Source organism: Cyanobium gracile UHCC 0281 (assembly GCF_034931305.1).
GTDB lineage: Bacteria > Cyanobacteriota > Cyanobacteriia > PCC-6307 > Cyanobiaceae > Cyanobium > Cyanobium gracile_A.
Genome location: NZ_JAYGHY010000007.1, coordinates 1 through 92036, shown reverse-complemented (window position 1 = coordinate 92036; position 92036 = coordinate 1). Strand labels below are relative to the sequence as shown.

Genomic DNA, 92036 nt, shown 5'->3' with positions numbered 1-92036 from the left:
GGTGGTGGAGGCCATCACGATGTTGCTGAGCACCGCGGTGGCCGTCAGATCACCGCTGAGGCTGGCGGTGTTCCCGCGCCCCAGCAGACCCGCCACCATCACGTCGGAGGTGGCACTGGCATCCCCGTTGACGTTGGTGGCGTCGGTCCGGTAGGTGCCGGTGCCCTGGGCCGTCACGTTGTCGGCGGAGAGGTTGACCTTCTTGATGCCCACCACGAGGGCATCGGTCATGCCGGTGGCCAGTCCGGTGATCGTGTTGGCGGCGCCGACGGCGCTGCCGGTGCCCGTGCCGGTGATGTTGCCGGAGAGGCCGGGGCCGATCGAGCTGCCGCGGCTGCCCTTGATGCCGATGGCGGTGGATTCCACCTCGGTGGTGGCATCACCGGTGGTGGTGGTGGACAGCACAGTGGGAGCCGTGGCAGAAGCGGTGCCGGTGATGTTGCCGGTGGTCCCGATCGAGATCGGGGTGCCGCTGCCCAGATGGATGCCGATCGCCTTGAGTTCGGATTCGGCGTCGGCGTCGCCGGTGACGGCGGCGCCCGTCGTGCCCTGGTCAGCGGCCGAGGCCGTGCCGGTCACGTTGCCGGCCTGGCCGATGGCGATCCTCACATCGTTGTTGATGCCCTTGGCGGACAGGGAGGTCTCGGCGGCGGCATCACCGGTGGTGGTGCTGGCCGAGGCCGTGCCGGTGAGACCGGCGCTGCCGCTCACGTTGCCGTCGGTGCCGACCGTGATCTCGCTGTCCCTGATGCCGACACCCTTCATGGCGGCATCGGAGGTGGCATCCCCCGTGACGGAATTCGCCGTGGCCGCCACGCTGCCGGTGGCCGCCGCCGCCACACTGCCGGCCTTTCCGATCGAGACCGGAGCCCGATTCAGACCGATCACCCTGGCGGTGCCGGTGTCGCTGCCGTCCTCCCCGGCCTGGGCGCTGGAATCACCGGTGACCGCGGACGCGGACGCGGTGAGGTCGGAGGCGGCGGTGGCATTGAAGACACCGCTTCCGACGATGTTCTCGCCGATGGAGAGGCTGCCCTTGTTGAAGCCCACCACCTTGGAGTCGACGCCCGCGGCAGCGTTGCTCCCGGAGGTGGTGGTGACGCCGGTGGCCGTGGCGCTGGCCACGAGGCCGGCATCCGCCAGGGGATCGGTGGCATCCTTGCCCACCGTCACCTTGGTGTCATGAACGCCGGCGACGAAATCACCGTTGGCCGCATTGGCGGCCGGATCACCGCCTGACGTCGTGCTCTGAGCCGTGGCCGCCTGCTGGCTGAAGGCCTGGGCGAACAGACGGGTCGCGTTCTCGCCGATGGCCAGCTTGTCGATGGCGATGCCCACCACGTTGGAGTGGTTGGTGGTCGCCGTGACGTCCTGCATCTCCGGCGCCGTGACGGACGTGGCCTGGGCGACGCTGGTGCCGACACCGGCCGCCTGGACGTCACCGTCCTTGCCGATGGTCAGGGTGGTGGGGGCCCCGGAAGGTCCGGCACCTGGGAGCTTGTTGACATCGACGATGCCGCCGATGGTCTTGATGCCGACGGTCGCATTGGCGGGGCCGGTGGTCGTTTCGGCCGTGGCATTGGCATCCGAGGTGCCCTGGGCCGCCACGGTTCCGTTCTCGCCGAAGCTGATGGCCAGGCCACCCATCGACTTCATCACCGACTCGGCCTGGACCTCTTCACCTTCGGAGCCGTTGGCGATCCTGGTCTTGCCGACGGCGATGCCGGCCACCAGCTTGGCCAGACTCTGGGCATCGGCCGCCCCGGTGACGCTGTTGGCGGTGGCGTTGAACACACCGTCACCGAAGGCCGTGGCGACTCCGCTGTTGCCGAAGGCGATCGTCATGGGGCCGGACGGGCCGCTGTGATCGCCGTTCGTGGACGAGACGGCTGCCTCGGGTGCAGGTTCCTCCCCATCCGACGGGGGAGGGTTGTAGCCGCCCTTGCCGCCACTGGCATAGATGCCCACCACCTTGGCGGCGTAGTCACCGGCGGTGGCGGTGGCATTGCCCGTCCCGGGGGGCAGGCCCACCGACTCGGCCGCCGCGGTGTTGGTGGCGGTGGCGCTGGCATCCAGGCTGGTCCCCTGACCGGCATTGAGACCGACGTTCTTGATGCCGAAGACCTTGCCGGTGTTGGCTGTGGCGTCGGTGGCTCCATCCACCGCCTTGGCTGCGGCGGCTGCGTCGTTGGTGGCCGTGGCCGTCACCACCGCATCGGTGCCGATCAGAATCTGATTGGGGCGGTGGGTGCTGTTGATGATCCCGCCGGTGGGTCCGTCGTTGCTGGCGCTGGCCGTGGCATCGCCGGTGGTGGTGGTGGCGGCGGCGCCCACCGATCCGGTTTCGGTGGCGTTGAGGGTGCCGGCGGTGCCGATCCTGATCTTGCTGTTCAAGATGGCGGCCTGGGCCGTGGTGCTCGCGGTGGCACTGGCGTCACCGGAGACGACGTCATCGATGGCGGGCGTGGAGGACGTCGCCGAAGCCGTCAGGACCGTGCTGGTGCCGACCTCAATCTTGGACTTCTCAATCCCGACGGTGCGGGTGGTGTTGGTGGCGGTCATGATCGCGAAGGATGAAGGTACTTGGAGTCCTGCGAATCCCAGGAGGGCGAGGCAGAAGGGCTCCGCCGGGCCGTGCTTCATTCCTATCAGCGATTGCACCAGGGGAATCAGGAAGTTCTGCCTACAGTTGATGAAGCTTCGGCACTTATGCAGCAGATCCGCACTGCATCGAGTCCTGGCTACATCGGGTCGTTGACGTTCATTCAGACGAACAACTTACTTGGCAGACAACATCTTGAACTCGGGCGATTGTGCTCTCCCGTCGTCTTTCATGGTGCTGCGTACGGGAAATCGAGGCCTCCTGGGCACCGCTGCCAGGCGATGGATGCTCGGCCCCTCATCAACAACACCCTCCCGGATCGCCCGCGCCGTCGTGGTTGTTACCGATCCCATGGTTCAAGTTGGGTGCCCGCCGCGGCACCCGTAGGGTCTCCCTGGTTTCTCCCGTCGCCCACTCCTGGGATGTCGCGGACGCAGATTCCCTGCGCCTCTCAACGGCGTCATGCCGCAGAGATCGATCGCCATTTCCCCGCCAGCCGGCGGCAAGAAGCGTCTTCTGCACATCCGCAGCGGTCAGCAGACATGATCGGAAACAGAATTCAGCCCAGCGCAAGCCCCCGCTGCCCTGCCGCGATGGGCGGGGCAGCGGGGGCGGAAGGGACTCAGGCGGCCGGCCGCTGCCTACGCCTCGATCGTCACCTTGCGGATCCGGCTGCCGTTCTTCAGGGCCAGCACAACATCGATGTTCTCGGTGTGGCCGAAGACGGTGTGCTGACCATCCAGGTGGGGCTGGGGGCCATGGCAGAGGAAGAACTGGCTGCCACCGGTGTTGCGGCCCGCGTGGGCCATCGACAGGCTGCCGGCCTTGTGCTTCTGGGCGTTGATCTCGCAGGGAATCGTGTAGCCGGGCCCGCCGGTGCCGGCCATGCCGCGGGCGCCCTCGCGGCTGTTGGGGCAGCCCCCCTGGGCCATGAAGCCGTCGATCACCCGGTGGAAGGCCAGGCCGTCGTAGAAGCCGTCCTTGGAAAGCTTCACGAAGTTCGCGACGGTGCCGGGGGCCTCGGCGTCGAACAGATCGATGGTGATCAGTCCGGCGTCGGTGTCCATCAGGGCCTTGGTCACGGTCGAGGAGGCAAACTTCGACTGTATCCGTCCAGGGCACCCCGCATCCATGGCCAGCACCGAGCCCCGTTCCCCTTCACCCCAGGCCAGCGGTCTGCCGACCTCCGATCTGTCCTGCGCCCGCCTTGGGGTGCTCGGCGGCAGCGGCCTCTATGCCATGGAGGGCCTGGAGGACGTGCGCGAGCTCACGGTCGACACCCCCTACGGCCCCCCTTCCGACAGCCTGCGGATCGGCCGGATCGGTGATCTGGAGGTGGTCTTCCTGGCCCGGCACGGCCGTCACCACACCTTCACCCCCAGCGAGGTTCCCTACCGGGCCAACCTCTGGGCCCTGCGCTCCCTCGGCGTTCGCTGGATCCTCTCGGTGTCCGCCGTGGGATCGCTGCAGGAGGACGTGCGGCCCCTCGACATGGTGGTGCCCGATCAGTTCATCGATCGCACCATGCAGCGGCCGCTCACCTTCTTCGGTGAGGGACTGGTGGCCCACGTCGGCAATGCGGACCCCTACTGCGCCGTGCTCTCCCGGGTCCTCGGCGACGTGAGCGACAGCCTGATGCCGGAGGGGCGGCAGCTGCACCGCGGCGGCACCTACCTCTGCATGGAGGGACCGGCCTTCTCCACCCGGGCGGAATCGGAGCTCTACCGCTCCTGGGGCTGCACGGTGATCGGCATGACCAACCACACCGAGGCCCGCCTGGCCCGGGAGGCGGAGATGGCCTACGCCACCCTGGCGATGGTCACCGACTACGACTGCTGGCATGCGATGCATGACGCCGTCACCGTCGAGCTGGTGATCGACAACCTGCGGGCCAACGCGGCCCTGGCCCAGCAGATCGTGCGGCTGGCGGCCGAGCGGGTGCAGGCCCTGCGCCCGCCCAGCCCGGCCCACCAGGCCCTGCGGGATGCGTTGATGACCCCGCCCGCCCAGGTGCCGCCGGCCACCCGCCGCCGCACCGAGCTGTTCACCGCCCCCTACTGGGGACCGTTCAACGGGGCGGAAGCGGAGGGGGAGGCGACGACGGCGGCAGGCTGACCCCGAGGGCCTCGAGGCACTGGCGCAGGCCGGGGCCGTGGCGCTCCAGGGCCGACCGGGCCGCCCCGGCCTCGAGCCCGGAGGCGACCATCAGCAGCGCCAGGCGCACCGATCCTCCGGCCCGCTCCAGCAGCGTCAGCCCCTGGTCGCGGGGGACGGCGGCCAGATCCCGCAGGATGCGCAGGGCCCGGTCCTCCAGTTTGCTGTTGGTGACCGCTACATCCACCATCCGGTTGCCGTACACCTTGCCCAGGCGCACCATCACGCCCGTGGAGAGGATGTTGAGGGCCATCTTGGTGGCGGTACCCGCCTTGAGCCGAGTGGAGCCGGTCAGCAGTTCCGGCCCGGTCAGCAGGCGGATGTCGATGTCGCAGGGCATCGGCACCTGCTCGGCGCTCACACAGGCCATGGCCACGGTCAGGGCCCCGATGGCGCGGCCATGGGCCAGCCCGCCGAGCACGTAAGGGGTGGTACCGCCGGCGGCGATGCCCACCAGGGCATCCGCCGGGCCGAAGGCCCGTTGGGTGAGGTCGTCACGACCCGCTTCCCGCAGGTCCTCCAGGCCTTCCGAGCTACGCAGCAGGGCCGCCGCACCACCCGCCAGCACCCCCTGCACCAGCTCAGGGGGGCTGCAGAACGTGGGCGGACACTCCGCCGCATCGAGAACCCCGAGCCGGCCAGAGGTGCCGGCCCCCAGATAAAACAGACGTCCGCCGTTGGCGAGCCGAGCCGCGATGGCATCGATGGCCGCCGTCAGGGCGGGCGCGGCGGCCGCCACCGCCTGCTGGGGCAGCAGATCGTTGGCGCAGAACAAGTCCACCAGTGACGCCGTCGGCAGCTGGTCGAGGTTGTCGCTGGCCGGGTTGGGCCGCTCGGTGAGCAGGTGGCCCCTGTCGCCGCCGGAATCGCTCACAGCAACCCTTCGAGGCGGCGGCGGAAGGCCTCCAGCTCCGGATCACTGCCGGGCCCGTCGGAGGCCTCAGCGCCGGATTGTTGCGCCGCTGCCTGCTCTTCTTTCCAGGTGGTCACGTCCATGTTGCGTTCGGGCGGCGCGATCAGCAGCCGCTCCTCTTCGCTGTTGGGTAGAAAGCCGGCCGGCACGAAGCGGGCTTCGTAGCCAGCTTCGGCGCAGAAGTTCTCGAGTTCCTCCCGATCCAGGGCCTCGACACAGGGCACCGGGAAATCCTGGGCCTCGAGCAGGCCGGCATAGCGCTCGGCATCGTCAGGGTCCTCGAACAGCAGCACCACCGTGCGGCCCCCGAGTTCGAGGGAATGGATGCCCTCCTGGTCACTGCCCGGATCGAACAGCAGGACATGCACCGGCTTGCGTGGGGAACCGCTGGCTGTCACATCGTCATGGATGGGGCGCAGGCCAGTGTCTCATCCGTTGGCTGCCGGTGTAACGATCAGGCGCCGTTGGCGCTGTTCTGCTCCCGGTCGAGCTCCCGCAGGCGCCGGAACAGGGCCTCCTCCGCTTCCGTCGGCGTGGCAGGAACAACGATCCTCACCTCCACCAGCTGGTCGCCCCGCTGCTCCCCCTGGCTCTGGCCCCGCTGCCTCAGGCGCAGCTGCCGGCCGCTGGAGGAACCGGGAGGCACCCGCAGCCGCACGGGGCCCTCGAGAGTGGGCACCACCGCCTGGCAGCCAAGGGCAGCGTCGGCGGGGTGGAGATCGAGCTGGTAGAGCACCCGCAGGCCATCGATGCGCAGCCCCTCTTCGGTTCGCACCCGCAGCTGCAGGAAGTGATCGGCGCCGCCGGCCGCCACGCCGGCCAGCCGCAGGCGCCAGCCATCCCCCGCCAGGGGTGGCGTCCAGACCTCCACCACGGTGCCGTCTCGCAACTCCAGTTCCAGCCGCTGGCCGCTGAGCGCCTGCTCCGGGGTGAGGCTCACCAGGGTTTCCTCGTCCGTGGCGGCCATCACCGGTGGCGGTGATGCCGGTGCGGTGGTGACGCTGCGGGCCTCCGGGGGATCGTCCGGCTCGGGTTCGTCCTCCCAGCTCCGCGAGCCGCGGCGCTCCTGGCCGAAGAGCTGCGCCAGATAGTCCTCGAAGTGGGGAAAGCCGCTGGCGAAGGGATCAGCGTCGAGGCCGGAGCTTTCCTGGCCCTCACCGGCCTCCCAGGCGCGACGCCGGATCGGATCCGAAAGCACCGCATAGGCCTCGTTGACCCGCTTGAAGCGGGCCTCGGCCACCGGATCGTTGCCGTTGAGGTCGGGATGCCAGAGGCGGGCCTGCTGGCGGAAGGCCCGTTTGATGCTCGCCGCGTCGGCACCCGCAGCCAGACCGAGCACCTCCCAGTGGTCGCGGGCGGCCGTCGCCGCCGAATCCGAGCGGGTGGATTGGCTCACGACCCTCAGCCGTCAGCCCAGGGATCGTCCTGATCGGACCGACCACCGCGACGCGGCCGGTGACGATCGGCGGCCAGTTCCCGCTCAGAGGGATCCTGCCGATCCCAGGAACGGCCATTTTCCCAGCGGCGGGACGGAAGGTCGTCGTCGTAGCCACCCTCCCGCTCATTGAAACGGCCGAGCGGGTAGGGATCCCGCTGGGGCAACCGCGGCGGGCTGGACCAGGGATCGGAGCGGCCCGATCCGCCCCAGTCGTCCCAGTCGTCGTCGGAGAAGAGTTCGTCCTTGAGGGAGCCCAGGGTGTTCTTGAGGCCCTTGAGCGGGCCGCTCTCCGAGCGCCGTTCCCCCAGCAGGCGCCGATTGAGTCCGAACAGCGCCTCCTGAAGCTGGCTGACGGTCAGGTCAAGGTCGGCTGGGTCGTCCTGGGCCAGCACGTCCTGAACATCGCGCAGGGCCAGCTCCACGGCGCGCTGCTGGCGTTCGGCCCCGGCGGGCCCCAGCTCAAGGGCGGCATCCCGCAGGCGCCGTTCTGCCTGGGCCACCAGGGTCTGGGCACGGTTGCGGCGGTCGATGACGGCTCGCTTGCGGCGATCCTCGACCGACTTGCGCTCCGCCTCCTCCAGCAACCGGTTGATCTCCTCCTCGCTGAGGTTCGATCCCCCCTGGATCGAGACGCTCTGCTGGCGCCCGGTGGTGCGGTCGGTGGCGGACACCTGCAACAGACCGTTGGCATCGATGTCGAACGACACCTGCACCTGGGGCACCCCGCGTGGAGCCGGTGGAATGCCGGAGAGCCGGAAGCGACCGAGGGACTTGTTGCCCTCGGCCATCTGGCGCTCGCCCTGAAGCACATGGATCTCCACCGACGACTGGTTGGCCTCCGAGGTGCTGAACAGATCCGACTTGCGCACCGGAATCGAGGTGTTGCGCGGGATCAGCACCTTCATCACCCCACCGATCGTCTCCAGGCCGAGGGAGAGGGGGGTGACGTCGTTGAGCATCAGGTCGCGCAGCTCGCCGGTGAGGATGCCGGCCTGCACGGCCGCCCCGATGGCGACCACTTCGTCGGGATTGACCGACTGGCAGGGCTCGCGGGGAATGAGGGTGCGCACCATCTCCTGCACCATCGGCATGCGGGTGGAGCCCCCCACCAGCACCAGGTCATCAATGGCATCGGCCGTCAGACCCGAATCCCGCAAAGCACGCTGGACAGGACGCAGCAGTCGGTCGAGCAGGTCGGGGCAGAGACCCTCGAAGGTGCCCCGCTCCAGGGTTGTTTCGATGTGCAGTGGACCGTCGGGGCCCGTGGCGATGAACGGCAGGGACAGGGGGGTGCTTTGCACCCCGGACAGTTCCTCCTTGGCCTTCTCGGCGGCCTCGGTGAGTCGCTGCAGGGCTTGGCGATCACGGCGCAGGTCGAGGCCGTTCTGCTGCAGGAAGGCTTCGGCCACCCAGTCGACGATGCGCCGGTCCCAGTCGTTGCCCCCCAGCTGGGTGTCGCCGCTGGTGGCCATCACGTCGAAGACGCCGTTGGCGATGCGCAGCACCGACACGTCGAAGGTGCCGCCGCCGAGGTCGAACACCAGCACGCGCTTGACCGTGCTGCGATCGAAGCCATAGGCCAGAGCGGCCGCGGTGGGCTCGTTCAGGATCCGCTCCACGGCGATCCCCGCCAGCCGGCCGGCATCGCGGGTGGCCTGGCGCTGGGCATCATTGAAATAGGCCGGCACCGTGATCACCGCCGCCTCGACCGCCTCGCCGAGGTAGGTGGTGGCGTCGTCGACCAGCTTGCGGAGGATGGAAGCCACCAGTTCCTCCGGGGCGTACTCCCGCTCCGTGGCCGGGGAAATGACGCGCACGTTGCCCTGGTCGTTGGCGCGCACGCTGTAGGGCACACCCAGGCTGCCCTCGTCGAGCTCGTCCCAGCTGCGACCGACGAACCGCTTCAGGTTGGCGAAGGTGTTGCGGGGGTTGAGCACCAGTTGGCGCCGGGCCAGCTGGCCCACCAGCAGCTCCTGGTCCCGGCTGAAACCCACCACCGAAGGGGTGGTGCGGCCCCCCTCGGCATTGGCAATGACCTGGGGCCTGCCGCCTTCGAGCACGGCCACCACCGAGTTGGTGGTGCCCAGATCGATGCCGACAATGCGCCCCATGGAAGTCCTGATGGCGGCCCAACGCTACCGGAGCCTGACGGCCGTTAAACCCAGCTTAAACGCGGGGGCTGAAACTCGTGCTCAGATCAGGTGGAACGTCCATGCCGACCGGCACCATTCCTGCATGAGGAACGCCCCACCCATCGATGCGTTCACCCTGAGGCGACGGCCCCTCCAGGAAAAACTGGTCGACATCGGTTTCCGCCAGCTGACACTGGTGTTGGCCGCGTCGGTGGGGATCGTGCTGCTGGCGATCTTCCTGACGGTGTTCAGCGGCGCCAAGGAGGCCATGGCCACCTTCGGCCTCAAGTTTCTGACCACCTCCGCCTGGGATCCGGTCAACGAGGAGTACGGCGCCCTGATCGCCATCTACGGCACCCTCGTCACCGCGATCCTGTCGCTGCTCCTCGCCGTGCCCATCGGGCTGGGCACGGCCATCTTCATCACCGAGGATCTACTGCCCCGGCGCCTGCGGGACCTCATCGGCCTGCTGGTGGAACTGCTGGCCGCCATTCCTTCGGTGGTGCTGGGTCTCTGGGCGATCTTCGTGATGGAGCCGGCGATCCGCCCTTTCCTGTCACTGCTTCACACCACCCTGGGATGGACCCCGTTCTTCGCCACGGAACCCCAGGGGCCCGGCACAGCTCCAGCGATCCTGATTCTGGTGGTGATGGTGCTGCCGATCATCACCGCCATCTCCCGGGATGCCCTCAACCAGGTGCCGATCGAGCTGCGCCAGGGGGCCTATGGGGTCGGCACCACCCGCTGGGGCGCGATCTTCAACGTGATCCTGCCGGCGGCGGTGTCATCAATCATGGGGGGCGTGATGCTCTCCCTGGGCCGGGCGATGGGCGAAACCATGGCTGTCACGATGATCATCGGCAACTCCCTCAACTTCAGCGTGTCCCTGCTGGCCCCGGGCAACACCATCGCCTCGATGCTCGCCAACCAGTTCGGTGAAGCCGATGGCATCCAGGTGTCGGCGCTGATGTACGCCGCCGTCGTGCTGATGATCCTCACCTTCGTCGTCAATGTGCTGGCCCAGTGGATCGTCCGGCGGCTCAGCCTGCGGTACTGACGCCCCATCTCCTTTCGTTCATCAACACCCCGCCCACGCCGTTCCCAGGCCATGACCGTCACGTCCACACCAACGAGCAGTCAATTCACCGAGCGGCTCACCCTTCATTACGACCCTGGTCTGAAGCGCAATCGCTTCAACCAGATCGCCAACGCCATTGCGGCCACGTTCTCCGCAGTCGCGGTGATACCCCTGTTCCTGGTGCTGATCTATGTCCTCATCCAGGGCGGTCGGCTGCTGAGTCTGCAGCTGCTCACTGAACTACCGCCGGCCCCCGGCCTCGAAGGGGGGGGCATCGGCAACGCGATCATTGGCACCATCGTCGTGACCCTGATCGCCTCCCTGATCGCCATCCCGGTGGGTGTGGGTGGTGGGGTCTATCTCTCGGAGTACGCCCAGAACGGCTGGTTCTCTCAGTTCGTACGTTTCGGCAACGATATTCTGGCGGGGGTGCCGTCGATCATCAGCGGCGTTTTCATCTACTCCCTGATCGTCGCTACCAGGGTGTTCTTTGACCAGAGCTTCAGTGCCATGGCCGGCGGCATCGCCCTGTCGGTGCTGATGCTGCCCACGGTCATCAAGACCACCTATGAGGGCCTGATGCTGGTGCCCCAGGAGATGCGCATGGGCGCCTATGGCGTCGGGGCCTCCCGGTTCGTCACCATCACCCAGATCACCCTGCCCGCGGCCTTCACTCCGATCGCCACGGGGGTGGTGCTGGGGATCGCCAGGGCCGCCGGCGAAACGGCCCCCTTGATCTTCACGGCCCTGTTCTCGCCCTTCTGGCCGGAAGGACTGTTCAATCCGATCGCCACCATGTCGGTGCTGATCTTCAACTTCGCGATCATGCCCTACGAAGCACAGAACGAGCTGGCCTGGGCCGCCTCCTTCGTGCTCGTGATCATGATTCTCGGAGCCAACCTGCTGGCCCGCTGGATCAGCAGCGCGTCCCGCTCCTGACCCTGTTCCCTGTTCATCACCTCCGGTTCCGATTCACCTCCTCCCTGACATGACGGCTTCTTCTCCCTCCACCGTGGCCAGCGACGTCTGCATGTCCCTGCAGGACGTGACGATCTCCTACGGCAGCTTCGAAGCGGTCAAGAACGTCTACATGGATCTGCCCAAGGGCAAGGTGACCGCCTTCATCGGCCCCTCGGGCTGCGGCAAGAGCACGGTGCTGCGGGCCCTGAACCGCATGAACGACCTGATCCCCGGCTGCACCCTCAAGGGGCGGGTGATCTTCGATCAACACGATCTCTACGACAAGCGGGTCGATCCGGTCGAGGTCAGGCGCCGCATCGGCATGGTGTTCCAGAAGCCCAACCCCTTCCCGAAATCGATCTACGAGAACATCGCCTTCGGTGCCCGGATCAACGGCTACCGCGGCGACATGGACGAGCTGGTGGAGCGCTCCCTGCGTAAAGCGGCCGTCTGGGACGAGTGCAAGGACAAGCTCAAGGAGAGTGGCTTCTCGCTCTCCGGCGGCCAGCAGCAACGGCTCTGCATCGCCCGGGCCATCGCCACCGAACCCGAGGTGATCCTGATGGACGAGCCTTGCTCGGCCCTCGATCCGATCTCGACCCTCAAGATCGAGGAGACCATGCACGAGCTCAAGCGCAGCTACACGATCATGATCGTGACCCACAACATGCAGCAGGCCGTGCGCGTCGCCGACATGACGGCCTTCTTCAATGCCGAGGCTGTTGAGGGGGGCACGGGCAAGGTGGGCTATCTGGTGGAGTTCAACGAAACTGAAAACATCTTCAATTCCCCAAGTCAGCAGTCGACGCTCGACTACGTCAGCGGACGCTTTGGCTGATCCCCGGCCCAGGCTTCATCATCAGCAAAGCTGCCAGTGGAACCCTTTCAGCCCCTGCGCTGAAGGGGGTTTCCCCATGGTTGCGAACGAAAAAAAAGCCGGCCCGGTGGGCCGACTCAGATAACGGAGAGGGAGGGATTCGAACCCTCGATAGAGTTGCCCCTATACAGCATTTCCAGTGCTGCGCCTTCGACCACTCGGCCACCTCTCCAGGGGCGAAATGGGGCAGATGGCAATGTAGCAGGGGCTGCACCTGGCCTCTCCGCCCCACCGACACCCTCCCCTCCGCCCACGTCCCGATGCCCCGCACTCACCCGATCACGGTCCACTGGCGACAGGCCAACCGCGTCATCCGCCTTGATGTGCCGGAGGGGGAATACATCCTGCGCAGTTTCGAAGCCCAGGGCGAGCCGCTGCCCTTCAGCTGCCGCAACGGTTGCTGCACCGCCTGCGCCGTGCGGGTGCTGGAGGGAAGCATCGATCAACGGGAGGCCCTCGGCCTCTCCAAGGACCTGCGCAAGCAGGGCTACGGCCTGCTCTGCGTCGCCCGGGCCACCGGCCCGCTGGAGGTGGAGACCCAGGACGAGGACGAGGTCTACGACCGCCAGTTCGGCCGCTTCTTCGGCCGCGGTCTGGTGCGTCCCGGTCTGCCCCTGGACGACGAATGACCTCCCTCTGTCAACGGGCCCTGGACGGTTCCGGACTGGATGCCGCCGAACTGGAGCGGTTGCTGCTGGTGGCCCGCGAAGCCGCAGAGGCCGGCGGCCGCGAACTTCGGCGCCATTTCGGCCGGCTGGAGCAGGTGAAGGAGAAGGGCCTGGCGGGCAATCTGGTCACCGAAGCCGACCTGGCGGCTGAAGCCGCCGTGTTGGCGGTCCTGGCGGCCGCCACGCCCACCGTGGCCGTGCTGGCGGAGGAGAGCGGCCAACTCGCTGGCCAGGGCGACCTGCTGTGGTGCGTCGACCCCCTCGATGGCACCACCAACTACGCGCATGGTTACCCGTTTTTCGGCACCTCCGTGGGGCTCAGCTGGCAGGGGCTGCCCCTGCTCGGTGCCCTGGAGGTGCCGGTCCTGGAGGAGCACTACTGGGCCGCCCCGGGCCGGGGCGCCTGGTGCAACGGACGCCAGTTGCGGGTGAGCGACTGCGGCGCCCTGGCGGATTCCCTGCTCGTCACCGGTTTCTCCTACGACAGGGTTCACCGCCTCGATAACAACTACGCCGAGTTCGCCTGGTTCACCCACCGCAGCCATGGGGTGCGACGGGCCGGGGCTGCCGCCGTGGATCTGGCCTTTGTCGCCGCCGGCCGGGTCGATGGGTACTGGGAACGGGGCCTGTCCCCCTGGGACCTGGTGGCTGGCGTGGTGCTGGTGGAAGAGGCCGGCGGACAGGTCTGCGCCTACGACGGCGGCCGTCTCGACCTGGCCGACGGCCGGGTGATCGCCTGCACCCCCGCCCTGCGCCAGCCCCTGATCGAAGGGCTGGCCCTTTGCCGGCCGCTCAGCGGTGCCAGCTTCGGGGCCCCCGAGCTGGACGCCACCACTCCATAGGATCCGACCCCCCACCCCCGCCCGACCCCCGTCCTCCATGGCCCTCCAACCTGCCGCCGGCGCGCGGGACCTGAACCCGGGTCAGGTGGACAGCAATCGGCGCCTGTGCGACCTGCTGGCCAACGTCTACCGCCTCTGGGGCTACCAGGAGGTGGCACCCCCCACCATCGAGCGACTCGACACCCTGGAGGCCGGTGGCGCCATCGCCGAACGGGAACTCGTGCGTCTGGTGGCCGATGAGCCCCTGGGGCTGCGGCCGGAACTCACCGCTCCGATCGCCCGGGCCGCCAGCACCCGAATGCTGGGCCGTCCCAGGCCCCTGCGGCTCTGGGCCAGTGGCACCACCTTCCGCAGCTTCACCGGTGATGGCGGTGGCCAGCGCATCAGCGAGCAGCTGCAGAGTGGCGTGGAGCTGTTGGGGGAGCCCTCCCCCGCCGCCGACACCGAGCTGCTGCACCTGTTGCTGGCGGCCGTCGCCAGCCTGGAGCTGCCGCCCCGGCACCAGCCCACCCTGCTGGTGGGGCACCACGGATTGCTCAGCGCCCTGTTGAGCCAGGTGCCGGAGGAGCAGCGCTCGCTGGCCCGCCATGCCCTCACTGATTTCGACCCCCTGGCCCTCGAGGCTCTGGCCCTGCCTGACAGCCAGCGGCAGCGGCTGATGGCCCTGATCGGGCTGCGGGGCGAACCGGTGCGGGTGCTCTATCAACTGGAGCAATGGCTCGGCCCGGTGCCACTGCTGGAGTCCCTCGCCGCCACCCTGGCCAGCGTCAAGTCCCCGGCCGCCGGCCTTGGCGTTCGGGTTCAGCTGGACCCCACCTTCCAGCCCCATTTCGATCTTTACGACGGCCTGGTGTTCAAGCTCGTCTGCCAGGGGGCCGATGCTCCGGTGGCCATCGCCAGCGGCGGTCGCTACGACGCCCTGGTGGGTCGCTTCGGCACCGGCACCGCAGACGCGGCCGGCACCGGCTTCGGTTTCGACGTGGAGGCCATCCGCGATCTGCTCGAATCGGAGGGTGCCCCGGCGATGGCTGACGGTCAGGCGCCGGGTCCCTGGCTGGTGGCCAGCGCCACCGCCGCCGGCCTCGGGCAGGCCCTCAGCCGCCTGGCGGAGCTGCACGGAGACGGTGAAGCCGCCGAGCTCTGCACCCGCCCCTGCGTCGACCGCTCGGAGGCGGAGCGGCTGGCGGCGGAACGGGGCTGCCGTGGGGCGGTGTGGCTGGCTGCCTAGGATCCGGCTGCTGCTTCTCCCCATCGATGGCCCACTCGATCGTCACCAACGTCTGCGAGGGCGTGGCCGACTGTGTCGACGCCTGTCCGGTGGCCTGCATCCACCCCGGAGCGGGGGCGAACAGCAAGGGAACCGTCTTCTTCTGGATCGATTTCGACACCTGCATCGACTGCGGCATCTGCCTGCAGGTGTGTCCGGTGGAGGGGGCGATCCTGCCGGAGGAGCGGCCTGACCTGCAGAAGCCCGGCGTTTGAGGCCCGCTGGTTCGGGGACCCCACCCTCGCTGGCCTTGAGGCCCGTGGCGGCCCCACCTAGGTTCAGGGCGATTCTTCTCATTCGCCATGACGGTGCTGGAACAGGGCCAGATTCAGATCCACACCGAGAACATTTTCCCGATCATCAAGAAGGCCGTCTATTCCGGCCATGAGGTGTTCCTGCGGGAGCTGGTGAGCAACGGGGTGGATGCGATCAGCAAGCGCCGCATGGCCGCCATGGCGGGCGACTGCAGCGAAGGCACCGAGGGGATCATCGCCATCCGCATTGACCGGGAAGCCAAAACGCTCACCATCAGTGACAACGGCATCGGCATGACCGCCGATGAGGTGAAGCGCTACATCAACCAGGTGGCCTTCTCCAGCGCCGAGGACTTCCTCGAGAAATACAAGAGCGAAAGCGACGCCATCATCGGCCATTTCGGCCTCGGTTTCTATTCCAGTTTCATGGTGGCGTCCCGGGTGGAGCTGGTCAGCCTGAGTGCCCGCCCCGGCGCCGAGGCGGTGCGCTGGAGCTGCGACGGTTCCCCCAATTTCAGCCTCGAGGGTGCCGAGCGCACCGAACCCGGCACCGACGTGGTCCTGCACCTGATGGAGGAGGAGCTGGAGTACATCGAGCCCTCCAGAATCCGCACCCTGATCACCACCTACTGCGACTTCCTGCCAGTGGCGGTGCAGCTTGATGGCGAAACGGTCAACAAGCGGGAGGCGCCCTGGCGCAAGAGCCCCCGCGACCTCAGCGACGACGATTACATCAACCTTTACCGCTATCTGTACCCGTTCCAGGGGGATCCCCTGCTGTGGGTACACCTCAACACCGACTATCCCTACAACCTGCAGGGCATTCTCTATTTTCCCAGGATCACCGGCCGCGCCGACTGGGAAAAGGGCGAGATCCGCCTCTACTGCAATCAGGTGTTCGTCAGTGATTCCATCAAGGAAGTGGTGCCTCGCTACCTGCTGCCCCTGCGGGGCGTGATCGATTCGCCCGACATCCCGCTGAACGTCAGCCGCAGCGCCCTGCAGACCGATCGGCGGGTGCGCTCCATCGGCGGCTTCGTGGCCAAGAAGGTGGGCGACCGGCTCAAGGAGCTGCACCGCGATGAACCGGGCCGCTATGCGGAGATCTGGGATTCGCTGGCCCCCTTCATCAAGATCGGCGCCATGGAGGACGAGAAATTCGCCGAGCAGGTGGCGGATCTGATCCTCTACGGCACCACCGCGGCAGCGGCCGAGCCGCCCGAGGACGGTGAGGAGGCCACCGGCCTCGACCCTGTCGCCACCGATGGCCGCACCTACACCACGCTGGCCGGTTACCGGGGCCGCCTGGCCGGCGACAACGCCGATCGGATCCTTTACTGCACCGATGAGGCCGGGCAGGCCGGGGCCCTGGCCCTGTGGAAGGGGCAAGGGGCGGAGGTGCTGCTCGCCGACACCTTGATCGATTCCCAGTTCATCCCCTGGCTGGAAGCCCGCCACGGCGACCTGCGCTTCCAGCGGGTCGACGCCGAGCTCGACGCCAGCCTGCATGAGCCCGAGAGCGAGCTGGCCGACGCCGAAGGCAAGGACAGCGGTGAGAAGCTCCGCGACCTGTTCAAGGCCGCCCTCGACGACGACAAGATCACCATCCAGGTGCAGTCGCTGAAGGGAGAGGGCTCACCGGCTGCCCTGATCCTGCTGCCGGAGCAGATGCGCCGTCTCAACGACATGGGAGCCCTGATGGAGCAACGGCTGCCGGGCCTGCCGGACCACCACGTCCTGCTGGTGAACCGCCGCCATCCCCTCGTGGAGGGGCTGCTCAAGCTCTCTGCCGGCGCCGTCATCACCGGCTCCGACACCACCTCCCCCAGCCGTCAGCTGGCGGAGGATCTCAGCCGCCACATTTATGAGGTGGCCCGCCTGGCCGTGGGGGGTCTGGAGCCGAACCAGCTGGCCGGCTTCCAGCAGCGCAGCTCCGACCTGATGGGCCAGCTGATGCAGCGGGGCCTCTGAGCCCAGGGGCGCCAAGGACGGCCGCCGGGGGGTCTGCACGGCCCGCGTAACCTTGGCCCATGGCGGCCCGCCCCCCTTTCTTCAGCCTGCGGCGGCAGCCCGCCGTTGTGGGTCTGCTGGCGGTCCTGCTGGTGCTGCTCTCTGCCAGCGGCCTGAGGGCGGTGCAGGCGGTCGCGGCGGAACCGGTGCCGATCCGGGTGCTGATGCCCGCCCCCCTGGCCGATGCGGTGGCGGGCCCGGTGGAACGCTTCAACGCCAGCGGCTCGGGCGTGGCGGTGGAGGTGATCCGCGGCCCCCTGGACACGGAGACCATCTCCGATCTGGCCATCAGCAGCCTGTTGCTGGGGGAGGCCCCTTTCGATCTTCTGCTGGTGGATGTCAGCTGGCTGCCGAAGTACGTGGCCGCCGGCTGGTTCGTGCCGTTGGAGCGCTGGTTCGGCCCGGAGGTGCTGGCGGCCATGGAGCCCGGCGCCCGCCTGGGCAATGGCCAGGGCGAGCACCTCTGGCGCATGCCCCTCACTGGCGACACGGGCCTGCTGTACTGGCGCACCGATCTGATGCCACGCCCGCCCCGGGACACGGCGGAGTTGGTGGCCATCTCCCGCGACCTGCAGCGCCGCGGCAGGGTGCGCTGGGGCTACCTCTGGCAGGGGCGCCAGTACGAGGGGCTGAGCTGTGTGATGGTGGAGGTGCTGCAGGGCTTCGGGGCCCGCTGGTGGGATGACGCCACCGCCCGCACGCAGCTGGACAGTCCACAGGCCGTGGCGGCGGCCGCCTGGCTGGATGGCCTTCTTCGCGATGGCGTAAGCCCCAGGGCGGTGGCCAATTACGCCGAGAACGATGCCCTGCAGTCCTTTGCCGCCGGTGAGGCCGCCTTTCTGCGCAACTGGCCCTACGCCTGGCGGGAGATCGAGAAGGGCGAGGGGCCAGTCAAGGGCAAGGTGGGCGTCACCGCGATGGTGGGGGCTCCGGGGGAGCAGGGAGGCGGCACCCTGGGAACCTGGGGCCTGTCCCTGATCAAGGGCAGCCCCCATCCCGAGGAGGCGGTGGCGGTGATCCGCTGGCTCACCGGCCCGGTTGTGCAACGCCAGCTGGCCCTCGACCAGGGCTACGCCCCCACCTGGAGCCGGCTCTATGACGACCCGGACCTGCAGCGCCGCGCCCCGCTGCTGGCGGTGCAGCGGCAGGCCCTGCAACATCCCCAGCTGCGGCCGCCCACACCGGCCTACGCCCAGCTCAGCGACCTGTTGGCCCGTCAGGTGAACGGCATGCTCACCGGCCAGGGGGGTCCCGACCAGACCATGGCCACCGCCCAGCGCCAGAGCCTGCAGGTGCTGCGCTCCCTGGCCGGCCCCCCGGGGAGTGGAGCAGCAGACCCATGAAATCCCGCACGGTCTCCCTGCTGTTGATGCTGCCGGCTTTGCTGCTGCTGGCGGCGGTGTTCCTCTACCCCCTGCTGCGCTACGGCTGGCTGAGCCTGCAGGCCAGCTCGGTGCTCACCGGCCTCGTGCCCGTGCCCAATGGCGGCGCCAACTGGGGGCGGCTGCTCGATGACGCCCGGTTCTGGACGGACGCGGCCCAGACCCTGCGCTTCGCCCTCTGCTCGGTGGCCCTGGAACTGCTGGGTGGACTTGCCCTCGCCCTGCTGCTGCACCGCCCCCTGCGGGGTCGTGGGCCCCTGCGGGCCCTGACCCTGCTGCCCTGGGCCCTGCCCACCACGGTGATGGCCCTGGGCTGGCGTTGGATCTTCAACGATCCCCATGGTCCGCTCAACGCCGCCATCCGCTCCCTGGGCGGCAGCAGCTACGGCTTCCTCTCCACCCCTTCCACCACCTGGTTCTTCGTGGTGCTGGCGGATGTCTGGAAGACGATGCCGTTCGTGGCCTTGCTGCTGCTGGCCGGACTGCAGACCATTCCGGCGGATCTGGAGGAGGCCCTGCGCCTGGAGGGGGCCTGCCGCCTCCAGATCCTGCGCCGCCTCACCCTGCCCCTGTTGGTGCCCTATCTCAGCCTGGCGCTGCTGTTCCGGCTCGCCCAGGCCCTCGGTGTCTTCGACCTGATCCAGGTGCTCACGGGCGGGGGGCCGGCCGGCAGCACCGAGAGCCTGGCCCTCTATGCCTACCTCAATGCCATGCGGTTCCTCGACTTCGGCTACGCCAGCACCGTGATGCTCGCCACCTTCCTGCTGCTGCTGGTGTCGCTGGGTGGCGGCTGGCTGCTGCTGCGGCGCCACGGCCTGGAGCGAACCACGGAGCAGGCCACATGAGGCTGCTGGTGCTGCTCTGGAGCCTGGGTCCCCTGCTCTGGCAGCTGCGCACCTCCCTGCTGCGCCCGGAGGCCCTGGTGGCGCCGCTGCTCGACGGCAACCCCTGGACGCTGGCCAACTACCAGCTGGTGCTCTCCGGAGACCCCCCCTTCTGGCGGTACCTGACCAACAGCACCCTGGTGGGGCTGGCCACCACCCTGCTGACCCTGCTGCTGGCGGTGCCCTGCGCCTACGGGCTGCAGAGGCTGCGCGGCCCGCTGCGCTGGGGGGTGGGCCTGGCTTTGGTGGCGGCGGCCATGTTCCCCACCGTGCTGCTGTTCCTGGCGCTGCTGGAGATCGCCCGCAGCATCGGCCTGGCCAACAATCTGCTCGCCCTCAGCCTGCCGTACACGGCCCTGTCCCTGCCCCTGGCGGTCCTGTTGCTGCGGGCCGCCTTCGCCGACCTTCCCAGGGAGCTGGAGGATGCGGCGCGACTCGAGGGGCTGGGCCTGGGGCAGCGGCTCCGATTCGTGCTTCTGCCCCTGCTGGGACCGGCCCTGGCCAGCACGGCCATCCTGGTGTTTCTGGCCAGCTGGAACGAGTACGCCATCGCCCTCACCTGGATCAGCCGCAGTGATCTGCTCACCCTGCCGATCGCCATCGCCCGGATCGGTGGCGGCTCGGTGTTCACCATCCCCTACGGAGCCTTTGCCGCTGCCACCGTTCTGGGCAGCCTGCCCCTGCTGCTGCTGGTGTTGCTGGCCCAGAGGTCGATCGTCTCGGGACTGACCCGCGGGGCGGTGAAGGGATGAGCTCCAGCTCCGGCGCCGGTCTTGAACTGCGGCAGCTGTGCCGGGAGGTGGGCGGTCGGTGCCTGCTGGATCGCCTCGACCTGCAGGTCGCTCCCGGCGAATGCGTCGCCCTGCTCGGACCCAGTGGCTGCGGCAAATCCACCACCCTGCGCCTGGTGGCAGGGCTGGATCCGGCCAGCGGCGGACAGGTGCTGCTGGACGGCGTCGATCTCAGCGGCCGAAGCCCGGGGGAACGGCAGGTGGCGATGGTGTTCCAGAGCTACGCCCTTTACCCCCACCTGAGTGTGGAGGGCAACCTGGACCTGGGCCTGAAGGTGCGCGGCATGGCCCCCCGCGAGCGCCAGCGGCGCATCGATGCCACCCTTGAGCTGCTCCAGCTGGGCGAACTGCGCCAGCGCCGGCCCGCCCAGCTCTCCGGCGGCCAGCGCCAACGGGTGGCCCTGGCGCGGGCGTTGCTGCGTCAACCGCGGATCGTGCTGCTCGATGAGCCGATGAGCAACCTCGATGCCCAGCTGAGGGAGGACCTGCGGCCGGAACTGCGCCGGCTGCTGTGCGGCCGCGAGCAGCCGGTGATCTACGTGACCCACGACCAGCAGGAGGCCGTGGGCATGGCCGACCGCATCGCCCTGCTCGAGGCCGGCCGGCTGCAGCAGGTGGGCAGCCCCAGGGATCTCTACACCAACCCCGCCAACCGATTCGTCGCCTCCTTCCTGGGGCGGCCGGCGATCAACCTGCTGACGATCGAGCCCGGGCGTCAGCTGGGCCTGCGGCCCGAGCACCTTCGCCTGGACGACGACGGTGCTGTCGCCGCCCGGCTGCTGCGCAAGGAGTGGTGGGGCCACCAGCAACTCCTCTGGTTCGACAGCCCGTGGGGCACGCTGCGGGTGCTCACCACAGCGGAGGCGCCGATGCCCCCGGAACCGCGCCTGGGCTGGCAGCGGCAGCATGAGCTCTGGTTCGATCCTGAGAGCGGCGCCCGGCTTGCTGCCTGATCGGCCCGCAGGTGTGGTCGGGCACCATTTGTTAAGCTCTCTAGCTGGCTCAGGCCTGCAACGTCCACCGTCGTCACAACGTCATGTCCCGGGTCTGTCAGCTCACCGGCAAGCGCGCCAACAACGGCATGGCCGTCAGCCATTCCCACGTGCGCACCAAGAAGCTGCAGCAGGTGAACCTGCAGGAACGGCGGCTGTGGTGGGCCGAGGGCAAGCGTTTCATCAAGCTGCGGGTGTCCACCAAGGCCCTGAAAACCATCCAGAAAAAAGGCCTCGGTGCCTACGCCAAGGAACTGGGCGTCAATCTGGCCAAGATCTGAGTCGCTTTGATCCCCGGCCTTAACGGGGCTGCTCAGGCAGCATCGCTAGGGTCCACGCTCGATGCATGCAAGCTCGTGGAGCGTCGCGCGTTTTTGGGCGGAACCTTTCTTGCCGCCATCGGCCTACTGATTCGTCCAGAGCAAGCCGCTGCCATGGGCGGCACCTTGCCGGACATCGGCAAGCCAGCTCCGGCTGTTGATCTGGACGGTGTGGCTCCGGGGCCTGACGGAACCGTGCGCCAGACCCACCTGTCCATGGCTGATTTCCGCGGCCGCTGGCTGGCCCTCTATTTCTATCCCAAGGATTTCACCAGCGGCTGCACGCTCGAGGCGCGCGGCTTCCAGCGCGACCTGGCCAGCTTCCGCGCCCAGAATGCCGAGGTGGTGGGCGTCAGTGCCGATGACGCCGAGGCCCATCTGTCGTTCTGTGGCAGCGAAGGCCTGGCCTATCCACTGCTCTCCGATCCCGGCGGAGTCGTCAGTCGGCGCTACGGCTCCTGGCTGGCCCCCTTCTCGGCGCGTCACACCTTCCTGATTGACCCGGACGGCGTGCTGCGGGCCAGCTGGGTGGCGGTCAGGCCCTCCGGCCACAGCCAGGAGGTGCTGGCGGAGTTGTCCCGGCTGCAGGGGGAAACGGGCCAGTGATCCGGCGCCGACAGCTTCTGGGCCTGATCGCAGCCGCCGCCCTCGGGCTGCCGCTGCTGGCCGCGCCGGGCCAGGGCAACTCCTCCGCGGCACGCCTGCACGTCCTGGCCACCGGCGACAGCGGCAGCGGCAATGCCCACCAGCGGGCCGTGGGCCAGCGCATGGGCGACGTCCATCGGCGCGCGCCGGTGGATCTGGTGCTCCTGGCTGGCGACAACATCTACCCCTCCGGCGACCTGGCCCTGGTGGAGAGCAGCTTCCGCCGTCCGTACAGCGCCCTGCTTCAGGCCGGGGTGCCCTTCCACGCGGTGCTCGGTAACCACGACATCCGCACCGCCAACGGCGACCAGCAGATCGCCTACAAGCCCTTTGGCATGAAGGGACGCTGGTACACCCTGCGGCGCGGACCGGTGCAGTTCTTCCTGCTGGACACCAACGTCAACGCCCCCTGGCAGCATCAGCGACCCTGGCTGCAGCAGGCCCTGGCCGCCAGCACGGCCCCCTGGAAGGTGGTGGTGGGGCACCACCCGATGCGCTCGTCCGGCTTCTATGGCGATGATCCGGCCGCCATCGCCCGGCTCGCGCCCCTGTTCCGCCGCTACGGGGTCCAGCTCTACATCAATGGCCACGACCACCACTACGAGCGCACCCGCCCGATCGATGGCACCACCTACCTCACGGTGGGCAACGGTGGCGCCCAACTGCGAGCCGTGCTGCCCAACGCCAACACCGCCCGGGCCCTCAGCACCTACGGCTTCGCCGAGCTGAGCGCCACCGCCGACCGGCTACGCATCGACGCCTGGGACAGCCAGGGGCGGCGCATCGACCAGGCCGAGCTGCTGCGGCCCAACTGAATCGCCCTCAGCTGGGCGGAACTCCGTCCTGCAAGGCCGCCAGCACCTGGCGGTGCACGTGGCTGCTCCGTTGCAGAGCCGCGATGCCGGCGGTCTGCGGCGGTGTGTCGAGCACAGCGGCCCAGGTGCTCTGGAGATGGCCGTCAGTGGGGGCTTCGAGTTCCTGGCAAGGACAACCGATCCCCGCCGCCGCAGCGGCCACCTTGGGGTCGTAGCTGAGGGCGGCGCAGGGGCTGCCGGCCAGCGCGGCCAGGATCAGTCCATGCAGGCGCATGGCCAGCACCAGGCCCGCCTGGCGGAAGGCGTCCATGGCGTCTTCGGGGGTCTGCACCGCCAGTTCCCGGCTGCGGCTGGCGAGAGCTTCACCCAGCAGATCCTGCTGGATCAGACGCGCCAGCAGACCCCGGTCCTGGTCCTGATGGAAGGGCAGCCAGAGCACCTCCCGATCGGCCGCCAGCGCCAGCCGTTCGAGGGCCTGAAGATAGGGGATCCAGGCCGCACCGTTCAGCTGCTGCACCGGCCGGAAACAGAGCACGATCGGGCCACCGCGGCCACTCCAGGGCTGGGCCGGCAGGGCCCAGACCGGATCACTGCCGACCGACGCCTCCACCCCCCAGGCCCGCGCCTGGGCCGCGGAGGAGTCATCCCGCCAGCTGATCGCCGTCGCCAGGGGCAGCAAGCGCCGCACCAGTGCCCGGCTGCGGCGGCGGCGCAGCGGACCCAGTCCCTGGCCCCAGAGGATCACGGGTTGGCCCCGGAGCCGGGCCGCCAGCATCAGCGCGCCGTAATAGAGGAGGCTCTGAAAGCTGGTGGTGTCCTGCAGCAGGCTGCCGCCGCCGAGCACCAGGGCCTGGCAGCGGCCGAGGGCGGCGATCACCCCACCCAGCCGCCGGCGGTCGGTGGTCTCCACCCCGAAACGGTCGTGCACCAGATCCTGGTCGTGGGCCGTGACCAGCGGAACGCAACCGGCCGGCAGTTGGCCCAGCAACACCTGCAGCAGGGCGTCATCGCCGAGGTTGTGCTCACCGTAGTAGCCGCAGATCAGAGCACGCATCCGAGACAGCGGTGGTTCCGGCTCCGTACATTACGGATCACACCAGGCCTTCCCCATGCACGCGCTGTCGCTGCCCACCTGGTGGATCCACATCACGTCGGTGCTCGAGTGGGGGCTCGCGATCCTCGCCGTCCAGGCCTATGGGCGGTTGCGGCGGGAAGGGGGCTGGCGCTGGCTGGCCCTGGCCATGGTGCCGGCCCTGGTGAGCGCCATGGCCGCCTGCACCTGGCATCTGTTCGACAACAGCGAGGCCCTCAAGGGGCTGGTGGTGTTGCAGGCCGGTCTGACCGCCCTGGGCAACGGAGCCCTGGCCCTGGCCGCCTGGAACCTGCTGCGTCTGCAGCGGCCGGCGCCGGAGGACGGAACCCCGTGAGCCTGCCCCTGGCCGACTGGTTTCAGCGCCTCGGCGGTGTGGATCCGGCACCGTTCTTCGTGCTCTCGCTCCTGCCCTACCTGGCCTTTCTCTGGTGGGCGCAGAAGGTGCGGGCTTTTCCGCGGCTGGCCTTGCGCGGCTTCCAGCTGACACTGCTGTTCGTGGCGGTCACGATCGCCGCCGCGGTGGTGGCCCAGCTGGTCTACGGCCGTCAGCTGGCGGACGTGGATCCCCTTCACGGTGGCGCCGAAGCCTTTCTGACCCTCAGCAACCTGGTGGTGCTGCTGGGATTTCGGCCCCGGCAGGAGGCGGCGCTCCCAGGTGAACAAGTCTTAAGGGGGCGGGGCGCAGCTGCCCCTGACCCGGAAGATGGGGCGTCAGCAAGTGCATCATGATCGCTCCCCTCCTGGCCATGGCTCCCGCGTCGATCAGCTGGTCTCCCAAGGTGGCCCTGGTCATGATCGTGTGCAACGTCATCGCCATCGCCATCGGCAAGGCCACCATCCAGCAGCAGACCGTGGGTCTGCAGCTTCCCAACAACTCCTTCTTCGGCGGCTTCAGCCACGGCGCCATGCTCGGCACCACCAGCCTGGGGCACATCCTCGGCATGGGCGCGATCCTGGGTCTGGCCTCCCGCGGCGTCCTCTGACGCTCAGCGCCAGCCGAGCAGGTACGGCATGGCCCTGAGGCCGTAGCGCTCGAAGCGATAGCCGAACAGCAGGGCCGAGAGATCCTCCGCCCTGCGCCGTTCCAGCCCCCGCAGCACCTGGTCAAGCCGGCCATCAGCCCTCGGCCCATGCAGGCCCAGCCAGGTGCGCCGCGCCAGCCGGCCGCTGAGGGACCAGCGCCAGCCAAGGGCCCGTCTGAGCTGGGGCGCATAGTCCCGCAGCGCCTGCTGGGGCGAGGCTGAAATCCCTGAGGTCGCCAGGGCCTGTTGCAGCAAGGGAGCCAGCACGGCGCTGCTGGTCAGGGCGTGACGGATGCCTTCACCGCCCAGCAGGTTGGCGGTGCTGACCGCATCGCCCAGGCCCACCAACCGCCCCCGTTGATGGGGTTCGCGACGGCGGATCGTGCTTCGCACCAGACCGCCATGGCGGTCCAGGACCTTGAAGTCCTCGTCAGCCATTCCGTCTGCCAGCAGCCGCCGGCCCACCTCCGTGATCAGGCCCCCCAGGGGTGGCTGCTGGCGCTGGGGATCCACCAACCGGCACACCCCGAGCTTCAGCACGCCCGGCTGCATCGGAAAGATCCAGCCGTAGCCCTGGGGCACCCAGTCGCTGCCGAGGCAGAAGCTGAGCCGCTCAGCCCAGCGCTGCCAGCAGGTGGGGGACACCTGCAGCAGCCATTCCAGGCCGGCGGCTCGCACCAGGCCATCCCGCGGGCGCTGGGCCGGTGGCGGATCGCCCAGCAGGGCCCGGGCCTGGCCGCTGGCATCCACGGTCCAGTCGCTGCTGACGCGCAGGGTGGTGCCATCGGCACGGCGCAGCAGGGTGACCATCCGCTCGCCCTCCTCGTGGCTGGAGCAGGCGTGGAGTCCCAACGCCACCCGACCTCCCCAGCGCAGGCACTGGTCGGCCTGCCAGCGGCGCAGAGCGCCGAAATCGAGCACCACACCAAGGGGCTGGGGGGAGGCCCAGGAGCGGGTGGCCCTGCCAGGACCGATCAGCTGCCACTGCCGCCAGCGGCTGCCCACCACCTCCGCCGACAAGCCGAAGTCCTCCATGGACGCCATCGGCAGGGCGGCGCTGCTGAAGGCGGAGCGGTTCAGGTCGGCGAGGCGGTCGGCCAGGACGACATCGACGCCCTGCATGGCAAGACGCCGGGCCAGGTCTCCGCCGGCCGGACCGGCCCCCACCACCAGCACCTGGCAGTGGAGGGAGGACTCAGACGGCAAGGGCGGTGGGGACGGTGGCGCGGAACACCGGGCCGAAACGCTCGTGGATGCGATCAGCCATCTGGGCGGGGGTGAGGCTCAGGCTTTCCTTGCTCTGCTCAGGACTGGCGTGGTCGACCAGCAGATCCGGGATGCCGATGCGCAGCACCGGAATGGCCAGTTCGTGGTCGTTGAAGGTTTCCACCACCGCGGCCCCGAAGCCACCGGGCAGGGCACCTTCCTCCATCGTCACGACCCGACCGATGCGCCGCGCCAGGGGCAGGATCAGGGCCTCGTCGAGGGGCCGCAGGAAGCGGGCGTTCACGACGGCGGCCCGGAGGCCCTTCTCCTGGAGCAGACCGGCGGTGGCCATGGCCGGCGCCACCATGGCGCCGTAAGCCACGATCAACACATCGTCGCCGTCGGTGAGCAGCTCACCGCGGCCGATCTCCAGGGGCTGCCAGCCCTCGTCCATCAGGGGCACCCCTTCGCCTTCGCCACGGGGGATGCGGATGGCGCAGGGACCGTCATGGGCGATCGAGGTGACCAGCATGCGTTGCAGTTCGGCCTCGTCCTTCGGAGCCATCACCGTGAAGTTGGGGACGGCCCGCAGGTAGCTGATGTCGTACTGGCCCTGGTGGGTGGGGCCGTCGGCGCCGACGATGCCGGCCCGATCGAGAACGAAGGTGACCGGCAGCTTCTGGATGCCGACGTCATGGATGAGCTGGTCGTAGGCGCGCTGCAGGAAGGTGCTGTAGATCGCCACCACCGGCCGCAGACCTTCGCAGGCCATGCCCGCCGCCATCGTGACGGCGTGCTGCTCGGCGATGCCCACATCGAAATACTGGCCGGGGAGCGCCTTCTCCAGCAGATCCAGCCCGGTGCCGGTGGCCATGGCGGCGGTGATGCCCACCACCCTGGGATCCTGTTCGCAGATCTTGATGAGGGTCTGGCCGAAGACCTTGCTCCAGCTGGGCGGTTTGGGCTTGCTGGAGGGATAGGCCTTGCCGGTGGCCAGATCGAAGGCCGACTGGGCGTGGTACCCCACCTGGTCGGCTTCGGCGTAGGGGTAGCCCTTGCCCTTGGTGGTGGCCACGTGCACCAGCACCGGACCCTCACAGCGGTGGGCCGCCTGGAAGGTGCGCACCATCTCGGGGATGTCATGGCCGTCGATCGGGCCCACGTAGGTGAAGCCCAGCTCTTCAAACACAGCCCCCACCTTGGGCACGGCCAGCCGCTTCATGCTCTCTTTGAGTGTCTTGAGCTCGGTGGGCAGTTCCCCGTGCAGGAAGGGGAGGTGCTTCACCGCCTCCTCGGCGCTGCCGGAGAGGAACTGCACCGGCTTGCTGAGCCGCATGCGGTTGAGGTGGGTGGAGAGGGCCCCCACCGGAGCTGAGATCGACATGTCGTTGTCGTTCAGCACCACCAGCAGTTTGGTGTGCGGCAGGTGGCCCGCATGGTTGATGGCCTCCAGGGCCATGCCGCCGGTGAGGGCCCCATCGCCGATCACGGCGACGCATTTGAAGTCTTCGCCGCGGCGGTCTCGGGCCAGGGCCATGCCCAGGGCGGCCGAGATGCTGGTGGAGGCGTGGCCGGCGCCGAAATGGTCGAAGCGGCTCTCGCTGCGCTTGAGATAACCCGCCACGCCGCCCTTCTGGCGCAGGGTATGGAAATCCTTGTAGCGCCCCGTGACCAGCTTGTGGGGATAGGCCTGGTGGCCCACATCCCACACGACCCGGTCGTGGTCAAGGTCGAGGGTTTGGTACAAGGCGAGGGTGAGTTCAACGACCCCGAGCCCAGGACCCAGGTGCCCACCACTGGTGGCGACCACCTGCAGGTGCTTCTCGCGGATCTGGCGAGCCATGGCCTCGAGTTCTGCCGTGCTCAGGCCGTGCAGCTGATTCGGATGGCTCAGCTCGCTCAGATGCATGCCCTTCCTTGCTTTCAGGTGGCCAATCTACGGGGTTCGCTCCAGCCCACGGCGGCGAACGCCACCGTTCCAGGGTCGGGTTGCGACACTGGGGCCATGACCTTGGCCGCCCACGACGACGCCTTTCCCGAGGCAACCGCTTACCTGCAGCGGATCCTGCGGGCCCGGGTGTACGACGTGGCGATCGAATCCCCCCTCGATCCCGCCCCCAACCTCTCCCGCCGGCTCCTCAACCAGGTGCTGCTGAAACGGGAGGATCTCCAGCCCGTGTTCAGCTTCAAGTTGCGCGGCGCCTACAACAAAATGGTCGGTCTGGAGAGGGCCGAGCTCGACCGGGGGGTGATCGCCGCCAGTGCCGGCAACCATGCCCAGGGGGTGGCCCTGGCCGCCCAGCGGCTCGGCTGCACCGCCGTGATCGTGATGCCGGTCACCACTCCGGAGATGAAGGTGCGCTCGGTGGCGGCCCGCGGCGCCGACGTGGTGCTTCATGGCGACACCTACGACGAGGCCTGCGAGGAAGCCCACCGCCTGCAGCGGCTGCGCGGACTCACCTTCATCCATCCCTTCGATGACCCGGATGTGATCGCCGGCCAGGGCACGATCGGCCTGGAGATCCTGCGCCAGTGCTCCGATCCCCCCGATGCCATCTATGTGGCGGTGGGTGGTGGCGGGCTGATCGCCGGCATCGGCGCCTACGTCAAGAGCCTCTGGCCCCAGGTGGAGGTGGTGGGCGTCGAGCCGAGCGATGCCGATGCCATGACCCGCTCGTTGGCGGCGGGGCAGCGGGTGCGGCTCGACCAGGTGGGCCTGTTCGCCGACGGCGTGGCCGTGCGCCAGGTGGGTGAGCACACCTTCGCCCTGGCCCAGCGCTGCGTCGACCGGATGGTCACGGTGGACACCGATGAGATCTGCGCCGCCATCAAGGACGTCTTCGAGGACACCCGCTCGATCCTGGAGCCGGCGGGCGCCCTCTCGGTGGCTGGCATGAAAAAGGACGTGGCGCAGCGTCAGCTGCGGGACAGGACCCTGGTGGCGGTGGCCTGCGGCGCCAACATGAACTTCGACCGGCTGGCCTTCGTGGCGGAACGGGCCGAGCTGGGCGAGGAACGCGAAGCCCTGCTGGCGGTGGAGATCCCCGAGCAACCCGGCAGCCTGGCGCGCTTCTGCGCCGTCCTCGGCCAGCGCAGCCTCACCGAGTTCAGCTACCGCCTGGCCGACCCCCAGCTGGCCCACATCTTCGTGGGGGTCCAGATCAGCGGCCACCAGGACACCCGCCAGCTGATGGAGGCGCTGGAGTCCCACGGGTTTCCTTGCCTCGACCTGAGCGGCGACGAGCTGGCCAAGCTGCACCTCTGCCACATGGTGGGGGGACGGCTGCCGGCCAGCGCCGGGGCGGCGCTGAACCAGGGAGAGGAGCGGCTCTATCGCTTCGTGTTCCCGGAACGGCCCGGTGCCCTGATGGCGTTCGTGACCGCCCTGCATCCCAACTGGAACATCAGCATCTTTCACTACCGCAACCACGGTGCCGACGTCGGGCGCATCGTGGTGGGGGTGCAGGTGCCGCCGTCGGAGCTGGAGGCCTGGCAGGCCTTCCTCGCCGATCTCCCCTACCAGCACTGGGAGGAGACCCACAACCCGGCCTACCGGCTGTTCCTGGGAGAAGTGGGCCGCAACCTGCCGCCACGCCCTGCCGCCCATCCCCATGGCTGAACCCGAACCCTTCTGCGGCCTCTCCCTGCCGGCACGGCTGGAGGCGATCCTCTACCTCAAGGGCCGGCCGCTGGAGCTGGGCGAACTGGCTGCCATCGCCGGCATCGAACGGGACGCGACCGAACTGGCCCTGATCACCCTGATGGCCGACTACGCCCACCGGGACACCGCCCTGGAGATCCACCAGGAGGGCCAGCGCTACGCGCTGCAGCTGCGGGCCGGCCTGGGGGATCTGGTGCAGAACCTGCTGCCGGTGGATCTGTCGATCGCCGCCCTGCGCACCCTGGCCACCATCGCCCTCAAGAAGCGGCTGCTGCAGTCGGAGCTGGTGGAGCTGCGCGGTTCGGGGGCCTACGAGCACATCAAGGAGCTGCTGGCCCAGGACTTCATCGAGCGCCGTCGCCAGAGCGACGGCCGCTCCTACTGGCTCAGCCTGAGTGAGAAGTTCCATCGCACCTTCTCCCTGAAGGCCGACGATCTGGCGGCCCTGGGGTCGCGCCTGGCCGCCGCTGAGACGGTCGAGGGGCCCGCGTCACCCGACGAGGAACCGGATCCATAGAGTTGGCCTGCGGTTGCAGCCCCACCCCCTCGACCCTTTCCATGAACATCTTCGTCTTCCTGCTCCAGGTGCTGGCCCAGACCCTGAGCATCTACCTCCTGGTGCTGCTGGTCCGGGTGCTGCTGAGCTGGTTCCCCAACCTGGACTGGAGCAACCCGTTGCTCTCCAGCGTCAGCGCCATCACCGACCCTTACCTGAACGCCTTCCGCGGACTGATTCCACCGCTTGGCGGCATCGACCTGTCGGCCCTGGTGGCCTTCATCGCCCTGCAGCTGGCCCAGAGCCTGCTGGGGGCCTCGATTGCCACCCTGTCCTCCGGCGGCTTGCCCTACTGAGCGGGCAGATCGTCGGAGGCGCTCAGGGCCTCTTCCAGGGGCAGGAGCTCATCGTCGATGCCGGCCCGGGTGCGCACCGGTGAGCTGAATCCCCTTGCCTTGACGCTGCGCGTGCCGAGGGGACCCGGCGTGCCGGCCGGCACGGCCAAGCGCAGGGCGAAGCTCGAGCTGCCGGGCGGCACGTCGCCGATGGAACCCACCCGGGTGCGATTCGGCAGCACCGGCTCACCGCTGGCATCGAGGATCAGGCCGAACACATCGGTGTCCATCACGGGCTTCGCTCCGGGGTTGACCACCACCCCCCGCAGGGCCCAGCAGCTGGCCCCACTGGGGCGGACCAACTCCGGCTGGCTGCCGAGGTCGTCAGCTGGGCAGGGCTCGATCACCACCTCCGAGACCTTCAGGTCGGTGGCGGCCGCCGGGCCGGGGCCACAGAGAAGAATCAACAGCCCCAGGAACAGGCCGGACAGCGCCCGGGCCAGGGTCGTCCTGGCGGTTGGTCGTTGCTTCACCGCCGATCGCCGCTGCCTCCGATCACGTTACGGTCCGCGCGGCTGGCCAGCTTGGCCAGATTGGCGCCGGCCACCTCCTCCAGATCCAGCCCCAGTTCCGTGGCCAGCTGGGCCACGTACCAGAGCACGTCGCCCAGCTCCAGCCGCAGGTCGTCGCGGACGTCGGGGCCGAAGACGCCAGCACGATCCCGCAGCACCTTCTTGACCTTGTCGGCCACTTCGCCGGCCTCCCCGCACAATCCCAGCGTGGGGTAAAGAATGTTGGCGCCCACGTCCGGGTAACGCGCCGTCTCACGGGAGCGTCGCTGGTAGTCCTGAAAGTCCATTTCAAGCTCGCTCCGGGCAAGTCCGGATGGTAGTTTCCGCCCTTGTACACGGTCGTCCCATGGCCCCTCACGATCTCATGCGTCGCACAAAGATCGTGGCCACGATCGGTCCGGCCACCGAGTCTCCCGAGGTGCTGCGGCAGCTGATCGCCGCCGGTGCCACCACCTTCCGTCTCAACTTCTCCCACGGCGATCACAGCGACCACGCCGATCGGATCGCCACCATCCGCCAGGTGGCCCACGAACTGGGCGTGCACATCGGCATCCTTCAGGATCTCCAGGGCCCCAAGATCCGTCTGGGGCGCTTCCAGGCCGGTCCGATCACCCTGGCCAAGGGGGATCCCTTCGCGCTCACCTCCCGCGCCGTCAACTGCGACAACACGATCGCCACGGTGACCTACGAGCGCCTGGCGGATGAGGTGACCAATGGCAGCCGGATCCTGCTCGACGACGGCCGGGTGGAGATGGTGGTGGTGGAGGTCGACGGCCCCGAACAGACCCTGAAGTGCAGGGTCACCGTGGGTGGCGTGCTCTCCAACAACAAGGGGGTCAACTTCCCCGACGTGCAGCTGTCGATCCGGGCCCTGACCCCCAAGGACCGCCGCGACCTCAGCTTCGGGCTGCAGCAGGGGGTCGACTGGGTGGCCCTCAGCTTCGTGCGCAATCCCTCCGACATGCTCGAGATCCGCGAGCTGATCCGCAGCCAGGGCCACAACACCCCGGTGGTGGCCAAGATCGAGAAGTTCGAGGCGATCGACGCCATCGACGCCATCCTTCCCCTTTGCGACGGGGTGATGGTGGCCCGGGGCGACCTCGGGGTGGAAATGCCCGCCGAGGAGGTGCCGCTGCTGCAGAAGGAGCTGATCCGCAAGGCCAACAGCCTCGGCATCCCGATCATCACGGCCACCCAGATGCTGGATTCGATGGCCTCCTGCCCGCGGCCCACCCGGGCCGAGGTGAGCGATGTCGCCAACGCCATCCTCGACGGCACCGATGCGGTGATGCTCTCCAACGAGACCGCCGTTGGCGACTATCCCGTGGAGGCCGTGGCCACCATGGATCAGATCGCTCGCCGCATTGAGCGCGACTACCCCCAGCGGGTGCTGGACAGCCACATGGCCACCACCATCCCCAACGCCATCTGTCAGGCGGTCAGCAGCATCGCCCGCCAGCTCAACGCCGCCGCGATCCTGCCCCTCACCAAGACCGGCTCCACGGCGCGCAGCGTCAGCAAGTTCCGCCCCAGCACGCCCATCCTGGCGATCACCTCTGACGTCACCGTGGCCCGCCAGCTGCAGCTGGTGTGGGGGGTCAACCCGCTGCTGATCCACGATGAGCCGAGCAGCAGCCGCACCTTCAGCGTGGCCATGGCCGCTGCCAAGGAGCTGGGTCTGCTGGGCGCCGGCGATCTGGTGGTCCAGACCGCCGGCACCCTGGAGGGGGTGAGCGGCTCCACCGACCTGGTCAAGGTGGGCATCGTCTCGGCCGTGATGGGCCGCGGGGTCGGGATCGGCAGCGGCACGATCAGCGGCAAGGTGCGCCTGGCCAGCACTCCTGAGGAGGCGGCCCGCCTCGAGCCCGGTGAGATCCTGGTGGTGCGCGAAACGAGCGCCGCCTTCCTGGAGGCGATCCGCAAGGCCCGGGGGGTGATTGCCGAGGAGGAGGGTCGCCAGAGCCATGCGGCCGTGATCGGCGAGCGGCTGGGCGTGCCCGTGATCGTGGGCGTGGCCAATGCCACCCTCGAACTGCGCATGGGGGAGGTGGTCACCCTGGACGTTCAGGATGGGGTGGTGCACCGGGGTGCCCAGAGCACCCACCCCTCGGCGGTGCCGTCGTTCCTCTAGAACCGAAACCCCTCCGGCTGCGCCGCCATGGCCTCCAAGCTGCCCCTGAGCGAAACGGTGGCCATGGCGTTGCTGACGCTGCGCTCCAATCGCCTGCGCAGCCTGCTCACCATGCTGGGCATCGTCATCGGCAATGCCTCGGTGATCACCCTGGTGGGTGTCGGGCGTGGCGCCCAGAACCTGGCCGAAAGCCAGCTCAGCACCTTGGGCGCCAACGTGCTGTTTGTGGTGCCCGGTAACAACGACACCCGGCGTCAGGGGATCGAGATGCCCCGCACCCTGGTGCTGGAGGACGCCAAGGCCATCGCTGAGCAGGTGCCGAGTGTGCGCCGGGTCGCCCCCCAGATCACCCTCAATGAGGTCGCCCAAGCCGGCGGCTTCAGCTCCTCAGTTTCGGTGTCGGGGGTGACCCCCGAGTTCCTGCCGGTGCGCAGCTTTGAGGTGGCCAGGGGCCGCTTCATCGACAACCGAGACGTGCAGGGGGCCCGCAACGTGGTGGTGATCGGCCCTGACCTGCAGGACAAGCTGATGCCCACCGGTGAAGCCCTGGGCCGCCAGCTGCGCATCCGCGACAAGTCGTTCGAGGTGATCGGCGTCCTGGCACCGAAAGGGGCCGTGTTCGGCTCCAACCAGGACGAGAATGCCTACATCCCCCTCACCACCATGGTGAGCCAGCTGAGTGGGCGGGATCCCACCTACGGCGTCAGCCTCACCTTCATCAGCGTGGAGGCCCGCGACGAAGCCAGCACCGGCGCGGCGGCCTTCCAGATCACCAACCTGCTGCGCCAGCGGCACCGCCTGCTACGGGAAGACGATTTCGCCGTGCGTTCCCAGAAGGATGCCCTCACGATCGTCGGCACGATCACCGGTGGTCTCACCCTGATGCTGGGGGCCATCGGTGCGGTGTCCCTGCTGGTGGGAGGGATCGGCATCATGAACATCATGCTGGTGTCGGTGAGCGAACGCACCGAGGAGATTGGCCTGCGCAAAGCCCTCGGCGCCCGCAGCAGTGACGTGCTGCTGCAGTTCCTGGTGGAGTCGCTGGTGCTCGCCAGCCTCGGTGGCGTCATCGGCAGTGCCCTCGGGCTGGGCACGGTGGCCCTGGTTGGAGCCTTGACGCCCCTGCCGGCCACGATCGAGGCCAGCACGGTGCTGCTGACGGTGGGTCTGTCCGGCTCGATCGGCCTGTTCTTCGGCGTGGTGCCGGCGCGGCGGGCGGCACGGCTCGACCCGATTGCGGCCCTGCGAAGCCTCTGATCTGCAGCGCCACCGCAGCGACTTGGGCTGCATTAGCCAGTCAGAGGACCAGAGAGAACAGAAGAAAATCTTAAGAGTGGCAATCCGTCGCCTTCGTCACCAAATCCCCACAGCCGCAATGTATTGATGGTACGGAAGCCGCCGGATGCAGGTGTTGGAACAGTTGGCCAGGACGGAACAGGTGGATTGCGGCTACCGGAATGGCTCCGACCGCATGATCATCCTGCGCTGCATCGGGCCGGAACAGTTCTTCCTTGAACGGGTTGTCTTTCCTTTTGAACTCCTGACCTTTCAATGTCCATCCAGGAGCGAAGTCGAGATCTGGACCCATGGTCTGGGCGGCCCCGAACTGCTCGAATCGATCGAGGCCCGCGAACTGGTCATGGAATCGGCTCCCATTCCCGACCCTGCCGTGGGCGGCATTGAGGCCAACCCCTGGCTGCAGGCGGGCTGAGCCGAGCGAAACCGGCCGCCGAAGACGTCAAGCTTGACCCCGAAAGACTCCCGCTGCAGGGCCGCCCGCTCTTAAGGTTGTGCAAAAGCTTCACAACCATGAATCAGCGCTGGCGTGTCCTTGCCCTGTGGCTGTTGCCGATCGCTGTGGCCCTGTTCCTGGGCTGGCAGTTACTGAGTGCAGGGGGACGGTTGGCGCCCGGGCCCAGCGGTGACACCACCGCGCCCCGCAATGCAGCGGTGGCCCGCATGAGCTACGGCCGCTTCCTCGATTACGTCGAGGCCGGCAGGGTCACGGCCGTCGACATCTACGACGGCGGCCGCACCGCTGTGATCGAAGCCGTCGATCCCGACCTCGACAACCGGGTGCAACGGCTGCGGGTGGATCTGCCCGGCGTTGCGCCGGAGCTGATCAACAGGCTCAAGGACCAGGGCATCAGCTTCGATGTCCACCCCCCCAAGTCGACCCCGCCGGCCCTGGGCCTGCTGGGCAACCTCTTGTTCCCGCTGCTGCTGATCGGTTCACTGATTTTCCTGGCCAGGCGTTCCTCGGGCATGCCCGGTGGGCCTGGTCAGGCGATGCAGTTCGGAAAGTCCAAGGCTCGCTTCGCCATGGAAGCCGAAACCGGTGTCAAGTTCGATGACGTGGCCGGCGTCGAGGAAGCCAAGCAGGACCTTCAGGAAGTGGTCACCTTCCTCAAAACCCCGGAGCGCTTCACCTCCGTGGGGGCCAAGATCCCCCGCGGCGTGCTGCTGGTGGGTCCCCCCGGTACAGGCAAGACCCTGCTGGCCAAGGCCATCGCCGGCGAGGCCGGGGTGCCCTTTTTCTCCCTGTCGGGTTCGGAATTCGTCGAGATGTTCGTGGGTGTCGGTGCGAGCCGCGTCCGTGATCTGTTCAAGCGGGCCAAGGAGAACAGCCCCTGCCTGATCTTCATCGATGAGATCGATGCCGTTGGGCGGCAGCGCGGCGCCGGAATCGGTGGCGGCAACGACGAGCGGGAGCAGACCCTCAACCAGCTGCTCACCGAGATGGATGGGTTTGAGGGCAACAGCGGCATCATCATCATCGCGGCCACCAACCGCCCCGACGTTCTCGATTCGGCTCTGATGCGGCCCGGCCGTTTCGATCGTCAGGTGCAGGTGGATGCCCCCGACATCAAGGGTCGCCTTTCGATCCTGAAGGTGCACAGCCGTAACAAGAAGCTGGCCGAGGATGTCTCCCTGGAGATGATTGCCCGCCGCACGCCGGGCTTCACCGGTGCCGACCTGGCCAACCTGCTCAATGAGGCGGCGATCCTCACGGCCCGGCGCCGCAAGGAAGCCACGGGCCTGGCGGAAATCGACGACGCCGTCGATCGGATCATCGCCGGCATGGAGGGCAAGCCCCTGACCGATGGCCGCAGCAAGCGACTGATCGCCTATCACGAGGTGGGCCACGCCCTGGTGGGCACCCTGGTCAAGCAGCACGACCCCGTCCAGAAGGTCACCCTGATTCCCAGGGGGCAGGCCCAGGGACTCACCTGGTTCGCTCCCGACGAAGAGCAGATGCTGGTGAGTCGGGCCCAGTTGCGAGCCCGCATCATGGGGGCTCTCGGCGGCCGGGCGGCGGAGGATGTGGTCTTTGGTCACTCGGAAGTCACCACCGGCGCCGGCGGTGACATCCAGCAGGTGGCCTCCATGGCCCGGCAGATGGTCACCCGCTTCGGCATGAGTGAACTGGGCCCGATGTCGCTGGAGGCCGGCAACCAGGAGGTGTTTCTGGGCCGCGACCTGATGACCCGCAGCGATGTTTCCGATGCCATCGCCCACAAGATTGATGGAGCCGTGCGTCACATCGTTCAGAGCTGCTACACCGACACCGTCAAGCTGGTGGCCGAGCATCGCGCCTGCATGGACCGGCTGGTGGAGCTCCTGATCGAGAAGGAAAGTCTTGATGGCGATGAGTTCCGCCTGATCGTCTCGGAGTTCGCCGCCATTCCCGACAAGGACCGTTTCTCCCCACTGCTCACAGCAGCGGATCTGGCGTCGGCCAACCAGCAGGAAGCGGCTGTTGCGGATGCCGCCGAGGCGCCCTGAAGCTGGGAGTGATTCCCCCACAACCATGAAAAAAGGCCTGCTGATGCAGGCCTTTTGTGTGACAGATGCTTAGCGTCAGACCGGACGGATGGGACGCTTTTCGATGACTTTATCGATCAGGCCGTAGGCCATCGCTTCGGCCGGGGACATGAAAAAGTCCCTGTCGGTGTCGATCTGGATCTGCTCAAGGTCACGGCCGGTGCGGCTGGCCAGTTCCCGATTGAGCTTGTCCTTGAGGTAGAGGATCTCATCGGCCTGGATGCGGATGTCGCTGGCCTGGCCGCGGGCCCCACCGAGAGGCTGGTGAATCATGATCCGCGAGTGGGTCAGGCTGCTGCGCTTGCCCTTGGCTCCTGCGCAGAGCAGGAAGGCCCCCATGCTGGCCGCCAGGCCCACGCAGACGGTCTGCACATCGGGTTTGATGTGTTGCATGGTGTCAAAGATGCCGAGGCCGTCGTAGACCGAACCGCCCGGTGAATTGACGTAAAGGAAGATATCCTTCTCGGGATCCTCCGCTTCCAGAAATAGCAACTGGGCCACCACACGGTTGGCGGATTCGGCCGTCACCGGTTCCCCGAGGAAGATGATCCTCTCCCGCAGCAGGCGGGAATAGATGTCGAAGGCTCTTTCACCGCGACCCGACTCCTCGATGACGATCGGGATCATGGGCTCCAGACAGGCGATTGAAACGATCTTACCCAGCCGCGGATCGGGTCGAGTGCCTGCAGCGCTATGGTCGCAGCAACGAAGAATCCAACCGCGTGAGCGCTGCTCTCACCGTCGCTGACAGCAAGCGTGCCTTCCATGGCGCCTTCCCCCATGTCATCGGTCCCCTCTACCGGCGCATGGTCGACGAATTGCTGGTCGAGCTCCACCTGCTGAGCCGCCAGAAGGGCTTCCAGAGTGATCCCCTGTTCGCCGTTGGTCTTGTTCAGGTGTTCGACGGCTTCGCCCGCGGCTACCGCCCCGAGGACCAGAAGGGACCCCTGTTCGAGGCCCTGTGCGCCTCCTCCGGCTATGACGGCCCCGATCTGCGCCGCCAGTCCGCTGAGGCCCTTGCGGCCATGGGACGCCACAGCCAGCAGGAGGTGAGGCAGTGGATCGAAGCCCAGGGAGAAGGGGCACCAGCACCGGTGGCCACGGCCCTGGCCAGCATCCGCCGGCCGGATTTCCACTACTCGCGTCTGATGGCCGTGGGGCTGCTCGCTTTGCTGGAACAGGCCCTCGCCGACGACGCCATGGAGCCCCAGGCCCTGCGCCAGCTCGCCCACGAGATTGGTGCTTCGATCGGCCTGCTGCGCGACCGGCTCGATAAGGACCTCTCCCTCTACGCCAGCAACCTCGAGAAGATGTCCATGGCCGTCGAGCTCATGGAGGAAACCGTGGCCGCCGAGCGTCGTCGGCGCGAACGGCAGGAGATCACGGCATCACCCGAAGGCGTCCCCTCAGCCAGCTGACCCCGCCTTGGCCGGGGGCGGCCTCCATCGCCAGCTGGTCGGCGCGACGGACCAGTTCCGGCAGGGGTTCGGGCAGCAGGCCCAGCTGATCCAGGCCCTGGGGGCGGACCCGCAACCACAGCGAACCTGAGCCGGGAGCCTGATCTCCGGTGATGGACATGCTCTGCCAGCGGGCCGGTACCGGCCCGAGGAACAGCAACAGCTGGGGCCTGGGTCCGTTGTCCCCGATCCAGCGCCAACCCCCGAGCACCACCCCATCCTCCCGCCGCCAGGTGGCTGTCTGGGCCTGGGACGGCGTGCTCACGCCAGGCACCTCCTGCAGGCCCTGGGCCTGCAGGGAACGGGCCAGGCCGAGCAACAGCTGTCGCCAGGCCTGCCTGTCGGTCCCCACCGCCACCTGGAGCTCGAGCGACGCCTGAAAGGGGCCGCTGGCCTGGGGCTGGAGACGCAGACGGAACGGGGATCGCCGCAGCAGCGCCAGGCCCTTGGTGTCGATGCCGTAGCGCGCCGCCAGGGGATCCCGGATCAGCTGCCGCGACAGCAACCCGCGGAACAACTGTTCAAGGGACGATCCCTGAACTTCCAGCAGCAGGTCGGGCGGCAGGGGCGGCAGGCTGGAGGCCGTGACGTCGGGGGCCCGGACGGATTCGGCCGGACCTGCCGCCGCGCCACGGTCGGTGGCTTCGCCCCGCCAGCGCAGCTCGGAGGACTCCAGCGACAGGGAGAGGCAACCCTCCTGGTAGGCCTCCAGCAGGGGGGCCAGGGGGCCCACCAGCGCCCCGAGGCCGGAGGCGTTCCAGAACACCCCCTGACCGCTCTCCAGCCGGGGCAGACAGGCGCTGTAGAGCCCTCGCCCAGCCCGCTGATCGGGCCGCAACTGATCCTGGAGCAGGCGCCGCGAGAGGGCATCCGGTGCAACCACCAGCAGGTTCCCGACCCGCAGCCCATTGGTGGGCAGGGGGCGCTGGGAGCCGGCACCGGCGTTGTCCTGGACGGCCAGATAAGCCCCCCCGTCAGCATGGGGCCCCCAGAACTGCCACCAGGTGCGTCGTTGGTCCCGCCACAGGCGGTTGGCCGGAGTGGCACCGAAGCGCTCGCGCCAGAGGGCTGGAACGGGTCGCTCTGGACTGGCGGCAAAGCTCTGCAGCAAGCTGCTCACCGCCATCAGCTGCTCCAGCCCCTGGGCCCTGGGCCTGGGCCAGCGCCATAGGGTCAGGCTGGGCAGCAGCAACAAGAGCAGCAGCGTGGCCGTGGTGGCTGGCAGCGGGGGCCGCGGCAGCCGGGGCAGGGCCGGTGCCAGCAGAGAACGTCGCAGACGATCGAACGGACGGCTCATGCAAACGCCGACAGGGTTCGGCCTCGGTGGGTGATGCGCTGCTCGCCTTGAGACACGGATCGAAAAGCCAGCGACACCAGGGTCAGCGAAGGGGCTCAGGAGCGGGGGCGACCTTCGGTGGAGCGACGGCGGCGGCGGTCACGCCATTCGACCGTGGACAGGTAAATGACGCCGACGCTCACAAAAAGGAGCAGAGCGGAGGCCAGACCCGCCAGCAGGGTGGTGGTGGGGAAGGCCAGATCAGAAACCGATGCTGTTGTCACCGTTGCGGCCCCACACCACCATGGCGATCGAGAAGGTGAAGATGGCCGCCAGGGCGGACCAACCAAGGGTGATCAACATCGAGCCCGATTCATGGGTGAACGCATGTTACCTACGCTGGTGACCGGCAGCCGCTGAAGGCCCATGGTCGTCGCTCCAACGAGAAGTCCCGCCCAGGCAGGGCAGCGCCTCCAGGAGCGCTACCCCAACGTGAATGTCATCGTCCTCGACGATGACGTCAACACGTTTCAGCACGTGGTGGAGGCCCTGGTGCGGCACCTGCCCGGCATGCAGCCCGATCAGGCCTGGACCCTGGCCCACCGGATCGATGGGGAAGGATCGGCGGTCGTCTGGAGTGGTCCTCTGGAGCAGGGGGAGCTTTACCACCAGCTGCTCACCGCCGAGGGGCTGACCATGGCACCGCTGGGCCAGGGCTGAGGAACGGCCATGGCCCGGCTCGTGATCACCCACAGCACCTACGTGGAGGGCCTCATCCCGCTGCTGCGGCGGCTGGCCACCCTGCCGGACATCGACACGATCACGCCGGCGGTGATCTCACGGGTGAAGGGCCGCAGCATCGGCTTGCGGCTGCGGGTCTCGAGCCCGATCACCGGGGGCCACAAGCTGCTGGCCCGCAGAGGCAGCACGGCTCAGGAGGTCTTTGTGGTCACTCGCCTGAGCCGGGATCAGCTGCAGGAGGCCGTGGATCGGCTGACGAACTGAGCAGGCTGGTGGGGGCTACCCGCTCGTAGACCGCCGGGGTGCGGAAGCGGCCATAGGCCCCGGCCTCCCGGAACCAGCTCGCCCCTTCCACCTCCTGCAGATCGTGGGGCCGCAGCCCCCAGCGACGCTCGAGGTAGGCAGCCGCAGCGTTCGCATCGAAGCAGGGTTGGCCCCAGGCCACAACCGCCAGGGCCAGGGCCCGAATCCTGACAGCACCGGCCGGACTCTCCTGGATGTCCTCCTCCAGCAGAAAGGTGCGGAAGTCCCCCTGGCTCTCCTCTTCCAGGGGGTACTTCTGCAGATAGAGCGCCCGGGCACGAGGAAAGATGGGGCCGGGGGCGCGGGCCAGGAGGCGCTCGAACGACGACTGGAAGCTCGGAAGCTCGCTGATCACGGTGGCGGATGGACGTTGCACCAGCATGCCGGGCCGGGCGCCATTGGAAGCAGAAAGGGGTGGACCGCCGTGCCGTCTTGCCCCAGTGTTCGACCTGGATGAACCAGGTGGGGAGTCAGGGGCGGGGCTTCGTTTCCGGCCGTGAAGCCGGTATACGTTGCCGTCGCTGAAGACTCCCCGCGTCGAAAGGGAGTCAGATCAGAAAACTGTGAAAGGCAGTCACCAACACAGCAGTCCGAGCCCATCCTAAGTGGGTTGGTCGGGCAGCGGCCAGATGGCCCGCACCTCCGCCAGCCGGCGTTGTTGGTCCCGTTCACGCTCGGTGGCGTTGCGGCCCTCAAGCAGCAGGGTGAGGTGGCCCAGCTTGCGGCCGGCGCCACCGCCTTGCTTGCCGTACCAGTGCAGGTGAGCGCCGGGAAGCGCCTCAAGGGCGCGGCGCCGTTCCAGCTGGTCGGCATCGCCACCCTCCGGCGCGAGCAGGTTGACCATCAAGGCACCGGGCACGACGGCGTCGGTGGCGCCCATCGGCAGCCCGGCGACGATGCGCACCTGCTGGGAGAACTGGCTGGTGCGGCAGGCCTCGATCGTCAGGTGGCCGGAGTTGTGGGTACGGGGGGCCAGCTCGTTGACCTGCAGACCCGAAGGCCCGTAGAAGAACTCGATCGACAGCACGCCCACGTAGTCGAGGGCGGTGAGCAGGGAAGCGGCCACGTTGCGGGCGAACACCTCGACCCGGTGATCCACCGGCGCGGGGAAGAGCACCCAGTCGCAGACACGGCGGTGCTGGTGCGTCTGCACCAAGGGATAGCAAGCCACCGTGCCGTGCTGGTCGCGACAGGCCACCAGCGCCAGCTCCTGGTCGAAGCGCACCAGCTCCTCGAGGATCCAGTCGTCGGGGGCGACCCTGGCGAGCAGCGCCTCCAGTGCGGCCAGGTCGGCCACGGGCACCGTGCCCCGGCCGTCGTAACCCCCGCGGCTGGCCTTGGCCATCATCGGGAAGTCGAAGCCCTCGGGAAGGCGGGGAGTCGCAGGGGATCGCAGGGGGAGCGGCAGGCTCGCCGGCATGGAGGCCTGCCCCCCATCCGCTGCGGAAGGCGTGGCGGGCTGGAGGACGTCGGCCAGGGGGAACCAACGGGGTGACGGCAGGTGCAGGTCGGCCAGAAGGCGCCGCTGGCCTTCCTTGCTCACCAGGGGTTGCAGGGCCTCGAGTCCTGGCAGGAACTGGAGGCCAGGACCCTCAAGCGCCTGTAGCGCCTCGAGGGGAATCCATTCGTTTTCGAAGCTGATGGCACGGCAGCGGCTGGCCAGTTCCCGGGTGGCGGCCACGTCATCGACGGGGGCCAGGACCACACTGGCTGCTTCGCGGGTGGCCGGATCGTCGGCGCCGGGGGTCTGCACATGCAGGGCGACGCCGAGGTCCCGGGCGGCTTGGGCCAGCATCCAGGCCAGCTGGCCGCCCCCCACGACACCGATGGCATCGATCGCAGCGGCGCTGGTCTGGGGATCGGGGTCAGGGATGGTCTGCACCCTGCAAGGTTGTTCGAACCGTGGTCCAGCCTGCCACCCGGGCGTCAAGGCCCCACCTCAGAGCCGGGAGGGTCCTCACTGCAGAGGGTTCTCGGCGGCGAAGGCGTAGCGGAGCAGGCTCAGCAGCAGCACGATCAGAAACAGCGCCAAACCGACGGTGCAGGCGTAGCTGATCTCCAGCTCCGAAAAGGCCTGGTCGTACACGTAATAGACGATCGTGCGGGTGCTGTCGGCCGGCCCCCCCTGGGTCATCAGATACACCTCTTCGAACACCTTGGTGGCCCCGATGGCCGAAATCACCGCCACCAGGGTGATGTAGGGCCTGAGCAGGGGCAGGGTGATATCCAGGTGGCGGCGCCAGCCCTCGCTGCCATCAAGGGCCGCCGCCTCGTAGAGATCGGCGGAGATTCCCTGCAGGCCGGCCACGAAGATGACCATGTAATAGCCGAGGCCCTTCCACAGGGTGACCAGCATCACCGAGGGCAGGGCAAGGCCCGTGGACGTGAGAAAGCCGATCGGCGTGAAGCGATCACCCAGCAGGGCCCCGAGCCAGCCATTGACCAAACCGTTTTCCGCATAGAGCCAGCGGAAGGCGATCGCCGCCACCACCAGAGACACCAGCACCGGGGTGTAGAAGGCGCCGCGGAACCAGTGGATGCCCGGCAGCTGGCGGTTGACGAGCACCGCCAGGCCAAGGGCCCCGAGGACGATCGGTGGCACCACCCCCACGAGGTAGAGGAAGGTGGTGCCGGTCACCCGCAGCAGCATCGGATCGGCCAGCAGCCGGCGGAAGTTGGCCAGACCCACGAAGGTGAGCGGCTCGCTCACATCCAGCCCCGTGCGGGTGAAGCTGATCACCAGGGCCATGGCCGCCGGAATCAGCACCGACACCGCCAGCAACAGCAGGGCGGGGGCCAGAAACGCCCAGGCAGAGCGGCTGGGTGCCGGCGCAGTAGGGGTGGGTGTGGCCATCGGTGCATCCTGCCGGACGTTGGCCGTTGCACAATCGGCAGCAAGGCTGGAGGCCACCGATGCCGTTCAATCCGCCGCCGTTCGATCCGCCATTCCGATGACGGCGAACCCGAAGCAGGTGCTGCGGGACGTCTTCGGCTACGACGCCTTCCGCGGCCCCCAGGCCGCCATCGTCGAGCACGTCTGCTCAGGGGGCTCGGCCCTGGTGCTGATGCCCACTGGAGGCGGCAAGTCGCTCTGCTATCAGATTCCGGCCCTCTGCCGACCGGGAACGGCGGTGGTGGTTTCGCCGTTGATCGCCCTGATGCAGGACCAGGTGGGCGCCCTGCGCCAGGCCGGCGTGCGCGCCGCCGCCCTGCATTCAGCCGAAAGCGCCGACGCGGCAGCGACCACCTGGCGGCAGCTCCAGAGCGGCCAGCTTGATCTGCTCTACGTCTCGCCGGAGCGGCTCCTGGGCGGCGATCTGATCGATCGCCTGGCGGCCCTGCCGTTGGCCTTGTTCGCCATCGATGAGGCCCACTGCGTGTCGCAGTGGGGCCACGATTTCCGGCCCGAGTATCTGCAGCTGGCGGTGCTCGCCGAGCGCTTCTCCGCCATTCCCCGCATCGCCTTGACGGCCACCGCCGATCCCCGCACCCGGGCCGAGATCGTGGCGCGCCTGAGCCTTGAGCAAGCGGCGGTGTTCCTTGCCAGCTTCGATCGGCCCAACATCCGCTACCTGCTGCGGGACAAAAGCGAACCCCGGCGCCAGCTGCTGGAGTTTCTCGATACCCAGCGGGGGCACTCCGGCATCGTCTACGCCCGCTCCCGCAAGCGGGTGGAGGAGCACGCCGCCGCCCTGAAGGCCGCTGGCCACGACGTCCTGCCATACCACGCCGGGCTGCCGCCCCAGACCCGCAGCGCCGCCCTGGAGCGCTTCCGCCTTGGCAGCGGCGTGGTCGTGGTGGCCACCATCGCCTTCGGCATGGGCATCGACAAGCCGGACGTGCGCTTCGTGGCCCATGTGGACCTGCCCAAAAGCCTGGAGGCCTATTACCAGGAAACGGGCCGGGCGGGCCGGGATGGCCTGCCTGCCGTCGCCTGGATGCTGCACGGCGCCGGTGATGTGCCGCCGTTGCGTCGCTTCATTGATGACTCCGATGCCGAGCCGGCCCAGAAGCGGATCGAGCACGGCCGCCTCGACGCCCTGATCGGCTTTGCCGAAGCCTCCAGCTGCCGTCGGCGCATCCTGCTCAGCTACCTGGGCGAAGCGGGCAGCAGCGACTGCGGCAACTGTGACGTCTGCCTGGAACCGAACCAGGGAGCGGACGTGACCGAGCCGGCCCGCAAGGCCCTCTCCGCCGTCTATCGCACCGGAGGACGTTTCGGCGCCGCCCACCTGGTGGACGTGCTGCTGGGCAGCGAGACAGCCCGGATCCGCAGCCTCGGCCACGACCAGCTGGGGGTGCATGGAATCGGCAAGGAACTGGATCGCGGCCAGTGGCGCAGCCTGTTCCGCCAGCTCACCGCCAGGGGGTACCTGGTGGCCGCCGCCGATGGCCATGGGGGCCTGCAGTTCGGTGACGACGTGCTCGTGAAACCGCTGCTGCGCGGCGAGACCCGCCTGGAGATCCGACTGCCGCCGGCGGCGAAGGAGCGTCGCGGGGCTGGGGCCGGAGGGGCGCCGCCTGCCGCTGCGCACAACGCCGATCCGGGATTGCTGGCGGCCTTGAAGGCCTGGCGGCTGGAACAGGCCCGCCAGCAGGGTCTACCGCCCTATGTGGTCTTCCATGACCGCACCCTGATCGCCATCGCTGAACGCCGTCCCACCGCCCTGGAGGACCTGGCCGGCCTCACCGGCATCGGCAGAGCCAAGCTCGCCAGCTATGGCGAGGCGGTGCTGGCGGTGGTCGGGAGCCAGACCACACCGGCCTAGCCTCAGCCCACCGTTGAAACCCCGTCCATGCCGCAGGACCACCGCACCATCACGGTGTCCCTGACCGCCGATCCCTATCCGATCCTGATCGGCGAGGGGCTGCTCGGCCGCCTGGGTTCCTTCCTGATCGAGCGCGGTTTCCAGAGCGGCACCCGGGTGCTGGTGGTGACCAATCCGGAGGTGCAGGGGTTCCATGGTGCTGAAGCGCTGACGGGCCTTGAGTCCAGCGGGTTCGTGGTGCGGACCCTGGTGCTGGAGGCCGGCGAAGAGCGCAAGACCCCCGCCACCGTGGCGGCGATCCACGACGCCGCCTTTGCACATCGCCTGGAGCGGAGCTCCCTGATCGTCGCCCTGGGGGGCGGTGTGGTGGGCGACATGGCCGGCTTCGCCGCCGCCACCTGGCTGCGGGGCATCGCCGTGGTGCAGGTGCCCACCACCCTGCTGGCGATGGTGGACGCCGCCATCGGCGGCAAGACGGGGGTGAACCACCCGGGGGGGAAGAACCTGATCGGCGCCTTCCACCAACCGAAGCTGGTGCTGATTGACCCGCGGGTGCTGGTCACCTTGCCGGAGCGCGAGTTCCGCGCCGGCATGGCGGAGGTGATCAAGTACGCCGTCATCGGCGATGAGCAGCTCTTCAACGATCTGGAGCAGGCCGCCGAGCGTGATCCTCGGGGCGCCCTGGCCAGCCGCGAGGCCATGGGCCCCGAGCTGCTGCAACGCCTGCTCGAGCGCTCCGCCGCCGCCAAGGCCAGGGTGGTGGCCGCCGACGAACGGGAAGGGGGTCTGCGGGCGATCCTCAACTACGGCCACACGCTCGGCCATGCGGTGGAGAACCTCAGCGGCTACGGCACCTGGCTGCACGGTGAAGCGGTGGGCCTGGGCATGATCGCCGCCGGCGACATCGCCGTGGCGATGGGGCTGTGGAGCCAGGCGGATCAGGACAGGCAGCGCAGGCTGGTGGCGGCCGCTGGGCTGCCCATGGGCTGGCCGGCCCTCGATCCGGACGTGGTGCTGACCGCCCTGCAGGCGGACAAGAAGGTGCGTCAGGGGAAGGTGCGCTTCGTGCTGCCCACCGGCGTGGGATCGGTCACCATCCGCGACGACGTCGATCCCGCCACGATCAGAGCCGCCCTGGCGGTCGCCGCTTCGAACGTGGTCTTTCGCTGACAGGGAAGGCGCGGGCCCGATAGATCGGAGACCATCACCGGAAGGTTTTTATTCCTCACGGCCCATGAGCAGTCGTCCCAGCCGGTTCACCACCTTTCTGAGCCAGCCCCTGCGACGACTCGGCGCCCTGGCCAGGACCATCGGACTCGGCGGGCGGGACGAGCCCGCCGAACCGGAGTCATCACCCGCGCAGGATCCCTCCCCTGCGGCGGCGTCCCCGGTCGCCGCCAGCTCTTCCGTGGCGCCGCCGAGCGGCGGCGGCGGAGAGGCTTCCTGGATCGCCTTCCTGCCCCGTGATCCCCAGTGGTCCCAGGTGCGCTGGTCGATCAACCCGACCGACAGGAGCCGGGCCCAGGCCGATGGCGCCACCCAGCTTTGCCTGCGTGTCGCCGACGTGACTGGACTCGACGGCGGGTCCACCCATCCCCACACCCTCCAGGAAGTGGTCGTTGAAAGCCAGGCCACCGAGTGGTATCTGCCGGTGCCCCTTTCCGGACGCGACTACAGGGTGGAGCTCGGCTTCCGTAAGGGCGGCAGCGGCGGCTGGATTTCCCTGGCGTTTTCCGCCACGGCCCACGTCCCTGATCTGGACGGCCCGGCCATCAGCGTGCCCGACCCCTTCGTGGCCTTCTCCATGCCTCCGGCGCTTGACGGCACGCCTGCTCCTGGGCCGACCAGGGAGATCATCAACGACCTGCACGAGCGGCTTTACCAGAGCGCCACGAGCCCCTGGCGTCCCCTCGGAAGGGGGTCGGAGGCGTTTCATGAGATCGATTCCGGCTCCGGTCTGTATGGCGATGTCGACTTCTCCGCCTCCGGTGCGGGCCCCTGGGCCTCCGGCCGCAGCGGCTCCGGCATCGGCGGGGTGGCCGCTCGCCAGCGCTCCTTCTGGCTGGTGGCCGATGCCGAACTGATTGTGTACGGCGCCACCGATCCCTCCGCCCGCCTGACCATCGGCGGTGAGGAGATTCCACTCTCCTCTGATGGCACCTTCCGGCTCCAGGTTCCCTTCCGGGATGGCCAGCAGCTGTATCCGATCGAGGCCCTGGCCGCCGACGGCGAGCAGAAGCGCAGCATCACGATGGAGTTCCGTCGCACCACCCCCCACGCCAAAGTCAACCCCAAGGAGGACGCCCAGTCGGAGTGGTTCTGAGCCGCCTCCACAGCTCTGCCGCGGTTCCTCGGTGGCGATGCAGCGGCAAGGCCACTGATCAGATGGGCGATTGGCTCAGAAACAGGGGCGCTGGCTGAGGCCTCGGAGCCTGGCCCGACACCGCTGAACCCCGGTGGAAGGCCAACCAGCGGAAGTCACCGAGCCCGGCGGGGTCCACCAGCCGCAACAGGCACTCCCGCCGTTGCAGCAGCACCGCCAGCCGAGACGCCGGCTCCTGCTGAAGCGCATGCAGACGCTGGGCCAAGCCCAGCGCCAGCAGGGCCTCTCCCTGGCGGCATCCGCCCAGGGGCTGCCAGCCTGCGGCCAGGGCCGCCGTTTCCAGGCTCTCGAGGCAGAGATGGGCCGTCAGGTCCCACAGACCAGGCTCGAGCAAGGGATCGTCGCTGGCTTGCTGGCGCCGATAGGCCATCAGGGTGCCGCCGGAGCGCTGGGGTGCGTAGTAGCGACGGGCCTCGTGGGCGTAATCGATCACCAGCAACCATCCCTCGCTCAGGGCTGTGCCGCAGGCGGCCAGCCAGGGCTCCAGTCCGGGGTGCAGCTCCGTGCTCCAGCCCTGCGGGCGGCTCCCATCCAGGGGGAGAAGGCCAAGGGATTCCAACTGCTCGAGCACGGGCCCGTCCAGGGGTTCGGCGGCCTCCAGGCTCAGGCTCTCCCCCTTAAGAACGACCCGCTGGCGGCACCAGTGATCGTCCCGGCGCTCGATGCGCTCGATGGCGAGAGCGTCGAGGACTTCGTGGGCCAGCACCACACCCCGCAGGGGAGCGTTGGCCAAGGCGTCGAAATCGATCCAGCGCACCGCCAGCGGACACGCACCCAGCCGCTGCCGCTGCCGCTGGGCCATGCCGGCATTCGGCTCCACGAGCACCAGTTCGGTGCGCCCGGCCAGTTCGGGCCAGCCGGCGTGGAGGGCCTCGGCCAATTGCTGGGCCAGGTGGCCCTCACCCGGTCCCGTCTCCACCAGGGCCAGGGGGGCCTGCGCCGGCAGCTGGCCCAGCCATTGGGCCACCTGGGGGGCGAGCAGCTGGGCGAAGTCCGCACCGAGCGAGGGGGCGGTGGCGAAGTCCCCACGGGGGCCGATGGTCAGGCGGCCGCTGCCATAGGCGCCAACCTCCGGATCATGCAGGACCCAGTCCATGTAGTCGCGGAACGGCACCGAACCGCCCGCCGCCCGCAGCCGCTGGCCGAGCCATTCGGGAACCGGCGTGGAGCGTCGATGGGGGGTCTGCACGCGACGTCAGGGTGACTCAGTGAGAATGCTGAACGATGGGAGCACGAGCGATGGCGACAGGCAAACGGGCAGCGGCGGGAACGCAACGGGATCACCGGGGACGTGGCTGGCGCGGTGGGCTCGGTCGGCGACTGGGAGCCAGTCTGGCCACCCTCACCCTGGTGCTGGTGACCTGGCTGCTGCCGGGGCTGGGGGCTGTCGCCTACGCCGCTGACAACCCCCAGCTGTTGCCCGATCACCCCACCCCGGTGATCGATCTGGCCAAGGCCCTCACCGACGGTGAACGGGGCGAACTGGAGGCCGAACTGGAGAGTTTCGAAGCCACCAGCGGCTGGAAGCTCAGGGTGCTGACCCAGTACGAGCGCACCCCCGGCCTGGCGGTCAAAGGCTTCTGGGACCTGGACGAACGCAGCCTGCTGCTGGTTGCCGATCCCCGGGGCGGCAACTTGCTCAACTTCAACGTGGGCGAGGCCCTCTTCGCCCTGATGCCTCGCACCTTCTGGGTGGAACTCCAGACCCGTTACGGCAACCAGTTCTATGTGCGGGACCACGGTGAGGACGGCTCGATCCTGTCGGCGATCCACGCCGTCAAAGGGTGCCTGGCCATCGGTGGTTGCCAGGTGGTGCCGGGCTTGCCCCAGGAGCAGTGGATCCTCACGCTCTGCACGTCGATCCTCGGCGGTCTGATCGTGGGGTTCGCCGCCTTCCCCCGTCAGGAGGGCCGCCGGATCGAATGGACCTGGGTGTTGCTGCTCTCTCCCCTCTGGGTGATCCTGTTTGTGGCCCTGGGGATGGGGCCGATCATCACCCGCACCAACGACGTGCTGCCGTTGCTGCGCAACGTGCTGGGGTTCCTTGGAGCTTCAGTGGTGGCCTACCTGATCGCCCAGAAAACCCTGGGCGGTGTCCGCCTTCAGGGCAAGGGCGAGGGCTGAACGCCCCGGAGCGGCTTGAGGATCAGGCTCAGCGGGCCGTTGACGGCTCACCCACCCGCTCCAGCTGGCAGGAGAGGCTGGCATCGTTGCAGGCCGGAGGCGCCTGGCGAATCGCCACGTCTTCCCAGACGGCGGCCGCTTCGTTGCGGAGCTGGGCCAGGTTCTGCTCGTAGAAGCGGCGCAGATCATTGAGACGCTTGACGGGTTGCCCGTAGAAGCTGCGACCGGCCAGCGTGGGGAACGAGGCCCATTCAGGGGCGAGACGGGCCGCCAGGTCGGGGCTCAACTCACCGCGATCGGCCAGGTGCAGGGCGCCTCGGCGTTGCACCAGGAACAGGGCGGCCTGGTCCTGGGACTCGGGCCCGAAATCAGGGATGCCCATGGCACGGGTGACCATGTCCCAGGTGAAGGGCATGAACTGGTAGGCACCCGCCGCCGCACTGGCGTAACGGGCGGTGCGCATCACCCGGTTGGGATGGCGGTCGAGGGAATCAAACAGGCTGCCGCCGAAGAGGATGCGATAACCGACCTCCTGGCCGTTGGCCCAGGTGCCCTCGGCGTAGCGGATGGTGTTGAGCAGGGCCCGACGCTCGGGTGTGATGGCGAAGACCCGGGGCGCGGCCGGCAGGGGCGACATCATCGAGACCCGAACGGGCGTCACCCGGGCTTCAGGACCCAGCTGCCAGGCGCCGGAGGCCTCGGCGGCACTGGCTGGGGCTGCAAGGCTCAGGCCGGCGAAGGCGAGGACGAGGTGACGGAGCTGAAGGTTCGGCAAGAGAAACGGTCGTGAAGGACAAGTGGGGGAAAATCCGCTCGATGGGAGACGGAATTAATCCGACGGAATGTGCTTGGTGTGACCAGGTCTTCTGGGGAACGGCATCAGAAAGAACCAGCGATCCCGTTGCGAGGAATTAGTGACTCCTTGCACTGAGACTTGGCGGTAATTTGCCGATGAATGCGCCGAAACGATTCGGTGTAAGTGACGGTCAAACAACTGTCTACTGGTATCAAGAATGACGCTTTGTATTCGCGTTACAGCCAGGCACTGAAGTTCTTCGACGTCGATGAACAGATGATCAAATCCTGATGCCAGCCCCCATAGGCAGTGCTGATCGTCCCTCCAGCAGCGAAACGATCGCCTGCGCGGCGGTCGAGGCCCCATCCACCGGCAGGGGGCCGTGCCGAGGGGGCTGCAGGGGCTGATCCAGCTGCCAATCGCCCCGGCGGAAGGCCTCCTGGCTCAGCAGCCGGTGCCAGCCGTGGTTGCGCAGGTCCTCCTCCAGCACCGGCGCCTCAGCAAATCCGCTCCGGTGCACCAGGTGGATGCCCACCCCCTGGCTGAAGGCTTCACAGAAGCTGCTGTAGCCAGGTTTGGTGATCAGCCGACCCACCAAGGGCATCAGGTCGAGGGGCCGCACGCCCGCCGGCAGACAACGGCCATTGGGCACCGTGGCCAGCAGCGGCTCCGGCCCGATGAACACGTGCTCGGGCCAGCGGGCCAGCAGGGCCGGGTCAATGGCCATGCCGAGGCCCCCGAAGCTCACCAGCACCACACGCTCCCGATCCGGCGGCAGGGCCAGTTCCCGGGCCAGTCGCTCCACGTCATGGCGGGGCCTGGAACTCGTCAGGCCCAGCCTCACCTCCGCCACACCCCAGTCCATCGGCAGGGAGAGAGGGCAATGGAGCAGCAGATCCCCCTGGGCATACAGCTGCCGATGGTGTTCGACGAAGGGCTGGAAGGCCGGGCCCATCGGGGCGTGGATCGTGTCCCAGCCGAAGCTGGCCAGCCACACCAGGGGCGCCTGCAGACGTTTGGCCAGCACGGCCGCCGCCGGGGGCACATCCCCGAGCACCAGGATCGGCTGGTGCTGGGCCTCCAGCCAGCGGGCTTCGCGCTCGACCAGCTCGGGTAGATCCAGCCCCAGGTCATGGAGGGCCGCCAGGGTGGCGGCGGCGTCGGCCCCCAGGGCGTCCGCCTGGATCACCCCCACGTCCCAGCGGCAGGGGCGGTGCTCAAAGGGCACCTCACCCATGGACAGCGTCAGGAAGGCTTCGGGCAGTCCGGTGGAGAGCACCAGGCGCCAGTCGGGCTTCAGGGCAGCCAGTTCACAAAGCACCGACGCCGTGCGGGAGCCGTGGCCGAAGCCATGGCTGCTGATGCAGGCGTGAATCAGCAAGGACTCAGCACGCCCGCCGCCGGCAGGGCCGCCCTCCACAGGGTCTGCTCGTAGTGGAGGGCGCCATCGACGCCGTACCAGCGGTGACTGATGTGGCGCAGGTCGCCGTTGTCGTCAAACACGACCCAGCTGAAGTGGCGCAGGGCCCGGCCCTGCTGATCCACCCCGTGACGGGGCACGGAGGCGGTGTTGAGGAAAGCGGTGCCCTGGGCGTCGCGGCGGAAGCTGAGCCTCTCCCCCTGGTGGTGGCACAGGGCGTGGTGCATGTGGCCGAAGATCACCAGCGGCAGGGGGCGGCGGCGGCGAATCTGGTCCACCGCCAGGGCCAGGTCCTGATCGCCCCAGTCGCAGGCGGGGGCCTTCCAGTCGCGGGCGCAGAGGTCGTCCACCTGGGTGCCCAGGCCACTGGGGCCGGAATGGGCCAGCAGCACCAGCGGCAGCTGGGGATCGGCCGACAGGGCCGCCCGGCTGATGCGTTCGGCGGACTCCTGCAGGCCCACCGGTCCATAGACGGCCCTGACAGCCTTGGAAAGGTGATAACCACCGCCGGCGGTCCCGGGACGGGCCCCCACCACGGCCAGCCCAGGGGGGCGCAGCTCCCTGAGGCCCCAGCCGCAGTGGCGATCACCCAGCAGTTCCAACTGGTGCCGCAGAGTGCGACCACTGCCGTCCTTGCCCGCATCGTGGTTACCGAGCACGCAGGCCAACGGCAGCTCCAACGTGGCGAGCAGCTCCGGGATGCGACTTTTGCCGTCACTGAAATCACCCACCAGCAGCAGGGCATCCGGGCGGATCCGATCCAGCACGTCGTGGTCACTGCGATCCCACTGATCGTGCAGATCCCCGGCGATGGCGATGTTCAGCTCAGCCAATACCAACCGCTTCCTAGAGTGGGATCATCGTGCATGAGAAGGGGCATCGGTTGGTCTTCACGCAGACGCTGACCCAGGCACCGCACCACAATGACCGCCAACCGGGCGATGTTGGTGATGCGTCCGCCGCAGGAACCGGCCCGTTTCCTCCGCGCCATGAACTGGCCGCCGCCATTGAGGCGCTGAAAAAGCAGCGCAACGCCATCATCCTGGCCCACTACTACCAGGACGACGCCATCCAGGACTGCGCCGATTTCATCGGTGATTCCCTCGAGCTTTCCCGCAAGGCGGCCAGCACCGAAGCCGAAGTGATCGTCTTCTGCGGCGTTCACTTCATGGCGGAGACCGCCAAGATCCTCAATCCGGCCAAGACCGTGCTGCTGCCCGATCTGGAGGCCGGATGCAGCCTGGCCGACGCCTGTCCGGCTGACGCCTTTGCCGACTTCCGCCGTCGGCACCCTGAGCACATCGTGGTGAGCTACATCAACTGTTCAGCGGCGGTGAAGGCCCAGAGCGACCTCATCTGCACCAGCAGCAACGCCGTGCATCTGGTGCAGCAGCTGCCGGCCGACCGGCCGATCCTGTTCGCCCCCGACCAGAACCTGGGCCGCTGGGTCGCCCGCGAGAGTGGCCGGGAGCTGACCCTCTGGCCGGGAAGCTGCATCGTCCATGAGACCTTCAGCGAGCAGGCCCTGCTGCAGCTCCGCCTGGAACACCCCGAAGCCGAGGTGATCGCCCATCCGGAGTGTCAGCAGCATCTGCTGGATCTGGCAGACTTCATCGGCTCCACCAGCAAGCTCCTGCAGCGCACCGAAACCAGTGCCGCTCCCGCCTTCATCGTGCTCACCGAGCCGGGCATCCTGCATCAGATGCGTCGCCGCTCCCCCAGCAAGACCCTCTATGAAGTCCCGGGAGCCGACGGCTGCAGCTGCAACGCCTGCCCCTACATGCGGCTGAACACGCTGGAGAAGCTGTGGCAGTGCCTGCACACCATGGCGCCGGCCCTCCAACTTGACGAGGAGATCCGCCAGCGGGCCCTGGTGCCGATCGAGCGCATGCTGGCGATGAGTGCCTGAGGCACGACCTCTGGCTCAATAGCTGTAATTGGCCACGAACAGGGAGGCGGCCTCATCAGAGGGTTCGGAGCCCGCCACGTAGGTCCCGCGAGCCGCCGCGCCGTTGGCACGGGCACGGGCCAGCAGGGCCGCCTGACCCGCCGCCGTATCGCTGCCCTGCCAGTGGCTGAGGCAGGAGTGCTGCAGGGCGCGGCCGTAGGAGAAACCCAGATGCCAGGGGGCGTCCGGGGCCGCCTGGTGAATCGCCGAAAGGAACACGCTGGCCTCTTCTTCACCCAGGCCGCCTGAGAGGAACAGAATCGCCGGCACGGCCGGCGGCACGCTGCGCCGCAGGGTGCGCACGGTGAAGGCCGCCACCTGCTCGGGATTGGGACGCTCGGAGCTGTCGGCGCCGGGAAGGGTCATCGAAGGCTTGAGCAGGGTGCCCTCCAGAAACACCCCGTTCTGGCCCAGGGCCTCGTAGACGCTGCGCAGCACCCACTCCTGCACCGCCGCGGTGGTGAGGATGTCGTGGTCACCGTCCATCAGGATCTCCGGCTCCACGATGGGCACCAGTCCCTCCTCCTGGGCCGTGCGGGCGTAGCGGGCCAGGCCCCAGGCGTTCTCGCGCACGCAGAGCTCCGAGGGGCAGCCATAGGCGCTGATGCGCAGCACCGCCCGCCATTTGGCGAAGCGGGCGCCACGGGCGTAGGCGCTGGCCGCCCGTTCCCGCAGCCCCCGCAATCCGGTGCACCAGGTCTCGCCGGGCAGACCGCCCGCCAGGGGCTCCACGCCCAGATCCAGTTTGATCCCCGCCACCAGCCCCTGGGCCTGGAACAGCTCGAGGATCGATCCACCCGGCTGGCCCGGCAGCTCGGCGGCCTGCTGAAACAGGGTTTCCTCGTAGAGGATCACGCCGCTGATCGTCTCGCCGAGGCCGGGGGCCGTGGCCAGAAGGGTGCGGTAGGCGCGGCGGTTCGCCTCCGTGTTCTCCACATCGATCGCCTCGAAGCGTTTGCCGATCGTGCCGGTGGATTCATCGGCCGCCAGCAGACCGGTGCCCGGCCGGGCCAGGGCCATGGCGGTGGCCTCCAGTTCCTCGCGATGGGTATCGAGTGCCATGGAGCCACAGAACATCACTGCCCCATGGCTAGGGGGCAGCGCCCTCGCCGTCAACGGGCCGGGGTCGCCAGGATGCGATTGCCCCCCGTCAGCGGCGCCGTCTGGGCCTGCGCGCACCATGGCCCTGCCGGGCGACGGCCTGATCCAACTCACTCCCGAGGGGCTGTACTGTCCAGCCGCCGACGCCTGGATCGACCCCTGGCGGCCGGTGAGCCGGGCCCTGATCACCCACGCCCACGCCGACCACGCCCGGCCGGGATGCGGCGACTACTGGGCAGTGGCGGCGGGCGAGGGCGTGCTGCGCCAGCGGCTGGGGGCCGGCATCGCCCTGACGGCCGTGGGCTATGGCGAGGAGCGGCGCCTCGGCGGGGCCCTGGTGTCGTTCCATTCGGCTGGGCACGTGCTGGGCTCGGCCCAGATCCGGATCAGCGCGGGCGGGGAAACCTGGCTGATCAGTGGCGACTACAAGCGGGATGCTGATCCCAGCTGCGCCCCGTTCGAGCCGGTGGCCGCCGACGTGCTGATCACCGAAGCCACCTTCGGCCTGCCGATCTACCGCTGGCGCCCCGGCAGGCAGGTGGCGGCCGAGATCCTGGCCTGGTGGCGCGAGACCCCCCAGCGACCCTCGCTGCTGTTCGCCTATGCCTTCGGCAAGGCCCAGCGGCTATTAGCGGAACTGGCGGCGCTGGGGGTGGAGGAGGAGGTGCTGCTGCATGGGGCCGTGCAGACACTGATGGCGCCCTACCGGAGCGAAGGGGTGGTGCTGCCCCCGACGCGGCCATTGAGCGAGCTCCCCCGCAGCGAGGCGCTGGCAGGGCGCCTGGTGATCGCACCGCCATCGGCCCACCGATCCCCCTGGATGAAGCGGTTCGTGAATCCCCAGACGGCCTTCGTCAGCGGCTGGATGGCGGTGCGTGGAGCCCGGCGGCGGCGAGGGTTCGAGCGGGGCTTCGCCCTCAGCGACCATGCCGACTGGGACGGCCTGCTGCGCACTGTGCGCGACTGCGGCGCCCGCCAGGTGTATGTGACCCACGGCAACAGCGATGGGCTGGCCCGTTACCTGCGCGAAGAGCAGGGCCTGGCGGCGGAACCCCTGGGGCGGGCCTTTGAGGGGCAGCGCAGCGAGGAAGGGGAGATGGCCGCGGCGGCTGCGACAGCGGTGGCCTGAGCCCATGCAGGCCTTTGCCGACCTGATCCAGCAGCTGGAGAGCAGCACCGGCACGAAGGACCGGGTGGCGGCGCTGGCCGCCCATCTCCAGGCGGTCGACGGGGCCGATGGCGCCTGGGCCCTGGCCCTGCTGCTGGGAAAGCGGCGGCGGCGGTTGATCACCGGCCGGCGGCTGCGGCAGATCTGCCTGGAACGCTCCGGACTGCCGGAGTGGTTGTTCGATGCCTGCCATGCCCAGGTGGGGGACTCGGCCGAGACCATCGCCCTGTTGCTCCCCCAGCTGGCCCTGCCGCCGGCTCCGCCCCTGGAGCTCTCCCTGGCCGAATGGATGGGCACGCGGCTGCCGGCCCTGGCCGCCCTGGAGGCCGAGGCGCAGGCGCAGGCGGTGCTTGCGATCTGGGCGGCCCTGCCCGATGGCCAGTGCTTCCTGTTCAACAAGCTGCTCACCGGCGGCTTCCGGGTGGGGGTGGCCGCGGGCCTGGTCACCCGGGCCCTGGCCCAGGTGTCAGGGCTGGAGGAGGCGGAGCTGGCCCACCGCCTGATGGGCGGTTTCGAGCCCTCTGCCGCGGCCATGCAGGCCCTGGTGGCGCCGCTGGACGACGGCGCGGCCGCCCCGATCAGCCGGCCCTATCCCTTCTGCCTGGCCTCACCGTTGGAGGCCCAGCGCCTGACCGCCACCGACCCCGCCGGCTGGCAGGTGGAGTGGAAGTGGGACGGGATCCGCGCCCAGCTGATCCGGCGCAGCGGCCAGACCTTTCTGTGGAGCCGCGGCGAGGAATTGATCAATGCCAGCTTCCCCGAGCTGGAGGGGATGGCCGAAGGGTTGCCGCCGGGCACGGTGCTGGATGGGGAGCTGACCGTCTGGCCGGCGCAGGCGCCCCAGCCCGCCGGCTTCGGCCCCCTGCAGCGGCGGCTGGGGCGGCAGAAGCCCGGCGCCGCCCTGCTGCGGGAGTGCCCGGCGGCCTTCGTCGCCTACGACCTGCTGGAAAGGGGGGGCCAGGATCTGCGCCCCGAGCCCCTGAGCCGGCGCCGCGCCGCCCTGGAGGATCTGGTGCAGGGGCTGCCTGAGGCGGTTTCCACCCCCACGACCGGGCTCCTGCGCCTCTCACCGGTGCTGCCGCTGGGGAGCTGGGACGCGCTTGAAGCGCTGCGGCAGCTGGCCCGCTCCGTGGGCGCCGAAGGGCTGATGCTCAAGGCGCTGGATTCGGCCTATGGCGTCGGACGGCGCCGCGGGCTGTGGTGGAAGCACAAGCTCGAGCCGATGGAGCTCGATGCGGTGCTGCTCTACGCCCAGGCCGGCAGTGGCCGCCGCGCCAACCTCTACACCGACTACACCTTTGGCCTCTGGGATGGCGAGGGCCGCCTGGTCACCTTCGCCAAGGCCTATTCGGGGCTCGACGACAGCGAGATCACCGAGCTGGACCGCTGGATCCGCCGCCACACCACCGAGCGCTTCGGCCCGGTGAGGGCTGTGGAGCCACTGCTGGTCTTCAGCCTGGGCTTCGAGGGCCTGCAACGCTCCGCACGCCACCGCAGCGGTCTGGCCGTGCGCTTCCCCCGCATCCTGCGCTGGCGTCGCGACCGCACCCCCGAATCGGCAGACAGCCTCACCAGTGCCCTGGCCCTGCTGGAGGATCCAGCCGGTCAGCGATAAACAGAACGGCCATCGCCGGGCAGGAGCACCGGGGCGGCAGGGTCGATGCGACGGCCAAGACTCAACTCCGGCGGCCCGGGTGCGTCCCCCTCCTCCCAGCGCTCCAGGGACAGCAAGCGGCCATCCGCCCCCTCGTAATCGCCGAAGCGGCAGCCCTGCAGGCGCCGGTTCATCACCCGGGCGGCGGCGCTCACCGAGGCCCGGCCCCTTTCCTTCAGGTGATACAGCTGGCCACGACAGCGCAGGTGATCGGGAAAATCGGCGGTCAGACCCTCCAGCTCCGAGGCCGGGGCGTCCTCCAGCCAGCTCACTTCCAGCCAGTCGTCCTCGCAGACGCTGAGCCAGCGGCCATCGTTGCCGTCGCGCAGCAGGTACTCCAGCCACTGGAAGCCGGCGTCGTCGTAGAGGAGCCGGTCTTCCACCACCCAGTCGCGGCCGTCGTACTGGACGATGTCGCCGATGGTCAGGTTGAAGAGGGTGCGGCCCAACAGCTTGGGCGCCTGGCGACGCAGGCGCAAGCGCCGCAGGAGCAGCAGGGCAACGGCGGCCAGCAGCAGCAGGGGCAGGAGGAACCAGACAGCCATCGGTGCGCAGGGGCCGGACCATCACAGCCGGCTGGCACAGCTTATGGAGGCTGGTGGACCGACTCCGCGAAAGGCGCTGATCAGTTCTCCCGCCAGCGCCCTTGGCGCTGGTAGTCGGACAGCACCGGCCGGTGCAGGCGGTTGGGCAGCACCCGCTCCCCCGGCGGCAGGGCCAGGTCCCGGCTCAGGGGAAAGAGCCGGTCCAGCTGCCCCTGGTCGATCCAGCGGCCCTGGAAGGGCAGCAGCGCCTGCGCCGGTTGCCGCTGGCCCCGGTGGGCCAGCACGAATCCCCAGGGGCCGAAACTGGGCACGTCCACGCCGTAGGGCCGGGTGGTCAGGTTCAACTCTTTCAGGGTGGCCTGGATCGAGGCCAGCACCTTGGGGCTGAAGAAGGGTGTCGAGGCCTGGGTGACCAACATGCCGTCGGGGGCCAGACGGCGCAGCAGACGCCCGTAGAAGGTGACGCTGTAAAGGCGCGCCAGCGGCGGCGTGGCCGGGTCAGGGAAGTCGGCGATGATCACGTCGTAGGTGCCCCGCAGCTGCCGCACCCGCTCGAAGGCATCGCCGATCACGAGCCGCACCCGCTTGTCCTCCAGGCTGGCGCCGTTGAGGCGCCGCAGGAACGGCTGCTCCCGGGCCAGCTTCACCATGGCCGGATCGAGTTCCAGCACGTCCACCTGCCTCACGCCAGGCCAACGCAGCACCTCCCGCAGGGCCAGGCCATCGCCTGCTCCCAGCAGCAACACCCGCTGGGGCCGGCCCTGCAACGCCATCGCCGGATGCACCAGGGCCTCGTGGTAGCGGTACTCATCGAGGCTCGAGAACTGCAGCTGGCCATCGAGGAACAGGCGCAGGTCGTCGCGGCGACGGGTGAGCACGATGCGCTGCTGACGGCTCTGCAGACGGCTCACCACCGGATCGTCGTAGAGGCCATCCTCGATCCGATCCCCAAGCGGCACCAGCCCCCAGCCGGCCAACGCGATCACGGGAAAGGCCACGGCGATCGAGCGGCGCCAGCGGCGTCCCACCGGGAACACAACAGCGATGGCCACGCAACTGACCAGGGGCACCAGGGCCAGCAGTCCAGCGGTGGGCAGCAGGCCCAGCCAGGGGAGCAGCACCAGGGGGAACAGCAGGGCACCCACCAGAGCCCCCAGGTAATCGAGGGCCAGCACCCGGGCCAGGGCCACACGCAGCTGCTGACCGCACTCCAGCAGCCGGGTCAGCAGTGGAATCTCCATGCCACCGAGCACCCCCACCAGCACGGTGCAGACCACCAGAGCCAGCCACACCGGCCCGCCCACCCGGAAAAGGGCGAACAGGGCCAGGGGCGCCAGCAGGCACAGGGGAGCCAGGGCCAGTTCCACGGCCAGAAACCACTGCAGCAGCACGAAGCCGGGTTCGGGGCCAACGGCCAGGAACTGACTCAGCCAGGCGCCCAGCCCCATGGCGGCCAGGAACGTGCCGATCACCACGCCTGTGGCCAGGGCATGGTCGCCCAGCAGGTAGCTGGCCTGGGTGGCCAACATCAGTTCCAGCACCAGGCTGACCGTGGAGGAAAGGGCCGCCGCCGCCAGCAGCACCCGCACCTGCAGGGAGGTCAGGGCCGGAAGGGTCCGAAGCGTCACTTGGCCGCGCCCGGTCCGCGCCCCTGGAAGCCCGACCAGTCCTGGCGGCGTGTCGGGGCCGCCACCCATCGTCCGGCCCGGTAGCTGCCGCCGTAGCGCACACCGCTGCCGGCAGCGGGGGTGCCGTCCTGGCCGAGGCGCCAGAGGCCAGGGCGGGTCACGGCCGTAACGGTGCCGACGGCGACCACCGCCACGGCCAGCAACAGAATCAGCCCGCGTTCGTCGGCCATCTCAGCGGCCCTCCTCCGCCCCAGCCAGGGTCAGAACGGGCACCGGCCAGGCGGTCATCCGACCGTCCTCGACGCTGAGCCGCAGCCATTCGATCTCCCAGGCATCGCCATCGGCGCGGAACACCTCCGGCAGCTCGACCCGAAAGCGGTAGCTGCCGCGCTCCGGAAGCCGCAGGTGCAGGGACTGGCGGACAGACAACCAGTGGTCGCCATCATCGGAACGGTGGGCCACCACCACCATCCCGCGATGCTGCAGGCGCGGGCGCCCATGGGCATCGCTCACCCGCAGCTCCAGGGCCGCCGGGCCCGGGGGCTGCCCCAGCGGTGGATTGTCGTGGGGCAGCTCCCAGCGCGCCACGACATCCAGTCGCAGCAGCCCCGGGCCTCCAGCTTCACAGCGGATTGCGGCACTGGCCTCCTGGCTGCGCTGGACCCAGCGGCCCCGGCCGATGCGGTAGCTGGCCAGCAGCAGCACCTGCACCACCGCCAGCGACAGCACGGCGGTGAACAGCAGCAGGGGGGCGTCGACGCTGTGGTTGCGAATGCTGCCGCGCACGACAACCGGATTGGGCAGCGTGCGGCCCGCTTCATCGAGCAGATCCTGCACCTGCACCGCCAGCTGGAAGCGGCCGCTCTGCCCTGGCCGCATCGCCAGAGCCAGGCCCGCATCGTCTTCCTGCCAGGTACCGCTCTCCCCCCCCTCCGCCCAGACGCCACTGGCACGCCACCCGTCCTTGGTGAGATCCAGCACGGTGCGGCCGGTTGCATCAAGGAGGGCCACATCCAGCTCGATCGAGCTGTTGGGCGGGATCTCGGCCGTCAGCGCCAGCCGAGGGCCGCCCAGCCAACCGTCCCGCAGCTCAAAGGGGGCACTGAGCACGCGCTCCCCTTCCGGCACCACCATCACCAGCCGCCGGGGCCACTCCACGGCCGACAGCAGCAGCACCAGCAGGGGCAGCAGCGGCAGCAGCAGGCTGGCCAGGGGCCAGAGCAGCAGGGCCGGATCACGCCGCCCGTCCAGGGATGCCGCCGCCATCAGGAGCTGGCCTCCTGTCCATCCCTACGGTGGGGGTGGCGTTGAAACGAGGGGATGGTCAAACCACTGCTCCAGATGCTGCTGATGGTCGGCTGGACCTTTCTGGGCATCATCCTGATCTACCTCGGGCTGCTGCTCTTCGATCGCCTTTCCCCGATCGACTACCGGGCCGAGATCCGCCGCGGCAACATCGCCGCCGGGGTGGTGCTGGGGGCGGTGATCCTGGCCATCGCCGCCGTGGTGGTGGCCGTGCTCTCCACCTGATCCGCCGCCCCCCTTGACCCGTTCCTTCGCGGCAGCGCTGCGGCCCATCGAGGACTGGTTCTCTCGCCGCGGCTGGCGGCCGATGCCGTTCCAGCGGCAGTGCTGGCGTGCCTACCTGGAAGGGGGCAGCGGCCTGATCCAGGTGCCCACCGGCTCCGGCAAGACCTACGCCGCCGTGATGGGGCCGATCGCGGCGATGCTGGCCGAGAACGATGGCGCCGGACCGAAGAGGGGAGCCGGACCGGATGGCGGGCTGCGTCTGGTGGTGCTGACGCCCCTGCGGGCCCTGAGCCGCGACCTGCTGCTGGCGATCCGGGAACCGATCGACACCATGGGCTGGCCGCTGCGGGTGGGACTGCGCAACGGTGACACCAGCAGCCACGAACGCGGTAAGCAGCTGAAGCTGCCGCCGCAGATCCTGATCACCACCCCCGAGTCCCTCTCGCTGCTGCTGGCCGGCCCCCGGGCCGAGGCGTTGTTCGCCGACCTCGAGGCGGTGGTGATCGACGAATGGCACGAGCTGATGGGCAGCAAGCGGGGCTCCCAGAGCGAGCTCTGCCTGAGCTGGCTGCGGAGCCGGCGGCCGGCCCTGCGCACCTGGGCGATCAGCGCCACCATCGGCAACCTGGAAGAGGCGGCCCGGGCCGCGGTGGGTGTCGGCATCGAGCCGCGCATCATCACGGCGCGGATCCGGCGGGACACACAGATCCGCAGCCTGCTGCCCGACAGCATCGACGGCTTCCCCTGGGCCGGCCATCTGGGCCTGCGCATGTACGAGGAGCTGGTGGCGGCCATGGAGCCGGATGTCTCCACCCTGCTGTTCACCAACACCCGCAACCAGGCCGAGCGCTGGCACCAGTGCCTGCGCTTCGCCTGCCCGGAAATGGACGGGGCCCTGGCCCTGCACCACAGCGCCATCGACCGGGCCGCCCGTGAAGCCATTGAGGCGGGGGTGAAGGCCGCCGCGATCCGCTGGGTGGTCTGCACCAGCTCCCTCGATCTGGGGGTGGACTTTCAGCCTGTGGAGCGGGTGGTGCAGATCGGCAGTGCCAAGAACCTGGCCCGGCTGCTGCAGCGGGCGGGCCGTTCGGCCCATGCGCCCGGCGGCACGGCCCAGGTGCTGTTCATGCCCACCAACGCCCTGGAACTGCTGGAGGTGTCAGCGATGCGCCGGGGGCTGGGGGAAGGGTTGGTGGAACACCGCCGTCCGCCGCAGGCGCCGCTGGATGTGCTGCTGCAGCACCTGGTGAGCCTGGCCTGCGGTCCGGGCTTCGAGCCCGAAGCCACATTTGAGGCCGTGCGCCGCAGCTGGAGTTACCGCCAGCTGGAGCGGAGCCACTGGGACTGGTGCCTGCGCTTTCTCGAGGACGGGGGCGACTGCCTGGGCGCCTACCCGCGCTACCGCAAGCTGGAGCGGGAGCCGCTGGAGGCGAGCGCGGGCGTCCCCCAGCGCTTCGTGGTGCGGGAGACGGCCGTGGCCCGCCTGCACCGGCTCAACATCGGCACGATCAGCGCCGATCGGTCCGTGACCGTCCGTTTCGTGCGTGGGGCCGTGCTGGGCCACGTGGAGGAAGTGTTCATCAGCCGGCTCAAACCCGGGGATGTCTTCTTCTTCGCCGGCCGCCAGCTGGAGTTCGTGCGGCTGCGGGAGATGACCGCGATGGTCAAGGCCACGACGCGTCGCAGCGCCATGGTGCCGGCCTGGGGGGGCGGCCAGATGGCCCTCTCCGATCTGCTCAGCGCCCACCTGCGCCAGGAGGTGGATCGCTGCGCCCGTGCCCTCGACGGCGAGAAGGGCTTGGCGCTGGACACCCCAGAGCTGCAGGCCCTGCGGCCGCTGCTGGAGCGCCAGGTGCTGCTCTCCGCCCTGCCCCGGTGCCAGCAGTTTCTGGTGGAGGTGTGCCACACCCGGGAGGGCAGCCATCTCTACGCCTACCCCTTTGAAGGACGTTTCGTGCATGAAGGCCTGGGCTTTCTCTGGTCCTGGCGGCTGGCCCGCCACCATCCCGGCACCTTCACGGTGTCGGTGAACGATTACGGCTTCGAGCTGCTGGCAGCCCGGGACTACCCCTTCGAGGAGATGCTCGAACGGCACGGGGACACCCTGCTGGACCCTGAAGGCCTGCTGGCGGATCTGGAGCGGGCGGTGAATCTGTCGGAGCTCTGCCGCCGCCGCTTTCGCTCCATCGCCCAGGTGAGTGGGCTGGTGGTGAACGGTTATCCCGGCCAGGCCCGCTCCGGCGGCCAGCTTCAGATCAGCGCCGCCCTGCTCTTCGATGTCTTTGAGCGCCATGAACCCGGCAACCTGCTGCTGGCCCAGGCCCGCAGCGAAGTGCTGGAAGAGCAGCTGGACCTCGGTCGTCTGCTCAGCACCCTGCAGCGCCTGCGGGGAAGTGAATGGCTGCAGCGGCGCCTGCCCCGACCCGGCCCGATGGCTTTCCCCCTGCTGGCGGAGCGGCTCAACAACCGGATGAGCAACGAATCGCTGCTGGAGCGGCTGCAGAAGCTGCGGCAACAGGCGGAACGCGCCGAGGGGCCGTGAGCAACTGAGCCACGGGAGCACCCGCCGGAGCTCGGAAGAAAGACTGGGCTAGTGATAAAGACGGAGGGGGTGGGATTCGAACCCACGGAATCTTGCGATTCGCCGGTTTTCAAGACCGGAGCCATCAACCACTCGACCACCCCTCCAGGATGGACGGCCCGACCCTACAGCCGGTTGGGCAGCCCCTTGCAGCCCCCAGGCAGGGTGAGACGGGAACGGGCCCCGGACCAGGCCGCCAGGTAGGCGCGGTTGTCCGGATCCAGCTGCCGAACACCGCTGAGATTGACGTTCTCCACCTGGGCCCCGGTGCCAGTGCCTTGGCTGTGATCGGGCTCCATCTGGGCCTGTTGCGGGGTGGCGACCAGGGCATGCCCGTAGAAGAAACGGGTGGCCTGCAGGCAAGCGCCCTGAAGATTGGCACCGACGAGGTTCACGGCGGCCAGGTTGGCCTCGCCGAGGTCGGCACCGGAGAGGTCAGCGCCGGAGAGATCGGCGCCGTTGAAGTCGATGGCCCGCAGGTCGGTGCCGGCGAGATCGGCTCCCTTGAGCATGCTCTGCAGGCGGACCACGGGAACCCCCCGCAGGCGGTCTTCTTCGTAGCTGCCCTCGCCGTCGAGGATGGCGCGCCCCAGCCGCTGGTCGCGGCGAAGGGGCGTAAGCAACCTGGCGTGGGAGAGGAAGCGCAGGATCCTCGCCTTGCCATCGCCATCGATGCTGCTCAGCACGGCGGCCAGCCGCCCCTCCGCCAGCATCCGCTCCAGGGGCCAGTCCTCCAGCAGACCCTCCTCGTCACTGATCAGCTCCGAGATGCCGTGGATGAAGCTGTCGATCGTCTGGGCCTGGGTGATGCGGTTCTGCTGGGTGGTGAGCCGCTGATCCACCATCACCTGGCGCCAGGCGATCATCAGGGCCACCAGGGCCACCAGGATCTGGCCGACGGCCCCGATCACCCCCTCACCAAAGGCACCGATGGCCTCCCAGTCCCCGTTGCGGTAGATCGCCAGCAGCGGGTCAAGCCAGCCGAGGGCCAGGGGAATCGACAGCAGGGCCAGGACCAGGGCGAGGGTCGCCACCAGCCGAACGGTGGGGGGGTCTTCGAGGTGGCGGACCAGGAGCTGCCAGAGCGGAGGCAGCAGTTGGCGCAGGGCCAGCACCACCGTCAGCAGGGACGCCGGCACAGCCAGCCAGGCCACCCCCAGCAACAGGGCCGCCAGCAGGACCAGAAGGGTGAGCAGCAGCTGCAGGCCGGCCCCATGGCGCAGGCGCGTCCAGGGGCCACCCGACCGCAGGGCCAGGGGCGGAGCAGCGGCGGCCTGGGAGCGATCGTCCGGTTTGGTACTCATGGCAGGGGGCTGCTCTGGAAGAAGAACCCAGCCGCGAGGATGGCGTAGGCCGCCAGCAGCAGCACCCCCTCAAACCAGTCGGAACGGCCATCGAGGCTGACCAGGTTGCTCACCAAAACGGCCGTGGCCACTGCCACCACCTCATAGACGTTGAAGCTGAGGTCGAGGGGATGGCCGAGCATGGGGGCCACCAGCAGCAGCACCGGCACCACCAGCAGGCCCACCAGCAGCGTGGAGCCCAGCGCCACTGAGACGGCCAGGTCCATCTTGTCCTTGCGGGCCATACTCACCGCGGTGAGGTATTCAGCGGCACCGCCCAACAGGGGCAGCAGCACCACGCCGGTGAACAGGGCCGAAAGGCCCAGAGATTCGGTGACGGTCTCGACGACGCCCACGAACAGCTCGGAGGCATAGGCCAGGCCGACGGTGGCCGCGAGCAGCACAGCGACCCAGGGGAGCAGGGGCGGCCGATGGCCGGCCGCACCACCCTCGCCGGGGTCCTCTCCAGCCCCATTGAAATCGGCCTCGGCCACGGCGTAGAGGGTGCGATGGGTTTTCAACGAGAACAGCAGGGTGAGGGCGTAGACGGCCAGCAGCACCCAGGCCACGAACAGGGAAAAGGACTCGGCGGCGCCCGCGTCCAGCCCCCCGGCCTCGCCGCCCACCATCCCCCGCAGACTCGGGATCAGAATCGCCAGGACCGCCAGGGTCATGGCCGAGCCGTTGACCCTGGCCACCACCGGCTGGAAACGCTGCTCACTGCGCCCGATGCCCCCGACCAGCATGGACAGACCCAGGGCCAGCAGGAGATTGGCCATGACCGTGCCGGTGATGCTGGCCTTGACGATGTCCACCAGGCCGGCCCGCAGGGCCGCCAGAGCAATGATCAGCTCGGTGGCGTTGCCGAACAGGGCATTGAGCAGGGCCCCGATCGAGGGGCCAAGGGTGAGGGACAGCTCCTCGGTGGCGGTGCTCAGCAGGATCGCCAGGGGGATGATCGACAGGATGGAGGTGACGAAGACGACCCCATCCCCCCAATGGAACCGGTCGGCGGCCGCTGCGACAGGCAGCATCGCCAGCAGGCCGATGGCGATGCGCAGCCGACCAGGCATGAAGCGGTGCAATACGGTGACCCATTGTGACCGACTGTTGACCAGCTGGGCCATGACCTGGCCCACCATCAGCATGAGCTGGGCAGCCATGAGGGGCTCCAACGGCCTGCACCATCGTGTTGTGGAATGCACTGCCGGACGTTTCGGCCCAGAATGTCCGGAGCAGCATTCTCCTGTTTGCCCGACACCTTGCAGGGCTCCATGGGCCCGAAGAACCCACAGGCGATGAAGAGTCCTGTCATGGGGCCTGATGCCGGGAATTCCGAAGCCACCGCCAACACCACAATCAAACGGCGCAGACAGCGTTTGCCAGTCATAAGAACAGTGGCGTCCATTCAGCAAGTTTTCACTCTCATTGCAATTGTCAATGGGCTCGTGTTGCTGTACCTGGTCATCGCGGCCATCCAGCTGCTATCGGTTCCTGGCGCGCAATCGGCTGAGATTTATGTCTCTCTGATTCTCACGCTGTTGCTGGTCATTCTGGCGATCATTTCCTACCAGATCATCGCCAGGCGAATTATCCTTCCGATCGCTCGACTGGTCCGCGAAGCCAGTGACATAGAGAGCGGTGACAGGACAAGTCTGCTCACGATTCGGAGCAACGATGAAATATCAAAGTTAGCTCAGACCTTCAACATGGTCCTGAACAAGATGCGGCACGCTCTCATGGCTGAAGAAGCCAGCAATCAGCAGTTGCTGGAAGCCAATCGCCAGATTGAGTCCTCAATCAATTATGCGGGGTTATTGCAGCGTTCGATCCTTCCGGATCGGCAGCTTCAGGAAACGTTTGGCGACGATTACTTCATTCTCTGGTTGCCTCGGGACACCGTTGGTGGCGATTACTACATTTTCCACTCGGAAGGTGGTCACTGTCTCGCGGGCGTGGCCGACTGCGCCGGACATGGGGTCTCAGGAGCCATGATGACGATGCTGGCCAGGGCAGGAATTGATCGCTCCATCATGGAAGTGGGCATCACGTCCCCAGCCGCTATTCTGGGTTGTACAGACACCGCTATGCGCAACCTGTTGCATGGCGCCAGAATGAGCAAGTCGATCGCGACCAGCATGGACATTGGGCTGGTACGCCTTGACTTTCAAGCCAGGACACTTAGATTCTCAGGTGCAAAGATCAGTCTCTATTGGAGCGATGGGCAAACCATGCACATGCTTAGGGGAGACCATCGAGCCATCTGCGATCAGCGTGTCGGGACCTATACCGATCACGATATCCCGTTGTTGCCGGACTGCACCTACTACTTGACCACTGACGGGCTGCTCGACCAATCCGGAGGCGACAACGGCTTTTCCCTCGGGACACACCAGTTCAAGGAATGGCTGATCCAGTTAGCCCGTCAGCCGCTCGACTTGCAGCGTCAAGCTCTCGCCGATTCCCTTGAAAAGTTCCGAGGCCGTCACCCCCAGAGGGATGACATCACGATCCTTTCCTTCCGTTTCGCTTAGAGAGTCACCTGATGTTCCAGCCCAGCAAACGCATGTCCTTGTCACCACCGGTCACGACCAATCCAGTGTTTGCAGCGGAGCTGCAGCCATGACCATCAGCACCAACAGCCTGATGTCGCTGAGGGAGTACTTCAGCAATCAGCAAATTCTTATCTGTTTCAATGGACCGATCTCCACTAACCTGATCGGAGAGATCGGATCAGCCCTCAAGGAACATATTGAATCCAATCATGCTCCCGAACTGGAGGTGATGGATGTCTTCAGTGTTTACATCGAGATGAGCCAGAATATCAGAAACTATGCAACAAGCCACGGCTTCAGCGACTCCGAATCCTCCGCAACGGTCGTCATTGCGGCCGCCGAGGCTGGCCATTACGCCGTGTGTGCAGGTAACCTCGTGGAGATGGGGGATGGTCAGGCTCTACTGGAACGGATCCACGAACTCGCGGCCTGCGACAAGGCCCAGCTGAAGCTGCTTTACAAGCAGCAGTTGCGTCAGCCCCACACCCAGACTCCCGGTCAGGGTGCCGGCCTGGGACTCATTGAGATTGCCAGGCGCTCGAGCCAACCCATGGAGGCATCCCTTGATCCCCTGGAGCCCGGTCGTGCCTTCTTCAGCCTTCGGGCCATCATCTGATCCCATGAGCAGCAGCGAAGAACTCAATCTCTCTGTACCAGGCTCCCAATCAAGCCCGTCGATCCGGGCCGATTGGAAAGCGGGTGTCGTGGTCATGAGCGGCGAGTCCTACCCCGAAAATTCGTTTGAGCTGTATGACCAGCTGATTCAGTGGATTGATTCCTATCTGTCCAGCGCTGAACACTCCCTGACTTTTGAGCTGCATCTGAACTATCTCAATACCAGCAGCATTCGGTTCATGATCGATATCTTTGATTTACTCCAGACAGCCTTCGAAAATGGCAAAGAAGTTTTGGTCCAGTGGATGTACGATGATAGAAATCCACGTTCAGCCGAACTGGGCTCTGAATTCAAGGAAGACTACACATTTCCCTTCTTGATTCTCTCTATCAACGCCTGACATGTTTGACCCCTCCTGCCCAAAGCCCGATGATCAGTTAGAGCAGGAGGTGATGGCAATCCTGACCGATCATCGCTACGATAATGATCCCGTACGCGATCTTTTATCTCGCTTATGGCACCGCATCGAAGAGCAAGTGGATCGGCTGGAAAGGGTGGCTGACATTTCTGATCTATACCAGTCACATGTACTGGAAAGCAACCGCAGTCTGACGACCCGGTACGAGAAGCAGCTTCGGCAGATTAAGCGGGTGGTTCGAATATCTGATCTTTATCAAGCTTCGCTGAAGGAGTTGAACCTTTCACTCTTTGAGGCTTCCACCCATGATTCGCTTACAGGTATTTCCAACAGACGCTTCATGGCAGAGCGCTGCCTTGAGGAAGACCAGCGTGCCGCAAGGCATGGCTCCACCTATTCGATGATCATTCTGGATGTTGATCACTTCAAGTTGATCAACGACGAGTATGGCCATGCCACGGGTGATTTGATGCTGGTGGACTTCGTCAAAGCCCTCTCCAGCAGTCTGCGTCACTATGACATCATCGCCCGATGGGGAGGAGAAGAATTTATGGCACTTCTGATCGACGCCGATCTCTCAACTGCTGAACTTGTCGCTAAACGCATGTTGGCCAACATCCGCGAGATGCGCGTGTCCATCGATGACATGGAACTGAAACTCACGGCCAGCTTGGGTCTGACTGAGCATAAACCTGATGAAAACTACGACGCCACTTTTCGCCGTGCTGATAAAGCCCTGCTCATGGCCAAGAACGCAGGACGCGACCGGTTGGTGGTGATTGATCCCACCAATCCCCTCAGCCATCGCGAGATCAGCACGCTGGTTTCCGCCGCTGAGTAAGCCTCCAACTCAATGCTTGGGGGGCGTTTTCACTTTGGCCGGGTGAGTTCAGCCACATGGGTTGACCCTCAGCTTTCGGGTTTGGCCAGCGGCAGCAGACACTTGTCGGAATCGCAGCCGGCGGGGCCGGCCTCCATCAGCTCACCGCCGTCGTACTTCTGCAGGGCCAGGAAGAAGTCCCCACACTGGCGGCGCTGCTCCACCTCAAGAACCATGCGGTGGTAAGTGGCCTGGTCGATCGGCTCGAACGGCAATCTGGGGAAGGTGGCATTGGCATCGAAACGGGCCAGCAGGGCAGCGGAGATGTAGCCCTCGCCATTCTCGATCGTCTGGTGGATCGCGGCGGCCAAAGGCTCGATTTCATGCTCGCGGAATTCCACCGTCGCCGAGGTGTTGTGGGTGGTGTAGTGCCGTTGCACCTGCATGTAGAAATCGAACTGGGCCAGGGCCGAGAAATTGTTGATCTCCACCTGATCGGCGCCAGGCAGGTTGGCCCAGCTGACCTCGGTGGGAATCTCCACCAGCCACTCGGTGCAGCGAGGATCAAACGGATCGTTCAGCAGGCGGCCCTGCTCATCCTTGTCGGACTGGGACGGAACGATCGCGTAGCCGTAGTCCATGCAGGCCAAGGCCACCGGATCGTTCTTGCGGAAGGTGATGCGACGGATGAAGCGCTGGGCCTTGGGGGGATGCCAGCCGGGGCTGGCGCCGGTGAGCAGACTCTTGGTGCCCGCCGGTTGGACGGTGGTGCAGCGGTTGGGACGGCGCATGCCGTGCTGATCGCAGTAGTCCCACACCGCGTCGTGGACGCACTGCTTCCAGCGCGACAGGTAAGCCGCTTCCTCGGCCCGGAAGGCCCGCCCCTCTTCAGAGTCGGGACGGCCGGCTTCCCACCACTGCAACCAGGGGGTGCCAAAGGCATGGACAAAGAAATCGAACAGACCGGTGAAACTGACACCAACGATCGGATCCCAGGCCCGGCTCTGGCGGTAACGCTCGACCTCAAAGCGGTGGTTCAGCAGACAGGCCACCGCCAGGCCGCCGGCCTTGAAGGCGTCGGCCTGGGCCTGGTGGTCGTGGGGGTCAATCCGGTTGAGGTGGATTTCGGCCAGGTTGCAGTGGAAATCAGCGCCGAGGATCTCACCGCAGGGGTTGAGTCCGTAGCGGCTGAGCCGATGCTCAAGCTCAGCGTCGCCGATCTGCGGATGGTGCAACTGCAACCAGCGGCCAGCCTCCTCCTTGCCCTGGTCGCAGTAGAGGCCGATGAACTCGGTGCGCAGCTGGGGGGTGGTGAGCAGGTCGGCATTGGAGCGGGCGATCGCCTCAGGGGCGAACTGGATGGCGCCCTCCCCCGATTGGAACTGCTTGTTGACGGCCTCCAGCACCACCGCATGGCTGGGGCGCCCATGGAACACCCGGGTGTGGTTGGCCATGCGCAGGGCATCGCGCTCCGGATCGATGCGCCAGTTGCCCTGGTCGTCCTGCTGCCACAGGTTCTCCTTGGCGCCGAGGGCGGAATCATCGTCGGCGCAGAACTGGCGCATGCCGGCGCTGCGGCGGATGTTGCCGGCCACGATGGTCACCGCCGCCTCATCGATCAGCAGACAGCACTCCACCGAGGTGAGCTGGCGGCCCTGGGCCTTGTTGAGGATCTGGGCGACACGGCCGTAGAGATCCCTCAACTTCACGGGGTTGGCCATGCCGCCGAAGCCCTTGAGCGTTTCGCCCACGGGCCGCACATCGGACAGGTCCACCGAGACGTGGACGGGGCCGTCGAAGCGCTCATCGCTGCAGAGGTTGAGCAGCAACCGGTAGCTCTCCACCCAGCCGGCACGGGTGTCGCCGACGCGGACGCTGACGTGATGACCATCGATCACGTGGGTGGTCTGCTGCTGGCGGGAGCCGATCGGCGTCACGCCGATGTCGGTCACCCCATCGATGACGAGGGTGTTGCGCACCTTCGGCAGACGGCTGATCAGATGGGGCTCGATGATGGCGCCGGTGCCACAGCCCATCATCGCCAGATCCATCATCAGGGCGAAGGCCTCCCAGTCCACCAGGTTGGTGGAGGTGCAGTTGTAGGCACCGGAGAAGTTCTCGGGTTGCTCGATCCACTCGGTGCCGCCGATCCAGAGCCAGCGTCCGGAGGGGAGCGCCATCTGGTGGCGCTGCATGCGCCGGATCAGCTCCACTTCCTCGGGAGCCAGGGACCCCAGCACCCGCAGCCCCTCGAGGTTGCGCTCGGCCACCTCATGCCAGCTCTCGCGGCCACCGCTTGGGGTCTTGCGGCTGTAGGTGCGATAGAAGACCGGATAGGCCGCCGGAGCGGTGAGCGGAAAATCGGCCACCGGCGTGAGGGTGTCGTCGCTTGCGGATGACGTCGCCGCCGTGGCGGGGGTGGCTGGACGGGCGGCGGACAAGGTCACGGTGGGTACGGCCAGGACGTGCTGGGAACCATAACGCCACCCGTAGGGTCTGCAACGGCGCCCTGCCACCAGCCACGGTGCCTCCAACCGTTAACGGGGCCGCCGCTGGGTAGAACAGTGCTCAGGCGGATCGGGAGGCTGGCGCCATGGAGCGGATCTGCGAGCCGGAGCTGATGGAGGACGTCCAGCAGGCGGAGGCCTACGCCGCGGCTGACTTCTCCAGCGGCGACCGGGCGGTGCTGGGCCGGATCGACGACCTTCTCGGATCCCTGGGGACGGGGGACGGGGAGAGGCTCAGCTTCGTGGATCTGGGCTGCGGGCCCGGCAACATCACGTTCCTGCTGGCCGAGCGCTGGCCCAAGGCCAGCGTGCTGGGCCTCGATGGCTCCGCCGCGATGCTGGCCATCGCCGAGCGGCGGCGGCGCGCCGATCCCACCGCCTGGCGGCACCTGCGCTTCCGCCAGCAGCGGCTGCCCAGCCGCCAGCTGGTGGGTGCCTGCAGCGCCGTGGTCAGCAACAGCCTGCTGCACCATCTGCATGACCCGGCCGTGTTCTGGCAGAGCGTGCGCCAGCTCTCAGGACCGGGCACCCAGCTTTATGTGAGGGATCTGCGGCGGCCCGCCAGCGATCGCGAGCTGGAGGACCTGGTGCACCGCTATGCCGCCTCAGCGCCGGAAGTGCTGCGGCGGGACTACGGCCATTCGCTGCGGGCGGCGTTCACCCGCGCCGAGGTACTGGCCCAACTCGAGGCCGCCGGACTCAAAGGGCTGCAGGTGCGGGAGCTGGACGACCGCTACCTCGAGATCCATGGCCCCAGCCTGCCTGGCAGGCTGGCCTGATGGTCACCAGCTCCTCCCCTGCCCCAGCTCCTGATTTCGACGCCGCGGCACTGGCGGCGGCAGTGAGCCGGCGCCGCAATTTCGCCATCATTTCCCACCCCGATGCGGGCAAGACCACCCTCACCGAGAAGCTGCTGCTCTACGGGGGTGCCATCCAACAGGCCGGGGCGGTGAAGGCCAAAGGGGAGCAGCGCAAAGTGACCTCCGACTGGATGGAGCTGGAGAAGCAGCGCGGCATCTCGATCACCTCCACCGTGCTCCAGTTCGACTACGCCGGCAGCACGATCAACCTGCTCGACACGCCCGGCCACCAGGACTTCTCGGAAGACACCTACCGGACCCTGGCTGCCGCCGACAACGCCGTGATGCTGGTGGACGCGGCCAAGGGCCTGGAGCCGCAGACCCGCAAGTTGTTTGAGGTCTGCCGAATGCGGCGGATCCCGATCTTCACCTTCATCAACAAGATGGACCGGCCGGGCCGGGACCCGCTGGAGCTGGTCGATGAGATCGAGCAAGAGCTGGGGCTGGCCTGCTGGCCGGTGAACTGGCCGATCGGCAGCGGCGACCGCTTCCGCGGCGTGATCGACAGGCGTTCCCAGGATCTGCTGCTGTTCGAGCGGGCCGAACGGGGCCGCCAGAGCCTGGAGCGGCGCCTGGCCCCCGGCGATCCCGACCGCCAGGAGCGGGTGGAGGCGGAGCTGCTGGAGCTGGCCGTGGAGGAACTGGAACTGGTGGAGGGGGCCGGAGCGGCACTGGATCTGGAGCGGGTCCACGCCGGTGAGCTGAGCCCGGTGTTCTTCGGCTCGGCGATGACCAATTTCGGCGTCCGCCCCTTCCTCGACGCCTTCCTGGAGCTGGCCCAGCCCCCGGTGGCCCGGGAGAGTGACCAGGGACCGGTGGATCCATTGCGGCCGGAGTTCAGCGGCTTCGTCTTCAAGCTGCAGGCCAACATGGACCCCCGCCACCGGGACCGGGTGGCCTTCGTGCGGGTCTGCAGCGGCCGTTTCGAGAAGGACATGAACGTGCGCCACGCCCGCAGCGGGCGCACCATCCGCCTCTCGCGTCCCCAGAAGCTGTTCGGCCAGGACCGGGAGGTGGTGGACGACGCCTACCCCGGCGATGTCATCGGCCTCAATAACCCCGGCATGTTCGCCATCGGCGACACCCTCTACACCGGCTCCCGGGTGGAGTACGAGGGAATTCCCTGCTTCAGCCCGGAGATCTTCGCCTGGCTGCGCAATCCCAATCCCTCGGCGTTCAAGAGTTTCCGCAAGGGGGTGAACGAGCTGCGCGAAGAGGGGGCCGTTCAGGTGCTCTACGACACCGACCCCAGCAAGCGGGATCCGATCCTGGCGGCGGTGGGTCAGTTGCAGCTCGAGGTGGTGCAGTACCGGCTGGAGAACGAGTACGGCGTCACCAGCCGGCTGGAACCGTTGGACTTCAATGTCGCCCGCTGGGTGAGCGGCGGCTGGCCGGCCCTGGACAGCGTCGGCCGCCTGTTCAACTGCAAGACGGTCCGGGACGCCTGGGACCGGCCGGTGCTGCTGTTCCGCAACGACTGGAACCTGCACCAGCTGCAGGAGGACCATCCCGCCCTGGAGCTGCATGGGGTGGCGCCGGTGGTGAGTGGCGTGGAGCCCATCGCCCTCTGAGCCGAGGTTCCGCCGGCGGCCGCCACGGGAGGAACCCCTCCCTCGCGCCAGACGATGGGAGGGGGCAGAATGAAGCAACAATTCGTCACGCCGCAACGGACGGTCACAGCGATGCCTCGATCCGTGACGCCCTCCCCGCTCTGGCTTGTGCGTCCCCGCAGCGACGGGGGCAACGATTACGTCAGTTTCCTGCCCTCGCAAGGGGCCGTGGAGATGCGCGAAGGCAGCCACCTGCCGCCCCAGATGCCCCTGCTGAAGCGCCGCCGTTCCCTGGCGATCGAGGAGGCCGAAGCCTGCACGCGCCGACTGCAACAGGAAGCGGGATATCACCGCAGTGAACCGCTTTTTTAGCCTCGGCTCGATACGCTCGATGGCATGAACCAAGGATCCGACCAGGCCAAGCCGGCCCCTGACGCTTCCGATCCGTACGAGCGGCTCGGTGTCGCTCCCGATGCTTCCTTTGACACCGTCCAGGAGGCCAAGCTGGCACGGCTGGATGAGGCCGGCGACGATCCCCTGGTGCGCTCTCGCATCGAAGCCGCCTACGACGCGGTGTTGATGGACCGGTTGAAGGAACGCCAGCAGGGCCGGGTCAGCAGCGCCGCCCGTTCCGCCTCCCAGCGGGAGCAGGCCTCACCGCCCCCGAGCCGGCCGGCCCTCTCCGCCCTGCCCAGCCTGCCCCAGCTGCCCCCCTCCAGGATCCCCCGTCCCAACTTCTCCCTGCCCCAGCTGCAACGGGCCACGGGCCGGGATCTGTGGTTCCCCTTGGCCGCCGATGGTGTGCTGCTGCTGCTGCTCGTAGGGATGCCCGGAGCCGCCCCCGAACTGCTGACGGCCCTGGCCACCGGGGTGACCCTGCTCAACCTGCAGCGACGCAACGGTCGGTTCCTGGCCGCGGTGGGCTGGTCCTTCGCCCTGCTCTGCCTGGGACTCGTGCTGGGCGGCCTGCTGGCGGGAGGTCTCGGACCGGCCATCAGCCAGTCCCTTCCCGTGAGCACCCTGCAGCTGCAGAGCCTCCCGGCCATCCTGCTGCTGCTGCTCGGCGCCCTGCTGATCGCCTGAACCCAGCTCAGGCCACAGGGGCCAGCTCGTTGATCAGCTCCTGCAATTCAGGCGCTTCCACCCGGTAAACCTCACTGCAGAAGTGGCAGGTCAGCTCCGCTTGGCCATCCACGTGGAGCATGTCGGTGAGTTCATCGCGTCCCAAGAGCTTGAGGGCGCTGACGCTGCGGTGGCGGCTGCAGGGGCAGTGGAACCGGACGGGCTGCTCGATCGAGTCCTCCCCGAGGGGCTGGGGATCGAGGTCCGGGAAGATATCCTCGAACAGGGCATGGAGCTGGTCGGCATTGGCGGCGAGTCGCTCGCTGAAGCCGGTGATCTCCCGGCAGCGCTCCTCCAGCAGCGCCACCAGGGCCGGTTCCCGGGCCGCTTTCGGCAGCACCTGCACCAGCACGCCGCCGGCACAGCGCACGCCTGTGCTGTCGAGCGTTTCGCCCACGAACAGGGCCGAGGGGGTCTGCTCGGAATGGAGCAGATAGGAGGCCACGTCCTCACCGATGCCGCCACTCACCAGCTCGACGGTGCTGCTGAAGGGTTCCCCCTGGCCCCGATCCCGCACCACGTGCAGGTAACCGGTGCCGGTGGCGCGGCGGAAGTCGAACTGGTGGCCGCCGGCCGCATCCGTCAGCAGGTCCAGCTCCAGCTCCGGCCGGCCCACGTAGCCGCGCACGGTGCCGTCCCGGCCCGCATCCACCATCAGGCCCCGCAGGGGGCCATCGGACTGAATGCGCAGGTTGACCCGGCCATGGGCGACCTTCATCGAGCTGGCCAGCAGCAGGCCCGCGGTCATGGCACGGCCCAGCAGGGCTGTGGTGAGGAAGGAGAGGCCATGGCGGTGGCTGGCCTGGCGGATGGCAGAGGTGGTGGTGACCGCCACCATCCGGATGCCGCCGCCGGCACCGGTGGCCCTCAGCATGCGATCCCCCATCAAGCCCGTCCCCTGCAGTCCGGTGGTCATCGTAAGGAGCCGGAATGGATCGCCTCCAGGGGCCTGAGGGTTCCCTGCTCCAACCGCCAACCCCGCTCAACCACCCCACGGAACAGTTCCGGTTCGTGGGTGACCACCAGCAGGGCGCGTTCCTTGGCAAGGTCTGCGATCAGCTGGAGCACCTCCTCCCGCACCGTCCAGTCCAGGCCGGCGGTGGGCTCATCCAACAACAACACCCTGGCATCGCGCACCAGCTGAACCGCCAGGGCCAGGCGGCGCTGCTGGCCGCCGCTGAGGCGCTCCGGCGCCTGCTGCAGAGAAAGGTTGCCGAGGCCCACCTGCTCAAGGACGGCCTCGGCCTTCTCGGCGGTGAGGCGGCGCTGGCCCAGCTTCAGTTCCTGACCCACCGTCAGGCCGAGGAAATGGCGTTCCGGGAACTGGAACACCAGGCCGCATAGCCAGCGGCGCTGACGGCTGCTGAGAGCTTCGCCCTGCCAGAGAAAGCGACCGGCATCGGCTTCGGCCAGACCGCAGATCACCTCCAGCAGGGTGGTCTTGCCACTGCCGCTGCGGCCGGCCACCAACGCCGGGGATCCCACCGTCAGCTGCAGCGACACATCCGCGAGCACCGGCGCCGGCGCCGTGGCGGGGTGGTAGCGCAGACCGATGACATCGAGCATGGCACCAGCATGGCGTCCGACGCTGCGGCGGTGGAGCGTGTTGGATGGGGGGACATGCGCGCCGTTCGCCCCTGTTCCCCATGGATGTCCGATTTCGCGAGGTGGATCCGTTCAACTGCTGGATCTGGCTGCACTTCGCCGACCAGCCGGGTGGTGCCGAGCGCGGCTACGTGGAAACGGCCCTCGACAGCTGGTTCTTTCTGGGCAAGCTGGGCGCCTTCAATGCCGAGAACCTGCAGACCCATGAAGGCGGCGTGGATCTTGGCTGGCTCGCTTACGACACCGAGGCGGCGGAGCGCTGCCTGCCGGCCCTGATGCACAACATGGGGCCGATGGAATACCAGGACGACTGGGCGCGCTGCTGGGTCGACCTGGGCACCAGCGATGCCCTGGCCCTTGATGTGCTCATCAACGCCCTGCGCCAGCTCGACAATGACGTGCTGGAAATCACCGAGCTGGTGATCGGCGGGCTGAACGAGGACTGGCCGATCGAGGAGGAGCCCGAGAGCCCGTTCTTCAGGGACTGATGGGACGGGAACTGCGCCGGTTGCTGATCGCCCCGGAGCGGATCGCCGCCCTGACGGGCGTGGGCCAGGAGCTGCCCTGGCTGGCGCTGGAGCCCCAGGAAGGCCACTACCTGGAGCGGGTGCTGCGCTTTCGGCCCGGCGACCGGCTGGCGCTGGTGGACGGCGTCGGCCAGCTGTGGACGGCGGTGCTCGAACCGGAACGGCGGCTGCGGCTGGAGCAGGCGCCGGAGGCGCCCCTGCAACGGCAGGCCCCGATCACGCCGCTGCTGGAGTTGGCCATGGCCATCCCCAAACGGGAGGCGGATCTGGTCTGGCGTATGGCCACGGAACTGGGCGCCGACCGGCTTCAGCCCCTGCTGGCCGAACGCGGTGCCCCCGGAGAGCGCTGCCCCCTGGAGCGCTGGCGGGGGATCGTGCGGGAGGCCACCGAACAGTGCGAACGGCTGTGGCATCCCCAGCTGGACTCCCCCTGCGAGGCCGGAGCCTGGCTGGGGCGGCCGGCCCCTGGCATCGCCCTGCTGGCCACCACCCGCCGGGACGCCCTGCCGCTCTGCAGCCAGAGGCTGCGGCGTCTGGCCGATGGGGCCAACGACAGGGATCTCGCCGCCGGGATCCGGCTGGCGATCGGGCCGGAAGGGGGCTGGAGCCCAGACGAAGAGCAGCGGGCCGAAGCGGCCGGCTGGCACCCCGTCAGCCTGGGGGAATCGATCCTGCGCACGGCCACTGCCGCGGTGGGCGGAGTGGCCCTGCTGGCCGACTGGCGAGCGCTCAGGAGCGCATCATGCCGGCGGCCATCTCCTTGAACGTGCCCAGATTGGCTCCGGGGGTGCGGCGCTTCATCGGGGTGGCCCCACCCGCTGTGACGCAGTCGGGGGCGAAGGTGGCCAGCGACGGGGCGGGGCGGAGCGCCTCGGCGGCGGCCAGTTCGGCGGCGATCGCCTCGGCGGTGGTGAGCCCGGAGACGGGGGGAAGGGAAACGTCTGCCTCCGCTGGCGTGCTGGGCTGGGCCTCAGCCGCCTGGGGGGCAAGCTCAGCTTCCGGCTTGGGCTCGGCCTTGGGGGGGGCCACCAGCGCCGGGGGGTCGTTGCCTTCGCCGCCACCCAGATCAAGGAAGAACTTGGGTCGTTTGAAGACCATCGGAAGGCAACACCGGATGCAGCGATTATCCGCCGAGGCCGGCACCAGCGAGCGGCTCGCTTAGATCTGTGCAACACAGTCGGGCCATTGTGATGGAGTTGCTGCCGCCCCAGGACCCCTCGCACTGGCTGGCGGCCCTGGCGATCAACGGCCTGCTGATCGCCGTCGCCCAGCGGCTGCCCCTGCTGACGCGGGCCGGCTGGGTGCATGCCGGGGTGCTCGGCACCCTGCTGTGGGGAAGCCTGGGCTGGCGCGGCTGGCTGGCGGTGGTGGCCTATCTGGCCCTGGGCAGCCTGGTGACCAAGCTGGGTTTCCGCCGCAAGCGGGAGCTGGGGCTGGCGGAGGCCCGCGATGGCCGGCGGGGGCCGGAGAACGTCTGGGGCTCGGCCCTGGTGGGAACCGTGCTGGCCCTGCTGGCCTGCCGGGCGCCGGCGGCCGCGGTGCCGCTGCTGCTGGCTGGTTTTGCCGCCAGCTTCGCCGCCAAGCTCGCTGACACCTTCGGCAGCGAGATCGGCAAACGCTGGGGCCGCCACACGGTGCTGATCACCAGCCTGCGGCCGGTGCCGCCCGGCACCGAGGGGGCCATCAGCCTGGAGGGCACCGCCGCCAGCCTGGTGGGCAGTGGCGTGATGACCCTGGCGCTGCTGGCCCTCGGGCTGATCCGCGGCTGGCCCCTGGCCCTGCTGGTGAGCGTCGTCGGGCTGGTGGCCACCCTGGCCGAAAGCCTCGTCGGTGCCAGCCTTCAGCAGCGCTGGGGCTGGCTCAGCAACGAGGTGGTCAACGGGCTCCAGACGCTGCTGGCGGCGCTGCTGGCGATGGCGCTGGTGCCGTGGCTGTTGCCTGGGGCGGGCTGAGGGCCTGCTGGCGCCAGACGAGGGCGGCGCGCCGCAGGCGATCGAGAACGGCATCGCAGCGGCGCTGGGCCTGGCGGGCCGGGATCCCGAGCTGCCGGCCCAGTTCCACCCAGGTGCAGCCCACATCGATCCGGCCCACCAGCAGCTGCCGCTCCCGGGGATCAAGATCCGCCAGCTGCTGGCGCAACCACTGGCGCTCGGCGCTTTGGGCCTCGCTCGCGATCGCCAGCTCCTCGTCCCCACCGGGGGCGGCGGGAGACGCCAGCAGATCCAGCAGGCATCCGGCCGCGTCGCTGTCGCCGCCAGCCTGGCCGAGTGGGGCATCCAGGCTGCGGACCCTGCCGACGCTGCGGACCTGCAGGGCCTCCTCGAGCCGGGCCGGATCGCAGGCCAGCCGATCGGCGAGGGCGGCGGTGGTCAAGGGCTCCAGCCCCTTGCGACGCCGAGCCTCCTGGAGGCTGAGCACCTGCTGGTGCAGATCCCACAGGGGGCGGGGCGGGCGCACCATCGGCTGGCGATCCCGCCGCTCCCTTCGGATCGCCCCCTGGATGTACGGGACCGCGAAGCTGCTGAGGCTGACATTGCGATCGGGATCGAAGGCCTCGACCGCCCGGATCAGGCCGAGGCTACCCACCTGGGCGAGATCCTCGAACGCCAGGCCAGGGTCGACGCCCTGACGGCCGGCGATGGAGAACACCAGCGGCAGGTTGTCTTCCACCACCAAGTTGCGCCAGCGCAGCCGGCTGAGCGGATCGATGGCCTCCGCGTAGGCCTTGAGCCGGCGGCGGTTGCGGCTGCGGCGATCCACGATCGCCTCGGGGATGTCGCGGCAGCCCGCGCAGAAGTCCGGCTGCGGCGTCCGGCGGGTCGCCAGCAGCACAGGGGCCGGTGGAGGGGGTGGCGGAGGGCGATCCATGGCGATGCATCCAGCGGGGTCCGTTTCTTCAGAGTCGCGGCCATCCGTCTGCGGAGGTTCACCGGATGGGGGGAGTTCCCTTCCACCCATCGGGTGATGCCATCGGGGCCGACTGGGTGCAGCGCTCCGGGTGCGGGGAGCCTCAAGCAGGATCAGTACGCCGCTGTCACGCTGCTGTGGGGATCCAGCTCGGCCCATTGCAACAGGGCGCTCCAGGCACGCAAGCGACCGTAAAGCTGGCCGTGGCCGTCGCCGTTGAGGTGCAGGCCGTCGCTGCACAGCCCTTGCAGCCAGTGGGGGTCGGCCAGCAGGCCCTCGAGCAGGGGCAGGAACGGCACATCCGCCTCCATGCAGGCTTCCTCCAGCAGGCCCTCGTAGAGACGCACGCTGGCCAGGTCGTACCAGAGCAGTTCGGCGAAGGGCATCACGGCCTCGTCCACCGGCGTGAGGCCGAGCACGAACACCGGAGCGATGGCCTGCAGCCGGGGCAGCAACTGCTGCAGGCCGAACAGAAAGGCCTCCGGTGCCAGCTGGAACCGGCCGTCGGGCCGCCCCACCCGGGCCGTGTCGTTGAGGCCGATCGAGACCAGGATCCCCTGGGGGCGCTGACGGCGCAACTCGCCCCGGTGGCTCACTTCCGCCTCGGCGCGGGCCGCCAACCGCTCCAGGCCGTCGCCGCGCACCCCCAGGCCATAGAGCACCGGCCCTTGGGGCAGGTCCATCCAATGGCGGCGCAGGCGCTCGCACCAGCCTCCCTGCTCCGGATCCCCCCAGCCGTAAACCCCGCTGTCCCCCAGCACCACCAGCTTCTTGGGGATCTGCATCGCTGAGCCCGGCATGGGGCGATCCTCCAGCACCGGCGGGGCGCTCAGAGGCTCGCGCCGAAGCGCCGCAGCCGCTCCAGACCGTCGTCGATCGTGGCGGGGGAGGCGGCACAGGAGAGGCGGATGCAGCGGTCATCGCCGAAGGCGGCACCGGGCACCACCGCCAGCCCCACCTCCTCCAGCAAGCGGCCGCAAAGGGTCATCGAATCGAGGCCCCAGGCACTCACGTCAGGGAAGGCATAGAAGGCCCCCTCAGGGGGCAGCAGCTTCAGGCCGGGAATCGCCATCAGGCCATCGCTGAGCCGGGCGCGCCGGCGGCTGAACTCGGCCGCCATCTCCCGGACGCAGTCGCGCGAGCCGCTGATCGCCGCCAGGGCGCCGTACTGGGCGAAGGTGCAGACGTTGCTGGTGCTTTGGCTCTGCAGGGCGCTGGCGGCAGCCACCACGTGGCGGGCCCCTGCCAGCCAGCCGATCCGCCAGCCCGTCATGGCCCAGCCCTTGGCGAAGCCGTTGACGATGAAGATCCGCTCGGCCAGATCGGGGGCCACCGCCGCCAGGCTGTGGTGCGTATGGCCCGGCGAGAGCAGCATCTCGTAGATCTCGTCACACACCACCGCCAGGCCGGGATGGCGGCGCAGCACGGCGGCGATCGCCGCGAGTTCGGCGCGGCTGAGCACCATGCCGGTGGGATTGGAGGGGCTGTTAAGCACCAGCAACCGGCTGGCCGGGGTAATCGCCGCCTCCAGTTGCTCGGGGCTGAAGCGGAAGCCACCGCTGGCGTCAGTCGTGAGGCAGCGGACGCTGGCGCCGGCCAGCTGGGCCATTTCCGGATAGCTCAGCCAGTACGGCGCCGGCAGCAGCACCTCGTCGCCGGGATTGAGCAGAACCTGGAACAGGTTGTAGAGGGCCTGCTTGCCGCCGTTGGTCACCAGCACCTCGTCAGCCTGGGTGGGAACCGCGTTCTCCTGGCTCAGTTTGGCGGCGATGGCCTGGCGCAACTGGGGTTCGCCGGCCACCGGTCCGTAGCGGGTGTGGCCGGCCTCGAGCGCCTCGGCCGCCGCCTGGCGGATGAAGGCGGGGGTGTCGAAATCGGGCTCACCGGCGCTGAGGCTGCAGATGTCCTTGCCGCCTGTGCGCAACTCACGGGCCTTGGCGGTGATGGCGAGGGTGAGCGATGGCTGCAACGCCTGCGCCCGGGCGGAGAGCGACAACGGGGCCGGCATGGCAGTGTGCGGCGTCTGGAGGGCGCGATTCGGCAATCCGGCCATCTTGCCCTACGCCCCGCGGCCATGGCCAAGAATGGCGCCATGGCCGGCGACCCCCTGCAAGCGTCCCTCCTGGGTGACACCCTCGCGGCAGGGGCAACGCCCAACCTCGAAGGGCTGCAGCGGAGCTGCCAGGACTGCCGCCGCTGCGGCCTGGCCGCGGGCCGCCAGCAGGTGGTGATCAGCCGAGGCGATCCGGCGGCACGGCTGATGGTGATCGGCGAAGGGCCCGGTGCCCAGGAGGATGCCAGCGGCCGGCCGTTCGTGGGGCGCGCCGGCCAGCTGCTCGACCAGATGCTCGCCAGCGTGGGGCTGGACAGCGAGCGGGACGCCTACGTCTGCAACGTGGTGAAGTGCCGCCCGCCCGACAACCGCAAACCGACGGCCCAGGAGATGGCCGCCTGCGCCCCGTGGCTGGCCGTTCAGATCGCCGCCGTGAATCCCGCCATCGTCCTGCTCACCGGTGCCACGGCCCTGGAAGGGGTGCTCGGCATCAAGGGGGGCATCTCCAGGCTTCGCGGCCAGTGGCACCCCTGGCAGGGCCGCTGGGTGATGCCGGTGTTCCATCCCTCCTATCTGTTGCGCAATCCCTCGCGGCAGCAGGGCTCCCCCAAATGGCTCACCTGGCAGGACCTCAAGGAGGTGCAGCGGCGGCTGGAGCAGGACCAGCCGCCGCCACCCACTTTGTGACAGGCTTTGGCCACCACCGGCCCACGCGCGATGACCGGCACCCTGGCCAAAGCCACCACCTCTGCCCCTGGGATCTCACCCCTACCGGCCGACTGGGCCAGCGACCCCCGCTTCGAGACGGTGATCCGTCGCCGCCCCACCCGCAGCGTCCGGGTCGGCGCCCTATGGGTGGGCAGCGAGCACCCCGTGGTGGTGCAGTCGATGATCAATGAGGACACCCTCGACATCGAGGGGGCCACCGCCGGCATCCGCCGGCTGCACGAGGCGGGCTGCGAGATCGTGCGGCTGACCGTGCCGAGCCTGGCCCATGCCAAGGCGGTCAAGGAGATCCGCCAGCGGCTGGAGGACAGCTACCAGCCGGTGCCCCTGGTGGCGGACGTGCACCACAACGGCATGAAGATCGCCCTGGAGGTGGCCCAGCACGTCGACAAGGTGCGGATCAATCCCGGCCTGTACGTGTTCGACAAGCCCGATCCCAACCGCACGGAGTTCACGGCCGAAGAGGTGGCAGCCATCGGCCAGCGCATCCAGACCACCCTCGAACCGCTGGTGAGCCTGCTCAAGGAGCAGGACAAGGCCCTGCGCATCGGCGTCAACCACGGCTCCCTGGCCGAACGGATGCTGTTCACCTATGGCGACACGCCCCTGGGGATGGTGGAGAGCGCCATGGAGTTCATCCACATCTGCGACCGGCTCGACTTCCACAACATCGTCGTGTCGATGAAGGCGTCGCGGGCCCCGGTGATGCTGGCGGCCTACCGGATGATGGCGTTCCGCATGGACGCCGAGGGCTTCCACTACCCCCTGCATCTGGGGGTCACGGAGGCGGGCGACGGCGACTATGGCCGCATCAAGAGCACCGCCGGCATCGCCACCCTGCTGGCCGAGGGCCTGGGAGACACGATCCGGGTGTCGCTCACCGAGGCACCGGAGAAGGAGATCCCCGTCTGCTACGCGATCCTGCAGGCCATGGGACTGCGCAAGACGATGGTGGAGTACGTGGCCTGCCCCAGCTGCGGCCGCACCCTGTTCAACCTGGAGGAGGTGCTGCACGTGGTGCGGAACGCCACCGCCCACCTGACAGGGCTCGACATCGCCGTGATGGGTTGCATCGTCAACGGACCCGGCGAGATGGCCGATGCCGACTACGGCTACGTGGGCAAAACGCCCGGCACCATCTCCCTCTACCGCGGGCGGGAGGAAATCCGCCGGGTGCCGGAAGCCGAGGGGGTGGAGGCGCTGATCGCCCTGATCAAGGAGGACGGTCGCTGGGTCGACCCCTGAACGGGGGGCCCATCCCCTCCGGCGGCGCTACCTTGGAAAGACCTTTCAGACTCCTTGAGGATCCCCAGCATGGGAAGAGCTCGCGCCACCGTCGTGGTGCTGGTTGGTCTCGGAGCCTGCGCCGCCACCGCGGTGATGGCCCGGGAAATGGTGCTGGCCCCCACGGGAACCGTGTCGATCAGCGACAGCCCCAAGGAGGTGATGGACCAGGCCTGGCAGATCGTTTTCCGCGACTACCTGGACACCACAGGCAAGTACACACCTGAACAGTGGCGCAAGCTGCGCCGCAGTGTGCTGTCGAAGAGCTACAGCACGCCCAAGGATGCCTACGAGGGCATCCGCGGCATGCTTGGCACCCTCGACGATCCCTACACCCGCTTCCTGGATCCGCGGGAATTCAAGGAGATGCAGATCGACACCTCCGGGGAGCTCTCCGGGGTGGGCATCCAGCTGAGCGTCGATAAGGAAACCAAGGAACTGGTGGTGATCTCGCCGATCGAGGGCTCACCGGCCTCGCGGGCCGGTGTGCAGCCCAAGGACGTGATCGTCTCGATCGACGGCAAGAGCACCAAGGGGATGAGCACCGAGGACGCGGTGAAGCTGATCCGAGGCAAGGCCGGCACCACGGTGACGCTGGTGCTGCGCCGTAAGGGCCAGAACCTCGACACCCCCCTCACCCGGGAGCTGATCGAGATCCATGCGGTCAACCACCAGGTGAACACCGCCCCCGACGGCACCAAGATCGGCTACATCCGCCTGAAGCAGTTCAGCGCCACCGCCACCAAGGACATGCGGGCGGCCGTGCGGGACCTGGAGGCCAAGGGGGTGCAGGGCTACGTGCTCGACCTGCGCAGCAATCCCGGTGGTCTGCTGGTGGCGAGCGTCGAGATCGCCCGCCAGTGGATCAACGAAGGAATCATCGTTTCCACCAAGACCCGCGACGGCATCCAGGACGTCAAACGGGCCACCGGCCAGGCCCTGACCACCAAGCCGATGGTGGTGCTGGTCAACGAAGGTTCGGCGAGCGCCAGCGAGATCCTCTCCGGCGCCCTGCAGGACAACAACCGCGCCGTGCTGGTGGGTCAGAAGACCTTCGGCAAGGGGCTGGTGCAGTCGGTGCGGGGGCTCTCCGATGGCTCGGGCATGACCGTGACCATCGCCAAGTACCTCACACCCCGCAACCGGGACATCCACAAGCACGGCATCAATCCGGACGTGCCGGTGAAGATGACCGAGCAGGAGGTGCAGCGTCTCAAACTGGAAGACATCGGCACCAACCGCGACAGCCAGTACCGGGCGGCCGAATCCACCCTGCGCAAGCAGCTGCAGGCCAGCGCCGTGCTGCAGAAGGCCTTCCAGCCCGGCAGTGCCAACCTGCCGGCGGCCCTTGCCAAACCCTGACCTGCACGGGTCGGGTGCTACGCCCGGCTCAGTCTGGGAGCTCAAGCCGTGGTGGTGTCAGCCCTGGAGCATCCTGCTCACGGGGCTGGCCATTGTGGTCAGCAGCTGGCTTGTGCTGCACCTCCGGTGGCTCACCAGCGCCGTCGCCGTGGTGATCGGCGCCTGGTGGCTGCTGTTTCTGGTGCTGATGCCGGCGGCCTGGAAGCAGGAGCGGTCCGGCGGCGATAGCGGCTGAACCCCAGGGCTCAGGAGACCGGCTGCATCAGGCCGCCACCGGGGGAGGAGTCGTCATCGTCGTTGTTGCCCGCATCGGACTGGAACAGGGCGAAGAAGCCAACGCCGAGGACCCCCAGAAAGGCCGGCAGCAGCAGGGGATTCTGGGCGGCGCCTGCGACTTCGATCAGCTCACCCATGGATCACGTAACGAAAGATGTCGCCATCTTAACGTTACTTCTCATTCCCGTGGCCCCTTCAGTCGAAGACGTGGCCGTGCTCGTAGCGCTCGGCATGGCCGGCGGCCTCGGTGAGGGCGGCGACGTTCTCGCGGGTGAAGAAGCCGTCGTACCCCAGGCAGCGCTCCACGTACTCGGTGATCAGCAGGGAGTAGGCCGAGCTGCGCGAGAAGATCTGGCGCAGGTTGGGCAGCTCGCCACACTCCCCCACCATGTCGGCGAGAAAGGGGATGCCCAGCTCGCGCAGGGTGCGCACCACGACATCCACATTCTTCTCCCCATGGCTCTCGCCATCGATCACCTCATAGGCGATGTGATGCATGCGCCGCCCGAAATTGCGCACGAAGTCTTCGGTGGGCATCGGCAGGTTGGACAGGGAATTGAGGTAGGAAGGAGTGTTGTTGGCCGTGAAGACGCGGGCCGGGGACAACTTGTCGTCGCCCACCGAGGGATGGCGGGTGACGTTGGTGGAGGAGTTCATCTCGGCGATGTCGTAGGAGCCCCAGTAGTAGTAGGGAACCATCGTCAGATACTCGAGGATGGCATCCTCCCGTTCACCGGCCAGCACCCGGGTGGCCAGGTGGTCGATGCCCAGGATCTTGCCCTCCAGTCCGTGCTCCCGGTGGCGGCGGGCGGCTTCGGTGAGGGGCGCCAGGGCGTCGTCATCGAGCAGCACCCGATCGCCTAGATCCAGCGCCGCCAGGCCATCGAGGGGCCGGTCCACATAGCCGACCCGGTTGTAGGTGTAGTCCGAGAGGAAAGTGAAGCAGAGATGCTTGGAGGCATAGAAGGGGTTGGCGGTCTCCCCGGGGTAGGCGAAGCGGATGTTCTGGGGTTCGAGGATGGCGCGCAGGTCGTGGCAGGAGGACACCTGGAAGATTTCGCCGATGTAGCGGGCGTTGGGTTTGTCGATCGAGAGGGGATACATCGCGTTCCAGCGCGTCACCTCATCCTCGAAATCGTCAAACAGCGGCTCCAGCACGATCAGGCGCGGAAAAGCCTCGCCCCCCTTGAGCAGATAAATACGGTGCGTGGCATTGATCCAGCACTCCTGGTAACGGTAGGGGCCGGTGAGCGCCAGCTCCGCCAGGTAGGGCAGGCCATTGCCGTGGTCGACCTGGATCACCAGGGCCGCCATCGGCCCCACCACCTGCTCCAGCCCCGAGCTGGTCCGCCGGGCATAGACGCGGGGCAGAAACTCCTCGAAGAACGTCGTGTTCCGCTTGTCGCCCTTGGGCCGGTAGCTGGCGAGATCGATCATCGGCTGGGCAGAACAGACCATCTGTTAGCAAGAAGCACCCCAGGGCTCAAGCGTCACCGCAAACACCTCCCTCACACCACCAGCACCGCCGCGTTCTTCGCGCTCTGGTCCTCGGCCCGTTGGCCTGGTGTGAGCCCATCAGCGTCCGGGATCTGGGCGGCCATGGCGGAAAGCCATTCCATCAGCTGCTCCAGCTGCTGGGCGGGGGACAGGGCCCCCAGGCCCCGGGCCAGCACCTTGGCGGTGCTGCCGGCGCCGCCCTGATACACCAGCCGGCCGTGCAGGTGCTGGGGCAGGGCCTGGCGCAGGCGGCGGAAGGCGGGTTCTTCCATCGGCGTTTCCAGGGCGATGTTGGGCTTCTCCGGCTTGATGCGCGAGAAGCCGCAACGGCGGGCCAGCAGCTTCAGTTCCATCAGCTGCAGCAGGCTCTGCACCGGCGCCGGGATGGGTCCGTAGCGGTCGGTCCAGCCGGCGGCCAGCTCAATGAGGGCCGCCTTGCCGCCACACTCCGCGGCGGCGCGATAAGCCGCCATCTTCTCGTCGGCTTCGGTGATCCAGTCGGCCGGGATGAAGGCCGTCACCGGCAGGTCGATCTGGGTCTCGTCCACCGCCGGGATGTCCTGACCCTGGATCTCGGCCAGGCAGTCCTGCAGCATCTCCATGTAGAGATCGAAGCCGATTGCCTCCATCTGGCCGCTCTGCTCCACCCCCAGCAGGTTCCCCACGCCGCGGATCTCCATGTCGCGCATGGCCAGCTGATAGCCCGAGCCCAGCTGGGCGAACTCCTGGATCGCCCGCAGTCGCTGGCGGGCCGCCTCGCTCAGGGCGGCATCACCGGGATAAAACAACCAGGCGTGGGCCTGGATGCCGCTGCGGCCCACCCGGCCCCGCAGCTGGTACAGCTGGGCCAGACCGAACTTGTGGGCGTCCTCCACCAGGATCGTGTTCACCCGGGGGATATCCAGGCCGCTCTCGATGATCGTGGTGCAGAGCATCACGTCGGCCTCGCCGGCGTTGAAGGCCACCATGGCGCTCTCCAGCTCCCCCTCCGGCATCTGGCCGTGGGCCACCTGCAGCCGCAGCCCCGGCAGCATCGCCCGCAGCTGGCCGGCCACCTCCTCGATGCCCTCCACCCGCGGCACCACATAGAACACCTGGCCGCCGCGGTCGAGCTCCTGGCGGATGGCGCTGCGCACCGCCTCCTCATCCAGGCTGGCCAGGTGGGTCTTGATCGGGCGCCGCAGCGGTGGCGGCGTGGTGATCAGGCTCATCTCCCGCACCCCCGAGAGGCTCATGTAGAGGGTGCGCGGGATCGGTGTGGCGCTCAGCGTGAGCACGTCCACATCCTTCCGCAGCGCCTTGATCTTCTCCTTCTGGTTCACCCCGAAACGCTGCTCCTCGTCCACCACCAGCAGGCCCAGCTGGCGGAAACCCGTGCCCTTGCCCAGCAGCTGGTGGGTGCCCACCACCACGTCGGTGGCGCCGCTGGCCAGGCTCTCGAGGATCGTCTTGCGCTCGGCGGCGGTGCGGAAGCGGTTGAGCAGGGCCACCTTGAGCGGGTACGGGGCGAAGCGCTCGCTCAGGGTGCGCCAGTGCTGCTGGGCCAGCACGGTGGTGGGGGCCAGCAGGGCGCACTGCTTGCCGGCGGTGACCGCCTTGAAGATGGCCCGGATCGCGACTTCCGTCTTGCCGAAGCCCACATCGCCGCACACCAAGCGATCCATCGGCTGGTCCCGCTCCATGTCGCGCTTGACATCCACGATCGCCTTGAGCTGGTCGGGGGTGGGGTCGTAGGGGAAGGAATCCTCCAGTTCGCTCTGCCAGGGGCCATCGGCGGGGAAGGCGAAGCCTGGCGCCTGGTGGCGCTCGGCGTAGAGCTTGACCAGATCCATCGCCACCTTGGCCACCGCCTTGCGGGCCCGCTCCTTGGCCTTGCTCCAGGCGGTCCCTCCCATGCGGTTGAGCTCCGGCGGGCTGTCGCTGCTGGCCCGGTAGCGGCCGAGGCTGCCCAGCTGGTCGGCCGCCACCCGCAGCAGCCCGTCCGCGTACTGCACCACCAGGTAGTCGCGGGCCTCGCCGCCGATCGCCAGCTTCTCCAGCTTCAGGAAGCGGCCGATGCCGTGGTTGCGGTGCACCACGAAGTCGCCCGGCAGCATCTTGTTGGGATCCACCGTGCGGCTGGCGGCCTTGCGGCGCCGACGCACGTAGCCGCCGGCAGCCAGGCTGTGCTGGCCGAAGATCTCCCGGTCGGTGAACAGCACCAGCTTCCAGGCCGGCAGCTGGAATCCCTCCAGTTCGGCGGTGCCGCGCAGCTTGAGCGCCACCGGCGTGCCCTGCTCCACCAGCCGTTCGATGGCCGGAAAATCGCGGGCATTGGGCACGAACCGCGTCACGGAGTCGTGTTCCTCCAGCAGGGCCACGGCCCGCGACGGCTGGGCGGAGACGATCCAGAGCCGGGCCTTCTCGCGCAGATGCCCCTTGATCTGCTCCGCCAGGCGTCCGAACTGGTTGGGATGGGCCGGCAATGGTCGGCTGGCCAGATCAAGGTCGTTGGGATGGCGGTCGCTCTCGTGCAGTTCCGCCAGGTCGAAGCCCGTGAACGTCTCCACCTCCGCCAGGGCCGCCGCGATCGGCCGGTGCAGCAAACCTGGCAGGGGCAGGGGGGTGCCGTCGCCGCCGCCGTCGCCGCCACCTGTGGCCTTCACCACCTCGCCGTGGTGGTCGGCGGCATGGTCGAACCACTGCTGGCCATGGGCCAGGCACTGGCGCCGCTCATCGATCGCCACCAGGGTGCCGGCCGGCAGGTAGTCGAGCAGGGAGGCCGGCTGCTGCCAGGCCAGGCCCATCAGCCGCCGCATCCCCTCCGGCGTGCCGCCCTCCAGCAGCTGGTCGAGGGAGGCGGGCTCCAGCAGCCGCTCCAGCCCCTCGGGCATCTGCTCGCGCAGGGCCTCGGCGATCAGGGGGGCGTAGCTGGTGGGGGTGAGGCGCACCCGCTCGATCACATCGAGGGAACGCTGGGTGGCCGGATCGAACTCCCGCAGCTTCTCGAGGTCTTCACCGAAGAGCTCCAGCCGCACCGGCAGCTCAGCGCTGACCGGAAACACATCGACGATGTCGCCACGGCGGCTCCAGGTGCCTTCCTGCTCGATCGTCGGCACCTTCTCGTAGCCGAGGCCGGCCAGGGTGAGGGCCAGCTGCTCCAGATCCAGCCGGTCGCCGCGGCGCAGGGTGAGGCAGCGGGCCGCCAGCAGCGGCGGCGGCGGCAGGTGGGGCTGGAGG

General features: G+C 68.3%; 92 protein-coding genes, 2 tRNA genes and 1 other RNA gene. 53 read left to right on the top strand and 42 right to left on the bottom strand.

All coding sequences use genetic code 11. The annotated features are described in order from the left end of the window. Together VB739_RS04020 and VB739_RS04015 are read right to left on the bottom strand one after the other, a co-directional pair. The coding region (locus VB739_RS04020) for a hypothetical protein (protein ID WP_323355831.1) at nucleotides 1-2562 on the bottom strand (2562 nt) is incomplete at its 3' end. A gap of 681 nt (nucleotides 2563-3243) precedes the next feature. After that, nucleotides 3244-3684 (bottom strand): peptidylprolyl isomerase, encoded by a 441-nt coding sequence (locus VB739_RS04015; protein WP_323355830.1) that lies wholly within the window; start codon nucleotides 3682-3684, stop codon nucleotides 3244-3246. A gap of 49 nt (nucleotides 3685-3733) precedes the next feature. On the opposite strand from VB739_RS04015, the gene mtnP reads away from it, so the two are divergent. Then, a complete protein-coding gene (gene mtnP / locus VB739_RS04010) occupies nucleotides 3734-4717 on the top strand; it encodes an S-methyl-5'-thioadenosine phosphorylase (RefSeq protein ID WP_323355829.1) in 984 nt (327 codons plus the stop codon). Here mtnP and murQ read toward each other — a convergent pair. Genes murQ through dnaK form a run of 4 tightly spaced genes read right to left on the bottom strand, consistent with a single transcriptional unit; the run spans nucleotide 4671 to nucleotide 9218 of the window. Further along, the gene (gene murQ, locus VB739_RS04005) at nucleotides 4671-5630 is read right to left on the bottom strand and encodes an N-acetylmuramic acid 6-phosphate etherase (RefSeq protein ID WP_323355828.1); all 960 of its coding nucleotides are present in this window, start codon (nucleotides 5628-5630) and stop codon (nucleotides 4671-4673) included. The two genes, mtnP and murQ, sit on opposite strands and share 47 nt — an antisense overlap. After that, nucleotides 5627-6067: a DUF3110 domain-containing protein gene (locus tag VB739_RS04000; RefSeq protein ID WP_323355827.1), complete on the bottom strand. Its 441-nt coding sequence runs from the start codon at nucleotides 6065-6067 to the stop codon at nucleotides 5627-5629. The genes murQ and VB739_RS04000 overlap by 4 nt, the downstream gene beginning before the upstream one ends. Before the next feature lie 56 nt (nucleotides 6068-6123). Next, nucleotides 6124-7065, bottom strand: coding sequence for a DnaJ domain-containing protein (locus tag VB739_RS03995; RefSeq protein ID WP_323355826.1), 942 nt, complete (start codon nucleotides 7063-7065; stop codon nucleotides 6124-6126). Nucleotides 7066-7070: 5 nt separating this feature from the next. Further along, a complete protein-coding gene (gene dnaK, locus VB739_RS03990) occupies nucleotides 7071-9218 on the bottom strand; it encodes a molecular chaperone DnaK (RefSeq protein WP_323355825.1) in 2148 nt (715 codons plus the stop codon). A 124-nt stretch (nucleotides 9219-9342) separates the two neighbouring features. Between dnaK and pstC the strand changes: the two genes are divergently transcribed. From pstC to pstB, 3 genes are read left to right on the top strand one after another with little or no spacing between them, the layout of a single operon-like run. Further along, nucleotides 9343-10296 (top strand): phosphate ABC transporter permease subunit PstC, encoded by a 954-nt coding sequence (pstC, locus tag VB739_RS03985; RefSeq protein WP_323355824.1) that lies wholly within the window; start codon nucleotides 9343-9345, stop codon nucleotides 10294-10296. A 51-nt stretch (nucleotides 10297-10347) separates the two neighbouring features. Further along, nucleotides 10348-11256 carry a phosphate ABC transporter permease PstA gene (pstA, locus tag VB739_RS03980; RefSeq protein ID WP_323355823.1) on the top strand — a complete coding sequence of 303 codons (909 nt, stop codon included), beginning with the start codon at nucleotides 10348-10350 and terminating at the stop codon, nucleotides 11254-11256. A gap of 49 nt (nucleotides 11257-11305) precedes the next feature. Further along, complete coding sequence (gene pstB / locus VB739_RS03975) at nucleotides 11306-12115, top strand: phosphate ABC transporter ATP-binding protein PstB (protein WP_323355822.1); 810 nt, start codon at nucleotides 11306-11308, stop codon at nucleotides 12113-12115. Nucleotides 12116-12239: 124 nt separating this feature from the next. Here the strand turns inward: pstB and VB739_RS03970 are convergent. Next, a tRNA-Ser gene (locus tag VB739_RS03970) sits at nucleotides 12240-12326 on the bottom strand. 88 nt (nucleotides 12327-12414) lie between these two features. Here VB739_RS03970 and VB739_RS03965 point away from each other — a divergent pair. The 12 genes from VB739_RS03965 (at nucleotide 12415) to VB739_RS03910 (ending at nucleotide 23024) form a co-directional block, all read left to right on the top strand. Then, complete coding sequence (locus tag VB739_RS03965; RefSeq protein ID WP_323355821.1) at nucleotides 12415-12783, top strand: 2Fe-2S iron-sulfur cluster-binding protein; 369 nt, start codon at nucleotides 12415-12417, stop codon at nucleotides 12781-12783. Further along, a complete protein-coding gene (locus tag VB739_RS03960; protein WP_323355820.1) occupies nucleotides 12780-13664 on the top strand; it encodes an inositol monophosphatase family protein in 885 nt (294 codons plus the stop codon). The genes VB739_RS03965 and VB739_RS03960 overlap by 4 nt, the downstream gene beginning before the upstream one ends. A gap of 37 nt (nucleotides 13665-13701) precedes the next feature. Next, nucleotides 13702-14892 carry an ATP phosphoribosyltransferase regulatory subunit gene (locus tag VB739_RS03955; protein ID WP_323355819.1) on the top strand — a complete coding sequence of 397 codons (1191 nt, stop codon included), beginning with the start codon at nucleotides 13702-13704 and terminating at the stop codon, nucleotides 14890-14892. 26 nt (nucleotides 14893-14918) lie between these two features. Beyond that, complete coding sequence (locus tag VB739_RS03950; protein WP_323355818.1) at nucleotides 14919-15146, top strand: ferredoxin family protein; 228 nt, start codon at nucleotides 14919-14921, stop codon at nucleotides 15144-15146. An 87-nt stretch (nucleotides 15147-15233) separates the two neighbouring features. Then, entirely contained in the window at nucleotides 15234-17156 is a 1923-nt protein-coding gene (gene htpG, locus VB739_RS03945; RefSeq protein ID WP_323355817.1) for a molecular chaperone HtpG, read from the top strand. A 59-nt stretch (nucleotides 17157-17215) separates the two neighbouring features. Continuing rightward, nucleotides 17216-18538, top strand: a complete 1323-nt coding sequence (locus tag VB739_RS03940) for an extracellular solute-binding protein (protein WP_323355816.1) — start codon at nucleotides 17216-17218, stop codon at nucleotides 18536-18538. Then, nucleotides 18535-19422 carry a sugar ABC transporter permease gene (locus VB739_RS03935; RefSeq protein WP_323355815.1) on the top strand — a complete coding sequence of 296 codons (888 nt, stop codon included), beginning with the start codon at nucleotides 18535-18537 and terminating at the stop codon, nucleotides 19420-19422. The genes VB739_RS03940 and VB739_RS03935 overlap by 4 nt, the downstream gene beginning before the upstream one ends. After that, on the top strand, nucleotides 19419-20213 hold the full coding sequence (locus VB739_RS03930) for a carbohydrate ABC transporter permease (RefSeq protein ID WP_323355814.1): 795 nt from the start codon (nucleotides 19419-19421) through the stop codon (nucleotides 20211-20213). The genes VB739_RS03935 and VB739_RS03930 overlap by 4 nt, the downstream gene beginning before the upstream one ends. Beyond that, nucleotides 20210-21205 (top strand): ABC transporter ATP-binding protein, encoded by a 996-nt coding sequence (locus VB739_RS03925; protein WP_323355813.1) that lies wholly within the window; start codon nucleotides 20210-20212, stop codon nucleotides 21203-21205. The genes VB739_RS03930 and VB739_RS03925 overlap by 4 nt, the downstream gene beginning before the upstream one ends. Nucleotides 21206-21288: 83 nt before the next feature. Next, a complete protein-coding gene (gene rpmB / locus VB739_RS03920) occupies nucleotides 21289-21525 on the top strand; it encodes a 50S ribosomal protein L28 (protein WP_216903196.1) in 237 nt (78 codons plus the stop codon). Nucleotides 21526-21600: 75 nt separating this feature from the next. Beyond that, nucleotides 21601-22170 carry a peroxiredoxin gene (locus VB739_RS03915; protein WP_416233297.1) on the top strand — a complete coding sequence of 190 codons (570 nt, stop codon included), beginning with the start codon at nucleotides 21601-21603 and terminating at the stop codon, nucleotides 22168-22170. Beyond that, the gene (locus VB739_RS03910; protein WP_323355811.1) at nucleotides 22167-23024 is read left to right on the top strand and encodes a metallophosphoesterase; all 858 of its coding nucleotides are present in this window, start codon (nucleotides 22167-22169) and stop codon (nucleotides 23022-23024) included. Before VB739_RS03915 ends, VB739_RS03910 begins: the two co-directional genes overlap by 4 nt. A 7-nt stretch (nucleotides 23025-23031) precedes the next feature. Here VB739_RS03910 and csaB read toward each other — a convergent pair whose 3' ends face one another. Next, entirely contained in the window at nucleotides 23032-24078 is a 1047-nt protein-coding gene (gene csaB, locus VB739_RS03905) for a polysaccharide pyruvyl transferase CsaB (protein ID WP_323355810.1), read from the bottom strand. Nucleotides 24079-24133: 55 nt separating this feature from the next. On the opposite strand from csaB, the gene VB739_RS03900 reads away from it, so the two are divergent. From VB739_RS03900 to psaK, 3 genes are read left to right on the top strand one after another with little or no spacing between them, the layout of a single operon-like run. Next, complete coding sequence (locus tag VB739_RS03900) at nucleotides 24134-24451, top strand: DUF2499 domain-containing protein (RefSeq protein WP_323355809.1); 318 nt, start codon at nucleotides 24134-24136, stop codon at nucleotides 24449-24451. Beyond that, on the top strand, nucleotides 24448-24846 hold the full coding sequence (locus VB739_RS03895; protein ID WP_323355808.1) for a DUF3593 domain-containing protein: 399 nt from the start codon (nucleotides 24448-24450) through the stop codon (nucleotides 24844-24846). The genes VB739_RS03900 and VB739_RS03895 overlap by 4 nt, the downstream gene beginning before the upstream one ends. Beyond that, nucleotides 24843-25100, top strand: a complete 258-nt coding sequence (gene psaK / locus VB739_RS03890; RefSeq protein WP_323355807.1) for a photosystem I reaction center subunit PsaK — start codon at nucleotides 24843-24845, stop codon at nucleotides 25098-25100. Before VB739_RS03895 ends, psaK begins: the two co-directional genes overlap by 4 nt. A gap of 3 nt (nucleotides 25101-25103) precedes the next feature. Here psaK and VB739_RS03885 read toward each other — a convergent pair whose 3' ends face one another. Beyond that, on the bottom strand, nucleotides 25104-26345 hold the full coding sequence (locus tag VB739_RS03885) for an NAD(P)/FAD-dependent oxidoreductase (RefSeq protein WP_323355806.1): 1242 nt from the start codon (nucleotides 26343-26345) through the stop codon (nucleotides 25104-25106). Then, the gene (gene dxs, locus VB739_RS03880) at nucleotides 26335-28254 is read right to left on the bottom strand and encodes a 1-deoxy-D-xylulose-5-phosphate synthase (protein ID WP_323355805.1); all 1920 of its coding nucleotides are present in this window, start codon (nucleotides 28252-28254) and stop codon (nucleotides 26335-26337) included. Before dxs ends, VB739_RS03885 begins: the two co-directional genes overlap by 11 nt. Before the next feature lie 96 nt (nucleotides 28255-28350). Here dxs and ilvA point away from each other — a divergent pair, with 96 nt between their 5' ends. From ilvA to VB739_RS03865, 3 genes are read left to right on the top strand one after another with little or no spacing between them, the layout of a single operon-like run. Then, complete coding sequence (gene ilvA / locus VB739_RS03875; RefSeq protein WP_323355804.1) at nucleotides 28351-29964, top strand: threonine ammonia-lyase, biosynthetic; 1614 nt, start codon at nucleotides 28351-28353, stop codon at nucleotides 29962-29964. After that, the gene (scpB, locus tag VB739_RS03870; RefSeq protein ID WP_323355803.1) at nucleotides 29957-30523 is read left to right on the top strand and encodes an SMC-Scp complex subunit ScpB; all 567 of its coding nucleotides are present in this window, start codon (nucleotides 29957-29959) and stop codon (nucleotides 30521-30523) included. The genes ilvA and scpB overlap by 8 nt, the downstream gene beginning before the upstream one ends. A 41-nt stretch (nucleotides 30524-30564) precedes the next feature. Beyond that, nucleotides 30565-30858, top strand: coding sequence for a YggT family protein (locus VB739_RS03865; protein WP_323355802.1), 294 nt, complete (start codon nucleotides 30565-30567; stop codon nucleotides 30856-30858). On the opposite strand, the gene VB739_RS03860 is transcribed toward VB739_RS03865, so the two are convergent. After that, complete coding sequence (locus tag VB739_RS03860; protein WP_416233299.1) at nucleotides 30852-31328, bottom strand: hypothetical protein; 477 nt, start codon at nucleotides 31326-31328, stop codon at nucleotides 30852-30854. The genes VB739_RS03865 and VB739_RS03860 overlap by 7 nt on opposite strands. Nucleotides 31329-31366: 38 nt before the next feature. Beyond that, a complete protein-coding gene (locus VB739_RS03855) occupies nucleotides 31367-31696 on the bottom strand; it encodes a nucleoside triphosphate pyrophosphohydrolase family protein (protein ID WP_323355801.1) in 330 nt (109 codons plus the stop codon). Nucleotides 31697-31755: 59 nt separating this feature from the next. Here VB739_RS03855 and pyk point away from each other — a divergent pair, with 59 nt between their 5' ends. From pyk to ftsH, 4 genes are all read left to right on the top strand, one after another. Beyond that, complete coding sequence (gene pyk / locus VB739_RS03850) at nucleotides 31756-33540, top strand: pyruvate kinase (protein ID WP_323355800.1); 1785 nt, start codon at nucleotides 31756-31758, stop codon at nucleotides 33538-33540. A gap of 27 nt (nucleotides 33541-33567) precedes the next feature. Beyond that, the gene (locus VB739_RS03845) at nucleotides 33568-34797 is read left to right on the top strand and encodes an ABC transporter permease (protein ID WP_323355799.1); all 1230 of its coding nucleotides are present in this window, start codon (nucleotides 33568-33570) and stop codon (nucleotides 34795-34797) included. 145 nt (nucleotides 34798-34942) lie between these two features. Beyond that, nucleotides 34943-35251 (top strand): DUF1830 domain-containing protein, encoded by a 309-nt coding sequence (locus VB739_RS03840; RefSeq protein WP_323355798.1) that lies wholly within the window; start codon nucleotides 34943-34945, stop codon nucleotides 35249-35251. A gap of 98 nt (nucleotides 35252-35349) precedes the next feature. After that, nucleotides 35350-37326 carry an ATP-dependent zinc metalloprotease FtsH gene (gene ftsH / locus VB739_RS03835; RefSeq protein ID WP_323355797.1) on the top strand — a complete coding sequence of 659 codons (1977 nt, stop codon included), beginning with the start codon at nucleotides 35350-35352 and terminating at the stop codon, nucleotides 37324-37326. Nucleotides 37327-37401: 75 nt separating this feature from the next. Here the strand turns inward: ftsH and clpP are convergent, their stop codons facing one another. Further along, complete coding sequence (clpP, locus tag VB739_RS03830; RefSeq protein WP_216908779.1) at nucleotides 37402-37992, bottom strand: ATP-dependent Clp endopeptidase proteolytic subunit ClpP; 591 nt, start codon at nucleotides 37990-37992, stop codon at nucleotides 37402-37404. A gap of 95 nt (nucleotides 37993-38087) precedes the next feature. Here clpP and psb29 point away from each other — a divergent pair, with 95 nt between their 5' ends. Then, the gene (psb29, locus tag VB739_RS03825) at nucleotides 38088-38783 is read left to right on the top strand and encodes a photosystem II biogenesis protein Psp29 (RefSeq protein ID WP_323355796.1); all 696 of its coding nucleotides are present in this window, start codon (nucleotides 38088-38090) and stop codon (nucleotides 38781-38783) included. Here psb29 and VB739_RS03820 read toward each other — a convergent pair. From VB739_RS03820 to petN, 3 genes are all read right to left on the bottom strand, one after another. Further along, nucleotides 38746-40119, bottom strand: a complete 1374-nt coding sequence (locus VB739_RS03820) for a hypothetical protein (protein WP_323355795.1) — start codon at nucleotides 40117-40119, stop codon at nucleotides 38746-38748. The two genes, psb29 and VB739_RS03820, sit on opposite strands and share 38 nt — an antisense overlap. A 95-nt stretch (nucleotides 40120-40214) precedes the next feature. After that, nucleotides 40215-40382: a hypothetical protein gene (locus VB739_RS03815; protein ID WP_254943514.1), complete on the bottom strand. Its 168-nt coding sequence runs from the start codon at nucleotides 40380-40382 to the stop codon at nucleotides 40215-40217. Beyond that, the gene (gene petN / locus VB739_RS03810) at nucleotides 40360-40461 is read right to left on the bottom strand and encodes a cytochrome b6-f complex subunit PetN (protein ID WP_015108283.1); all 102 of its coding nucleotides are present in this window, start codon (nucleotides 40459-40461) and stop codon (nucleotides 40360-40362) included. The genes VB739_RS03815 and petN overlap by 23 nt, the downstream gene beginning before the upstream one ends. Nucleotides 40462-40524: 63 nt before the next feature. On the opposite strand from petN, the gene clpS reads away from it, so the two are divergent. Together clpS and VB739_RS03800 are read left to right on the top strand one after the other, a co-directional pair. Next, nucleotides 40525-40818, top strand: coding sequence for an ATP-dependent Clp protease adapter ClpS (clpS, locus tag VB739_RS03805; RefSeq protein ID WP_323355794.1), 294 nt, complete (start codon nucleotides 40525-40527; stop codon nucleotides 40816-40818). Between the two features lie 9 nt (nucleotides 40819-40827). Next, complete coding sequence (locus VB739_RS03800) at nucleotides 40828-41103, top strand: DUF2103 domain-containing protein (protein WP_323355793.1); 276 nt, start codon at nucleotides 40828-40830, stop codon at nucleotides 41101-41103. Here the strand turns inward: VB739_RS03800 and VB739_RS03795 are convergent. The 4 genes from VB739_RS03795 to VB739_RS03780 form a co-directional block, all read right to left on the bottom strand. Beyond that, nucleotides 41048-41518 carry a hypothetical protein gene (locus VB739_RS03795; protein WP_323355792.1) on the bottom strand — a complete coding sequence of 157 codons (471 nt, stop codon included), beginning with the start codon at nucleotides 41516-41518 and terminating at the stop codon, nucleotides 41048-41050. The two genes, VB739_RS03800 and VB739_RS03795, sit on opposite strands and share 56 nt — an antisense overlap. 36 nt (nucleotides 41519-41554) lie before the next feature. After that, a non-coding RNA gene (gene ssrS / locus VB739_RS03790) (6S RNA) lies at nucleotides 41555-41737 on the bottom strand. A gap of 6 nt (nucleotides 41738-41743) precedes the next feature. Further along, nucleotides 41744-43024 carry a 5-(carboxyamino)imidazole ribonucleotide synthase gene (locus VB739_RS03785; RefSeq protein ID WP_323355791.1) on the bottom strand — a complete coding sequence of 427 codons (1281 nt, stop codon included), beginning with the start codon at nucleotides 43022-43024 and terminating at the stop codon, nucleotides 41744-41746. 75 nt (nucleotides 43025-43099) lie between these two features. Continuing rightward, entirely contained in the window at nucleotides 43100-43996 is an 897-nt protein-coding gene (locus VB739_RS03780; RefSeq protein ID WP_323355790.1) for a sugar ABC transporter permease, read from the bottom strand. 97 nt (nucleotides 43997-44093) lie between these two features. Here VB739_RS03780 and recQ point away from each other — a divergent pair, with 97 nt between their 5' ends. The 3 genes from recQ to VB739_RS03765 all read left to right on the top strand — a co-directional run bounded on the left by recQ (nucleotide 44094) and on the right by VB739_RS03765 (nucleotide 48234). Then, nucleotides 44094-45911 (top strand): DNA helicase RecQ, encoded by a 1818-nt coding sequence (recQ, locus tag VB739_RS03775; protein WP_323355789.1) that lies wholly within the window; start codon nucleotides 44094-44096, stop codon nucleotides 45909-45911. Nucleotides 45912-45938: 27 nt separating this feature from the next. Beyond that, nucleotides 45939-47081: a 3-dehydroquinate synthase gene (gene aroB / locus VB739_RS03770; RefSeq protein WP_323355788.1), complete on the top strand. Its 1143-nt coding sequence runs from the start codon at nucleotides 45939-45941 to the stop codon at nucleotides 47079-47081. 64 nt (nucleotides 47082-47145) lie between these two features. Continuing rightward, nucleotides 47146-48234: a DUF4912 domain-containing protein gene (locus VB739_RS03765; RefSeq protein WP_323355787.1), complete on the top strand. Its 1089-nt coding sequence runs from the start codon at nucleotides 47146-47148 to the stop codon at nucleotides 48232-48234. Nucleotides 48235-48292: 58 nt separating this feature from the next. Here the strand turns inward: VB739_RS03765 and VB739_RS03760 are convergent, their stop codons facing one another. Then, nucleotides 48293-49483 (bottom strand): class I SAM-dependent methyltransferase, encoded by a 1191-nt coding sequence (locus VB739_RS03760; RefSeq protein WP_323355786.1) that lies wholly within the window; start codon nucleotides 49481-49483, stop codon nucleotides 48293-48295. Between the two features lie 50 nt (nucleotides 49484-49533). Between VB739_RS03760 and VB739_RS03755 the strand changes: the two genes are divergently transcribed. Further along, on the top strand, nucleotides 49534-50418 hold the full coding sequence (locus tag VB739_RS03755; protein WP_323355785.1) for a TPM domain-containing protein: 885 nt from the start codon (nucleotides 49534-49536) through the stop codon (nucleotides 50416-50418). Between the two features lie 28 nt (nucleotides 50419-50446). Here VB739_RS03755 and VB739_RS03750 read toward each other — a convergent pair whose 3' ends face one another. The 3 genes from VB739_RS03750 to VB739_RS03740 all read right to left on the bottom strand — a co-directional run bounded on the left by VB739_RS03750 (nucleotide 50447) and on the right by VB739_RS03740 (nucleotide 53467). Further along, nucleotides 50447-51193 carry a glycoside hydrolase family 104 protein gene (locus tag VB739_RS03750; RefSeq protein WP_323355784.1) on the bottom strand — a complete coding sequence of 249 codons (747 nt, stop codon included), beginning with the start codon at nucleotides 51191-51193 and terminating at the stop codon, nucleotides 50447-50449. Nucleotides 51194-51494: 301 nt separating this feature from the next. Continuing rightward, nucleotides 51495-52595 carry a hypothetical protein gene (locus tag VB739_RS03745; RefSeq protein WP_323355783.1) on the bottom strand — a complete coding sequence of 367 codons (1101 nt, stop codon included), beginning with the start codon at nucleotides 52593-52595 and terminating at the stop codon, nucleotides 51495-51497. Then, entirely contained in the window at nucleotides 52589-53467 is an 879-nt protein-coding gene (locus VB739_RS03740) for a TIGR04168 family protein (RefSeq protein WP_416233298.1), read from the bottom strand. The genes VB739_RS03745 and VB739_RS03740 overlap by 7 nt, the downstream gene beginning before the upstream one ends. Before the next feature lie 161 nt (nucleotides 53468-53628). Between VB739_RS03740 and nadA the strand changes: the two genes are divergently transcribed. Then, nucleotides 53629-54543: a quinolinate synthase NadA gene (nadA, locus tag VB739_RS03735; protein WP_323355835.1), complete on the top strand. Its 915-nt coding sequence runs from the start codon at nucleotides 53629-53631 to the stop codon at nucleotides 54541-54543. Between the two features lie 15 nt (nucleotides 54544-54558). Here the strand turns inward: nadA and VB739_RS03730 are convergent, their stop codons facing one another. Beyond that, on the bottom strand, nucleotides 54559-55644 hold the full coding sequence (locus VB739_RS03730; RefSeq protein WP_323355781.1) for a class I fructose-bisphosphate aldolase: 1086 nt from the start codon (nucleotides 55642-55644) through the stop codon (nucleotides 54559-54561). A 118-nt stretch (nucleotides 55645-55762) separates the two neighbouring features. On the opposite strand from VB739_RS03730, the gene VB739_RS03725 reads away from it, so the two are divergent. Then, nucleotides 55763-56812 carry a ligase-associated DNA damage response exonuclease gene (locus VB739_RS03725; RefSeq protein ID WP_323355780.1) on the top strand — a complete coding sequence of 350 codons (1050 nt, stop codon included), beginning with the start codon at nucleotides 55763-55765 and terminating at the stop codon, nucleotides 56810-56812. A 4-nt stretch (nucleotides 56813-56816) separates the two neighbouring features. Next, the gene (locus VB739_RS03720) at nucleotides 56817-58466 is read left to right on the top strand and encodes an ATP-dependent DNA ligase (protein WP_323355779.1); all 1650 of its coding nucleotides are present in this window, start codon (nucleotides 56817-56819) and stop codon (nucleotides 58464-58466) included. Here VB739_RS03720 and VB739_RS03715 read toward each other — a convergent pair. From VB739_RS03715 to VB739_RS03700, 4 genes are all read right to left on the bottom strand, one after another. Beyond that, a complete protein-coding gene (locus VB739_RS03715) occupies nucleotides 58457-59050 on the bottom strand; it encodes a DUF4178 domain-containing protein (protein ID WP_323355778.1) in 594 nt (197 codons plus the stop codon). The two genes, VB739_RS03720 and VB739_RS03715, sit on opposite strands and share 10 nt — an antisense overlap. 80 nt (nucleotides 59051-59130) lie before the next feature. Continuing rightward, the gene (locus VB739_RS03710) at nucleotides 59131-60678 is read right to left on the bottom strand and encodes a polyamine aminopropyltransferase (protein WP_323355777.1); all 1548 of its coding nucleotides are present in this window, start codon (nucleotides 60676-60678) and stop codon (nucleotides 59131-59133) included. Then, on the bottom strand, nucleotides 60675-60908 hold the full coding sequence (locus tag VB739_RS03705) for a hypothetical protein (protein ID WP_216908806.1): 234 nt from the start codon (nucleotides 60906-60908) through the stop codon (nucleotides 60675-60677). The genes VB739_RS03710 and VB739_RS03705 overlap by 4 nt, the downstream gene beginning before the upstream one ends. A 1-nt stretch (nucleotide 60909) precedes the next feature. Next, a complete protein-coding gene (locus VB739_RS03700; RefSeq protein WP_323355776.1) occupies nucleotides 60910-61944 on the bottom strand; it encodes a hypothetical protein in 1035 nt (344 codons plus the stop codon). 54 nt (nucleotides 61945-61998) lie between these two features. Between VB739_RS03700 and VB739_RS03695 the strand changes: the two genes are divergently transcribed. Further along, on the top strand, nucleotides 61999-62208 hold the full coding sequence (locus tag VB739_RS03695; protein WP_216908808.1) for a DUF350 domain-containing protein: 210 nt from the start codon (nucleotides 61999-62001) through the stop codon (nucleotides 62206-62208). 13 nt (nucleotides 62209-62221) lie between these two features. Next, the gene (locus VB739_RS03690) at nucleotides 62222-64750 is read left to right on the top strand and encodes a ligase-associated DNA damage response DEXH box helicase (RefSeq protein ID WP_323355775.1); all 2529 of its coding nucleotides are present in this window, start codon (nucleotides 62222-62224) and stop codon (nucleotides 64748-64750) included. Nucleotides 64751-64811: 61 nt separating this feature from the next. Here VB739_RS03690 and VB739_RS03685 read toward each other — a convergent pair. The 3 genes from VB739_RS03685 to cax all read right to left on the bottom strand — a co-directional run bounded on the left by VB739_RS03685 (nucleotide 64812) and on the right by cax (nucleotide 67205). Further along, nucleotides 64812-64896: transfer RNA gene (locus VB739_RS03685), tRNA-Ser, on the bottom strand. Between the two features lie 18 nt (nucleotides 64897-64914). After that, complete coding sequence (locus tag VB739_RS03680; RefSeq protein WP_323355774.1) at nucleotides 64915-66093, bottom strand: pentapeptide repeat-containing protein; 1179 nt, start codon at nucleotides 66091-66093, stop codon at nucleotides 64915-64917. Further along, nucleotides 66090-67205 carry a calcium/proton exchanger gene (gene cax, locus VB739_RS03675; protein ID WP_323355834.1) on the bottom strand — a complete coding sequence of 372 codons (1116 nt, stop codon included), beginning with the start codon at nucleotides 67203-67205 and terminating at the stop codon, nucleotides 66090-66092. Before cax ends, VB739_RS03680 begins: the two co-directional genes overlap by 4 nt. A 177-nt stretch (nucleotides 67206-67382) precedes the next feature. Between cax and VB739_RS03670 the strand changes: the two genes are divergently transcribed. The 4 genes from VB739_RS03670 to siaD all read left to right on the top strand — a co-directional run bounded on the left by VB739_RS03670 (nucleotide 67383) and on the right by siaD (nucleotide 70562). Continuing rightward, nucleotides 67383-68666 (top strand): SpoIIE family protein phosphatase, encoded by a 1284-nt coding sequence (locus VB739_RS03670; RefSeq protein ID WP_323355773.1) that lies wholly within the window; start codon nucleotides 67383-67385, stop codon nucleotides 68664-68666. Nucleotides 68667-68754: 88 nt separating this feature from the next. Beyond that, complete coding sequence (siaB, locus tag VB739_RS03665; RefSeq protein ID WP_323355772.1) at nucleotides 68755-69303, top strand: biofilm regulation protein kinase SiaB; 549 nt, start codon at nucleotides 68755-68757, stop codon at nucleotides 69301-69303. A gap of 4 nt (nucleotides 69304-69307) precedes the next feature. Beyond that, nucleotides 69308-69703 (top strand): biofilm regulation phosphoprotein SiaC, encoded by a 396-nt coding sequence (siaC, locus tag VB739_RS03660; RefSeq protein WP_323355771.1) that lies wholly within the window; start codon nucleotides 69308-69310, stop codon nucleotides 69701-69703. A 1-nt stretch (nucleotide 69704) separates the two neighbouring features. Next, nucleotides 69705-70562, top strand: coding sequence for a biofilm regulation diguanylate cyclase SiaD (gene siaD / locus VB739_RS03655; RefSeq protein ID WP_323355770.1), 858 nt, complete (start codon nucleotides 69705-69707; stop codon nucleotides 70560-70562). 68 nt (nucleotides 70563-70630) lie between these two features. Here the strand turns inward: siaD and nrdJ are convergent, their stop codons facing one another. Then, the gene (gene nrdJ / locus VB739_RS03650) at nucleotides 70631-72988 is read right to left on the bottom strand and encodes a ribonucleoside-triphosphate reductase, adenosylcobalamin-dependent (protein WP_416233296.1); all 2358 of its coding nucleotides are present in this window, start codon (nucleotides 72986-72988) and stop codon (nucleotides 70631-70633) included. Between the two features lie 146 nt (nucleotides 72989-73134). Here nrdJ and VB739_RS03645 point away from each other — a divergent pair, with 146 nt between their 5' ends. The 4 genes from VB739_RS03645 (at nucleotide 73135) to VB739_RS03630 (ending at nucleotide 76541) form a co-directional block, all read left to right on the top strand. Beyond that, nucleotides 73135-73827 carry a class I SAM-dependent methyltransferase gene (locus VB739_RS03645; protein WP_323355769.1) on the top strand — a complete coding sequence of 231 codons (693 nt, stop codon included), beginning with the start codon at nucleotides 73135-73137 and terminating at the stop codon, nucleotides 73825-73827. After that, on the top strand, nucleotides 73827-75479 hold the full coding sequence (locus VB739_RS03640) for a peptide chain release factor 3 (RefSeq protein ID WP_323355768.1): 1653 nt from the start codon (nucleotides 73827-73829) through the stop codon (nucleotides 75477-75479). The genes VB739_RS03645 and VB739_RS03640 overlap by 1 nt, the downstream gene beginning before the upstream one ends. A 111-nt stretch (nucleotides 75480-75590) precedes the next feature. Further along, complete coding sequence (locus VB739_RS03635; RefSeq protein WP_323355767.1) at nucleotides 75591-75830, top strand: hypothetical protein; 240 nt, start codon at nucleotides 75591-75593, stop codon at nucleotides 75828-75830. A gap of 24 nt (nucleotides 75831-75854) precedes the next feature. After that, nucleotides 75855-76541 (top strand): CPP1-like family protein, encoded by a 687-nt coding sequence (locus VB739_RS03630; RefSeq protein ID WP_323355766.1) that lies wholly within the window; start codon nucleotides 75855-75857, stop codon nucleotides 76539-76541. Nucleotides 76542-76548: 7 nt separating this feature from the next. Here the strand turns inward: VB739_RS03630 and hslO are convergent, their stop codons facing one another. Continuing rightward, nucleotides 76549-77466, bottom strand: coding sequence for an Hsp33 family molecular chaperone HslO (gene hslO, locus VB739_RS03625; protein WP_323355832.1), 918 nt, complete (start codon nucleotides 77464-77466; stop codon nucleotides 76549-76551). Between the two features lie 26 nt (nucleotides 77467-77492). After that, a complete protein-coding gene (locus VB739_RS03620; RefSeq protein ID WP_323355765.1) occupies nucleotides 77493-78146 on the bottom strand; it encodes an ABC transporter ATP-binding protein in 654 nt (217 codons plus the stop codon). Between the two features lie 80 nt (nucleotides 78147-78226). Between VB739_RS03620 and VB739_RS03615 the strand changes: the two genes are divergently transcribed. Both VB739_RS03615 and VB739_RS03610 read left to right on the top strand, forming a co-directional pair. Then, nucleotides 78227-78673 carry a DUF3531 family protein gene (locus tag VB739_RS03615; RefSeq protein ID WP_323355764.1) on the top strand — a complete coding sequence of 149 codons (447 nt, stop codon included), beginning with the start codon at nucleotides 78227-78229 and terminating at the stop codon, nucleotides 78671-78673. Beyond that, nucleotides 78673-79476 (top strand): 16S rRNA (uracil(1498)-N(3))-methyltransferase, encoded by an 804-nt coding sequence (locus VB739_RS03610; RefSeq protein WP_323355763.1) that lies wholly within the window; start codon nucleotides 78673-78675, stop codon nucleotides 79474-79476. The genes VB739_RS03615 and VB739_RS03610 overlap by 1 nt, the downstream gene beginning before the upstream one ends. Here VB739_RS03610 and VB739_RS03605 read toward each other — a convergent pair. Next, nucleotides 79442-79810 carry a hypothetical protein gene (locus VB739_RS03605; RefSeq protein ID WP_323355762.1) on the bottom strand — a complete coding sequence of 123 codons (369 nt, stop codon included), beginning with the start codon at nucleotides 79808-79810 and terminating at the stop codon, nucleotides 79442-79444. The two genes, VB739_RS03610 and VB739_RS03605, sit on opposite strands and share 35 nt — an antisense overlap. Before the next feature lie 92 nt (nucleotides 79811-79902). On the opposite strand from VB739_RS03605, the gene VB739_RS03600 reads away from it, so the two are divergent. After that, nucleotides 79903-80664 (top strand): TIGR00297 family protein, encoded by a 762-nt coding sequence (locus VB739_RS03600; RefSeq protein WP_323355761.1) that lies wholly within the window; start codon nucleotides 79903-79905, stop codon nucleotides 80662-80664. Here the strand turns inward: VB739_RS03600 and VB739_RS03595 are convergent. The 3 genes from VB739_RS03595 to VB739_RS03585 all read right to left on the bottom strand — a co-directional run bounded on the left by VB739_RS03595 (nucleotide 80588) and on the right by VB739_RS03585 (nucleotide 83627). Beyond that, nucleotides 80588-81580 (bottom strand): sigma-70 family RNA polymerase sigma factor, encoded by a 993-nt coding sequence (locus VB739_RS03595; RefSeq protein ID WP_323355760.1) that lies wholly within the window; start codon nucleotides 81578-81580, stop codon nucleotides 80588-80590. The two genes, VB739_RS03600 and VB739_RS03595, sit on opposite strands and share 77 nt — an antisense overlap. 152 nt (nucleotides 81581-81732) lie before the next feature. Beyond that, nucleotides 81733-82419: a GDSL-type esterase/lipase family protein gene (locus VB739_RS03590; protein ID WP_323355759.1), complete on the bottom strand. Its 687-nt coding sequence runs from the start codon at nucleotides 82417-82419 to the stop codon at nucleotides 81733-81735. Nucleotides 82420-82448: 29 nt separating this feature from the next. Beyond that, nucleotides 82449-83627, bottom strand: a complete 1179-nt coding sequence (locus VB739_RS03585) for a pyridoxal phosphate-dependent aminotransferase (RefSeq protein ID WP_323355758.1) — start codon at nucleotides 83625-83627, stop codon at nucleotides 82449-82451. A gap of 66 nt (nucleotides 83628-83693) precedes the next feature. Between VB739_RS03585 and VB739_RS03580 the strand changes: the two genes are divergently transcribed. The 4 genes from VB739_RS03580 to VB739_RS03565 all read left to right on the top strand — a co-directional run bounded on the left by VB739_RS03580 (nucleotide 83694) and on the right by VB739_RS03565 (nucleotide 87279). After that, nucleotides 83694-84359, top strand: a complete 666-nt coding sequence (locus tag VB739_RS03580) for a uracil-DNA glycosylase (RefSeq protein ID WP_323355757.1) — start codon at nucleotides 83694-83696, stop codon at nucleotides 84357-84359. A 30-nt stretch (nucleotides 84360-84389) separates the two neighbouring features. Beyond that, the gene (ispG, locus tag VB739_RS03575; RefSeq protein ID WP_323355756.1) at nucleotides 84390-85643 is read left to right on the top strand and encodes a (E)-4-hydroxy-3-methylbut-2-enyl-diphosphate synthase; all 1254 of its coding nucleotides are present in this window, start codon (nucleotides 84390-84392) and stop codon (nucleotides 85641-85643) included. 69 nt (nucleotides 85644-85712) lie between these two features. Next, a complete protein-coding gene (locus VB739_RS03570; protein WP_323355755.1) occupies nucleotides 85713-87044 on the top strand; it encodes a S41 family peptidase in 1332 nt (443 codons plus the stop codon). Continuing rightward, entirely contained in the window at nucleotides 87010-87279 is a 270-nt protein-coding gene (locus VB739_RS03565) for a DUF6737 family protein (RefSeq protein WP_323355754.1), read from the top strand. Before VB739_RS03570 ends, VB739_RS03565 begins: the two co-directional genes overlap by 35 nt. A 10-nt stretch (nucleotides 87280-87289) precedes the next feature. Here the strand turns inward: VB739_RS03565 and VB739_RS03560 are convergent, their stop codons facing one another. From VB739_RS03560 to mfd, 3 genes are all read right to left on the bottom strand, one after another. Next, nucleotides 87290-87457 carry a hypothetical protein gene (locus VB739_RS03560; RefSeq protein ID WP_323355753.1) on the bottom strand — a complete coding sequence of 56 codons (168 nt, stop codon included), beginning with the start codon at nucleotides 87455-87457 and terminating at the stop codon, nucleotides 87290-87292. Between the two features lie 58 nt (nucleotides 87458-87515). Beyond that, nucleotides 87516-88778, bottom strand: a complete 1263-nt coding sequence (locus tag VB739_RS03555; RefSeq protein WP_323355752.1) for a hypothetical protein — start codon at nucleotides 88776-88778, stop codon at nucleotides 87516-87518. A gap of 50 nt (nucleotides 88779-88828) precedes the next feature. Beyond that, nucleotides 88829-92036, bottom strand: a 3208-nt coding sequence (gene mfd, locus VB739_RS03550) for a transcription-repair coupling factor (protein ID WP_323355751.1), incomplete at its 5' end; no start/stop codon positions are given.

Excerpts from the sequence above, each read along its gene's own strand:
- ftsH (WP_323355797.1), top strand. The coding sequence starts at position 35,350 with ATGAATCAGCGCTGGCGTGTCCTTGCCCTGTGGCTGTTGCCGATCGCT.
- VB739_RS03960 (WP_323355820.1), top strand. The coding sequence starts at position 12,780 with ATGACCTCCCTCTGTCAACGGGCCCTGGACGGTTCCGGACTGGATGCC.
- VB739_RS03640 (WP_323355768.1), top strand. The coding sequence starts at position 73,827 with ATGGTCACCAGCTCCTCCCCTGCCCCAGCTCCTGATTTCGACGCCGCG.
- VB739_RS03925 (WP_323355813.1), top strand. The coding sequence starts at position 20,210 with ATGAGCTCCAGCTCCGGCGCCGGTCTTGAACTGCGGCAGCTGTGCCGG.
- scpB (WP_323355803.1), top strand. The coding sequence starts at position 29,957 with ATGGCTGAACCCGAACCCTTCTGCGGCCTCTCCCTGCCGGCACGGCTG.
- aroB (WP_323355788.1), top strand. The coding sequence starts at position 45,939 with ATGCCGCAGGACCACCGCACCATCACGGTGTCCCTGACCGCCGATCCC.
- recQ (WP_323355789.1), top strand. The coding sequence starts at position 44,094 with ATGACGGCGAACCCGAAGCAGGTGCTGCGGGACGTCTTCGGCTACGAC.
- clpP (WP_216908779.1), bottom strand. The coding sequence starts at position 37,992 with ATGATCCCGATCGTCATCGAGGAGTCGGGTCGCGGTGAAAGAGCCTTC.
- rpmB (WP_216903196.1), top strand. The coding sequence starts at position 21,289 with ATGTCCCGGGTCTGTCAGCTCACCGGCAAGCGCGCCAACAACGGCATG.
- pstB (WP_323355822.1), top strand. The coding sequence starts at position 11,306 with ATGACGGCTTCTTCTCCCTCCACCGTGGCCAGCGACGTCTGCATGTCC.
- clpS (WP_323355794.1), top strand. The coding sequence starts at position 40,525 with ATGGTCGTCGCTCCAACGAGAAGTCCCGCCCAGGCAGGGCAGCGCCTC.
- VB739_RS03555 (WP_323355752.1), bottom strand. The coding sequence starts at position 88,778 with ATGGTCTGTTCTGCCCAGCCGATGATCGATCTCGCCAGCTACCGGCCC.
- pstA (WP_323355823.1), top strand. The coding sequence starts at position 10,348 with ATGACCGTCACGTCCACACCAACGAGCAGTCAATTCACCGAGCGGCTC.
- VB739_RS03630 (WP_323355766.1), top strand. The coding sequence starts at position 75,855 with ATGAACCAAGGATCCGACCAGGCCAAGCCGGCCCCTGACGCTTCCGAT.
- VB739_RS03720 (WP_323355779.1), top strand. The coding sequence starts at position 56,817 with ATGCAGGCCTTTGCCGACCTGATCCAGCAGCTGGAGAGCAGCACCGGC.
- VB739_RS03935 (WP_323355815.1), top strand. The coding sequence starts at position 18,535 with ATGAAATCCCGCACGGTCTCCCTGCTGTTGATGCTGCCGGCTTTGCTG.
- VB739_RS03820 (WP_323355795.1), bottom strand. The coding sequence starts at position 40,119 with ATGAGCCGTCCGTTCGATCGTCTGCGACGTTCTCTGCTGGCACCGGCC.
- dxs (WP_323355805.1), bottom strand. The coding sequence starts at position 28,254 with ATGCATCTGAGCGAGCTGAGCCATCCGAATCAGCTGCACGGCCTGAGC.
- VB739_RS03680 (WP_323355774.1), bottom strand. The coding sequence starts at position 66,093 with ATGAGTACCAAACCGGACGATCGCTCCCAGGCCGCCGCTGCTCCGCCC.
- VB739_RS03610 (WP_323355763.1), top strand. The coding sequence starts at position 78,673 with ATGGGACGGGAACTGCGCCGGTTGCTGATCGCCCCGGAGCGGATCGCC.
- VB739_RS03595 (WP_323355760.1), bottom strand. The coding sequence starts at position 81,580 with ATGGATCGCCCTCCGCCACCCCCTCCACCGGCCCCTGTGCTGCTGGCG.
- VB739_RS03965 (WP_323355821.1), top strand. The coding sequence starts at position 12,415 with ATGCCCCGCACTCACCCGATCACGGTCCACTGGCGACAGGCCAACCGC.
- VB739_RS03900 (WP_323355809.1), top strand. The coding sequence starts at position 24,134 with ATGCACGCGCTGTCGCTGCCCACCTGGTGGATCCACATCACGTCGGTG.
- VB739_RS03950 (WP_323355818.1), top strand. The coding sequence starts at position 14,919 with ATGGCCCACTCGATCGTCACCAACGTCTGCGAGGGCGTGGCCGACTGT.
- VB739_RS03955 (WP_323355819.1), top strand. The coding sequence starts at position 13,702 with ATGGCCCTCCAACCTGCCGCCGGCGCGCGGGACCTGAACCCGGGTCAG.
- VB739_RS03800 (WP_323355793.1), top strand. The coding sequence starts at position 40,828 with ATGGCCCGGCTCGTGATCACCCACAGCACCTACGTGGAGGGCCTCATC.
- VB739_RS03585 (WP_323355758.1), bottom strand. The coding sequence starts at position 83,627 with ATGCCGGCCCCGTTGTCGCTCTCCGCCCGGGCGCAGGCGTTGCAGCCA.
- VB739_RS03705 (WP_216908806.1), bottom strand. The coding sequence starts at position 60,908 with ATGGCCGACGAACGCGGGCTGATTCTGTTGCTGGCCGTGGCGGTGGTC.
- cax (WP_323355834.1), bottom strand. The coding sequence starts at position 67,205 with ATGCCTGGTCGGCTGCGCATCGCCATCGGCCTGCTGGCGATGCTGCCT.
- csaB (WP_323355810.1), bottom strand. The coding sequence starts at position 24,078 with ATGCGTGCTCTGATCTGCGGCTACTACGGTGAGCACAACCTCGGCGAT.
- htpG (WP_323355817.1), top strand. The coding sequence starts at position 15,234 with ATGACGGTGCTGGAACAGGGCCAGATTCAGATCCACACCGAGAACATT.
- VB739_RS03590 (WP_323355759.1), bottom strand. The coding sequence starts at position 82,419 with ATGCCGGGCTCAGCGATGCAGATCCCCAAGAAGCTGGTGGTGCTGGGG.
- psaK (WP_323355807.1), top strand. The coding sequence starts at position 24,843 with ATGATCGCTCCCCTCCTGGCCATGGCTCCCGCGTCGATCAGCTGGTCT.
- VB739_RS03615 (WP_323355764.1), top strand. The coding sequence starts at position 78,227 with ATGGATGTCCGATTTCGCGAGGTGGATCCGTTCAACTGCTGGATCTGG.
- VB739_RS03930 (WP_323355814.1), top strand. The coding sequence starts at position 19,419 with ATGAGGCTGCTGGTGCTGCTCTGGAGCCTGGGTCCCCTGCTCTGGCAG.
- VB739_RS03725 (WP_323355780.1), top strand. The coding sequence starts at position 55,763 with ATGGCCCTGCCGGGCGACGGCCTGATCCAACTCACTCCCGAGGGGCTG.
- VB739_RS03600 (WP_323355761.1), top strand. The coding sequence starts at position 79,903 with ATGGAGTTGCTGCCGCCCCAGGACCCCTCGCACTGGCTGGCGGCCCTG.
- VB739_RS03755 (WP_323355785.1), top strand. The coding sequence starts at position 49,534 with ATGGCGACAGGCAAACGGGCAGCGGCGGGAACGCAACGGGATCACCGG.
- dnaK (WP_323355825.1), bottom strand. The coding sequence starts at position 9,218 with ATGGGGCGCATTGTCGGCATCGATCTGGGCACCACCAACTCGGTGGTG.
- VB739_RS03845 (WP_323355799.1), top strand. The coding sequence starts at position 33,568 with ATGGCCTCCAAGCTGCCCCTGAGCGAAACGGTGGCCATGGCGTTGCTG.
- VB739_RS03605 (WP_323355762.1), bottom strand. The coding sequence starts at position 79,810 with ATGGTCTTCAAACGACCCAAGTTCTTCCTTGATCTGGGTGGCGGCGAA.
- mtnP (WP_323355829.1), top strand. The coding sequence starts at position 3,734 with ATGGCCAGCACCGAGCCCCGTTCCCCTTCACCCCAGGCCAGCGGTCTG.
- pstC (WP_323355824.1), top strand. The coding sequence starts at position 9,343 with ATGAGGAACGCCCCACCCATCGATGCGTTCACCCTGAGGCGACGGCCC.
- petN (WP_015108283.1), bottom strand. The coding sequence starts at position 40,461 with ATGTTGATCACCCTTGGTTGGTCCGCCCTGGCGGCCATCTTCACCTTC.
- VB739_RS03840 (WP_323355798.1), top strand. The coding sequence starts at position 34,943 with ATGCAGGTGTTGGAACAGTTGGCCAGGACGGAACAGGTGGATTGCGGC.
- siaB (WP_323355772.1), top strand. The coding sequence starts at position 68,755 with ATGACCATCAGCACCAACAGCCTGATGTCGCTGAGGGAGTACTTCAGC.
- VB739_RS03865 (WP_323355802.1), top strand. The coding sequence starts at position 30,565 with ATGAACATCTTCGTCTTCCTGCTCCAGGTGCTGGCCCAGACCCTGAGC.
- VB739_RS03700 (WP_323355776.1), bottom strand. The coding sequence starts at position 61,944 with ATGGCGGCGGCATCCCTGGACGGGCGGCGTGATCCGGCCCTGCTGCTC.
- ilvA (WP_323355804.1), top strand. The coding sequence starts at position 28,351 with ATGACCTTGGCCGCCCACGACGACGCCTTTCCCGAGGCAACCGCTTAC.
- VB739_RS03855 (WP_323355801.1), bottom strand. The coding sequence starts at position 31,696 with ATGGACTTTCAGGACTACCAGCGACGCTCCCGTGAGACGGCGCGTTAC.
- siaD (WP_323355770.1), top strand. The coding sequence starts at position 69,705 with ATGTTTGACCCCTCCTGCCCAAAGCCCGATGATCAGTTAGAGCAGGAG.
- VB739_RS03780 (WP_323355790.1), bottom strand. The coding sequence starts at position 43,996 with ATGGCCACACCCACCCCTACTGCGCCGGCACCCAGCCGCTCTGCCTGG.
- VB739_RS03695 (WP_216908808.1), top strand. The coding sequence starts at position 61,999 with ATGGTCAAACCACTGCTCCAGATGCTGCTGATGGTCGGCTGGACCTTT.
- VB739_RS03645 (WP_323355769.1), top strand. The coding sequence starts at position 73,135 with ATGGAGCGGATCTGCGAGCCGGAGCTGATGGAGGACGTCCAGCAGGCG.
- siaC (WP_323355771.1), top strand. The coding sequence starts at position 69,308 with ATGAGCAGCAGCGAAGAACTCAATCTCTCTGTACCAGGCTCCCAATCA.
- VB739_RS03730 (WP_323355781.1), bottom strand. The coding sequence starts at position 55,644 with ATGGCACTCGATACCCATCGCGAGGAACTGGAGGCCACCGCCATGGCC.
- VB739_RS03765 (WP_323355787.1), top strand. The coding sequence starts at position 47,146 with ATGAGCAGTCGTCCCAGCCGGTTCACCACCTTTCTGAGCCAGCCCCTG.
- hslO (WP_323355832.1), bottom strand. The coding sequence starts at position 77,466 with ATGGGGGATCGCATGCTGAGGGCCACCGGTGCCGGCGGCGGCATCCGG.
- VB739_RS03940 (WP_323355816.1), top strand. The coding sequence starts at position 17,216 with ATGGCGGCCCGCCCCCCTTTCTTCAGCCTGCGGCGGCAGCCCGCCGTT.
- ispG (WP_323355756.1), top strand. The coding sequence starts at position 84,390 with ATGACCGGCACCCTGGCCAAAGCCACCACCTCTGCCCCTGGGATCTCA.
- VB739_RS03570 (WP_323355755.1), top strand. The coding sequence starts at position 85,713 with ATGGGAAGAGCTCGCGCCACCGTCGTGGTGCTGGTTGGTCTCGGAGCC.
- pyk (WP_323355800.1), top strand. The coding sequence starts at position 31,756 with ATGGCCCCTCACGATCTCATGCGTCGCACAAAGATCGTGGCCACGATC.
- VB739_RS03560 (WP_323355753.1), bottom strand. The coding sequence starts at position 87,457 with ATGGGTGAGCTGATCGAAGTCGCAGGCGCCGCCCAGAATCCCCTGCTG.
- VB739_RS03620 (WP_323355765.1), bottom strand. The coding sequence starts at position 78,146 with ATGCTCGATGTCATCGGTCTGCGCTACCACCCCGCCACGGCGCCGGCG.
- VB739_RS03580 (WP_323355757.1), top strand. The coding sequence starts at position 83,694 with ATGGCCAAGAATGGCGCCATGGCCGGCGACCCCCTGCAAGCGTCCCTC.
- VB739_RS03715 (WP_323355778.1), bottom strand. The coding sequence starts at position 59,050 with ATGGCTGTCTGGTTCCTCCTGCCCCTGCTGCTGCTGGCCGCCGTTGCC.
- VB739_RS03635 (WP_323355767.1), top strand. The coding sequence starts at position 75,591 with ATGCCTCGATCCGTGACGCCCTCCCCGCTCTGGCTTGTGCGTCCCCGC.